The sequence below is a fragment of the Streptococcus sp. HMSC034B05 genome (assembly GCF_001809055.1).
Classification (GTDB): Bacteria; Bacillota; Bacilli; order Lactobacillales; family Streptococcaceae; genus Streptococcus; species Streptococcus constellatus.
In genome coordinates, this window is sequence record NZ_KV795627.1 from 59101 (window position 1) to 164927 (window position 105827).

Consider the following 105827-nt stretch of genomic DNA (forward strand, 5'->3'; position numbering starts at 1 on the left):
CTTTAAGTGACAAGTAAAAAAGGAAAGAAGGAATTTATGAAGCAAGAAAAGCTCATTGGACTTAAGATTAGTAATCTTCGTCATGCGGAATTCACGCAGTTTATCACTCGTTTTTTAGACGATGTGGAGAAAGAAGCGCTCGACTTTAAAAATGAGGATGTCATTACCGCTCTCGTCAAGAAGATAAAGGCAGCTTTGCCTGCTTATCAAGCCTCTCTCGGTCAGATTCGGGCGAGTGAAAAATCAGCTTCGATTAGTGCGGCTGACGAATTGCGCGACGCTGATTTGCAAGCTCTTCGCGATGCGCTGAAACCTTATCGGGCAGCCAAGCGGGAAGAGGAAAAGTCAGCTTATGCCAGCTTGAAACGCTTGTTTGACCAATACAAAGACGCTCATCAGAAGCATTACGAGGAAGAAACAGCCCTCGTTGTCAGCTTGCTGGACAAGCTAAAAACGGCCCCATATAAGGAGCAAGTGGGGACTTTAGCGCTTGGGAAATTCGTTGAAAATCTGACCGAAAGCCACTCGACTTTTGAACAACTTTTTGCTTCTCGCTCCCAAGAGAAATTGCAAAAAGTGAGCTATGATGTCAAGCGATTGCGCAAAGAAGTGGCGACGCCTTACCAACAGTTGGCGGACTATGTAGTGATTTTGCACCAAGTCAAAGACGATAGCTTTTATGCGACCTTCCTTTCCGTGCTCAACAACAGCCGCAAGCACTATGCGGATGTCCTTGCCCGTCGCAAGGGCAAAGAGCCTAAAGCAGAAGCAGGAAAAGTAGCAGAAATCAACTAACATTTCTTCTTCATCTTACTTGAAGTTTTTCTGTCAGAGCGGTAGGATAAAGACGAAGAAGAGGAAGAGCAGAGGATTAGAAAGTGTGATGGGATGATAAGATTTCATTTTAATAACGAATTTTGGTTTCGGTGGCGGTTTTATCTGTTGAGCATGATGATATTCGTTTCCTTGGTTGTTGAACCTTATCCGAAATTAGACGTGTTCAATGTGATTTATTTTGCTGTGTTGGGAACATTTTTGCTTTTGCAGATCTTTGTGCCAGAGTGTTCGCATAAGCGGTCCTATCCAGTAGGCAGCTATCACTTTAACTGGGAATTTTATAATGATATTTCCTTGTATATGATGTTTTATTTTTTACGTACTTTCTCTTCTGGTCCAATAAGCGGTGATACCGTGTGGTACTGGATTTTGCTGATAGCAGATATTCTCGTTATTTGTACTTTTCTTATCAAAAGAGAAAAAGCAGAGAAGAGTGAAGAATAAGATGTGACAACTTCTATTTTCTATTTCATTCTACAGACATCTATTAAACACCTCCAGGAAATGGGGGTGTTTTGTTTTCTTTAAGTTTTCTTTAGCTTTCTTTTAAGGATTTGCCCGTAAACTACGTAGATAAAGAACGACAAAGGAGAGCAATCTCATGGCTAAAAAAACATTTAAAGATAAATTTCAACGGATAGAAACCAAGTACGTCATCTCAAAGGAAACGTTGGCAGATTTGCTAAAGGAGTTTGAAGCGTATATGGCAGAAGACGAGCATGCCTATTCTACGATTGGCAATCTCTACTATGACACGCCGACCTATCAGATGATTCGGGAGTCTTTGGAGAAGCCTTATTTCAAGGAAAAATTGCGCGTGCGGACTTATGACGCTAGCCCTCAGGCTGATAGCCAAGTTTTTTTGGAAATCAAGAAAAAAGTGCGTAAGGTTGTGTATAAACGTCGGATTGCGACTGAGTTGTTGACAGCAGAGCGATACCTCGCGGGGGAATGCCAGCTTGAGGATTCGCAGATTAAGAAAGAAATCGAATGGCTCTGCAAGCGGTATGGAGGTGTGCAGCCCATGATGTATATTTACTACAACCGCTACTCTTTAAAAGGTTTGGAAGATTCAAATGTGCGGATTACCATTGATTATGATGTCGCTTATCGAACGAAAAAATTAAGTTTGTTAGCAGGAAAAGATGGCAAGAACCTGCTACCTGACAACCATGTTATCATGGAAATTAAGGTACCTGGGGCGTATCCACTCTGGCTGGCAGAAATTTTGGACTGCTACCACGTTTTTCCAAAATCTTTCTCAAAATATGGAGTCGCCTATAAGAAAACAACAGACTATAAAGGAGTAATCAGACATGTTCGATCAGTTATTTAATAACGTTTTTACAGGAACAACAATCAATCCAGCCAGTATGTTTGGTGCGATTGGTGTTGCCCTTGTGCTGGGACTGATATTAGCCAAGGTTTATCAGTACAAAACCATTTACAGCAAGTCCTTTATGATGACTTTGGTTATGCTACCGACTTTGATTGCTATTGTCATTTTTTTAGTAAATGGTAGTCTGGGAGCAGGGGTTGCGGTAATGGGAGCTTTCAGCTTGATTCGCTTTCGTTCAGCACCGGGTGGTGCTAAGGAATTGCTCGCAATTTTCCTTGCTATGACGATTGGGATTGCTGTCGGCATGGGCTATCTTATTTTTGCTAGCGTCTTTACAATCATTATGTCGGTGGTTATGTTGTTGCTGGAAACGGTGAATTTTGGGCAGATGAAGCATTCTATGCGTCAAGTGACTGTTGTCATTCCAGAAAGTTTGGATTATGAGATGGTCTTTGATGACATCTTTCAAAAGGCGACCAACTATGTTGAACTGGCAAATGTCAAAACGTCTGATATGGGAAGTTTGTTCAAGATTAAGTATATTGTCCAATTAAATGGTACGATGACAGAGAAAGAATTAGTGGACGCTCTGCGGACGCGAAATGGGAATTTAGAGATTGCCATTAGCCGCTATGTCACAAAAGAAAATGAACTATAAAAGGAGGACAGCCATGAGAAAATCAACCTCAAAACGAAAACAGTTCAAACGTTTGATTCTGCTTGTCCTATTGACAGTTGCTTTGGGAGCATGCGGTGCGAAAAACGGTAGTTCAACCAGTACCAATTCCTCTAGCACCAGTAAGGTAACGACCGTTAAACTGTCCAATTATTTTACCAAGCGTGACCAAGATGCTTCTTATGATGAATCAAAAGCAACTAAGATTAGTCTGAGCGGTTCATCTGCTAAGGCTTCTGGTTCTGGTGCAGAAGTGTCGGGATCTACGGTGACAATTACTAAAGCTGGGACATATATCTTGTCTGGTTCAAGTGAAAACGTTCAAATCATTGTGAAAGTTAAGAAAAAAGATAAGGTTCAGCTCGTGCTGAACGGGGTCACGATGACTGGAACAGATGCTGCAATTGTCGTAGAAAATGCAGATAAGACTTTTATCACCCTTGCAAAAGGTAGTAAGAATACGATTTCGGATTCTGCCCATCACAAGAATACAAAGTATGATGCTGCAATTTACAGTAAAGATGATCTCACTTTCAATGGTTCTGGCAGTTTGACGGTAGAAGGCAATTATGGGAATGCTATTGAGTCTAATGATGATTTGCGTATTTCAGGCGGAACTTATACGATTAAAGGTTATAAAAACGCCCTTTCAGCTAATGACGCAATCAATATCAAAGCCGCAACAATGAATTTGACTGCTACTTATGATGCAATTCATGCAGACAATGATAAAAATACGTCTCTGGGGAATTTCTATATCCATTCTGGCAAGATAACCATTCACGCTGGGGATGATGGTATTCATGCTTCTAACATTGCTCTTGTTGATGGTGGTACGATTAAGGTAGAAAAGAGCGAAGAAGCGCTGGAAGGCAAAACCGTAACCATTAACGGTGGGGATTTAGACTTGACAGCGAATGACGATGGAATCAATGCCGCAGACGGTAGCAGTAGTAAAAAGACTCCGGGACAAGCTACTGCTGGTGTCAGCCTGACAATTACTGGTGGTAAGATAAAGATTAATGCACAAGGTGACGGTTTGGATTCTAATGGGGATTTGACCATTTCAGGTGGGGAAGTCTATGTGGACGGTCCCACAAATGGTGGCAATGGTGCTCTTGACTATGATGGCAATGGCACCATTACTGGTGGCACCGTTGTAATGGTCGGTAGCAATGGCATGGCAATGGGCTTTGGCTCAAACTCTAAACAGGCCTCTATCCTTACGAATGTACCTGGGAATGCTGGTGCTAAGGTGACGATTTCTGATTCGTCAGGAAAAGAAATCCTCAGCTACACCGCTGCTAAAAATTTCCAATCTGTTCTGGCGAGCTCAGCTGCTATTAAAGACGGTAAAAGCTACACCATTACAGTCAATGGACAATCCACGACTGCAACAGCTAGCCTAACTACTCAAAATGCAAATGGGATGGGCGGAGGTCGGAAATAGCATGAAAAGAGGTCGGTAAGCCCCAACCTCTTTCGTTTGACCTTCACAATAAAACCAATCATACAATTTAAGAATAACACTAAGGAACTGCTTAAACAATTCCTCTTCCTTGGGCTTCAATATAGCACAATAGCAAAAAACAAGTCTATTTTTGAAGGAAAATATATGCTGTAATAAAATTAATGACAGTAAAAAACTAGAGTTTCTTGCTCTAGCTTTTTATGTTACTAATTCTTCAAAATATCTCCTATTTCTGCCAAATTATCAACAGTCCAATCTAGAGTTTCTGCTGGATTAGTTATGTGAGTCAAGCGACTAAAACCCTGCCGGATCCAAATAGTTCGCATACCAAGTTGTTTAGCTGGAAGAATATCATTGTCTAAACGATCGCCAATCATCACAGCATGTTCAGCCAAGCAGTTTGCTTGTTGGAGAGCCAGCTTAAAAATGGCTAGATTAGGTTTTGCCAGACCAACATCGGCAGAAGAAATAATGAGATCTATGTAAGAATCAATACCAAAGTTTCTCAATCTTGCCAGTAGATTCGGTAATTGATTAGCAAGGATACCAATCTTGTAGTGTGAGTAAAGAGTTTTCAGCACATGTTTGCAGTCAGGATACAGCACCTCTAAATCAGACCTCCAAGACGGACGCTTCAGACCATAATCGTTCAGAACCTCCGCATCGCCCTTTTTGTTTTCTTTAAAATAGTGAATCATGGTTTGATAAAATGCTGCATAAGAAATGTGAGTATCCGCAATAGCCTGCTCAATCCGATCTTGGTAGGATTTTTCTTCGTTTACCAAAGTTGAGCCAATATCAAAGAATAACCAATGAATCTGTTTCATGCGAAACCTCTAATAAAGATTGATATCTCCGCTGACAGCTTGGATAGTAAGAGAATCTGTAGAAGCCATTGCTTGGTGGTGGATTGTGTTGCCAATGATTTGGTGGCTCGGCTGGAGCTGGTCAGAAATAGAAATGTCTCCGTGCACCGTTTCGAGATCATATCTGAAATCATGGTGCAGCAGATGAAGTGAAATATCTCCGCTAGTTGTTTGAATGAAAGTCTTACCAGTAATTTCTAAAGAATGCGTATCGAAATCCCCTGACACAAGAGACAGCTTACAATCCGTCAATTTGACATGCGCTAGATGAATATCGCCACTGATAAGGGTAACATTGGTTTGTTGCAAATGGCAATGCCGCATAGTCAGATCGCCACTTGAAAGCTCAATCGTTCCTTTTTGTGTTTGAAGATGAGATACAGCTACATCACCAGAAGTTGCTTGAAGTGAGAATGATTGAAGAATCTTGCTATTCGGGATTTGAATGCAAACTGGATGACGATCCAGACCATTTTTCATGACATGAATAATCCAGTTCAAACCACTAGAGTTTGCTGCTCCTTTTTCTGTAATGTACCATTTCTTGTCACGAACAATCGAGCTTAACTGGTTGCTGCTCTTTCCGTTGTAGTATTTGATATGAAAGAAAGCATCAGGTGAAGGCTCAATTTGAATATCTTTAGTACTCACATCAATATGCAATTCAGAGACGGTTGAGTAATCTTCAAAGATATAAGTGTCGCTAACATATTGTGAAGGATGAATATTCGGAGATGGTTGTTTTGCTGGATTATCAGAATTTATCTCTTCTGTCGAATGTACTGAAAGCGAGCGAATAATCTCTTCTGCTGCGTCTCTAGGATCTCCTAACTCTTTAATGACTAGTGCTTCATTTTCAGATCCAGCGTCTTCAAAGTATTCCGTAAAATAATCCATCGCTTCTTTATAGTCTGCCTCAGGTAATGTTTTTAAGTATTTCTCTAATGCGGCTAAATAATCAGTTCTTGTCATGACGAACGCTCCCTTCTATAATACCGTTGACTGTCGCTGTATACACTTTCCACTTCTCCTTAAGGGTACTTAATTGCTCTCGTCCATTTGGAGTAAGAGAGTAATACTTTCGTTTTCGACCTTGATATTCTTGAGAATAAGTTGTTAAGTAACGATTCTTTTCTAACTTTTTTAAAATAGGATATAAGGTTGATTCCTTGATATTGGCAATCAATTTAATCGTTTGGCTAATCTCATAGCCATAGGAATCTTCACTTTCCAAAATCGCTAGAATGAGAAATTCAATCAAGGTAGAAGATGTTGGAAAATACATGAGTCACCTCCTATGTATAATATTTTTATATATAATTTTTCTATACATAGTATAGTGCTTTTCACTTTCAAAGTCAAGAAAATATATAAAATTTTTATATATTTTTAAAATGTAAGTCTAAAACCATTTTCTTTTCTAGTTTTTTGAGACAGCACATCTGTGATTTCTCTAGGTTTGTTGTAAATAAACCTTAATTCTAGCTTAATTCATTAATTAAAGAATGTTTTGTATTGAAAAATTGCGCTAGAAAATGGTAAAATATACTAAGTCTATCTTAGAAGTAAGACAAAAGTGATGAATATAATGAAAAAACATAAAATAATTTTTAAATTTTTTGGGCAGACGCTACTTTATTTTGTGATATTTTTAGCCTTGCTTTATTTCTTTAATTATCTTGGCCAAGGTCAAGGTGGTTTTATCTACAATGAATTTTAGGAGCAGATTGTGACCAATTCAGTAATTAATGATATGATTGAAACGATTGAGTATTTTGCTCAGTCTCAACCAGATTTTCCAGTTTACAATGTCCTCGGAGAAGTTCATACTTATCATGATTTGAAAGTGGACTCAGATTCCCTTGCTGCAAAGATTGATAGCCTTGCGCTTCCTGAGAAATCACCAGTAGTAGTTTTTGGTGGGCAAGAATACGACATGTTGGCGACTTTTGTAGCCTTAACGAAGTCAGGTCATGCCTATATCCCGATTGATAGTCATTCCGCCCTTGAACGTGTGACAGCAATTGTGGAAGTGGCACAACCTAGTCTCATCATTGCGATCAATGAATTTCCACTGAAAGATAAATCGATACCAATTCTTGATTTAGCAACAGTTCAAGCAGCTTTTGCAGAAAAAAAGCCTTACCAGCTTACACATTCTGTTAAAGGGGATGATAATTACTATATCATCTTCACTTCAGGAACGACTGGAAAGCCAAAGGGTGTGCAAATCTCGCACGATAATTTGCTCAGTTTCACTAACTGGATGATTACAGATAAGGAATTTGCGACTCCAGAGCAGCCACAAATGCTGGCACAGCCACCGTATTCTTTTGATTTATCGGTTATGTATTGGGCGCCAACCTTAGCACTTGGAGGCACACTTTTTGCGGTTCCGTCTGCCATTACGCAAGATTTCAAGCAGTTATTTGAAACTATCTTGAATTTGCCGATTGCCATTTGGACATCAACACCGTCTTTTGCAGATATGGCGATGTTATCGGAAGATTTCAACGCTGAAAAAATGCCAAGCATTACGCATTTCTACTTTGACGGGGAAGAATTGACGGTTAAAACAGCACAAAAATTGCGTGACCGTTTCCCAAATGCGCGTATTATCAATGCTTACGGTCCGACAGAAGCAACGGTGGCTTTATCTGCCGTTGCCATAACAGATGATATGCTAGCAAACATGAAACGCTTGCCGATTGGTTATACCAAACTAGATTCACCAACCTTTGTTATTGACGAAGATGGAAACAAGTTACCAAACGGTGAGCAAGGCGAAATTATCGTTTCTGGACCCGCTGTGTCAAAAGGCTATATGAACAATCCAGAAAAAACAGCTGAAGCATTCTTTGAATTTGAAGGGCTACCAGCCTATCATACAGGAGATGTTGGCACCATGACTGACGAAGGTTTACTTCTTTACGGTGGTCGCATGGACTTCCAAATTAAGTTTAATGGTTTCCGCATTGAGCTGGAAGATGTCTCACAAAATCTGAACAAATCCAAATATGTCGACTCGGCTGTGGCTGTACCGCGATATAACAAAGATCATAAAGTACAAAATCTTTTAGCCTATGTTATCTTGAAAGACGGAGTGAAAGAACAATTTGAGCGTGAGATCGACATCACAAAAGCTATCAAGGACGACTTACAAGATATTATGATGTCTTATATGATGCCTTCAAAATTCCTTTATCGTGAATCTTTACCACTAACACCGAATGGGAAGATTGATATTAAAGGTTTGATTAGTGAGGTTAACAATCGATGATGGATTTCATAAGACAGATTCCTCATTTGGAACCGTACGGGGATCCACAATATTTTGTGTATATCATTTTAGCTGTTTTGCCTATCTTTGTTGGTTTGTTCTTCAAAAAGAGATTTCCCATTTATGAGGCCTTAGTTAGTTTAGCTTTCATCATTTTTATGTTAATTGGACCTAAATTAACGCAAATCTATGCTCTACTGTTTTATGTTCTTTGGCAAATGCTTTGGGTTTGGACTTATAAAATTTATCGAAAAACAAGAGATAGTAAGTGGATATTCTATTTACATGTTGCACTCTCTGTTCTGCCGCTTTTCTTTGTAAAGGTAACGCCAGCTATTTATGGTCATCAATCACTATTGGGCTTTTTAGGAATTTCCTACTTAACTTTCCGTTCAGTAGGAATGATGATTGAGCTTCGAGATGGTGTGCTCAAAGACTTTAGTTTATGGGAATTTTTACGTTTCATGCTCTTTATGCCAACTTTTTCAAGTGGACCGATTGATCGCTTCAAACGTTTTAATCAAGACTATGAAAAGATCCCTGAGCGTGATGAATTGTTGGATATGCTTGAGAAATCAGTGCATTATATCATGCTAGGTTTCCTGTATAAGTTTATTTTAGCACATATCTTCGGCTCTATGATATTACCGCCTTTGAAGCAGTACGCATTACAAATGGGTGGTTGGTTTAATCTACCAACGCTAGGAGTAATGTATATCTTTGGACTGGATTTGTTCTTTGACTTTGCAGGCTATTCAATGTTTGCCCTTGCTATTTCCAATCTAATGGGAATTAAAAGTCCGATTAACTTTAATAAGCCTTTTGTTTCGCATGATTTGAAAGAATTTTGGAATCGTTGGCATATGAGTTTATCATTTTGGTTCCGTGACTTTGTCTTTATGCGTCTGGTTACAGTACTTATCCGAAACAAAGTTTTTAAAAATCGGAATACCACTTCAAGTGTAGCTTATATCATCAATATGCTAGTCATGGGCTTTTGGCACGGAGTCACTTGGTATTATATTGCTTATGGACTCTTTCACGGTCTAGGACTCGTTATCAATGATGCTTGGGTGCGAAAGAAGAAGATCATCAATAAAGAGCGGAAAAAGAAGAATTTACCTCCCTTGTCAGATAACAAATGGACGCAAGTAGCGGGAATGTTTATCACCTTTAATGTTGTAATGTTTTCATTCTTAATCTTTTCAGGATTTTTGAATGATTTATGGTTTAAAAAATAAAAAGGAGTTCTCTAATGGATATAAAAGCAGAAGTATTGGAAATTATTGATGAATTGTTTATGGAAGATGTATCAGACATGATGGATGAAGATTTGTTTGATGCAGGCGTTCTGGATAGTATGGGAACAGTTGAATTGATTGTTGAGTTAGAAAATCGCTTTGATATTCATGTTCCAGTATCAGAATTTGGTCGCGACGATTGGAATACAGCTAATAAAATTATTGAAGGTGTAACGGAGCTTCGTAATGCTTAAACGTTTATGGCTTATTTTAGGTCCGGTTATCTGTGCCTTTTTGATGGTTGTAACCTTACTATTTTTCTATCCAACCAAGCAGCGACATGATTATCAATCTGAAAAGCGCTCAGCCGTTACCCTGACAGCAGGAAGTTTCAAAGGAAGAGCACAAAAAGTACGTGCTTTAACAGATAAAAAGCATCGTTTTGTTCCTTACTTTGGGTCAAGTGAATGGTTGCGATTTGATAGCATGCACCCTGCTGTTTTGTCTGAAAAATACAAGCGGAATTATCGTCCATATTTTTTGGGACAACGTGGAGCGGCATCTCTCACACAATATTTTGGGATGCAACAAATGCTCCCCCAAATAGAAAATAAAACAGCTGTTTATGTGATTTCTCCTCAATGGTTTACAAAAAAAGGTTACAGCCCTGCAGCTTTTCAACAATATTTTAATAGTGATCAATTAACTAGTTTCTTGCACCAACAAGAAGGAGACATTGCTGCTCAATATGCAGCGAAGCGTCTCTTGCAACTGTATCCGACAGTAGCTATGAAAGATAATGTAAAAAAAGTCGCTGATAATCAGAAACTGTCAAATTTCGATAAACAGTACATTCGCCTTATAAGCCGCTTGAATAACCGCGAAGACGCTCTTTTTAGCTCCCTTTTTTCCGAACATAATGAGAATTATGAAAAATTAGTACAACCTCAGGTCAATCGATTGCCAGATAAATTTTCTTACTCAGATCTAGAGAAATTTGCGACAAGAGATGCTCAGAGGAATACAACAAACAATGACTTAGGAATTGACAATAAGTTTTATAAACATCGCTTGCGAAAGCGCATAAAGAAACTTAAAGGAACGCAAAAAAGGTTTTCTTATACCAAATCTCCTGAGTATAATGATTTGCAGCTTGTCTTGAATCAGTTCGCAAAGTCAAAAACCAATCCAATTTTTGTGATTCCGCCCGTTAATGCGAAATGGACGGCTTACACAGGATTGAGTCAGGAAAAATACCAACAGGCTGTTAAAAAAATTCGTTATCAATTAGAAAGCCAAGGTTTTACCAATATTGCAGACTTTTCAAATGATGGTGGAAAACCTTATTTTATGCAGGATACGATTCATATGGGATGGCTTGGTTGGCTAGCGTTTGATAAAGCTGTGAATCCTTTTATTTCAAATCCAAAACCAGCTCCTAACTATCAAATAAATAATCGATTCTTTAGCAAAGAATGGGCAAATTATGACGGCGATGCCAAGGATTTTAAATAATCATAAAAAGCTGAGAGAAATCTCAGCTTTTTAGAATGGGAGAAAGGGATGATACGACTTGTAAAAAGAGAGGATTTCTCAGTAGTTTTATTATGTCAGAACGTTTATGTTCCAGCACTTTGACAATTTTATTTACATCCAATCAAGATATAATCTTCAATGGCCTTGGCAACACCGTGCTGATTATTGGTTTGAGTAATAGCGGTGGCTTGAACTTTCACAGGTTCAGGGGCGTTTCCCATGGCGACTCCAAAACCAGCTAACTTTATCATCGGAAGGTCATTAAAATTATCTCCGATTGCCATGACTTGAGGAAGCGGAATTTGATAGTGTTGAGCGATTTCTTGGAGGGCATTTTCTTTGGAGACATTCTTAGCAGTGACCTCTAAGTAATTGTCTTTTGAAAGATAGAAAGCTGTATTGGGAAAATCAAGAGTTTGGAGATAATTGTAGAGACGCTGAATTATTGCAGGTTCATCAATCAAGAGAAGTTTGTGGATTGGGACAAGTACATCTAAGACAAGAATGAGTAGATTTTGAATTGTGGGGACTTCTCCAGTGATGTCAGCTTCAATCTGGATCCACTTATCAAAACGGTCGGCTAGCCAGTTCTTTCCAGAGTAGAGATTGATAGAAACTGTTGGAAATTCTTGCTTGATTAATTCAATGAAAGTCCGAATTTCTTTTTTATCCAAAGGGTGTTCAATGATAGTTTCATAATGTTGCGGATTACCTTTAATAACGAGAGCACCATTGTAGCAAGCTAAGGGATTGTCACCAAGCCCTAGTTCGTGCGCGATTGGCTTCATACCAAGTGGAGAGCGAGCAGATGCCAAGACAAAGGGAATGTTTTTCTTCTTTAAAAGCGGAATTTGCTCTTTCAGATTTTTGTCAACCTGATGTTGGTCATTTAAGATGGTTCCATCAATATCACTGACAATCAAACGAATACTTTGGTTATTCATAATTGTATCCTCCGTAAATTTAGTAGATGATTTTTAAAGTGTCAGGTAGGAGTGTCTTGATTTCTGTAGTTGGCTTTTGGTCTGTAATCCAATAGTCGAATGAACTGATATCGCTTAAAATATAATTGGAATTTTTTTGCCATTTCTCCTGCTCGGCTAGCAATACTTTCGTTTGGCTATGTTGCATGACTAGTTTTTTAATATAGGCATCTTCAGCATCCTCATAGCTAACTTGTCCATTTTTCAAACTTGCTGCTCCAAAGAAAGCAATATCGAATTGAAGATGTTCTAATAATTCAGCTTCATTTAAGGAATAATAGAAGCGGTTTTTGGGATAGAATTTGCCTCCAAGTAGATGAAAATCAATCTGTTTCTGGCCACTAAGCATGATAGCATTGTCTAAGGAATGCGAATAAATAGTGTTTTTTTGATTCATCAATTGAGCTAATTGCAAGATAATTGTTGAGACGTCAAAGTAAAGCAGTTGTTCTTCCTTAATCAATTCGTACGCTTTTTGAGCAATTTTTCTTTTTTCCTTGGTAAATTTTTTGCTACGATCATTGAAGGAGAGGATTTGTTGTTTGTTTTCTAAAGGAAGGATTCCGCCATGAGTCCGTTGTACGAGCTTACGCTCATTTAAAATAGAAAAATCCCTGCGAATGGTATCTTTAGAAACGTGAAAATAGTCAACCATTTCCTTTGCAGAAAGCTGTCTTTTCTCTGCAAGTAATTCTAATATTTTATTTAATCGTTGTTCTTGATACATACTCTTCCTCCTATGATTTCATTTTAGCATAAGGCATAAGTGATTTCAAGTTTTTTTAATGATTTATAAGTTTTTTGTAATGAGATTCAACTGTAAAGCCTTAAGGCAAATTTAAGTTAACTTTCTTATACTATAGATAATCCTAAAAACCTTTTCTCATACTAATCTCCTAAAGAAAAAAGCAATCGAATTGTACTGCCTTCAAAAGTTGGACAAATACGATTGCTTTTTTGTGTAAAATTCATGTTATAATAAGACCATGATTTCAAAAGAATTTCAAGAGCTGATGCGAGTAGATACAATTGCCACAGCAAAAGCCTTGCTTGGCATGCAACTTTGTTTGGATGGAAAACCCGTAGGAAGAATTGTTGAAACAGAAGCTTATCTGGGTGCAAAAGATAGTGCTTGCCATAGTGCGCATGGTAAACGCAGTCCGAAAAATGAATCTATGTATTTATCAGCAGGGCATTGGTATGTCTATCAGATTTACGGTCATCAGATGCTGAATTTAGTGACGAGGGCTGAAAATATAGCAGAAGCCGTCTTGATTCGGGCCTTGGAATTACCAGATGGTACATTACTTGCTAATGGTCCGGGGAAATTAACTAAATTTGTAGGGATTAGTAAAGCTTTTGATGGTCAGAATGTACAAGAATCACGTTTGCAACTGGCAGCCGATGCACTTCCTTTGCAAATTAGTTCACGTCCACGAATCGGCGTCACCTGTACAGATCATTGGCGAGAAGAGCTACTTTGCTTTTATGTAGCTGGCAATCGTCATGTGTCAAAAATTGCAAAAATAGGGTTATTACCAGATGAAGAAACATGGAGGAGAACACTTGATGACGAAAATTGAAATTTTTGAACAGGTTGTGGCGATGATGAAACAGGATTCGTCAACCAAAAAGGATCTAAAAGGAGCAGATCCAGACATGTATCGCAGGCAAATCACAAACGAGATGAAGGATGAGGATTTTCTTTATCAAATGCGGTGTTATCTGGCAAGTTTTGGAATCATTAGTCACGTTAGTTTTCATCCCAAACATCGGCAGGCACTAGGGTTTCGGCTGAGAAAATTTGAGAATCGACTATATATACTGAATGCAAATCCTGATACGGACTTATGCGTTGCAGACCAGATAATTTTGATAGATAATCAAACAATTCCAGCATTTTATCAAGTGCATCGTGATTATTTTGTCAGTGAGACAGAAGAGCGCCAATATATGGAGTGGGCCTACTTTGTGGCTAAATCTGATACGGTGACCTTGCTGCGAAATGGGCAAGAGCAGACAATTTCAGTACAGGAAACAAAATTGACTACACACACTCCTGCTTTTGAATATAAACAATTATCAGAAGAAACTCTATATTTGAAAATGGAAAATTTCTTTGATGAAGAAGCCATTGCAAACTTATACCAAGAAAGTAGCTCAGCTATTAGCACAGCAAAGAATGTTATTGTTGATGTGCGTGTTAATCATGGTGGATCGGATTCGTTGTATTTTCCTTTATTGCAATATGCACTTTCTGATGGCAAAAGTTTTAAGGACGTGACTTTTTCTGATGATGGTATGGAAATTTTATATACTAAGCGTAATGTAGAACTGCGTTTACAAGATTTTCAAGCAATGCTAAGGCAAGAAGATATTTCGCCTGAAACTCGAAATATGCTGGAGCAGTTTATAACTGAATTGGCTGTCAATAAAGACAAGGGGTATGTACTTTATGATCAATCAGATGAAGCGATTTTACCAGATGTGACTGGACAAGCAAAACCAGAAAAATTGTTTATTTTGTCGGATGTCTACTGTGGTTCATCAGGGGATAATTTCGTTTCGATGATGAAAGCATTTGACAAAGTTACCGTGATAGGTAGACCAACTCTAGGAATTTTAGATTATTCTAATTGCTGCACGGTGGATTTTGGCGATTATGAATTTGTATTTCCAACTTCACGGAGCCTTGCCGTTGATAAAGGACAAGGAATGAATGATAAAGGAGTGATACCAGATATTTTCATCCCTTGGACACCAGAGCATTTAGAGCGAGATATTGATTTAGAAGAATGTCTCAAACTTTGTTAAAGAAAAAAGAGAATGAAGCCGAACGTGTGATTTCATAGAAATCTAGTTTCGAATTTCATTCTCGTTTTTTTTATAAAATTTTATCAGATTTTTCTACATAAAAGAGCGCAATAATCATGATGATTGTAAGAACAAGCAAAATGACGATAGCTGGTATCCAAGAGCGGAAAAAATCTGCACTGTAACCAAAGAGAGCTGGACCAAAAGCGGCAAGGACATACCCGCCTGTTTGTGCTAATCCAGATAGCTGTGCAGTCTGATCAGGGCTGCTTGTTTTCATTGAAAAAGTAACCATAAGATAAGGGAAGAGTGCACTTACGGCTGTACCAATTAGAATGTTGATAATGAGCCAATACATAAAATTATTTGTCTGTATCAGTAACATGCTAATGCCGATAAGAGCGGATGATGATATTAGACCAAGCATGATGAGGCGATAACGAGGAGAGAGTCGAGTTGTCAAGCTGGGAATGGTCATTGAAAACGGCAGACTAATCAGATTAAAAACAGAAGCTAAAAATCCAGCAGAAGCATTTGAAATGCCAGCTTGTATGGCCATCGTCGGCAACCATGTTAGGCAAGTGTAAAAGAGTAGTGATTGCAGACCACCAAAAATAATAATAGCCCAGACTTTTTTATTTTTCCAAATAGTGTTGCCTTGACTTGATTTGTCTTTGCTGACTAAGTAGTGATTGTAGGAAGTATTTGGCAACCAAACTAAAAATGCTAAAAGACAGATGGCTGTCAGACAAAGTACCAACCCTTTCCATGAACTGGCTTCTGTTATGGGCACAGCAATAGAGGAAGCGATAGCTGTTGATAATCCCATAGAAGTGATATACATCGTTGTCAATAGCCCGATCCGATGCGGTTGGTTGGCTTGGATGACGCTTGGAAGTAATACGTTAAGCACTGCAATGGAAGCTCCAATAAGAATGGTTCCCATATAAAGGAGTGGTAGATTAAAAATCCGAATTAAAGAGCCGATTGTAAGAAGAGCGAGGACAAGAGCAAACAGTTTTTCTAGCCCAATTTTACTCGCTAAACGCGCTGAAAATGAAGAACAGAGAGCGAACATGATCAAGGGCAGACTGGTCAAAAGACCAAGTGAGCTCACCGAAACATGAAGCCCACTAGCAATGTTCGTTAAAACAGTTGGAAGCGTTGTAAAAGGCGTCCGCAAAGCGACACCCACCATGATAATTCCTGGTAATAAAAAGATAGAATGTTGTTTTTTCATAAATACTCCTAAGGGGTTCTTAGAAAATTATACCATAGAAATAGCTGAAATTATAGTTCTATATTAGTGCATGAGCTCCAGATAGTAGGATGTAATAGTGGCTTCTTCAATTTTATTTCGTTGTCCTAGCCACCAAGTAACTGTTTCGATAAAAGTTGTTGTGACATAGTTTTTTAAAAATGGTTCTGGTAAATTAGATTTTTGTGTCAATAGCTTTTCGCGAATGAGAGGAAAGAGATAGTGTTCTAGCTCTAATTTTAAACGATTAATAAAATAGATATTTTTAGATAATAATAAAGTGGCTATTTTATCTTGATTTTTCCTGAAATGGTAAAAAATATGAGCTGTTGCATCAAAAAGCTCACTTGCTTGGTAGCGCTCAATAAACGTATGCTGGAACAAATCTTGGCACATTTCTTCAAGTAGTGCCTCTTTTGTCTCAAAATGAGCATAGAAAGTCGACCGACCGACATCTGCAAGGTCAATGATTTCTTGAACTGTGAGGGACTCATAACTTTTTTGATTTAAAAGAGTGATGAAAGCCTGATAAATGGCTGTGCGTGATTTTTTAACTCGTCTATCCATCGTTTCCGAACAAATCTCCCTAAATGTACGCTATCAAACGAAGCATTAGATTTGTTTCTTGTTTCCTCCATTAAAATAGTAGATAATATAAGTGAACAAAGTGTTTTGTTTTGAATACATTATACAACAAATAAAATGAAATCTCAATGTGCAATTAGAAGGAGAAGATCATGAAATCAAGTAAAAATGTCTGGATTGCATTTCTGTTAAATTTTTCTTTTGCAATTATTGAATTTACCTTTGGTGTTCTTTTTAATTCTAGTGCTGTGCTAGCAGATGCGGTGCATGATACGGGTGATGCTTTAGCAATTGGCTTATCAGCATTTTTTGAAAGAATTTCCAATAGACGAGGTGATAGAAACTATACATTAGGCTATAAACGGTATAGTTTACTGGGAGCCATGTTGACCTCTACCATTTTGATAGTGGGCTCTATTCTCATTTTGGTTGAAAATGTTCCCAAGCTATTTGCGCCTGAACGGGTAAATTACGACGGTATGCTTATCTTGGGAATTTTTGCAATTGTAATCAACTTTGCAGCCAGCAGGGTGGTTAGTCATGGACATACGCACAACGAATCCATTCTGAGTCTGCATTTCTTAGAAGATATTTTAGGCTGGTTGGCTGTGATCTTTGTATCCTTTATTCTTCGTTTTACAAACTGGTATTTCCTTGACCCATTGCTTTCACTCATCATTTCAACCTTTATCTTGAGTAAAGCACTACCAAAGTTTTGGGAAAATGTTCAAATCTTTCTTGATCACGTACCGAGCGATGTAAATCTGAATGACCTTTATGCAGAAATTCAAACAATCGAGAATATCCAAACAGTCACTCAGCTAAATGTTTGGACAACCGATGGACTAGAAAAATTTGCGATGATTCATATTTGCATGAAACATCCCGAACAACAAGCAGAAACTCAGCAGCTCATTCGCCAACATCTCAAAATGTATGGAATTACAAAAGTAACCATTCAGACAGACAAAAGTTTAGATGAGCACGAAGAATGCTGTATTGGTGGAGAGAATGAGGAATGAGGAGAATAAAAATGGAGCATTCCGCTGTTAAGGAGTTGTTGAAAAGTGTTAAATCTGTTATCAACAAATTTTCAAAAGAAGACAGTTGGGGTATTTGTTTCCTAGATGTTGAAAAAGTAGCTCAGCTTGTCATAGAGATAGGAAATTGCTAAAATGTGAATAAGCAGATATTTGATTCGTGATGTAGCTGTTAACGAACGGAATCCTCTTTCCAAAGGTATGGGATTTGAAGTGTATAAAGGAATAGTACGTGATGAACAAGGGAATCCCTATCCTCTTCTATATATGAATTAGATAAATAATTTATAGTATTTTGAGAGTAATAGTCTGCAGACTATTTAAACAATATAAAAATCACACTAGCATTATTGTACCGCCCTCCAAAAGTATAGTCATTATTATTTATTGTCGTATGATTCTCTACTTTTTTATAATATTCATGGTCAATACCAGTAATACTCACCATATAATAATTGATTTCCCTTGGTTGAACAAAGCGACAAGAAGGATAGCTGATACCATAAATAGAAATGGGGGAGTAGTTTCTTCATAATAGTAGCACTTCCTTAGTTTATCAACTTAGCATTAGGGAAATAATGCAAAAGTCTATTGAAACAGACAAAAATGAATGTCTATTATAATGAAGAATCAAGTTCTTTCGAGAAAATATCTATTTTTTGAAAAACGATATTAGAAGTTGAATGGTACTGGATGAATATTTCTAGGCGGCCTGAGGGGATGATGTGGAGTTCCATTTTTGTTTTTCTGAAGACAATATAGATTTGGTACTAGTTCCGTAATGACTTTTTCCCTGTTCATGTAAGTACCATTGTTTCCCCAACAAGCAACTATTAAATCAGACTGTGTTACACATTCTAAAAGATAATGATCATTATCTTTTCCGATAGGATCATCAATTAAATATATATTTTTCGGATAAGTACTTCTAAAAGCAAATAAATTAGCCATAAGTAAAGTTCCATATCCCCAATCTTTTGCGAAATTTATGCATCTAGTGATTGTAGGATCATCAACATTTTCATTAGCGATTGATGGGTTTAATCCAATAAATAGAATTGTAGGTTTTGTGGAGTCCCACGTACGAGATAGTTTGTAACGATAAATCTTATCTTTAGATATAATAGCTTTCTTTTCCACGATTGATTCTCCTTTTTTATATTATATACTATTGATTAAAAACATAGTCAAACTAGGTGTTAAAAAAGGTAGAGATTAAATTGAAATACAGTGCAATATATCGCAATTGACAAAAAGAAAAAACGCTTGAAATCAGCGTTTTTATTTGGTATTGATTTGTATTTAGCTCTTATTTCACCTCTGTAAGAGTTAAATAATTTCTATTTTAGCTGTTAGAAACGTTGGTACATCAATGTTTCTAGAATGCTACATAATAAAAGGTAGAGTGAATGGTAGAGTAGTTATTGCGTTAGCTCAGCAATCTTTTCAAGATAAATCCCCACAGCTTCTAACTTTCGTTGTGGTGCTAATTCAGCGTAAGTATCCATTGTAGTTGAAATGGATTTATGTCCCATTCTGACTTGGAGTTCTTTCCAATTTGTTCCAGCATTAAGTAGCATTGAAGCATGAGTATGTCGGAATAAATGGAAACCATAGTTTGGTAATCCAAGACCTACTAACCTTTTCTTAAGAGTTGTTCTCTCGTTTCTGTCACACATATAGTTCCCATAGATTGTAGGGAAAATCAGTTTTGTTCTATGTCTGTTGTGCAATTCAAGATACTTGTTCATTTCGTGGTGGAAATCTCTGAGTTTTTCTATTATGGGGGGAGGGACAGGGACAGAGCGATTTCCTGCATCAGTTTTTGGTGTAGCTTTACAGATAACTTCCCCTTTTGTCCCATCTTTTTTATTTGCGGTTTTCCACATCAATGTTTTACTGACGTTAATAGAAGAATTTTCAAAATCTAGGTCATCAATCGTCAATGCAAGTAATTCATTTATTCGCAAAGCGGAGGCTAATAGAGTATTACAAATTAACTTAAATCTACGATTGGCTCTATTGTTATCTAAACTTTCAAGATAATTAAGCCATATTACAAGACCATCATCATGTAATACCATGATGCGTTGCTTATTTGATTTTGGCTTAGGTGGTATCTTAACAGTGCTAACAGGATTAGTGATTAGTCCATAGTTTGTAATTCCATAGTCAAAAATATCTTTCAACTTATGGATAACAGCACCAAAATCTTTAGCACTACCTTTATCAGCACGCTTTATACCAGATTCAATGGACTCTTTTGATTTCTTTGCCAAATCGTTTAACCAAAGCTGGATATCCGCAGATTCAATTTTATCTGGTTTGTAATCTCCAAATTTAGGGATAATATAATTATCAAGATAACCTCTTACTCTGTTCAGAGTATTATGCGAGTTAACCCAGGTTTTATATGATTTAAACCATTCTTCAGCTAAATCTTCCAGTGTATCAATGACGATAACTTTTTCTCGTGTTGAGCCATTTTTTTCAAATTCTAGTCGTGCTTGAATGATTGCTCTATCTAACTGTTTTAGTGTCTTGGCTGTAATGGTAGTAGTGACTTGCTTACCAGTTTTGATATCTTTTCCCAGAAATGTCCCCTTCAAAGTGTATGAGATGGACCTATCTTTTTTGATTTTTTTAATGACTTTTTTGCCATTATGAATAATTGTTTCAGTTTCCATATTTGCCTTTCTTCATGGATATTGAAGTAGGCTAAAATAGTTACCACTCTTTCTTTTAGATAAAACTATTTTAGCACAAATTTTCAGAATTAGGATTGTAAAAAGTTGATAATATCATCTAGTAGATAGAAGACGGTTCGAGTTCCCTCTATAGGAGGTTCTAATCTTTTTAATCCTTTTTGTTCCCAAGTTTTTAGTGTGTTTGGGGAGATATTTAGCTGTTTTAGCAATTCTCGCTGTTGTATTATCTTTAGTGGTATGTTCTGTTCTTTGATTTGAATGAGTTTGATAAGTGTTTGCAATAATTGTTCAATTTGTTCTAATTTTTCGTTATTCATTATTCTCTTTCTCCTCTGTGTTTGAATTATGGAGTCGATTAGGATTGTATCTTCGTGAATCTAGGTATTTGGCGAAGAAATATGTACGTTCAATGATAAGCCCTAATAAATTGGTATTGTTTGCTCGGGCATACCAGACCAATTCTTCAAATTCGGTAAAGTCGTTCTCTTCGATAATATCAACTACTTCATGTATAAAATCCGAGGAGTTCATCTCCATCAAGAATTTTTCTAAATTAAAGCCGCAACCGACTTCAATATCCTCAATGTTGTAGGGGGTCTTATCTGGATTTTCCGCATGGGTAAAGTAGTCAAATAAACCAGTGGGAGACATAACTACCTCCACATGTGCTGGACCGTTTAGTTTGTCACTGATGATATTTGATACTTGTGAATAGCTTTTCAGTGAATCAAAGAAGAAAGCACCGTGTTTGTGCGATTTCTTGAACTCTCCCGTCTGTCTATTAACGTCCTTATCGTGCCAAGGACTAAGAATAAACGGAATATGGAGTTCCTCTAATATATTCAAGTAGTTCTCTGGTGCGCTTTCCTCGTAGAAGAGAAAAGTCCATTTGGTTGAGCGCTGTTCTTTTGCCATAGGCAGTTACCTCATTTCTTTTGGGTTCTATTACTAAGGAGAAATGACAGGTCGTATGCAAAGTTTTTTTGAAAAAATTGAATTTTTTGTGATTATTGATTATTGACCTATTGGGGGTCGTAGTCACCCCAATAGGTCATGATAGAAAAGAATATAAAAAGGGGCTGTCTGGCTTTTGCTTAACGCAAGCCACAGCCCCAAGGGATTAACGTTTTTGTCCAGTGAACCACAATTGGTTACGAACTCGAATAGGAGAGGAGAAATAATAGTCTGCGTGTTGGCTGACGATTTCTTCTTTTAATTGTGCTTCCATCTCTTTTAGAATTTTTTGCCCTTGTTGGTCTCTAGGGACTTTTAGAAAAATAGTGATGGTATCTTTTCGTATATCTACGATACACTTACGAACAGCTCGGTTAAATCCGTTATGGATTGGGTTGATAGTAGTAACCGTCTGATGTTCAAGATTGCTTATCTTCTGTACTCGTTCACGCTGAAACAGGAAGTGTCGCAACAGAAAAGTGTGATAGACAGATTGGATATAGTTCCAAAGACTATCTGTTTTCAACCGTTGTATTATTTCTAATCCAACCAAAAATAAGGCAAGTAGAAGAGAAATAAGTGCAAATCCATGACAAACGGAACTAATGATATCCGTAATACTTTTGACCGTATCTAAATTGACAAACGTGATATTTGTTAGTTGAACGGAAAGATAATTGAATAACCATCCAAATGCAGAACAGATAGGTGCAAATAGAAATAAATATAGTATGAGATTAAAACTTCTCATAAAGTAGGTTTTATTGGTCATAGAATACCTCGTTTAGTGTAGTAGGTTGGACAGAGTAAGGGTAGAACTTGATAAGGGTGTTCATTGTCTATAACTTGAATGATACCTGTCCCATGTCCTGTTGGAATGACAATCCCCTCTGGGTCTAGGTCTGGAAATAAAAATTGAGTAGTTTTCTGATTGATATTTCCAATTTGTAACAATACGTTTAGCTGTTCCCTCACCGATATAGGAATGGTATTGTGGTCAAAACGCTGGCTTACTAAAAACAGATGGATTTTTGTAGCACGTCCTAACAAGGCAATCTGTGAGAGTAAGGAGAAAAAGGCTTCTTTGATACTCTTATTGACTCCCTCGGATAAAGCTAGGACTTCGTCAATAACAATAGTTAGATGGGCAAATTGATGATTGGGATTATCATATAAGATAGCTTGTCGTTTCTGAATGAGAGTTGCACACTGGCTTAATTGTTCATTAACCTGTGAGACAAAATCTGATTTTGAACGGTTTTCAACAGGGTGGATAACCGCAATGTGATTTTCCCTTGCCCATCGACTTGGTGTATCAAATTTAGGGTCAATGATAATCAAGTCAGACATATGCTTCAGTACACTCAAGAAGTAAGTGAGAGCGTACGATTTCCCAGAACCTGAATTTCCAGCAATAGCCCAGTGATTGACCCTATCTAAATTGAGTTCAAAGTGCTTCATGACAGGGATTTTCCCATGTGTTAAGCTGGCTGAAAACTTATCCAAATCAGGAATTGCCAACCGTTCTGAAATTCCTTTTTTCCAAGGGAAGAATAAGCCACGTTGAATGTGTAAATCATCTGTTTCTAGGGGGACAAAGTAGGTAGCATTTTGTTTTAGAAGCGTATATTGTGGGTAAAGTGAAGCATTGGCAATCAGAAATATTTTCTTGTACAAGTCGTCATCGAGGATATAGGCGCACGGCAGGCGAGGGACAAAGACAAAGCCGTCTTCTTGAATAATGACGTTAAAAGAATTAGTATAGCTGGTTTCCCCCTGCATTAAAGCCCCCAGAGCCATGTTTAGGCTCTGGAGCAGGTAAGATTGCAGGAAAGATTGGTTCAGCACATCACGAGATTGTGAAGTCATTATCGAACCTCCTTGATACCATTTGCTTTGAAGTAAACGTTATATTTGACTTCGCAGGCTTGTAGGGTGTCAAATTGAATCATGGATTGAAAAGCTGGAAGCTCAATCGAATCTTCAAATTTTACTTGGAAAGGGTCTTGCCCTTCCTGTACAAACCATGCTTTATAGGCTACGATTTCGCCAGTTGGTTTTCCTTCTTCAAACCGTTGTTGTGGTTCAAGTTCGGTACTGAGTGAGTAAATCGGTTGTTTTTGACTGATAATTTTATCAGCCAATGTAGTTGTATAACCACCTTTTGTGGTTTTCATTTTGAATGCCATGGGGCTGTTCCTCCTTTATTATTGAGAAATAATACGAATGCGACTTGCTCGGTTTTGGTCGTGAGCTGGACATAGTTGTTTTAGTTGTATACCACCTCCTTATTACTAAGGAGAATGAGACAGTTAAACGCAAAGTTATTTGTTGAATTTTTAATTTTTTTAACAAAAAATCCAGCGCCTCTTAGCACTGGATTTAAGGTATTAGCGATAGTCTTCTAATAAAGAAGCTAATTTTTCAAGCGCTTTAGAATAATGAGATTTGACGGTTACATCACTCATTTTTTTATAGTGTTCACTGATATAGCGTGCCGTCGCCTTATAGCTACATCCTTGTTCAGCCACCATTTCAACAATTTTACTGTCAATTGCTGATAAGGATGCTTTAGCTTCACGAATAGCTTGTCTTAACTCTTCTAGGATTAAAGCCTCTTCGGGATTCAAATCAGAGCTTGCAACTACTTCATAGCGTTCACGTCGTTTACCGTCATTACGAGAGAGGCTCTCTTCAAGGCTTCTTTTATGGTGGTATCGGTCACGACGTTCAGCATTGCTTTGTTCTTGCTGGAGAAGACGACTTACTTCGTCCCAATTTTTAGCTTCAACAGCTTTTGCGATTTTTGCATCTCTGCGTTCTTTAACTTTATTGCTCATAATGATGAGCTCCTTTCCGTCCTTGGACAGAAGGAAACAAAATGAGCAAATATTGAACGCTGAGTATGCTAAAAGGCACAACAAAGAAACAGCGAAACAATTCTATGCAAGACATGACCTTTATCGTCATGTCATCATATTTGTTTCAATCTGTCCTTTGATGGCCATCAATTTGGACTATTAAAATTTATATCAAGAGTTTTTCTTGATATATTCAGTATAAGGCGTAATGTTCTTTTATTTTTTACTTCTTTTTTTACTTCAATAGACTAATTTGTAAAACGAGGCGCAAAAAAAGACTAGGCGATTCACCTAGTCTTTAAAGAGCAAATTTTCGTATCTCCTCTTCACTTAATAATTTAATAAAGGCCTGTTGTACGTTATCTAAAGCGTGAGCCATTGACAGCAACTCCTTATTTAATTGTTCTTGGAAATAGTATGTTACTTGGGTGTTATTAGTCAATAACCCCACAATATGGCGATTGACGCTTGTATTGTCTAAATTAATATCATATAGGTCAACTAAATCAATAAGGTCGATTTCGCTTAGTCCTTGAGCTGCAGCTTCTTCAATTCTTTTCTTATCCTCTAGTGAAAATCTTGTTGGCTCTAATTGAATAGTGTGCCTTTCTTGAATTGGTCTTGTTGCATAAGGGTTGGAAACCCAACTGATAATTTCATCAAAAGTTCTTTCCTCAGTCCTTTCTATATCATTGGATTGATAAATATTAATGCCTAGATTTGCCAACTCTTCTTTAGAATATTTTTGATATAACTCTGTGATATCCTTACCTTGACTGAGTAATTTCATATAGTCCTCATATATCTGTTTGAATTTCACTCCATCTATTTGTTGACCACCAGTCATACTAAACGAATAGGTTGTTCTTCCTTTTTGAGAAATAACTAATGGGACGGATGTAAGGTAAGATTTTGGAATATTCTCTTTATACATTCTTTCTAATATATCATTTACCATAAATCCGATATTAAACAAGGGATTTTCTTTGAGTTTTTTTATTAGATTAGGGATAATTTCTGTCGAAACATTATCATACCACCATTTATTGATGAGAGGATCAATGTTTTCTTGCCTAAATGTTGAGGGTATGTCATTTCCGCCTAATTCAAATAGGATACCACAGACATTAACTTCAAATGATTTAATTAAATTATCCCCTAACATCAACCAAAGAATATCAAACATTTCTTCAAAATCAATGACAGTCAATTCATTGATGGTACGGGTTCTAAAACTTCTAGCGGGGTTATAACTTTTTCCACCAACCCATACGTCAATGTCATCTTTCTTGTGAAAAGTATCCATTTCAGTTTCAGTAGAAATCATAAATCTTTTTCTTTGAATATTGAAATTTGCAAATGTCTTGGCAATACTTAGACAACTTGATTGGATTGAAATTAAATCATCACTCATGAAAGAATATAGTTTTTCATCTACAGCCTCTAAATCTCTATATAAAATAGAACTGAAAAAATAATGAAACAGATTCTCAATAAACTCATCTAACTCTCCAAAAACGATATACGTATAGCTCGAAGCGGTTAGAGCATTTAAATAAACTAACATCGAACTCGTAATTGGTCGCTTACCACTTTCAACTTGACTAACTTGACCTGCATTGCCTAGTTCGCTTTGTGTAATATTGTATTTTTTTCTTAAATTTTTGATACGAGTAGGTATTTCTTGTGAATAATTTTCTTCAAAAAATTTCATATATAATCCCCCTATAATCATGGAAAAGTAGAAAGTAGTAAAAATAGTTGTTATCCTAGTTGATTAAAAAAATCTCTGATTTCCTCATCTTTTATAAAATAATATATAATTTTCCCCTCTCTTCTAGTATCCAAGATGTTTTGATTGGCTAGTTTACGAAGATGGTGGGAGGCAGATGCCATACTGAGATTTAGTAAACAGGCTATATCACAGACACAGAGTTCTTCAACAGCAAGGAGATAAAAGATGATATTTATCTGTTTATTATCGGTAAACTTTGATAAAATTCGAAGTGATTTTTGGACTTTTTCCCTTTCAAGGTAGTTCGTTGCAGTTGTAACATTTTGTTGATTTATAATATTCACTTGGCAGATACTATCTTTTTTCATATTTTTTTCTCCTAGTCGAACACAGTCCTTAGCATGTCAAAGCTGTTGTTTTCAATCAGGATATACATCCCCAATCCTAAATAAACAACGGCAATAAACCATCTGCTATATTTTTCCAAAGTTTCTCCAACAGAAGGGACTTGTGCCAATTTTTGGGCAGAAAAAACCAAGAGATAAATCATGACTAGAAAAGTAAGTAAAGCCACTATCAAATTCGCTAAATTTAAGGTAATAAAATATGGGACAAAAACACCAATATTGTCAGCACCACAACTTGCAAAAGTAATCATAGCGACTAGAAAAATCAGGTTTTTATCATCTTTACGCAAACCATCTTTTGCAATAGCTTCTCCATCAGAATCTCCTAAAAGCAAAACTTTGAGGCCTAGGAAAATTGGAATCAAACCGAGCAAACCTAAAATCTCTTTACTAGGAATATAATTTAAGACAAATGCAAAAAGTAAACTTAGCAATATTAGACTAACAGAGCCTAGAAATTGTCCTAAATAGATGTTAATGATGTCTTTTCTGCTTTTTCTTTTGGCAAAAAATAACATTAGGATAATAAGTAAATCTACGGCTGTCCCAGAATACAGGATTATTGAAGTAACAACATTTTGAATCATAAAACACCTCATTCAAATATATTTTTGAATGTATTCTAACATTAAACTTTGTAGATGTCAACTTAAAATCCACCAAAATATAGATAAGAAGTTAGTGTACCAAATATTAAAAAGCCCTGCCATCGAAATGATAGCAGGGCTTAACTTCAATATCCAGATGATATATTTATCTAAAAAAGGTAGAGTAAAAGGTAGAGTTTTTATTGATTTGTAGTGCGATATAATGAGTTTCAAAAAATCAAAAATCGCTTAAAATCAATATTTTGACGTCTATTGACGTGTACTGAAACCCTTACTTAACTTCTGTAAACACAACGTGCTTGCGAAGTTTTGGTGAGTATTTTTTCAATTGAAGACGGTCTGGAGTGTTACGTTTGTTTTTAGAAGTAAGGTACAAGCGTTCACCAGATGCTTTGTGTTCAAGTGTAATATTTACGCGCATGATAGCTCCCTTCTATTATTCAGCTGCAGCAGCTTTAGCGATTTTACGTCCTTTGTAGTATCCTTTGAGGGATACACGGTGAGAACGTGAGTAATCTCCAGTAGTTTCATCAAAAGTTACAGATGGAGCTGTAATTTTGTAGTGAGTGCGACGTTTGTTTTTTTTCGCTTTTGAAGTGCGACGTGCAGGTACTGCCATTTTAAATTCTCCTTTTAGTTTTTAAAATCTATTCAATGATGATTTTCATCAACTTTAGTAGTATATCAAATTTTTTTTGTAAAGTAAAGTTACTTGACAAATTTTTGGACAAACTAGCCAGTTTTTTAGTAAAGGGAAGTTTTCTATGGGAAATATTTTCAAATGTCCCGCAAAATAACGGACTTGTGGTACAATAATTATATTATATAAATTCGAGGAAAGACTATGAAATTACAAAAACCAAAGGGCACACAAGATATTCTTCCAAAGGATTCTGGGAAATGGCAGTATGTGGAAGAATTTGCTCGTAATACTTTTAAAAAATACAACTATGCTGAGATTCGCACACCACTGTTTGAGCATTATGAAGTGATTAGTCGTTCTGTTGGAGATACGACTGACATTGTAACCAAAGAAATGTATGATTTTTATGACAAAGGCGACCGTCATATCACATTACGCCCAGAAGGAACAGCACCAGTTGTGCGTTCTTATGTGGAAAATAAACTCTTTGCACCAGAAGTCCAAAAGCCGGTGAAACTTTATTATATGGGTTCTATGTTTCGTTATGAGCGTCCGCAGGCAGGGCGTTTGCGTGAGTTTCATCAGATTGGTGTAGAGTGTTTTGGCTCCAATAATCCTGCGACTGATGTAGAGACGATTGCTATGGCAGCCCAATTTTTCAATGAAATTGGTATTCAAGGTGTAACGTTGCAGTTGAATAGTTTGGGGAATGCGGAGAGTCGCGCCGCTTATCGTCAAGCATTGATTGATTATTTGACGCCGTTGAAAGACAGTCTTTCTAAAGACAGTCAGCGTCGTCTGGAAGAAAATCCTCTCCGTGTGCTAGACAGTAAGGAAAAAGAAGATAAACTCGCTGTTGAAAATGCACCCTCTATCCTGGATTATCTAGATGAGGAAAGCCAAACTCATTTTCAAGCTGTGCGTTCGATGTTGGAAGCACTGGGAATTCCTTATGTTATCAATACCAATATGGTTCGTGGATTGGATTATTATAATCATACGATTTTTGAATTTACCGCAGATGTAGCAGGTAATGAACTGACAATTTGTGCAGGTGGTCGATATGATAGCCTTGTTGCTTATTTTGGTGGGCCAGAGACAGCTGGATTTGGCTTTGGAATGGGTGTGGAACGCCTCCTCCTCGTTCTTGAAAAGCAAGGTGTGGAATTGCCGCTAGAAGATAGCTTAGATGTTTATATTGCAGTTTTGGGAGAAGGTGCTAATAATAAAGCATTGGAAATTGTGCAAGCACTTCGCAAGCAAGGGTTTACAGCTGAGCGTGATTATTTAAATCGTAAGTTGAAAGCGCAATTCAAGTCAGCAGACACCTTTGGTGCTAAAGTGTTAATAACTCTTGGCGAAAGTGAAATTGAAAGCAAACAAGTCACTATCAAAAACAATCAAACGCGTGAAGAATTAATTGTCGATTTAAATCAGATCCAAGAAGATTTTCAAGTAATTTTTAAGCAAGTAGGATTTTAGTTGAGAAGTGCAAAAGCTAGGTACTGGCTTTTTGCTATTATTTGTGTAAGGTGAACAGAGGTTGAATAACTGATGAAAAAAATTGTCATTCCATCTATACTTCAATTTATAATAGTTTTTTTAGTAATAGGTGGTATTGCTTATTTTGTGAGAGGAGACTTTTTCTTTCGATTTTTAGCACCGATTTTTGGCTTAGCGGCAGGACTGTTGCGCTTAGCCTTAAGTTATGTTGTTAAGGTTTTGCATCCTGAATTATATGAAAGAGAGATTAAGAAATGAAACTTAGTCTCCTTTTTATGAGAGATTAGGTTAAGATAAGAAGTTTTTGAAAAGCGGACTTCTTTTTCATCTCTTTTGTGGTAAAATAGTAAAAGAATTAAAAGTTTGGAGAATAAAAATGAGACGTTCAATGTATGCTGGACGTGTTCGTAGTGAACATGTCGGTCAAGAAATCACTTTAAAAGGTTGGGTATCCCGTCGTCGTGACTTGGGAGGCTTGATTTTCATTGATTTACGTGACCGCGAAGGCATTATGCAGCTGGTTATCAATCCTGAGAATGTGACTAAAGAAGTTATGGGAACTGCCGAAAAGTTGCGAAGCGAATATGTTATTGAAGTGACTGGAAAAGTAGAAGCACGTACGCAGGCAAATGATAAACTTGCAACAGGAACTGTTGAACTGCATGTGGAGACTTTGACAATTCTCAATACAGCCAAAACAACTCCATTTGAAATTAAAGATGGCATTGAAGCGAATGATGATACGCGCCTTCGTTATCGGTATTTAGATCTTCGACGTCCTGAAATGTTGGCAAATTTGAAATTACGAGCTAAAGTAACACATTCAATTCGTAATTACTTAGATGAGCTTGAGTTTATCGACGTAGAAACTCCGTTTCTTACGAAATCAACTCCAGAAGGTGCGCGTGATTACTTGGTGCCAAGTCGAGTGAACCAAGGACATTTCTATGCATTGCCACAAAGTCCTCAGATTACAAAACAATTGTTGATGAATGCTGGTTTTGATCGTTATTATCAAATTGTGAAGTGCTTCCGTGATGAGGATTTGCGTGGAGACCGTCAACCAGAGTTTACACAGGTTGACTTGGAAACTTCATTTCTTTCTGACCAAGAAATCCAAGATATTACAGAAGGCTTGATTGCTCGAGTGATGAAAGAAACGAAGGGAGTTGATGTTACGCTACCATTCCCACGAATGACATATGATGATGCGATGACTTTATATGGAAGCGATAAACCAGATACTCGTTTTGAAATGCTTTTGCAAGACTTGACAGATATTGTCAAGGAGATTGACTTTAAAGTTTTTTCAGAAGCACCAGTAGTTAAAGCTATTGTTGTGAAAAATGCTGCTGATAAATATTCTCGTAAAGATATTGATAAGCTGACAGAGCAAGCAAAACAATATGGTGCAAAAGGACTTGCTTGGGTCAAAGTGGCTTCAGATGAATTAAATGGCCCAATTGCTAAATTTTTGCAAGACTTGACAAGTGAGTTGACGGATGCTTTACAGCTAGAAGAAAATGATTTGGTTCTCTTTGTAGCTGATACTGTAGAAGTTGCTAATGCAACTTTGGGTGCACTTCGTGTTCGTTTGGCAAAAGAACTAGGCTTGATTGATGAGTCGAAATTTAATTATCTTTGGGTAGTGGATTGGCCAATGTTTGAATGGTCGGAAGAGGAAGGACGTTATATGAGTGCACATCACCCATTCACCCTTCCACAAGCAGATACAGCTCATGAGTTAGAAGGTGATTTGAGTAAAGTTCGTGCTATTGCTTACGATATTGTCTTGAATGGTTATGAATTGGGTGGTGGAAGTCTTCGTATTAACCATAAAGATTTGCAAGAACGAATGTTTAAAGCCCTTGGTTTTTCTAAAGAAGCAGCTACTAATCAGTTTGGTTTCTTGCTAGAAGCTATGGATTACGGCTTTCCACCACATGGTGGGTTAGCTATCGGACTAGATCGCTTTGTCATGTTGCTAGCTGGTGAGGAAAATATCCGTGAAGTGATTGCTTTCCCTAAAAATAATAAAGCAAGTGATCCTATGACACAGGCGCCAAGTCTAGTTGACACTAAGCAGCTTGAGGAATTAAGTTTACAAGTAGAAACTCATGAAGAAAACTAAGATTTATAAACGATTTCGTTATTATTTGCGCCGTTTGGCTTATAATTTTAAATTGATACAAGTGCTTAAAAGTATCTCCCGTAAGAAGTATGATGAAAAAATATCTGCTTCACTAATCTATGGTTTTTTATCTGCTGTTGCAGTTAATCTCTTCTTTCAACCAGGGCATGTGTACTCAAGTGGGGCGACGGGATTGGCACAGATTTTAGCCGTTTTAAGTACACGTTTTTTGGGATTTGCCATTCCTGTTTCTGTAACTTTTTATCTCATCAATATCCCACTAATGATCTTGGCTTGGTATCAAATTGGGCACAAGTTTACGGTGTTTACTTTTATTACGGTTTCCATGAGCTCACTGTTTATCCAGTTTGTTCCTGAAGTGAGTTTAACAAATGACCCAATTATCAATGCATTGTTTGGTGGGGTCATTATGGGAATGGGAATTGGCTTTGCCTTGCGTTCCAATATTTCTAGTGGTGGGACAGACATTGTCAGTTTGACAGTTCGGAAGAAAACAGGCAGAAATGTCGGAAATATTTCTTTTATTGTCAATGGGATGATTATGATTATTGCGGGTGTTACCTTTGGGTGGAAATATGCGCTTTATTCGATGATTACGATTTTTGTTTCGAGTCGGGTGACAGATGCCGTCTTTACCAAGCAAAAGAGGATGCAAGCTATGATTATTACCAGTTATCCTGAAGCCGTTATTGAAAAAATCCACAATAAGTTGCATCGTGGTGCAACGATTATCAATGGTGCAGAAGGTACCTACAATCATGAGAAAAAAGCAGTTTTGATTACAGTTATTACGCGTGCTGAATTTAACGAATTCAAGCATATCATGCGAAAAGTAGACCCGCATGCTTTTGTATCGGTAGCGGATAATGTTCATATTCTTGGACGTTTCGTGGAAGAATAAAACCATCAGATTAGCTGAATTAGCTAATCTGATGGTTTTTTGTTAGACACCTTTAAGACTGTCTTCCCTTTTTAAGATCAAAATCAATAGGAAGTGAGCCAAAGAGTTTTTGTTTTAAAGTATAGAATGAAGTAAATCAATGATACAAGAGCTGGGTTCAAAAAGCACAGCTTTGAAAAGTGGGCAGGACTGACAAAGCAAGTCTTCTTTCCATAATTATTTAAGTGCGAGAACTTGTTTTCCAGGGACAATATAGTAATCTTTGTTAGCGTCGAGAGGAGTATCAAGGCTGATTTTAGGATAGTTGATAAACACAGCTTGTTTATCCTGATTTGGATAGATAAATGAATTGTTCCCAAAGTTAATGAGGATAGTGATTTGATTTTCTTTTTCTTTGATTTTGTATTCGACTATAGATTCATTCAGCCATTGAGCAGAGCAACAATTTTTGATTTCTGTACGTGTTTTCAAACGTAAGAGTGGATGTTTTTTTCTGAATTGAATGAGCTGACAGATAAATGCCACATCTTTCTCATATTCAATTGAGCGTAGCCAATCTAGACGGTTAATAGTATCTGGAGTATTATAAGTATTCTCAATGAGATTTTTGCTACGGAAAAATTCTTGACCACTATGAATGAATGGTACTCCTTGTGTCAACAAAGAGAGATGCAGAGCAAGTCGAGCATTGTCAAGTCGCTCTTTTAAATCAATCTTGGGATTTTGTATCGCAAAATAGTCAAAAGCAGTTGCATCGTCATGGCATTCTACATAGTTGATTGCTTGTTGCGGTGCGATAAAGTGTTCAGTACCTGTAAAACCAATATTGGCAGTTAAAACATTCTCTATAGAATTTATGGAATTTGTTTTTTGTATTTGTTCGCCTTTTGCGATGGTTGCTTTTATTGTATTGCGAAAATGATCATTGAAAAAACCATAACTTGGTAATTTGTCAGCATTGAACTGGTGAGCCAGTCTATTGTTATCTAGCCCCGTATTCATACGCCAGCCTTCTCCGTAAAGATAGACGTTCGGATAGAGAGATTGCAACTCCTCTGCAATCTGTTTCATGGTTTCTATATCTAAAATCCCCATGAGGTCAAAGCGGAATCCATCGAATCCGTAAATCGTTAACCATTGTTTGAGGGAATGCTTAATATAGCTACGAACCATTGCTCGTTCACTTGCTACATCATTTCCACAAAATGTACCATTTGTTAAATTACCGTTGTGATCGTAGCGGAAAAAATAACCTGGAACGATTTTTTCAAAAGCATAGGCTTTAGGATCGTAGACATGATTATAAACAACATCCATGATAACGCTAATATCAGCTTTGTGGTAAGTAGTGATGGCTTCTTGCAATTCAACGATTCTTGCATATGGATCATGTGGATTAGTTGTAAAACTGCCGTCGGGAAGGTTGTATTGCATAGGGTCGTATCCCCAGTTGTATACGAGCTCTGGATGATTTTCATCAACGCTGCCAAAATCATACAAAGGCATGAGCTGAATGTGAGTTACACCTAATTGTTTGATGTACTCCATCCCTAAAGTGTGTTTTTGCAACTGCGGAGACTCTGTCAGAGATTTGAATTTACCAGGATAAGTAAACTTAGCTTCTTTTTGCATGGAAAAATCTCGCACACTCATCTCGTAAATAATGGCTTCTGTCATTGACATTTGTGTCTGTGCTCGATGGATAGGATGAGAAATTTTCTCTAAGTTAATTATGTAACTAGCTCCAGAATTACTTTCGGACGATAGAGCATAAGGGTCGTGAACTTCTACCCAGTGACCATTTACTTTGTGTAGATAGTAATAAGCAGCTCCATCAAAATTTCCGAATACTTCTGTTTGCCACACTCCCTTTTCTCCGAGAGTCATTGGGTAAACAGTATTTTGTAAATGAAGTAATACTTGTTCAGAAATTGGTGCCCAGAGCTTAAAAGTTGTTGCTTCCGGGGTATAATGAGCTCCTAAATCGTTTTCGTTGTAAGCAAAAGTCTGGTCAAAAATTGGCTTTCTCACAATATGGCGAAATTGTAAGAACATTTTATTACGATCTTGGTCGTAAATCCAATAATGTTCAGTTAAATCTAGCGGTTTTAGAGGAGCAAGACTGTATTGCACAAAGTCGTCTTGTTCTTCCAGAGATCTTATCTGTAAAATTTGTGTGCTATCGACCGTTTCGATTGTAAATTGTAATTGTTCAGTATAAAATTGTTTTTCTAACTCGATAGTGATGAGACTTTGGTCATCTAAGTAGGCTTGGAATATTCGGAAAGCCATAAACTTCCTTTCTTTATTGTTCGATAATGCGATGTGGAATTACTTGGCGATAACAAATTTGTCGATTTTCTTTGGTATCATTGATAATTTGCAGGATAGTTTTAAAAGAAATCCGCCCCAGTTCTAGCGTATTAATATCAACATAAGCTGCCAAGTCAAGTTTGGGTTTAATAGAGTCAAAAGCTAGAGTAGGAATAGATAATTGATTTTGATTTTGATTTAAATAGTTGCAGACCCCTTCTGCTAGCATGCTATCTGTTGTGATAATCGCATCAATTTTTGAATCATGATTTAGAAGATGTTTTGTGAATTGATATCCTTTTTCTTCCAAAAATTCATTTGCAAATGCTGTGTTTTGAGGATCAAGCTCTAAGTGGTAATCTTCCAGCGCTTTTTGATACCCTTTATAACGATCTTGCGTTACAAATAGTCTTTTACTACCACCGATAAAGGCAATATTGCGGCAGCCTTTTTTGATAAAATATTCTGTTGCATCATATCCAGCTTGGATATTGTCATTATCCACCAAAGGAATAAACGGAGAAAGAGATTTTCCTAAAATTAAGAAAGGAAATTGCTCCTCACTAACCATTTTCACTAGTGGATCATTTTCTTGAGAGTAGAGAAAGATGAGTCCGTCCACACGTTTCCCTAGAACCATTTGGGAAATAGCTTCCATGCGCTCTTTTTCATTTTTCCCAGTCGCAATTTGAATAGCATAGTGAAATTCAGAAGCTACCTGAGCGATCCCACGAAATACTGAAGGGAAAAATGGATTTTGATAAAAAGCATCGGAATCATCAGGTAAGACAACACCAATGACTTGTGTGTAACTGCTAACAAGACTACGTGCATTGAGATTAGGATGATAATTCAATTCCTTCATAGCTTTACGGACTCTTTTTTTGGTCTCATCGCTGATGCTGGATTTATTTTGGACAACACGGGTAACGGTAGAAGGCGAAACTCCTGCCAATTTAGCAACTTCTTTAATAGTAACTCGCATAAAAAACCTCCTACTTTTTCATTTTTTCATCACGGAAATGTGTCCGATAGAAAATAATGACGAGATAAAGAACAAAAAGAATGTTTTGAATGGTAATCATAGTGGTCATGGCTTGACCGAACAATAACCCTGCTGCAACAGCAATCAAAGTTGGCAAACCTAAACAATTCAAAGCAAAATGATAGCATTCTTTGACGGTTTTAAAAGAAAAAAGACGTGATTTTTTCGTTAAATAAAGGAAAAAGGTAGCTCCTAAGATGATGATGAAGAAATTCAGTGTCAAAAGACCGCCAGAAAGGAGAACGAGAAATAGACCGACTGTCACACGATTTTGTTGAAACCAATCTTGTGAAATGGCGGCACTGAGCGACTTTTTATTTTTTAGAGCAGCTTGATTGATATGCTGATATTGAATGTTTGCCAGTTTTTTTCCTTTTTTGCTGATAATCAGTTGTTTGGATCCAAAAGCAAGTGTTAGTTTTTCTCCTAAGGTAGACTGTTCTTTCCCTAGAAGGACAGTTCCTGCTTTGCTATTGTGAGTTGATTGCTGACCAGTATAGCTGAATTGATGATTTTCTATTTTAGCATTCTCTGTGATATCGTCCATTACTTCCTTTGTAACAGGGTCAAAAACACCATCTACAAAAGTAGTGAGTGGATAAGTCTTGAGAGACGCGTTTTGCACAGCAACTGGTATCATGGATAAGGAAATTAAAAAGATGCTTGTAAAAATCAATTGAAACCAGGTCAGTAATTTTCGGTTGGCAAAAGGCTTTTTAAAACCGTAAATACTAGAAAAATAATTAAATGGATAAGGTAGCATAAGACACTCTTTCTAAAAATTTATAATCAGGTAATGGCTAATAAAGCAAAGTTTATTAGCTATCATACAACTATAAATAAAAGAGGGTGGGACAAGATTATCCCTTGTCGCCACCACTTGTTAAACCAGATACAAAGTTCTTTTGTAGGAAGAAGAATAAGATACAGATTGGCAAAGCAATCAGGATAGCGCCTGCTGAGAAGTAAGCAATCTTCAAATTCTTCACATCACTAACAAAGGTTTGTAAACCAACAGCAACTGTATAGAATTCTTTTTCACGAAGTAAGAAACTAGATAAGATGTAGTCTCCGAATGGTCCCATGAAAGCCCAGAGAGCTTGTACAGCAATCATTGGACGAACGAGTGGCAGTACAATTTGCCAGAAGCGTCTGAAGTGACCAGCACCGTCCAATTTAGCAGACTCATCAAGCGAAATAGGCACAGTATCAAAATATCCTTTCATGAGCCAAGCGTTCATTGGGATACCACCGCCGACATAAAGGAAGATGAGGAACCAACTGTGGTTGAGCGCATTTAACATCAAAGCCATAACGAAGAAAGCGGTCAGGGCAGCCATTGTTGGCACCATTTGAATGATTAAGAAGAAGACCAGACTTTGTTTTCTAGCTAGGAAATTATAACGACTATAAGCGTAACCAGCTAGTACAACTATACTTGTTTGGATAATCATTGTCAAGATAGCAATGATTAAAGTGTTAAAGTACCAAGTCCCATAAAGAGTTTCAGTAAAAAGCTTGCTAAAGTTTTCTAGGCTAAAATTAATATCTGTATCTAGCTTAAACGCAAGGACATTCCCTGTCTTGAAAGCAGACATAATCGTAATCAAGAGAGGATAGATAATGATAATAGATAAAGCCACTAGATAGAAATAAGTTAAAAAGTGGTTTAAACGGCGTTTAAATTTAATAGAATTATTCATCTTACACATCCTCCATATCAAATGCATGTAGTTTCTTGAACGCAATCATGGAGATTGAAATCACAATAAGAGAAATGATAAGTGTTACCGCAGCAGCCATTGAGTATTGAGGAGCTGCACCTGTCGTTAAACGATAAATCCATGAAATGAGGATGTCAGTCGAACCTGCACCACCACCAACCGTACCAGGACCGCCATTATTAAAGAGGTACATGATAGAGAAGTTGTTGAAGTTGAAAGTATACTGACTGATGAGTGTAGGAGCAGCAACTGCTAAAATCATTGGGAAAGTGATATTGCGGAATTTTTGCCATGCATTTGCACCATCAATGTAAGCCGCTTCGTAAAGATCGTTTGGAATGGATTGCAAGATACCAAGTGTCAATACATAAATGTAAGGGAAACCAAGCCAACCTTGCATCATAATTAGAGCAATTTTAGTCCAGGTCGGATCTGTTTTCCAAGGAATCAGATGTCCATTTAAGAATGGCAATACTTTACCAAGAAGTGGAATGACTTGGGTATTGATTGCACCGATACTATCGTTGAACATGTTACTGAAAGTTAAGATAGTGATGAATGCTGGGACAGCCCAAGGCAGTAGGAAGATAACGCCGAAAATGCGTTTTCCTTTAATAAATGGTTGGTTTGCAATAATAGCTGTAAAAATACCAATGACGATTTGGACAGTTGAGGCAGCCAGTGCCCAGATAATAGTCCAACCAAGAACGGCTCCAAAAGCAGAACGGAAAGTGCTAAGTCGCCAAATATTAGTGAAGTTTGTCACGCCAACCCAATCCAAGAGCTTGGTTGGAGGCAAATGTTGGAAATCATAGTTTGTAAAGGCGATTAAAAGAGTGACCAATACAGGGAAAATGATAGCAAAAGTCATTGCAATATATGAAGGAATAATCAATAGGTAAGGAAAACCATTAGCGTAAATTCCTTTTAACATATCTTTGAAAGTCGTAGGAACTGGATAATCATTATTCCAACGTTTCGCAATAGTATAAGCATCTTTTAGATTGAGAGCATAAAAGATGAAATAAACAATGACAAGAATAAAGTGGAATGCACCACGAATCAGCATGAAAAGAGAGTTATCGCGTCCAGGCACCTCACCGAGAGTAATTAAGTTTCCTAACTCAGGAGCAGCAATGGCGAAAAAGTAAATCAAAAATAAAATGGTAACTCCTAAAAAGATAGCCCCTTTTGCTTTTTGTTTATTATAAATTTGCCCAAGTCCTGGGATGAGGGAGAGCAGCAATGCTTTACGTGGCTGTTGTTGTGTAGTCATCAGAGCCTCCTTTGTCTAAAATATAGAACTCGACTGGTGCTGCCAATCGAGTTCTATCCTACCTCAATCTGTTTTATTTTTTACCAAATTTTTGATTGATAGTATCTTTAATCAATTTAACGGCATCATTTACAGCGGTTTTAGTATCTTTTTTACCACTTACAGCATCAAAGAGCATACTTGCTGCTGGATCCCATACAGTACTCATTTCAGAGATATTTGGCATAGGTTGAGCAGATTGGAATTGTTTAATAACAGCTGAAGTCAATTCATCATTCTTTCCTTCAGCGTATTTACGAGCCTCTGTGTTTGCAGGTACTTCGTTTGTAGCATCATAGAAAGCTTTTTGTTGTTCAGTCGAAGTCAAGAAGTTAACAAACTTTTGAGCTGTTTTGGCATTTTTAGATCCTGCAGGGATGACCCAAGCTTTACCACCACCAAAGGTTTGATAGTTTTTACCATTTGGAAGTGTAGGAATAGTGGCAACACCATAGTTCACTTTAGCTTCTTTGAATGATGCGGCTTTCCAAGGGCCTTCAATGATAGCAGCTGTTTTACCTGATTGGAATTGAGTTTGAATTAAGTTTGCGGCACCTTTAGTATCTTGCATTCCTTTTGGCCATTTTGCATACCAAGTTTTAGCGTATTCAACACCTTTGATAGAACCGTCATTTGCAAGTCCAATGTCTTTAGGATCGGTACCGTTCTTACCAAAGACATATCCACCATTACCAGCTAACAGACCATAAGTGTAGTAGAAGTTTGTCCAGTCAGCAAGGAAACCAGTTGTTTTGCCATTTTCGTTTGCAAAAGCATATTTGCTGTCTTTTGCAAGTTCTTCTAATTCAGCAAAAGTAGTAGGTGCTTTAGAAACAAGGTCTTTATTGTAGTACATTACTAATGTTTCGATAACAGCAGGTGCGCCATAAGTCTTACCTTTTGTAGTTACGAGTGCTTTTGTTGTGTCATCAGTCATTGAACCTTTGTCAAGTTTCACTTCTGAAAGTTGGCCGTCTGAACCGAGACTACCTACGCGGTCATATGGAGACATCATAACGTCTGGAGCCTTGCCAGATTGGTTGTCAAGTGAAAGATTTTCAAGACCTTTAAGTTGGTCGCCAGTTTTAATAGTAACTTTTGTTCCACTTTCTTTTTCAAAAGCTTCAGCTGCTTTCTTTACATATTTTTCGTATTGTTTTTCTACGTAAATAGTGAGGTTTTTACCATCACCAGAAGAAGCTGATTTATTATTTTTGCTACCGCAAGCTACTAGTAACAAACTAGCTAATCCTACAGTTCCAAGAACTGCAACACTTTTCAACACTTTATGTTTCATGATTTATTCCTCCTAAAGAATAAAATAATAAGATAATAATTTAATTAGTTTACGCAAACGTTTTCTTAAACTGAGATTAGTATACCATAAATAGAAAACGGTTGCAACACTTTTTTTAAAAATCTTAAAAATTTTTTATTTCTCACTCAAAAATGTTGACAAAATATAGAAGAAAAGGAGAGGATTGTCCAAAATATTTTAAAAAATAATAAAAAAAGCAGAAAAATGGTTGCGTCCATTTTGGAATTAAGTTATAATCAAATCAACGCAAACGTTTTCGTTAAATGAATGCAAAATTTAACAGAAAAATTTATTGAGGTGAAAAAGATGAAAGAGCGTCAAAGTGGTGTTCTCATGCATATTTCTTCTCTGCCAGGAAAATATGGAATTGGTTCATTTGGGAAAAGTGCTTACGATTTTGTCGATTTTCTGGTGAGAACTAAGCAACGTTACTGGCAAATATTGCCACTAGGAACAACTAGTTATGGAGATTCTCCATATCAATCTTTCTCTGCATTTGCGGGAAATACACATTTTATTGATTTTGATCGATTGATTGAAGAAGGATTGCTTGTGCAAAGTGATCTTGAAGGGTTAGACTTTGGTCAGGATCCAAGAAAAGTAGATTATGCGAAAGTGTTTAACAATCGCAGACCTGTTTTGGAAAAAGCTGTGAAACGTTTCTTAGAATGTGGAGATTTGGCAGCCTATGAAAAATTTGTGGCTGACAATTCATCATGGCTTGAAGTATTTGTTGAATACATGGCGATTAAAGAATATTTTGACTTGAAAGCTTGGACTGAATGGCCAGATGTGGCTCTTCGGCGTCGTGAAGCAGCTAGTTTAGCTCATTATCGTGAAAAATTAGCTGACAGATTGACTTATCATCGTGTAACGCAGTATCTTTTCTTTAAACAATGGTTAGAATTAAAAGCGTATGCCAATGAACATTACATTGAAATTGTCGGCGATATGCCAATCTATGTAGCAGCTGATAGCTGTGATGTTTGGGCACAACCACACTTCTTTAAAACAGATGAGCTAGGGCAGCCTACATGCGTAGCGGGATGCCCACCAGATGAATTTTCTGCAACTGGCCAACTCTGGGGGAACCCAATTTATGACTGGAAAGCAATGGATAAAGATGGTTATAGTTGGTGGATTAAACGCCTACGTGAAAGCTTCAAGATTTATGATGTAGTGCGTATTGATCATTTCCGTGGATTTGAATCTTACTGGGAAATCCCTGCTAGTTCCGATACAGCAGCTCCTGGTAAATGGGTTAAGGGACCTGACTATGCTTTGTTTAAAGCAGTGAAAGAAGAGTTAGGTGATCTGAATATTATTGCTGAAGACTTGGGCTTTATGACCGATGAAGTGATTGCTTTACGTGAAAAGACAGGCTTCCCTGGTATGAAAGTGACTCAATTTGCTTTTAATCCAGACAGCGAAAGCATTGATAGTCCACACTTAGCACCTAACAATTCTGTCATGTATACAGGTACGCACGATAATAATACTGTTCTTGGTTGGTATCGCGATGAAATTGATGATGCTACACGTGAATATATGGCTCAATACACCAATCGTAAGGAATATGAAACAGTACCTCATGCAATGTTACGGACTATCTTTTCTTCTGTCAGCTTTATGGCAATTGCAACCATGCAAGATTTACTTGAATTAGACGGTTCAGCTCGCATGAACTATCCATCAACTATTGGTGGAAATTGGTCCTGGCGTATGACAGCAGATGAATTGAATCCTGTGGTTGAAGCAGAGTTATATAGCTTGACGAAAACATATCGTCGTGTAAATAAAAAATTATTAAATCATGAAAATGAACTCTAGTGTTTGTTTTCTAGTCTAGGAGAAAAAATGTCAAACTTACAAGAATATATTAAGAAAAATTATCAAAAAGGAATTGCTGAATGTAGCAATGAAGAATTGTATATTGCCCTTTTAAACTATACAAAATTAGCTAGTGCACAAAAGTCAGTTAATACTGGTAAAAAGAAGCTTTACTATATTTCTGCCGAGTTTTTGATTGGGAAACTTTTGTCAAACAACCTAATTAACCTTGGCCTTTATGACAATGTTAAAAAAGAGTTAGCAGACGCTGGTAAAGATCTAATTGAAGTTGAAGAAGTAGAATTAGAACCTTCACTTGGAAATGGCGGTTTGGGACGTCTGGCTGCTTGTTTCCTTGATTCAATTGCGACTCTTGGTTTGAATGGAGATGGTGTTGGACTAAATTATCACTTTGGTTTGTTCCAACAAGTCTTGAAAAATAATGAGCAAACAACAGTTCCAAACTTCTGGCTAACTGAACAAAATTGGTTGGTAAAATCAAGCCGTAGCTATCAAGTACCATTTGCTAATTTTACATTAACATCAACTCTTTATGATATTGATGTGCCTGGTTACAAGACGGCTACTAAAAACCGCCTTCGTCTGTTCGATCTTGACTCAGTTGATGCAAGTATCATTGAAGATGGGATTGACTTTGATAAGACAGATATCGCTCGTAATTTGACTCTATTCCTTTACCCAGATGATAGTAATAAGCAAGGTGAATTGCTTCGTATCTTCCAACAATACTTCATGGTATCAAATGGTGCGCAATTGATTCTTGATGAAGCGATTGAAAAAGGGAGCAATCTTCATGACTTGGCTGACTACGCAGTTGTGCAAATTAATGATACTCACCCATCAATGGTCATTCCTGAGTTGATTCGTCTCTTGACTGCACGTGGGATTGAGCTTGATGAAGCAATCTCAATCGTTCGTAATATGACTGCTTATACAAACCATACTATTCTTGCAGAAGCATTGGAAAAATGGCCGCTTGAATTCTTGGAAGAAGTTGTTCCACACTTGGTTCCAATTATCAAAGAATTGGATAAACGTGTAAAAGCAGAATATGCAGATCCGGCTGTTCAAATTATTGATGAAAACAATCGAGTACACATGGCGCACATGGATATTCACTATGGATATAGTGTAAATGGTGTTGCAGCACTTCATACAGAAATTTTGAAGAACTCAGAGCTTAAAGCTTTCTACGATGTTTATCCAGAAAAATTCAACAATAAGACAAATGGTATTACGTTCCGTCGTTGGCTCATGCATGCAAACCCACGTTTATCAAATTATATCGATAGCTTGATTGGGCGTGATTGGCATCATGATGCTTCAAAATTAGAAGATTTACTTGATTTTTCTGACAAGGCTGATGTAAAAGCTGAACTTGAAAAAATCAAAGCTCACAACAAACGGAAATTGGCTCGTCACTTGAAAGAGCACCAAGGTATTGAAATTAATCCTGAATCAATTTTTGATATCCAAATCAAACGTCTTCACGAATACAAACGCCAACAAATGAACGCTCTTTATGTCATTCACAAATATTTGGACATCAAGGCTGGGAATATTCCTGCACGTCCAATTACAGTCTTCTTTGGTGGTAAAGCTGCTCCAGCATACACAATTGCTCAAGATATTATCCATTTGATTCTTTGCTTGTCAGAGGTGATAGCTAACGACCCAGAAGTTTCTCCATATTTGCAAGTCGTCATGGTTGAAAATTACAATGTTACTGCAGCTAGCTTCTTAATTGCAGCTGGTGATATTTCTGAGCAGATCTCTCTTGCTTCTAAAGAAGCTTCAGGTACTGGTAACATGAAATTCATGTTGAATGGTGCATTGACACTTGGTACTATGGATGGCGCTAATGTAGAGATTGCTGAATTGGTAGGCCAAGACAATATCTACATCTTTGGTGAAGATTCTGAAACGGTTATTGATCTGTATGCGAAAGAAGCGTACAAATCATCAGATTTCTATGCTCGTGAAGCAATCAAACCGTTGGTTGATTTCATTGTTAGTGATACAGTTCTCGCAGTTGGTAAGAAAGAACGCTTAGAACGTCTCTATAATGAATTGATTCATAAAGATTGGTTCATGACGCTTCTTGACTTAGAAGATTATATCAAAACGAAAGAACGTATGTTTAAGGATTATGAGGACCGTGATGTTTGGCTTGAAAAAGTTCTGATTAACATTGCAAAAGCAGGCTTCTTCTCAGCAGACCGTACCATTGCCCAATATAACAATGAAATTTGGCATTTGAACGCTTAGTTTAAAATCTGGGATTTTCCCAGATTTTTTATTTATGTGGCTTTCATTTCTTCTTATTCTGATAAGTGTAAGGCAAAAAAGGGAATAAGACGAAACCACAAAGCAACGCTTTGAGCGATCACTTACTAGCCTGCTCGTATATCAACAAGAGTAGTTTGATATTGTCCCAGACTCCTAGTATAAGCAGAATGACATTTTTTGTAACTTTGTTTATTTTTGTTGCCTTTTTTTACTGCTTACGTTATAATAAATAAAACTGAAAACTCTTTTAAGCAGGAGGCTTATTGTGAAAAAACGACCAATTTATTTATATGTATTGCTGACGGTATCAGCCATTTTATCATCGTTTACATTCATAGGAACTTTTTTTGGTAGTGAAAAAATAACGAATACAAGTTCCTACAAAGGTTTATCTGAAACAGTTGTAAAACAAATAGTGAAAGTGACTGAAAAGAGTCTTGTCTTTCTTCATAATGGTCCCCATAAATTATTAACTATCCTTTCTATTCTGTTGTTGATAGCTGCTGTTGTTTTCATTGTTAAGAAAAACATTTTATACGCTAATTTTGCCTATATTGCCTATGTATTATTAGGAATTATTGGAACAATTTACAATTACGTAGGTGGGATGCCGCTAAACTATCTTTATCAAGATCAAACGATGCGTGCTACAGCAATTTCATCGACAAGAATTCTGACTATTATCTATTTTGCTTTTAATATTCTTTTCCTTGTTATTGTCTTTTTCAAGATGAAACGGCAGCAACAAGACTTAGCAAAAAAAGAATTGCAATAGTTGACAAAACATATCTATCAGCTTAAAATTTTAAGAGAATGATAGATATGTTTTAATTTTAGAAAGAGAGAAACTATGAAAATTTCCTTAGTTTATATTAGTTTGAGTGGAAATACAGCGAGTTTTATCAAACGCTTATCTGCATTTTTGCAAGAGAGACATGAAAGCGTTGAGATTGAGCAAGTGGATATAAAAGATATGGTGAAAGCAGGACGACCATTTTACGCCATGTCTCAGCCTTTTATAGCTTTTTTGCCAACTTACTTAGAAGGTGGAAATGGTCTGGACAATGGCGATATCGAAATTCTTACCAATGATTTAGGTGATTTTATTGCTTTTGAAGAAAATTATAAGCGTTGTTTTGGCATTGTTGGCAGTGGTAATCGTAATTTTAACCACCAATATTGTTTAACAGCTAAACAATATTCAGAACGATTTGGCTTTCCAGTCTTAGATACATTTGAGCTTCGTGGCTTGGATGAAGATATTAAACGAATTGGTCTAAAAATCGAAGAATTATACGGGCTATAAGACAAAAACCTATCGATATATCGATAGGTTTTTATGATACCATTAAAATAATTACATTTTTTCTGGAGCATCAACACCGAGAAGACGAAGAGCTTCTTTTAGAACAACAGCTGTTGCATAGCTGAGAGCTAAGCGGCTGTCACGTTCAGGACTTTCGTCCAAAATACGCGTATGAGCGTAGAACTTGTTGAATGCTTGTGCAAGGCTGATAGCATATTTTGCAATGAGTGATGGATCATAATTGTCAGCTGCACGTTTAACAACACGGGCGAAATCTTGCAGCAGTTTAATGATTTCCCAGCTTTCAGCATCTTTAAGGCTATATGTTGCTTCAACACTTGGCTTAAAATCAGCTTTGCGAAGGATGGATTGGATACGCGCATAAGCGTATTGGATATATGGACCTGTTTCTCCTTCAAAGGACACCATTGCTTCCAAATCAAAGTCGTAACCGTTGCGGCGGTCTGTTTTTAAATCGTAGAATTTGACAGCTCCCACACCGACAGCACGAGCAACAGTATCTTTGTTTTCAAGATCAGGATTTTTAGCTTCAATTTGGTTCTTCGCACGACTGATAGCTTCTTGAAGGGTTGGTTCAAGCAGAATGATATTACCTTTACGTGTAGACAATTTTTGACGGTTCTTTGTCACCAAACCAAAGTCTACATGAATCATATCGTCGCTCCAGCCGAATCCCATTTTCTTTAAAACAGCTTTCAATTGTCTAAAGTGGTTCGCTTGTTCTTGACCCACAGCATAAACATTTTTGACGAAGTTATAAGTACGGGCGCGGTACATAGCTGTAGCAATATCACGAGTAATGTAGAGAGTCGCACCATCAGATTTTTTAATCATAGCTGGCGGAAGGTTGACATCATCAAGATTGACGATGCTTGCTCCTTTAGATTCTTCTAGCAATCCTTTTTCTTCAAGGAGCTTAATTCCTTCGTCCATCTTGTCATTATAGAAGGCTTCACCAGCCAGACTATCGAATTCAACGCCAAGCAATTTGTAGATACGGTTAAATTCTTTCAGGCTTTCGTCGCGGAACCATTGCCATAATTCAGTAGCTTCAGGATCACCGTCTTCTAGTTTTTTGAACCAGAGGCGACCTTCGTCATCAAGCTCAGGATCTGTTTCGATTTCCGCATTGATACGAACGTACAGTTTCAGTAATTCATCAATTGGATTTGCTTCGACGGCTTCTTTGCTGCCCCATTTTTTATAAGCCACCATTAAAAGGCCGAATTGTTTTCCCCAGTCACCCAAGTGGTTGATTTTAATGGTGTTGTAGCCTAGTTTACGGAAAATATTAGAGAGAGCATCTCCGATAACGGTGGAGCGCAAATGACCAACTGAAAAGGGTTTTGCAATGTTAGGACTGGAGAGGTCAATTGTGATGTTTTCTCCATGCCCCTCATCTTGTTGCCCGTAGTTATTTCCTTCTTTTACAATTTCTTTAATAACTTGAGCTGAAATTCTTGATTTATCAAGAAAGAAGTTTACATAAGGACCTGTTGCTACCACTTTTTCAAAGTTTGTCGTATCAATCTTTTCTGCAATATCTGTAGCAATGATTTGAGGAGCTTTACGTTCTACTTTTGCTAAAGAGAAGGCAGGAAAGGCAATATCGCCTAACTCTGAGCTTTTTGGTTGTTCTAGTAAATTAAAAATAGCATCTTGGTCTAAGCTGTCAATGACCTTAGCCAATTCGCTTGCAATCAATTGTTTATTATTCATGGTTTCTCCTTTGGTCTTTTACTAGTATTTTAACATATTTTTTGACGAATCTTCAATTTTTTTGATATAATTTAAAGTATAAATATACATTGTTGAGGATAAAATGAAAAAAACTGAGCGTCATAAACTGATCAAGAAAATAATTAAGGAAGAGAAACTAAGTACACAGAAAGATATTCAGGATCGTTTGAAAGTACAAGGAGTTATTGTCACACAAACAACCCTCTCTCGAGATTTACGAGAAATTGGCTTGACGAAAGCCAAGAAAAACCATGAAGTTTATTATGTTTTAGCGGATGAAACAAACAAGATTGATCTGGTTGAATTCTTATCTTATCATTTGCAGGGAGTTTCTCGGGCTGAATTTTCCTTGGTTCTTCATACACGCTTAGGAGACGCTTCTATTTTAGCTAACTTCGTGGATGCTAATAAAGGAGAGTTGATTTTAGGAACGGTAGCAGGAGCCAACACGCTCTTAGTGATCTGTCGTGATACAGCAGCTGCGAAACAAATGGAAGAGCAGCTCCTTGAGAAAATGGATTAAGAGGAGAAGATGATGAAGCTGAGATAGAAGCGCTCAGCTTCCTTTATTTATATAGTTCTAATGACAAGATGTAGTGTGAGTGGGATGACGAAATTAAGTGTCTCCGAAATATTTAATTTCTGTCCGACTCTCATTGCTATTTAATAAACGGAAAGGCTGAGAATGACAAAAGAAAAACTATCTCCGGGAATGCAACAGTATTTAGATATAAAAAAAGATTATCCGGATGCTTTTTTGCTATTTCGCATGGGAGATTTTTATGAATTATTCTATGAAGATGCGATCAATGCAGCACAGATTTTAGAAATTGCTCTGACTAGCCGTAATAAAAATTCGGAAAATCCAATCCCGATGGCAGGAGTTCCCTACCATTCGGTGCAACAGTATATTGATGTTTTAATTGAATCGGGCTATAAAGTAGCGATTGCAGAGCAGGTGGAAGATCCTAAAAAAGCAGTTGGTGTAGTCAAACGTGAGGTGGTACAAGTCATCACACCGGGGACAGTCGTTGATTCTTCAAAACCAGATAGTCAAAATAATTTCTTGGTAGCTTTAGATAAACTAGAAAATTTATATGGGCTGGCTTACATGGACTTGGTTACAGGTGAATTTCAGGTCACAAGTCTTAGTGAATTTAACATGGTCTGTGGAGAAATTCGGAACCTGCGAGCGCGTGAAGTGGTCTTAGGATATGAATTACCTGAATCAGAGCACCAAGTGTTGGCAAATCAAATGAATTTGTTATTATCACAGGTGGGAACTGCTTTTGAAGATGTTCAGCTATTAGGGGATGAATTGTCTCGCTTAGAACATCAAGTAGCTGGGAAACTGTTAGAATATGTTCATCAGACGCAGCTGCGTGAGCTTAGTCACTTAAAGCGAGTTCATCATTATGAAATCAAGGATTTCTTACAGATGGATTATGCAACCATGGCAAGTCTGGATTTAACAGAGAATGCACGTACAGGAAAGAAGCACGGTAGTCTGTATTGGCTGATGGATGAGACCAAGACAGCTATGGGAACGCGACTTTTAAGAAGATGGATTCAGCAGCCCTTGATTGACAAAGAGCGAATCCTTAAGCGGCAGGATGTCGTGCAGGTATTTCTAGATTATTTTTTTGAGCGCAGTGATTTAGCAGATAGTCTCAAAGGTGTGTATGACATTGAGCGTTTAGCCAGTCGTGTTTCGTTTGGAAAGACCAATCCGAAAGATTTATTGCAGTTGGCGGCAACATTGAGTAATGTCCCTCAGATTAAGGGGATTTTACAAGGAATTGATCATCCTGTTTTGGGACAGTTGATTGAAAACTTGGATGACATTCCAGAATTGGCAAACTTGATTCAGTCGGCAATTTCTCCCGATGCTCCAAATGTTATTACTGAAGGGAATATCATTCAAACTGGTTTTGATGAAACCTTAGATAAGTATCGAGTGGTTATGCGAGATGGTACGAGCTGGATTGCTGATATCGAAGCGAAAGAAAGGGCGGCTAGTGGGATTAATAATCTAAAAATTGATTACAATAAAAAAGATGGTTATTATTTCCATGTTACTAATTCACAGTTGGAGCACGTACCTAGCCACTTTTTCCGAAAAGCAATGTTGAAAAATTCAGAACGATTTGGTACAGAGGAATTGGCTCGTATTGAAGGCGAAATGTTGGAAGCGCGTGAAAAATCTGCTAATTTAGAATATGAGATTTTTATGCGTATTCGTGAAGAAGCTGGCAAATATATCAAGCGTCTGCAATCCTTGGCACAAACTCTGGCAACGATTGATGTATTACAAAGTTTTGCAGCAGTTGCTGAAAAGCAACGCTTTGTACGCCCAGAATTTATTGAACGTCCTTCCATTGAAATTGATAAGGGACGGCATGCGGTTGTAGAAAAGGTCATGGGTGCACAAACCTATATTCCTAATAGCATTTCAATGGATGAAAATGTCAACGTTCAGCTAATTACAGGTCCAAATATGAGTGGGAAGTCAACCTATATGCGTCAATTAGCGATTATTGTTATTATGGCTCAAATGGGTTCCTATGTTTCAGCTGAGAGTGCTCAATTACCAATTTTTGATGCCATCTTCACTCGAATTGGTGCGGCAGATGACTTGGTATCTGGACAATCAACCTTTATGGTAGAAATGATGGAAGCAAATCATGCTATTTCTCAAGCAACAGAGCACTCTCTTATTCTTTTTGATGAGTTGGGAAGAGGGACAGCGACGTATGATGGGATGGCTCTAGCTCAAGCGATTATTGAATATATCCACAATCGAACAGGGGCAAAGACCCTTTTTGCCACACACTATCATGAGTTGACAGACTTGTCAACTAGCTTGACACAGTTAGAAAATGTTCATGTAGCAACTTTAGAAAAAGATGGGCAAGTGACCTTCCTTCATAAGATTGAAGCTGGTCCTGCGGATAAATCTTATGGGATTCATGTGGCAAAAATTGCAGGTTTACCAAATGATTTGCTGATGAGAGCAGACCAGATCTTAACACGATTAGAAGAACAAGCAAATGAGAAACCGTCTCTCAATACTTCTAATAAAGGAGCTAATGATAGCAAGGAAAATCAAGTATCTGAGCAGATATCTTTATTCACAGAAACAACTGAATCCCCTGTTTTAGAAAAGTTACGTCAGTTGGACATCTACAACATGACCCCAATGGAAGTGATGCTGGCTGTAGCTGAGATGAAAAAACATCTCTGATAGATACAACTATGCAAATGCCTAAAATAAATTCCTGTTTTTTTGTTCAGTTACTATTAAAGTAGGTAGGGTTTTGTATTGATATATAGCAGAATAAGCTAAAATAACCACCAAGAATTCACTTGGTGGTTATTTCTTTACTATTGATTCTGTTTCTTCAATCCATTGTTGATTTGTTCAATTTTCTTTTTGGTTAGATAAAACAAGATTGCCCACAGGATGAGATAAACAATAGTAAATTCCAAAATCAACTGTAAGATAAAAATGGGTTTGCTTGGGAACCAGCCGGCTAGAAGAGCTAGAGGAATAAATCCTAAAATCATAAGTCCATAATGGCAGATAGTTGCTTTGAGGATGCTCCAATCTTTTTTGAAAAGCTCTTTTCCTAGGCTAAAGAGCAAGCCAATAAAGCTCCAGATCACTGCGCAATAGAGCACAACTAAAGCTTCATGAATATGGTGCTGTTCCATCCAAAGACCAACTGCTGAATAAGGATTAAGTGGATGATAGACAGGAGCAAAAAAGTAAGAATAGATGGTAGATAGGAGTAGCCCGATTACAGTACCTCCTAGAGCATCTCTGAATAATGTTTTTTTCATATCCGTAATTTCTCCTTTATGACTTTGAGATAACGGCGAGATGAATAAGTTATCTGACCGTTTTTCATTGCAATCTGAATCAGACCACTACCAGTCAATTTCAGATGATCGATATGTTTGATGTTAATGATTTCAGATTGGGAAATCTGTAGAAAATCAGTGGGAAACAATTCCAAAACTTGATAAAGTGGAAGCCCTAAGAGATAAGTGTCTGTCGCTGTTTCAACCCAAACTTGGCGGTTTTCAGTGTAAATTCTCTGAATTTCAGCAGTATCTAATAGGTAAATCTCCTCCTCTTTTTTGGCTCGAATGGTTTTAGTGCTACCGAGATGTTGAGTGAAAACCAGCAACTGTTGAATAGCATCCGATAAAGCTGGTGCTTCAATGACAACCTTTTCTTCTGAAAATTTTTCATCAATATGCAATTGAACTTTCATAAACATCCCTTCTTTCTAGATTGTATCTTGCCTGCTGCTGACTTTCGTTGCAAGGAGGATTCGTTTTTCCTAAGTCTATTAAACATTATTTTAGCTAGGAAAACAAGAGCTTTTGCCTAAGTGGTTGCTTTGCCTGTCTATTTGGTTGTTTTGCGAAGGAGTAATTACAATTCTTTTCGTACTAGAGTTCTGATTGAAAAACGGCTTTATGTTATAATAGTAGCTAGAATAATTACGGAGAAAACTATGTCAAAAATTATAGAACTAGGAAATAGATAGTTTTACAACTCATTAGCAGCTCTTAACCATTGGTATTACTGGGTTTTATCAATATTATGTAGTATTAGAAGTTGTTAGAAAATCCTTAAAAGTCCACAAAAAGGTGAACAAAAAAAGACCTTTACAGGTCATTTACAATATGAGTTTAGCAGGCAAGAACTGGCGTAGTGAATAGCTACGCTTTTAAGTTGCTTGTAGCCTTGCTGATAAGATTATTATACCATGTCATCACGCGCATTTCTGTTGCTGCGCATGCTGGCTGTGTCTAGGCTTGTAACTTTGTTTCTAGGGCTTGAGTTAGCACCTCAGAATAATTTACTTTTTCACGATCCGCTAATCTTACTAGCCATTCAGGGACAGTCACATTCTTTCTAACGGCTTTATTGTTGCGAATAAACGGGGTAGGGTCTGCTTGTATCATACTAACAAAGCCGTCGTTAACAGTTAAAGTCATGATGTCGCTAGGTTTTGGTATATATAATCCTTCGTCTATGTAAGTAGCTAAAAGACTCTCAAGCATTTCACGGGCATTTTTTAAGGCTTCTTCAACATTTGCCCCTTGTGTGCCTCCTCCAAACTCTGGAAATTCTACCCAATAAGAACCGTCTTCCTCTTTATGAAAAATTGCTGGATATGATTTTAACATAGTCTGTTACCTCCAAAAAATGAAAGATAAGGGGGATTATTTCAGCCCCAAATCTTTCAGGATTTTGCTTTCTAGCCCTCTTCCTAAATCCTTGTTTCCATGGATTGGGATAGTCACTATATAATCAAAATCTTCATGTTTGAAATGGTGATGGCTGCCGTTCTGTCGGATTTCTACCCAACCGTTTTTCTCGGCTAGCTTTGCCATTTCTTTTCCTGTAAGTGGCATAGTGCATGTTACCTCCTTACATTTTCTATTATACACATTATGCGCATAAAAAACAAGTGGAAAGAAAAAGTTTTTTAACTGATAGCATATCATATCTAAAATACTGTAGTTTAGCATTTGGCTATAGATTGATAATAAGGTTCTAAAAACGGAACGATTTTGCGCCAAACCTCGCTAGCTACCTTTCCCAAGTAGTTCGGCGGGTCGCTGGGTAAACGCCCTTTGTTCTGCCGATAATAAGGATTTTTAACCAAGCGAACTCACCTCCTAACTCTGGCTCCATGACACCCCTTAAAAATCTGAAAAATCGGCGTGCGACGTAAGAAGACACCTTGTCGCGGCTCTCCTTGCGCAAAAGGTGGGGCGGGGGTGTTTTAAAAATTATTCTCTCTTTCCTATTGCATTCAAAAATTTCAAAAAGGGAATTTTTTGCACAGAAGAGGGCAGCGTTCTTTTATTCCGAATAACCCCCACCCCGTTCAAAAAAATAGGGGCAAATAGCCCCTGTATCTTGGTTTGTATAAATACTGTTTCAACCTGTTACTTAAGGTTTAAACACAAGCAATTCACCAGCTTTATACCATTCCGCAAACTCTAATAATGCCTTGCTTTGTTCTCTGTAAAATTCCGATTCAGACAAGTCTAATTCCATGTATATACAGATATTGCTACACTGTCTTGCTTTGCAAAATCTTCTAATCAATATTTCTTTGTACACATCACTAGAAAGCAAACTAATAGCATTGTCTATCTCTGCTTTCTCCCTTTCTGCGTCTAGCCTTTTTACTACAAAGGTTTCAAGTCCTTTGCTTGGCTGATTGTTCTTGCTACGTGGTTGGTCTGAAAAAGCACTGGCGCTCCGCAAAGTGTATTCACTCCCAGCAATTCGACACAAACGACGATAAGTCTGTAAAATCTTTTTAGCCTTGGCTTGAGTTGCTTTTTCGTCAATCTCTCTAAACAATTCCAGCATGTTTAATATCTCCTGTGGTATAATAGTACTATCAAATATTTACCAAAAGGAGCTAGCACAAGCTGGCTTTTTTTGCTATTTTCTGCGCGTGTTCTTTGGATTATCCATGACTCAAATAGTTATTTTCTCTTTGTTCGTTCTTTGTTCAATCACGCGCTATCTTGTTAGATCTTATATTCAATACCTTACCAAAAGCCCGCTTGCTTTTCAAGTCTAGCTAAACAATAAAAGAGGCACGCGCCTCTTTGTTGTATTATTCATTGAGTAAACCACTTACTACCACATCATGGATAAACTGTTTTTGTTTTTCCTTTGGCAGCTGCAAGGCTTCAAGTAAAGACTCTAAAGCTTGCTTGTCTGTACCTGCAATTAATTTCTTGATGATGTTTTAAAATTTCCTTTCTAGGTACTCGCAAAAATGAATCCGCTACGCTTGTGTTGACTGTACTGGTATCGGCGCACTATCTGCAATCAGCAAGAAGTAGGCTTCTGCGATTTGGGCGAATAATTTTACACGCGCTTCAGGATGTTTGTATAACTCATAGGCGTTTATGCTGGTGTCTTCTGTCTAGAGCTTCTAGCCTAGTTCAATCAGTTTAGGCATATCTACAAGTTCTATCGGTGTTGTATCGGCCATGAAGTCACTATGTTTACGATTGAGTTCTTCCAGTACGTGATCTGCCTGTTCAAAGTATACTTGGCTCTGTCATAGCTTCCTCACTTTCTCTGGTTAAAAATTCCGCTTCATTCGTTTATCTGTTATGTCTGTCATAGTGAACACATTCCCCTCTGACTGCTTCCCAATCCGACTGATTAGCTTGTCATTATAGATTCTAGCCAACTCTTTTCCGTTGTGATTAGTGTTAATGATAGTTGTTTCCCGCTTGTCAAAAACCTTAAAAAGAAAAGTCTGTATCCAGTTGTTCGCTTCATCTTTCCGGCTGTTCATAATGCTTTCTGTGCCCAGATCATCAATAAAGAGATAATCAACCTCAGTCAGCAATTTCAGGGCGTCATACTCTGTAAAATCACTTTGTTTATATTGCCAACCTGACTGAATGCGCGTGATAATTTCAGCAATACTGACAAAGAGGACGCTCTTAGGTTCACTTGTAGCCTTGTAGCCCTCGTTGATGGTTTTAGCCATAGAGTAGCACAAATGACTTTTTCCAGTGCCTGGCTTGCCCATAATTAGCGTGTTTCCCGTCATACCGTTTAGATACTGGTTAGCTTGCTTGATAGCAAATTCTTTGGCCTCGTGTTCCTCTTTGGTGGTTGTTTTGAACGTGCTAAAAGTGGCTTTTCCCAGCTCATTTGAGACTGTACTTTCACGCGCTAGCACATCATAGGTTGAATGATATAAATCATACCCTAGGGCTTTTTCTATGCCGTCTAGTTCATCTTGTTTAATCTTTTCTCGCATACATTCCTGACAATAAGGAGCAAGATAAGTCCCGTCAGGTTTTTCGAACTGTACCAGATTAATCTGATGGGTCGGACAAAGCTCATCAATTACCTTAGTCTTTTCGTTTAGCTGTTCTGTACTTAATAATTCCATCTTTTAGCCTTTCTATTAGGAGTAGATGAACGGATCTTGAATATCGTCATCAGACCCACCCTGTTTCTTTTGCTGAAACTGTTTCTGCTCATCCTCCACTTGTACCATTGTCTTAATACCGTTTTGTCTCCAGTTCTTGAGTATTGAATTGATATAGCTAAAAGATCGCTTGCTGTTATCTGCAGCCTTGTCTATGGCAGTCTTGATAACTTCTAGCTCCATACCGTCAAGAGCGAGATATTCGGTTAAGATTTGATACTGTTGTCCGTCCATAACTCCTATACGTGATTGGTAGTAGTTAGAGATTTCAGCAGCAGAAGAATCTTTTTTCTCTATCTCTGCTTCTTCTTCTAACTCTATCTCTATCTCTTTCTCTATCTCTATCTCTGTCTTACACTTTTCAACGTTGTTAGGTTTATTTCTTACGTTGTAAGATTTGCCTATTTTTAAACGTTTATTTTTGCGATATTCTCGCATGTAAGCAGCTTGATCAGTTTCTTGCTGTATCATAGCTTTAGCTTGAAGTAATTCAGCGTTTTTATCCCCGTCTATTTGGATTAGACCGCATTTTGTAAAATAGGCCATAGTCATTTGTATATCGTCTTCGGAAACATCTAACTTTAAGGCTAGTTCTTCGGTTAACTCGTTAAAGTATCCCTCGTAGTACAATATACAATCACTTTCCAAACTTTCCAGCATTAAACGGATATAAATAACCGTCATAGTATAGCCGCCAGGCATGTTTTTAAGCCGTTTTATAAAAATATTATCAAAAAACTTTTTATCAACTTTCAGCCAAAAATAGATTTTAGTTTTTGCCATTCTATCAATTCCTTTCTGTCTTTCTTCCCCATCATGAAATCCTAACGGCCTTAATCATGATGATTTCTTTACTGGCATAATCAATTTCTATTTCTACAATGTGATATTCAAATCCATTAAATTCAAGGTACATAGGGTTATCAAATGGAACCTTAGGAATATAACGGATAAGGAATACTTTTATATCCTGAACTGATTCCAAAGAATTCTGACCGTTCGTATATGCTTTGTTAGCTGCTTTAAAATCTTTGATAGAAGTTTTGGACACTTCTGCCCAGCAGCTATAAACATCTTTACGGATGCCGTCAATGACTTCTCCGTCTTCGTTTTGCTCTCCGATTTTCTCAAAGATTGTAATGCGTGTGTTCATTTTTCTAGTATTCATTTTTACCACCTTTCATTGTTTACTCCTAAAAATAGCAATATATCACTCACCCTGTAAAACACTTTTCGAGTGTCCTCTAGTGGTGGCTGATATCGTCTTAGCCCTGCCTTTTCCCAGCGCTGCAGGGTCTTATATTTTATGTCTAACTCAGTCATAACCTGCTGGGCTGTCATAAGTCCTGTGATATGAGGTAGCGCCTTATCCCGTGTCTTAAGGTATTTGTCGACTGTTTCCAGCAGTTCCATTTTTAGGCTTGTTTCTGTTTCATTGCTTAGTAACGCCATAATCTAACAACTCCTTATAACTTACAAGGTCGGCATTTAACAGTACACTTAGACGCTTTTGTTCTTTCTGTACTTGGTTGTAAAAAGCCTTTGCACCGTCTAGCAGTTCTGACTTATCCGCAGGTATAAAATAACCTCGATTAAAGCCGTGTCTGATACCGATAATAGGAACGCCGTAGCTCGTGATTAAGCGACTGATAATACTTTGTACCGTTCGTTCATCTAGTTTCAAAATAAGCCCTATCTCCGATCCTGTAGTTGGGTTTTCAGCGCCTACTTTTATAAGTTTCAGCACACGCTTATAGTTTTCTGGTAATGTAGTTTGTGTCATTTGCTCATCTCTCTTTCTTCGCTGACTAGGATAATCTGGCCTTTCTCCCACATATCACAAAAATCCATCAAAGTCTCTAAAACTTGTTCTAATTGCTTTTGTTCCTCGGCATTGTAGCAATCAAATTTATTTTCTAGGGAGAAATCTAGCATAGTCTGATAGGCTTCTTCTAGCCAAATACCAAAGTTCTTAGCTCTTTCATTTGCAAGGTCAAACTCTTTTTTATCTGCCATGTTCTGCCTCCATAACCTCTAGCCATTTTTCAATTTTTCTGAGTTGCTTTTTAGTGATATAGCCCCTCCGCTTGTAAGCAATCGCCCAAGCATTAAACAGTTGAGTACAAATACCAGCAAGAAAGAAAAGTAGTAGCGTTAAAATTGCGCCTAGTAGTTCGCTCATTTGTTTAATGCCTCCAGTTCCTTGGGTTTGTCATTGTTTAATAGCAGAAAGGCAATTTTGTCTAGTCTTTGGTAAAGTTTTTCGTTTTGTGCATAAGCAGTCTCAATATATTTCTTAGCTATCCAGTTAAAGGTCGCTGTATCCACTTTTTGCGTTATCTCTAAGGCTTCTAGAGTTAAGTTATTCATTTCTAAGCTGTTCATGATGTCAGTTAGTTCACTACCTAAGTCGATTAGTTTTTCAGTGCTCAATAATACTGTTGTTGTTTTCGTCATGGTGTTTTACCTCGTTTAAATTTTCTTGTATTTATGCCCTTTTTAAGGGTTAGCGCCCTCCGTATGGTCGAAATGTCCTAGATATGGTATAATCTAGCTATAAATCTTTACTAAAACCCTTACGGCTTGCCTGCTGTATTGTTTTAGTATTTGTGTGAAAGGCTTCCTACTTGGTCGGTTGGTTAAGCCTTTTTGTTTTATTCTGTTTTTAAACACTCTAATAGGCGTTTTGAGCAGTTGAAACGGTTAGGGGTATAATTATACCCTTGAGACATTTCAAGTTGATTTTATCTATATCTTATTGGCGAAAATCAGCTTAAAATCGATTCTAGCGTTTGCTGCTTATTCAGCTTTCAAGTTATCGTTGTCTTTTAAAATATTTTCAAGCCCTGTTTTGATAAAATAAAGGCTAGTTAGTGCTTGTTTTTTATCACCTTGTAAAATAGCATTGTCTGCAAGGTCGATCATAGCGTATAGATGAGCTTTTTCTTGTTCGTTTGATAGATACATTTTTTTATCCTCCTTGTTGTGGTCTAAAGACCATGGATTTTATTTCCTGATAAGTCATGCCTAGCTTAATCATAGCAATAGCCATATCCTCTAAGTCTTGATATCTGGCTAGCTCGGTACTGGTTAGGCTATCAATGCCATTATAGCCACCACGCGCTGCCATAAGTTGGCGCTTATTCATACCGCTAGTGCCTTTTAGCAAAAGATTTGTGATAGTGCTATGCGCGTGTTTTGGTTTTTGTCCCCAGTTCTCAATGCTGTCATGTAAAGTCTTGCGCTTTGGCTTCTCTAAAGCACGCTGCAGCTTAAACTGAGTTAGCTCATCCCGCATTTCAAAGAATGCTTTGACTAGAGCTTTCTTAAAAGCTCTAACGGGTTCGGTATTTTTTAGGTAAGTGATCAGCAAGGTTGCCTGTTGTTCGTTCAGGCGATAGATTTTCATTGGTCGTCCTCTGCCGTCTAATTTACGCATTTTAAATGCGATAATTCCATAGCTTTCAAAATCAGCTTTATGCTTTCTTAAAAGCTCTTGTATTGTGTGATGAGTAACCTCAGCACATTCAGCGATGATCTCGCTTGTGGTGTACGGCTCTTTCTTGCCGTCCATATAAACTAGGTTCATTGGTTGCTCCTTTCTATTCTTCTGGTGAAAATTCAATTAAATCAGACAAACGAACTTTTAAAGCGTTACAAAGCTTGATAAGGGTAGAAAGCTTTACGTCAGTTTTGTTGTTTGTTAAGTTTGAAATTGTAGACTCAGCTATACCTGTTTCATTGGAAACTTTACTAGCATTAGTCTTTTTTTCAGCAAAAACAATTAGTAAGTTATTTTTTAGCATAGGCGCTCCTTATTATTTTTGGTCAACCAATCATTATAGCGTAATGACTAATTTAATGATATAATACACCATATAAAGTATATTGTCAACACTTAAATTATTATTTTATATTTTACTTTTATTAGCGTGTGCGCTATAATAAATAAAAAGAGGTGGTATTATGTTAATAAATAGATTGGCTATACTATTGGCTGAAAGGTCAATGAGTGGTGCGCGTTTAGCAAGTGATACGGGAATTGCACAATCAACAATTTCTAAGATTACTTCAAATAGATCAAAACAAGTTGATTATGAAACTGTTAATAAAATCTGTAACACTTTAGGGGTTACTTCGGACGATTTTTTTGATTATTCTCCAATAGATTATGAGATAAAATATTTTAGCGACGAAGACAGTGGAGATATATTTACTTTTGTTAAAATCTTAGATAGAGATAGACCGGTTGCTACACTAGAGTATAAAGTGGACCTTGAATTTCATATAAACACTAATAAGCCAGATAATCTTGTTGATATTGAGGAAATTAAGCGTAACTATCAGCAAGTAGAGATTGTCACAGTGAAAGTTTTTTTGAAGAAACAAAACAAAGAAACTTATGATAAATTCACTAAATTACCTAGCAATTTCCAAAATATTTTTACAAACGATTTACTTCAAGTAGTTGGTAAAAATATAAAAGAGTATTTAATACAAGAATTCAAAGAAGAATTTGTTTTTGCAAAAAATTCTTCAGGACATGTTGACCAGCTTTTAAGCGAAGATATTCAAATTATTGTTAGTTCAAAAATTGTTGATTGCAAATTTGAGTTACCTTTTTAAAAATTTTCATTTGTTACTATCTTGAAAAACTGAAATATAAGTTTTCCTAGTTTTTTGGTATGTTATACCCTGAAAAATGTCAACTTTTGTCAACATGAACCCAAATAACTTAAAACCATTGAAAGACTTGTAAGCACTGGTTTTTCTAGCTTTTGAAATCTTCAAAAATTCATGCTTTTTCATATTCTGCGCGTGATTTCTCGGCGTTCGCTCGGAGTTCAGAAAGCCACCAACGACTACTAAATTTCCCAACGTTGGGAAAACGGAGAAAGTCAAATTAAACCAGAAAAAGCCCAGCTACTTGCTGACTACTTCGGAGTAAGTGTTGGATATCTGTTGGGGTATGAAGTTATTGACCTCATGGACGCAGCAGATCTTGAAGAATATATCTTTTTTAACGGAGATTATAGCAATCCGGATAAGACCAGAAAAGAATATTTTGAAAAAATTTCTGAAAAAATCAAAACATATAAAAAGGTTGCTGACTCTCTTAATGGACGATACAATAAAAATAAAGCTATTGAAGTACTCGAATTACTTGAAAATAATGGTGAAAATGATTTCGATGATATTTTTGAAATACTAAGAGACAAGATAGAGCTAGCTCTTTTTAGAAATATTGTCCAATATCAATTGTTATCAACTAGATTTCATCACCCAGACTCAAAAGATAAAATTTTAGATAGTTTCAAAGGGCTTGAGTAGATAAAACAAAAAATCCCCACACTCGCCATCGCCATCTTTGAGTGTGAGGGGCAAAGAAAAGTATTTAACATTAGTAAATTAAAAAAGGAGAAAATATTATGGGAGCTACTTCTATTTCTGTTAGACAAGTTTATGAATTTGAAATACCAAACGGTACTACAGACATCAAAAAAGCCAATGTTACCATTGGCTCAATTACAACAACTGACCAAACATTGACCATAGAAGGAAAAGTATACACTAAATTTAAAGGAAGTTATACAAAGACAATCGACGATGAAATCTTGGTATATAACTCTGATGCTGACGAATATCAACAATACGACAATTACCAAAAAGCCTTTGAATTCGATATTTTTTATTCGCAAACTGATCAATTATTATTTTTGACTACAACAACTCCTACAGCGAAAAAATTTTTAAAAGAATTGGAAAAAATTGATACACTAAATATTAATTATACATCGTTAAAATTTGATTTAATGGCAATTTCCAACATGATGCCACAAACAAAAGGAGTTAGTTTTAATAGTACTGATGCCGGTGTCTCAAGTAAGTCATTTTCAGGAGACGAGGTTGATGTAAACGATGAAGCAATTGAAGCTTTGGCAAATGATGAAGCAACAAAGATAATAGGTACATTGGATATATTGGGTAAATCAAGAACAATAATGCTGACTCAGTCTGGTACTATTCTCTCTTTCACATCTTTGACAGATATCTCCGAACAAAAAGAATATCCGATGCTAGAATTTTCTATCGCAACACTAATGAAAATTGGAGTGCTATCATAACCGTGACAATGGTATATATTCATTAATTAATTTTTCTATGTCTTGACGATTATTAGATGTTCCATAAATCTTATTTAGGGTAGTTTTGACCGATAGATCATTGTCCTTAAATTGCAAATCAAATTTCTTTACTTCTTTTTTTCCAAGATGTCGTACAGTCATTCTGTAAAATGGATTATATTTCCTGTGTTTATCAGTCTTAATGGTTACATCAAACCGTTCTTTGCTACTTTCTTCCCTAGAATAAATAGAAAACAGATTATCTCTTAGTGACAAAAAAGAGTCCCACTGTTTTTTTACATCTCTATACGCTAATTGATAGTCAGCCTTGAATATCAGTCTCTGTCCATTGCTTTCTGGATGTAAACTAATACTCAACTTATTTCTTATACCTCTTGTTGATTCTATATCTATATAGATATCTTCATGAGTTTTGCTGAAAGTAGCTTCATTTATGGAATAGTCATTTTCCTTAAGTACTGATCGGATTTGCTTTTCTAATTGGTTAAGTGTAATAGTTTCTTTTAAAAATTTAGAACTTTTTGGGGTAAAAGAAACTGTTTTTAAAAATATATAGGCTCTAAATTTGTTCCAATGAATATAAAGCCAATCAATTTCGGAATACAAAGCAGCAATAATGGGAACAATTCCGACGAAACTAGTCAGATTTATCACAGTAGGTGATTGTAAAGCTTGATATAAATTCACAAATGTCCATGCCAAAGAAGTAAATATAAGAGTAATTTTTATTTTATTCATATTATCGCTCCAAATAGTCTTTAATAGTATTGTAACATAAAAATCCCTGGAACCTCATCCTAATATTTTTCTTTTAGGGTAGCCGAAAAAGCCGATTATAACTAACAAAGCGCGTGATTTCTCGGGGTTCGCTCGGAGTTCAGCAAATCAAACATCTTAAAATCTAATTTTTAAAACACCAACAGAAAGGAAGCTATGAACGAATTACAATTTTTAATCTATTCAGCAGATAACAACCAAGAAACAGCTAGCGTTATTATACGCGGGGAAACTATCTGGGCTAGTCAGAAAGAAATGGCTAGGCTGTTTGGTGTTGGTGTCCCTGCCATTAGTAAGCACTTAAAAAATATCTTTGAAGAGGGAGAATTAGAAGAAAAAGTGGTTGTTTCCAAAATGGAAATAACCACAAAACACGGTGCAATTGCTGATAAAACCCAAACTAAGGATGTCAGCTACTACAATCTTGACGCCATTATCTCCGTAGGTTATCGGGTCAACTCTCAAAAAGCCACGCGCTTCAGACAATGGGCTACTTCGGTACTGCGTGAGTACATGATAAAAGGCTTTGCTATGGATGACGAACGCTTGAAACAAGGGGAAAACCTCCTAGGAAAAGACTACTTCCGCGAACTCTTGGAACGTGTCCGCTCTATCCGTGCTAGTGAGCGCCGTATCTGGTTACAGATTACGGATATTTTTGCAGAGATTTCTATCGATTATGACCCACAAAGTACACTTACAAAACAATTCTATGCTGATGTACAAAACAAGTTTCATTATGCTATTACTGGTCAGACTGCTGCAGAAATTATATATACGAAAGCAGACCATACCAAGGACAACATGGGACTAACCACTTGGAAAAATTCCCCAGACGGTCGTATCTTACAAATGGATGCCCAGGTAGCAAAGAATTACCTAACAGAAAAAGAAATTCGCTCTCTTGAAAGAAGTATCTCCAGCTATTTTGATTACCTTGAAAGACAAATAGAGCAGCGAAAAACCCAGACCATGCAACAGCTTGCTGAAAGCATTGACCGCTTTTTGACTTTCCAAGAATACGATATTTTAGAGGGTCATGGTAAAATCACTTCTAAGGCTGCTAAGGATAAGGCAAAGTTAGAATATCAACTTTTCAACAAAACCCAAAAGATAAATTCAGACTTTGAGAAAGAGCTTAAAGGACTGATTGACAAATAACCTCATAAAACGCGTTTTAAGCGCCTGTTTTCTTTTCTGGTATAATTTACCGTCTTACATAAAACAAACGAAAATAGGGGTATTCTCGTAGCTCCTAGCATGATATAAACCCAATCTAAAACTTTTACGGCTTGCCTGCTGATAGAAAGGGATATCATGAGAATAACAGAAGTCAAAAAGAAAAACGGTACAACTGTATACCGCGCTAGTGTTTATCTCGGTGTTGACCAGGTAACAGGTAAGAAAGTAAAAACCAGCGTAACAGGACGGACAAGAAAAGAGGTTAAATCAAAAGCTCAACAAGCCCAGATAGATTTTAAACTGAATGGCTCAACCATTCAAAAGGCAGTCATGGTCAAGAATTTTCAAGAGCTGGCTGATATATGGCTAGAAAGCTATAAGCTGACCGTTAAGCCACAAACCTATGAGGCAACATTGAGCAATCTAAGAACCCATATTTACCCAGTTTTTGGGAACAGACAACTTGACAAGATAACGGCTAGTGATATACAAGTTTTTATCAATCAGTTATCAAGATATTTTGAAAACTTTGTGACAATACGGTCAATCATCAGGAGGATTTTTCAGCAAGGAATATTGCTGCAACTTGTCACCAATAACCCAGCTAGAGATATTATACTTCCTAGAAGACAAAAGAAGGCTGATGATAACAAGGTAAAGTTTATTGCTCCAGATGATTTGAAGGCTTTTCTTGATAATCTAGAAAAGAAGCAGTACAAGCGTTATAGTTTGTATTATGAGTATGTCCTTTATCATTTGCTCTTGTCTACAGGGTTACGTATTGGTGAAGCCTGCGCCTTAGAATGGACTGACATAGACCTTGATAAGAGTACAATCACAGTAAATAAAACGTATAACAAAGGCTTAAAGGCGGTTAGTACAGCTAAGACCAAGTCAGCCAATCGAACCATTAGCATAGACAAGAAAACGGTCAATATGCTGCGTCTATACAAGAATAGGCAACGCCAGCTATTTTTCGAGACTGGGGCGCGTGCTCCGTCCGTAGTCTTTGCCACCCCTACAAGAGAATATTTTGATTTGGCAATCAGGCAAAGTGCTTTAGATACCCGTTGCAAAGAAGCAGGTATTCCTCGCTTTACCTTTCACGCTTTCCGCCATACTCACGCTAGTTTATTACTGAATGCTGGTATCTCATACAAAGAATTACAATATCGCTTAGGTCATGCAAATATTACAATGACCTTAGACATCTACAGCCACCTATCAAGAGACAAAGAAAAAGAAGCAGTAGCTTACTTTGAGAAAGCTATTAGCTCCCTTTAGTCCACAAAAAGGTGAACAAATTGTATTTTTGATAGGTGTAAACATCATCAGAACCTTATTAAATCAACGTTTAGAAAGGGTAAAACCAAAAACTATGTCAAAAATTATAGAATTACCAGAAAATCTTGCTAATCAGATTGCGGCTGGTGAGGTCATCGAGCGACCTAGCAGCGTGGTCAAGGAGCTGATAGAGAATTCCATTGATGCTGGTGCCACTCAAATTATAGTTGAGATTGAAGAAGCAGGGCTCAAGAGTATTCAAGTCATCGATAATGGTGAAGGAATTGAGCATGAGGAGGTTTCCTTGGCTTTGCGGCGGCACGCAACGAGTAAAATTAAGAAGCAAGCCGATCTTTTTCGGATTCGGACTTTGGGCTTTCGTGGTGAAGCGCTTCCGTCTATTGCTTCTGTTTCACGCCTGACAATTGAAACTGCGACAAATGGTGGAACACATGGGACGCGTTTAATTGCTCAGGGGGGAGAAATTGAAACTGTGGAACCAAGTAGTTGCCCTAAGGGTACCAAAATCAAAGTGGAAGACCTTTTTTTCAACACGCCTGCTCGCTTGAAATATATGAAAAGTCAGCAAGCAGAACTATCTCACATTGTAGATATGATTAACCGTTTGAGCTTAGCTCATCCAGAGGTCGCTTTTATCTTGCTCAATGATGGTAAAGAGTTGACTCGGACAGCAGGAACAGGAAATTTGCGTCAAGCAATTGCTGGTATCTATGGATTAACAACAGCAAAAAAAATGATTGAAATTTCAGCTTCTAATCTGGATTTTGAAGTATCAGGCTATATTAGTCTACCAGAGTTGACGCGTGCCAATCGTAACTACATCACCATTCTCATCAATGGTCGTTACATCAAGAACTTCCTGCTCAATCGAGCTATTCTTGATGGTTACGGTAGTAAGCTCATGGTTGGGCGATTCCCGATTGCTGTGATTGCTATCCAGATTGATCCTTACCTTGCGGATGTTAATGTTCATCCGACTAAGCAAGAAGTGCGGATTTCCAAGGAGCGAGAACTGATGGTCTTGATTTCGCAAGCTATTGCTGCGAGTTTAAAAGAACAGGATTTGATTCCGGATGCTTTGGAGAATTTAGCAAAATCAACCATTAACAGAGCAAATAAGTCGGAGCAGACGAGTCTTCCGCTCAAAGAAAACCGACTCTATTATGACAAAGAGAGAAATGACTTTTTTGTTAGACCTCAAGTATCAGAAAGCAATCTTCCTTTTGAGGGAAATGCTACATTTGATCAGCAGCATACTGATACAGATATGCTTGCTTCCAGAGCAGTTTCTGTCAAATTTGCAGCAAGGCAAACTCCTTCTTACGATCAGCTAGATCATCCAGAACTGGATCAGTCAAGCTTAGAAAGAGCTTTAGATAAGTTAGATGGAGAAGAATCTTCAACTTTTCCAGAACTGGAATATTTCGGGCAAATGCATGGCACGTACCTCTTTGCACAAGGAAATGGTGGTCTCTATATTATCGACCAGCATGCAGCGCAGGAGCGAGTCAAATATGAGTATTATCGGGAAAAAATCGGTGATGTGGATGACAGTCAGCAGCAACTTTTGGTTCCCTATATCTTTGAATTTCCAGCGGACGATATGTTGCGGCTCAAGCAGCGGATGAATCTGCTGGAAGAAGTCGGAGTTTTCTTGGACGAATACGGCAGCAATCAGTTTATTCTGAGGGAATACCCTATCTGGATGAAGGAAGAGGAAATCGAGTCGGGTATCTATGAAATGTGTGATATGCTGCTCCTTACCAAGGAAGTTTCTATCAAGAAATACCGAGCTGAACTAGCGATTATGATGAGTTGCAAACGCTCTATTAAGGCCAATCATAGCTTAGATAATGATTCGGCACGTGATTTGATCTTCCAGTTATCGCAATGTGACAATCCCTACAATTGCCCTCACGGTCGTCCAGTTTTGGTAAACTTTACCAAATCTGATATGGAAAAAATGTTCCGTCGCATTCAGGAAAACCACACCAGCTTGCGAGAATTGGGCAAGTATTGAAACTATTTATAGAAACTCTAAAACAGCTTCAGCTAACAATGACTGAAGCTGTTTTTAAAATCATCTGCAAGACTTTCAGCTAGTAGATCTACTGAATGGCTGCTTTTGTCCTTATGAAAAGTCCTATAGCTAAAAAGACAAGAGAAAAGACTTTCTGCCGAGCTTGACAAAAGGATTGACAGACTGTCTCTCTTGATAGATATTATGAATACCTCAATACTAGGCTATACAAATTTATAGTTCAGAGAAGAGCAAGATAGATATCCATGGATAAATAGCTAACTACCCAAGAATTTTGTAAAGTGATTGTCAAAAGGATAGAATGATTTCTTTTATTTTCTAACTCCAAAATATGATATACTAAAAGGGTTGAAAAGGAGACATGATGTACGAATATTTCAAAGGAATTTTAAGTAAAATTACAGCCAAGTATATTGTGGTGGAAGTAGGACAAATTGGCTATATTTTTCATGTGGCTAACCCTTATGCCTATTCAGGTCAGCTCAATCAAGAAATTCAGGTTTTTGTTCATCAAGTGATCAGAGAGGATGCGCAGCTCCTCTACGGTTTTGGCACAGAAGATGAAAAACAGCTTTTTCTCAATTTGATTTCGGTTTCTGGTATTGGCCCCGTTTCTGCTCTTGCGATAATCGCAGCCGATGATAATGCTGGATTGGTGCAAGCCATTGAGCAGAAAAACATCACCTATCTGACCAAGTTTCCCAAGATAGGCAAAAAGACAGCCCAGCAGATGGTGTTGGACTTGGAAGGTAAAGTGGTAGCAACAGGTGCGCCAGCGGAAAGCAAGGTTTCCGTCCAGACTGCAGATAACCAGGAGTTGGAAGAAGCCATGGAAGCCATGCTGGCTCTGGGCTACAGGGCTGCTGAACTCAAGAAAATCAAGAAATTCTTTGAAGGCACGACAGATACAGCTGAAAACTACATCAAGTCAGCTCTCAAGATGTTGGTGAAATAGGAGGTAGAAGCATGACCAAACGCTGTGGCTGGGTAAAAATGAACAACCCCTTGTATGTAGCCTACCACGATGAAGAGTGGGGTCGACCCCTTCATGATGATTGGAAGTTATTTGAACTGCTTTGCATGGAGACCTATCAGGCGGGACTTTCGTGGGAGACCATTTTGAATAAACGTCAGGCTTTTCGGGAGGCCTTTCATTTCTATGACGCGCAGAAAATTGCTCAGATGACAGATGCAGACTTGGATGGTCTTTTGGACAATCCGGATATTATCCGTAATAAGATGAAGCTCTATGCAACCAGAGCCAATGCCCAAGCTTTTTTGGCTATTCAAGAACAATACGGTAGTTTTGATCATTATCTCTGGTCTTTTGTTGGATTTACACCGATTGACAATTCTGTCAAGTATTACAGACTTGCTCCGTCTAAAACTTCCCTGTCCGAAAAAATAGCTAAAGATATGAAGCAACGAGGCTTCAAGTTTGTCGGTCCTGTTTGTGTCTATTCTTTCATGCAGGCAGCAGGATTGGTCAATGATCATGAAACAAGTTGTGAATGGAATCCTAAAAAATAAGGCATAAAAGCATTTACCAATATTGCTAAATTTGTACTATATTCTCACTAAACATACAATAAAATGGAATCAAAAGATGACAGTCGAATAACGTAAAAGACAGTTTAGAGAAAAAACTGTCTCTTTAATATGCCGAACGCTACAAAACCATGATTAAGGTTCCAATGGTAATCAAGATGGTGCCAATTAAGGATTTCATAGTAAAATCTTCGTGGAGAAAGATAAAAGCAAGGATGAGCGTGAGAACAACACTAAGCTTATCAATAGGAGCGACCTTGGAGGCTTCTCCTTCTTGCAATGCTCGGTAGTAACAAAGCCAAGAAGCGCCTGTTGCTAGGCCTGATAAAATCAGAAAAATCCAGTTTTTCTTACTGATGTTAGCTAAACCAATTTGTCCTTTAGTTAAAAAAACTATACCCCAAGCCATCAAAACGACGACTACTGTCCGAATAGCTGTTGCTAGATTAGAATTAACCCCAGCAATCCCAATTTTAGCTAAGATAGATGTCAGTGCTGCAAACAAAGCAGAAAAAAATGCAAAAATTGCCCACATAATGGAAGCCCCTTAAAGTTTTATTCTTTTATTTTATCACATTTGATTCTATCTAACACAAGTAAACCAAGGAAACTCAGGCAGCAAGAACTGTCTGGTTTTTCTTTGTATAAATTAAAATATGGAAAGAATTTGAACATAGTTGATAAAAAACCACAAGCTAAGACCTGTGGAAATGGTTGATTTCGTGTTTCATATCTTGTAATAAATCCAGTTCATCTGTGATTTCTAATAAGACCAATCCTTTTTTGATTAATTTATTATTATTTTGACAAATTCCTAATCGAATATTACATAAAGCTAAAGCATCATACCTCTTTAACTTTTGTGCAGTCTCTAAAGCTAGTGTGACAATTTTTTCACATTGGTGAAATTCATTATGGTGCAAATAGATTCCTGCTAAATTTGAGAGAAGAGTTAAGCGATCGTTTTGAAAATTTTTATAGTCTTTATATTTCTCTAAATTTTCCAAAATTTTATCAGTAATCAAATGTAGGGTATCCATCGAAAAATGATGTAAAATAGATACTAGAATCCTAAAATCATTTTTATACCAAGTATCTTCTTTTTCTAAATAATTCCAAAACTGCTTGGTGATAGAGATTGTTTCATCTGTTAATGTTTTAACTCCGTTTTTTCTAATAGAAATGAAAAGTTTTAACAAATCATGAATATGCTTAATTGGTAAATCGTATTCCTTACGAAGATATCTTTCACAGAGTTCTTGTAGCTCTTCTAAATCTTGTGTGCCACTAATAGAGCTTATATTTAAAGCTTTGTTAAATATGATACTTCTGGGGCTAGGGTTATAGACGTGACAGATATACTCAAACTCTTCAAAACTCATATTGATTTGACGTAGTAAAAATTCCATATTTTCGTATTTGGGAGTAGCCTTCCCGCTTTCAAATTTAGCCAGAGTTGTTCGGGATAGAACCTCTCCGCATACATCTGCTTGCGATAAACCTTTTGATTTGCGAATTTCTTTATAAACAGCTCCGAAATCATACCTCATAACAAACCTATAAACCTCTCAGAATAATATAGTGTGAAAAAAGTTAGCGTTTTCAAAAAAGTGATTTCAAATATTATAACATAGAAGTGAAAATTTATAAAGAAACGGAGGGAGAATATGAGAACAGCTTGTTTACAATTGATGATACTTTTGTTACTGTATCCAAGTATCTGGCCATTTTAATAAGTAAGGTGTGAATTATGTTTACATTTCATTCAAATTAGGAAATAACACGTTATGATATTGTCATCAAATGGAAGTCTATACTAGTTAAGACAATATTTGATATATCATATATATAAAGGAGGAAACCATGTCAAATAGTTCAAATAAATTTACGAAATTAGCACTTATTGGTGCTCTTGCCCTTATTCTTAGTCCTTTGGCTGGAGGTGGGGTCTCGGCAGATACCCAGCATCCTCATCCTACTTATAAGGATACTTGGAATTATGGTGTAACATCAAATGGATGGGCCTACTCGCATTATTATTTAGAAGCACCAATCCGTCTTGGAAGCGGCTCATCTGTGACCGATATATGGGGAAATGTAAAAGACTATGCCAAATCAAATTATGGCTGGGCAAATTCAGGAGCTACAAAACATTGGTCATGGATTCAAGCAAAGTCATTTTATTCTTGGTATGAATTCTAATAGTCATACGATTTAATAAACTTATCGTGGAGGGAAATGCCTGCATAGTAGAATTTCAGTTTTCCCTCCTTGTTTTTTGTTGTAAAGGAGTCTTGTATGAAGTGGCGGCTAACCGTTCTTTCTTTATTTGTCTTACTAATATCATTTTTATCTTTAGGTGCTGTTAAAGAATTTGGGAACGACATTCCTTATCCTGCGCAGGCAGCTTTTTCATTGACGGGCTCTAGTGAGGTTGATAAAAACCAAATTTTTGATAAAATACAGGAAATTGCAGATAAAAAGCAATTAACTATTTATCGTCCTTTTTTAGATAAAAGTGGTCAGCAAGCTACATTTGTTTTTGGAAAGATACAGCGCAAAAATCAATCTTATATCACGGATCGAGGAGTCTTGGCAGCAAGTACCGCGACTGGTATGTATTATTCTAGTAAGGCGCTACCGACAGAATTAAAAACAGAATTGCAGCGATTTGGCTTGACTTACACAGGAGCAGACCTTCCGTGGTACTTAGTGCCAATCAACTTTCTATTTATGAATTTACGCTCTCTGGCAGTTTGGACTTTATTTTTTGTTTTTGCTGTGCTTCTTTTTGCAGTCAAAATGCTTTATGTTAAAAAAGCTATGATTCAGCGCAGTCTGGGGCTTTTTGATAGAGAATTTCGGCGTTCACTTTGGTTGGATTCTACTATTTTGATTAGCACAGGAATCCTTGTGTGGCTACTTTTTGTTTTATGGCAAGGTAGTATGGTAAATGTTTATGTTAAGACGTTTAGCTTATTACTATTTCTCAATCTCTTTATTTTGATGGTTATTAGCTTACTTGTCAATCTACTTTTTGCTTTAAATGTTCGCCTTATGGGAGCTGTAACTGTCTTGAAGAATAAAAAATCAAATCCGTTAGTACTTTATATCTGGCTTTTTGGAATTTTGCTATCTTGCTTTATCTTTGGCGTGACTGCATCGGAAAGTGTTAAAACCATTTCCAAATCTGCCCAAGAAATAGCTGTTTTGGGAAATTGGAAAATAGCTCAAGATTATGCTGCGATCACTTGGTTTGAAAATACCGCTACTCATACTGATGAAAATCATCAAATTGATTCAACATTTATAAAAGAAAATGCTGCGAAGCATAGACAATTGATTCAATCTTTTGGGACAGATGGCTGGCTTTATTCAGAGCAATCTAGCCTTAGCCCAGATCGAACTAAGCACGCTCCGGAAGAATTTAAGCAGGAGCTGGTAAGAAATGGTGTCGATAGTAAAATTGCAGAAACATTGTTCTATGTTAATACAGGATTGATGAATAAAAATAAAAAATTGTATCCTCAAAATAAGTATGAGCAAGCACCGAAAGAAAGCTTAGGTGTTATCTATATTCCAAAAAGTCAGATGGCTCACATAGACAATATTCGTAAGATAATTAACTATGAGCACTTCCGATATTCAGCTTTAAAAGCTGAGGATTTTCAAATCGTAGAAATTCCTGATGGACAGAAGACTTTTCTTTTTAACCATAAAGACGGTCCAGATGAATTATTGGCTAAACAAGAAGTAGTGAACAAGATTTTAGTGCAAATCAATTTTCACAATCTACCAGCAGATGCAGCTTTTGATAACTATTATACAGTTCTTGCAACAAAAGGAGCTTTTAAACAGAAATGGATAAAAGAAAAGATTAGCCAAGCTGGTTTGACTCATTTTTCTAGTATGACAAATATTTCAGAGCAACTATTATTAGCTCGTGAAAACATTGTTAGCCAACTGACAGGGACGATTACTGCTCTACTGATATTAGTCTTGGCGCAGTTCTTTATTATTTATGAATATATTACCACTCGCATGAAACAAAAAGCGAAAAAGATTTCTTTACAAAGTTTGTTAGGAGCAAGTAGCTATCTAGAAATTTTTCAGTCTTTACTGCCATTGATAGCAGGCATTTTATTCGTCAGTGCATTGACAATTTTAGTGATGAAAGGTAGTTTCCTAGTAGTTGGTTTAGTAGGAGTTCTTTATGCGTTTGAGATAACTGCTATGTCTTACTTTGCTTTAATGAACGTCAGAAAAAATCGTGTTCAGATTATAAAAGGAGATTTTGAAATACTATGATTGAGATAGAAAATTTAGCGAAAAAATATGGACGAAAAACCGTCTACAGCCATGTCAATCTACATTTTGAAAGGAATCAATCCTATGCTTTAGTTGGGCTTTCGGGTTCTGGAAAGACAACATTGTTAAATGCAATTGCTCGTTTAGAAAAACCAGATCAAGGCAGAATTTTGCTCAATAAGCAAGATATTTGGAAAATGAAGGAAAAAGATTATTTTAAACATTATCTGGGCTATGTCTTTCAAAATTATGCTTTGGTGGAAGAAGAAACAGTTTTCGACAACTTGAAACTATTGGCGGGTAAATCAGAAATTCTGATAGCTTTAAAACAGGTTGGACTAAATGAGTCTGTCATGAAGTCCAAAATTTATGAGCTTTCCGGTGGTCAAGCCCAACGGGTTTCAATTGCGCGATTATTATTAAAAAAAGCGAAGGTCATTTTAGCAGATGAGCCGACAGGCGCTCTTGACCAGCAAACAGGAAAATCAATTATTGATTTGTTGCTTAGTTTGGTTGCATCAGACACTGTGGTTATTTTTGCGACGCATGATCCAAATGTTTTTGAACGAGTTGATCAGGTCGTTGATATCACACAGATTAGTGGCTCATTAGAACAGTCATATTAGATTGATTGACAAACAAAAAGAGGCATAGCCTCTTTTTGTTTGTCAAGATACTATAGATCATATGCTGAGCAACTTGAAAATTGTTTTATTAACAAATTTTAATCTTTTTTATGATAAAATAAGACCAAATTGCGAATAGTAAGATAGGAGGTTCTATGAAAGCAGAAATTATTGCTGTAGGTACTGAAATTCTGACCGGGCAAATTGTCAATACCAATGCTCAATTTTTATCGGAAAAATTAGCTAGTTTAGGGATTGATATTTATTTCCAGACTGCTGTCGGTGACAATGAAAATCGTCTTTTATCTATTTTGGAAATTGCAAAGAAACGGAGCGATCTTGTCATTCTTTGTGGTGGCTTGGGTCCAACAGAAGACGACTTGACCAAGCAGGTGTTGGCAAAATTTTTAAATCGCAGGTTGGTCTTTGACCAAGCAGCTATGGAAAAATTAGATCGTTTCTTCGCGAGTCGACTGGACTATGTTCGAACACCAAATAATGAGCGGCAAGCTCAGATAGTGGAAGATTCGACTTCTCTACAAAACGAAACCGGACTTGCGGTGGGGGGCGTGATTGAAGTAAGTGGTGTAACTTATGTTGTTCTGCCTGGTCCACCTAGTGAATTAAAACCTATGGTGAACAATGAGCTGATTCCGATTTTAGCAACGGATCAAAAATTGTATTCAAGAGTTTTGCGCTTCTTTGGCATTGGTGAAAGTCAATTAGTAACTCTTTTAGGAGATTTAATTGATGCTCAGATCGATCCGACCATTGCTCCTTATGCTAAGACGGGAGAGGTGACATTGCGATTGTCCACAAAGGCTAGCAGTCAAAAAGAAGCAGATACTAAGTTTGCTTATTTGGAAAAGAAAATTTTAGCTGTACAGACTTTTGAGAAACAACGTTTAGTGGACCTTTTCTATGCTTATGGAGATGATAATTCTCTAGCGCAGACAACTTTTGAATTGTTGAGGAGAGCAGGCAAGACTGTTACAGCAGCCGAAAGTTTAACTGCTGGCCTTTTTCAAGCAACTTTGGCAAACTTTTCTGGAGCCTCTAATGTCTTTAGTGGTGGCTTTGTTACTTACAGTATGGAGGAAAAGAGCCGCATGCTGGACATTCCTTTGGCAGACTTGGAAAAACATGGAGTTGTTTCTGCTTTTACAGCAAAGAAAATGGCTGAGCAGGCCAGAAAATTGACTGCCAGTGACTATGCAGTGAGTTTGACGGGTGTGGCAGGTCCAGACAGCTTAGAAGGATATCCGGCAGGGACAGTTTATATTGGCTTAGCAACCACAGAGAATGTACAATCTTTTAAGGTTAATATTGCCGGTCGTAGTCGGACTGATGTACGAAAAATAGCCGTTCTGCATGCTTTCAATCAGTTACGAAAAACTTTATTAAAAAACGAAAATATGCTATAATAATTAGATAGTCGAGAAAATTAATTTATCACTATACAGGAGAAATAAATGGCGAAAAAACAAAAAAAATTAGAAGAAATTTCAAAAAAATTTGGTGAGGAACGTCAAAAAGCGTTAGATAATGCACTTAAAAATATCGAAAAAGATTTTGGTAAAGGGGCGATTATGCGTTTGGGTGAGCGCGCTGAACAAAAAGTTCAAGTTATGAGCTCAGGTAGCTTGGCGTTAGATATTGCACTTGGCGCAGGAGGGTATCCAAAAGGTCGGATTATTGAAATCTATGGACCAGAATCATCTGGTAAGACGACAGTGGCCCTCCATGCTGTTGCTCAGGCTCAGAAAGAAGGCGGAATTGCGGCCTTTATTGATGCTGAGCACGCTCTAGATCCGGCGTATGCGCAAGCTCTTGGGGTTAATATTGACGAATTACTCCTTTCTCAACCAGATTCTGGCGAGCAAGGACTAGAAATTGCTGGGAAATTGATTGATTCTGGTGCAGTAGATTTGGTGGTCATCGACTCTGTGGCAGCTCTTGTACCGCGTGCTGAAATTGATGGTGATATCGGAGATAGCCATGTTGGTTTGCAAGCGCGTATGATGAGTCAAGCTATGCGTAAACTATCTGCTTCTATCAACAAAACCAAAACGATTGCAATCTTCATCAACCAACTACGCGAAAAAGTTGGTATTATGTTTGGAAATCCAGAAACAACACCGGGCGGTCGAGCTCTTAAATTTTATGCTTCTGTCCGTCTGGATGTCCGTGGCAATACTCAAATCAAGGGAACTGGTGATGAAAAGGACACTAATGTCGGTAAGGAAACCAAAATTAAGGTTGTGAAAAACAAGGTGGCTCCGCCATTTAAAGAAGCCTTTGTGGAAATCATGTATGGTGAAGGAATTTCCAAAACAGGTGAGCTCATCAAGATTGCAACAGACCTAGATATTATCAAAAAAGCGGGCGCGTGGTATTCTTACAATGATGAAAAGATTGGGCAAGGGTCTGAAAATGCTAAGAAATACTTAGCAGATCATCCAGAAATTTTTGATGAAATTGATCACAAGGTTCGAGTTCACTATGGTTTGATTGAGAATGATACTGAAGATGAAAAAAATGCAGAAGCAATTAAATCAGCAAACAAAGTAGAGGAAGTGACTCTAGACTTAGACGATGCGATTGAGATTGAGGAATAATTTTTTAAAAATAGGTCGTAAGACGGAGGGATTTTATGGTATAATATAGTATGATAATAGTACCGTGTGGCGAAAGGAGTACTTACATGATTACAATTTATACTGTCTCAAGTTGCACTAGTTGTAAAAAAGCAAAAACATGGCTCAATGCTCACCAGTTAACTTATAAAGAACAAAATCTTGGTAAAGAAGGGATTACAAAAGAAGAATTGTTAGATATTCTAACAAAAACTGAAAATGGGGTTGCAAGTATTGTGTCTTCAAAAAATCGTTATGCAAAAGGTTTAGGCGTAGATATCGAAGAATTGAGTGTGAGTGAAGTGATTGATTTGATTATGGAAACGCCACGTATTTTGAAAAGTCCTATTTTAGTAGATGATAAACGTCTTCAAGTAGGATACAAAGAAGATGATATTCGTGCATTCCTACCTCGCTCGGTTCGTAATGTTGAAAATACAGAAGCGCGTTTACGCGCGGCCTTGTAAAGAGTGGGATTTCCACTCTTTTTTATTTCAATGTTTATTGATATTAAAAATATGATAAAATAAAGAATGAGGAGGAGTTAATCTATGAAAAGAAGCCTAATTTTATTAACCATTATTCTTACAGTCTTAGTAGGCTGTGGTCAAAAGAAAGAAACAAAATCAAAAGCAAGCAAACAATCTATTGATAGTACGTTGCCAGTTATTGCAAATGCTGAAAAAGAAACGGTTGTGACGAAAAAATTATCGTTTCCAAAAACAGCTGAGGGAGTTCAGCAAACGCAAACAATTACTTACAAAGGGAACCAATTTTTAGGTTTAACGATTGAACAAATTTTGCCGATGAAAGAAGAATTAAAAAAGGTGGTTGCTGAGGTTGGAGTTGCTGAGGCGCAAAAATTATTGGAAAAATCTTTGGCTGAAGATGAAAAATTTACACAAGCAAAAAATTTGCAAGGCTTTTCAACCTCTTTGGAAATTATAAATGAGCAAGAATTGAAGCGAACTCATACGTTTGATTTTCAAGTTTTGGATGTTAATAAAGCCGCAAATACTGAGTATTTAAAGAATATGAAATTAAAAGAATTTTTAAAAATGAAACCAAAAGAATATGTTGAAGATCAGATTGCCAGTGGTGCAACGGAAGTCAATCAATAATTTGTTAAACATGAATTGATTTTTTAGACGGCTCTTTTTGACAACGCTTACAAAAGATGGTATACTATTCTTATAAAGCTCTAAAATACAAGGAGGATATTTTTATGAGAAAATCGGTTGTTTTGTTAGGAGCAAGTTTGTTGCTGCTCACAGCTTGTGGTCAAAAATCCGGTCAGAATCAGTCAGGGGATAGTAAGACTGGTTCGAGTGTTGTGAAAAAGGATTCTGTTGTGACCAAGTCTTTTCAACAAAAACAGACTGTCCAAGGGATTGAACAAACACTTACGCAAACTATTTCTTATGAAGGAAAAACCTTTAAGAAGTTTGTGATAAATCTTGAACAAATACTTCCTGAAAATATGAAGAGTGCATTAGCGGGTCAAGATTTAGAAAGCACTAAGCCGCACTTGATTTCTGCTTTTGAAAAGGCTGCAGGATTGGATAAATTTAAGTCTTTGGGCGGTGTTGATGTTAAAACAGACATTACAAAAGACTATATTATTAAAGTTGCAATCAATATTGATATGAGCAAAATCAACCTTGATGAAGCATCAAAACTGGATACATATGGCTCTATGTTTTCAACTATCAAAAATTTAACACCCAAACAATATATTGAATCTGTCAAAGCAGCTGGTGCTAAAGAAGTTGCAAATCCATGATTTTATAGGTGTATATGAAACAAAAAAAGCTGAAATTTATTCAGCTTTTTTCAACCCCTTTCATTTGTGAAAAGTCTTGAAATGTGCTATAATATGGGTATTCTAGTGAAAGAAGGTGTAATTGTGGGATTTACAGATGAGACAGTACGTTTTAATCTTGATGATTCAAACAAAAAAGAGATTAGTGAAACATTGAAAGATGTCTATGTGTCGCTGAATGAAAAGGGCTATAACCCAATCAACCAAATCGTAGGATACGTGCTTAGTGGTGATCCTGCGTATGTACCTCGCTATAATAATGCACGAAATCAAATTCGTAAATATGAACGTGATGAGATTGTAGAAGAATTAGTTCGTTATTATTTGAAAGGACAAGGCATTGATCTCTAATGAGAATTATGGGGTTAGATGTTGGTTCAAAAACAGTTGGTGTTGCAATTAGTGACCCACTTGGTTTTACAGCTCAAGGGCTTGAAATTATTCCCATCAATGAAGAACAAGAAGAATTTGGTTTTGAGCGTTTGACTGAACTTGTCCAAGAATATAAGGTGGACAAGTTTGTTGTAGGTCTTCCTAAGAATATGAACAATACAAGCGGACCACGTGTAGAAGCAAGTCAGGCTTATGGGACTAAGATTGAGCAGCTATTTCATTTGCCAGTTGAATACCAAGATGAGCGCCTAACAACAGTAGCTGCGGAGAGAATGTTGATTGAGCAAGCGGATGTGAGCAGAAAGAAGCGAAAAAAAGTGATTGATAAGCTCGCAGCGCAGCTTATATTACAAAATTATTTAGATCGAAATTTTTAATAAATAAAGGAGAAAACATGGCACACGATCATAACCATGACCATGAACACGAAGAACGTGAACTAATTACTTTAGTGGATGAGCAAGGAAACGAAACTTTGTTTGAAATTCTCTTGACCATTGATGGAAAAGAAGAATTTGGGAAAAACTACGTTCTATTGATTCCAGCTAGCGCAGAAGAAGATGAAAATGGCGAGGTAGAAATTCAAGCCTATTCGTTTACTGAAAATGAAGACGGAACAGAGGGGGACCTCCAACCAATTCCAGAAGATTCAGATGCTGAATGGGATATGATTGAAGAAGTTTTCAATAGCTTTATGGAAGAATAAAAATTGCGTACACTAGCTTTTCGTATTACAAACAATGAAGAGATTGAAAGGCTGTGTGAATAGTTATTTTTATGGTATACGAATGAGTGGTTGGTTAATTCCCATGTGGAGCAAGAGTTCCAGCCATTCAAGTGAATTGTGGGGTGTGACATGAACCAAAGTCTGGTTCTGTTTCACTCCCTTTTTGCTGGGAGAAGAATATGAATGAAATTGAAACGTGGCTAGAGAGTCGCATTGGTTTAAATTTTCGCTCTGGTTTAGAGCGAATGAGACAGGCTATAAGTCTTTTGGATCATCCGGAAGAAAATTATCCCATTATTCATGTGACAGGAACGAACGGAAAAGGCTCAAGCATTGCTTTTATGAGTCAATTATTTGTAGAGCATAAAAAGAAGGTGGGAACTTTTACGTCACCTCATATGGTGAGCATTTATGATCGGATTTGTGTCAATCATAAACCAATCTCTGACAAGGATTTTGTTAGAATTGGGCGCCGTATTCAAGCAATGGAAAGACAACTTTTGCGTATACAAGCTCCATTATCTTATTTTGAAATTTTAACACTCATAGCTTTATTGTATTTCGAAGAAGAGCAGGTAGATGTGGCTTTAATTGAGGTGGGAATTGGTGGACTTTTAGATGCAACAAATGTAGTGATAGGAGATGTTGCGGTTGTAACGTCTGTAGGATTGGATCATCAAGAAACATTAGGAGACTCCATAGTAGCAATTGCGGAGCAGAAAGCAGGGATTTTCAAGAAAAAGGAACGAGCTGTTATCGGGCCGCTGGCTGAAGAAGCCAGAAGGGTCTGCGAATTGCGCGCAGATGAGTTGGGAGTTGTTTTGTATGAATACGGTAGGGATTTTTCATTTTCAAAAGGACAATTTTCTAATCAAGATAAAATGATAGTTGGTTTACAGCTGGGTCTCAAAGGTACTTATCAGGAAGAAAATGCAGCTGTTGCTTTGCAAAGTTTTCTTTTATTCATGAAACAGCAAAATTGGCAACCACAAGTAAAATGGATACGCAAGGCCTTGCAAGAGACCCGTTGGGCAGGGAGACTGGAATATTTTGAGAGAGGAATTTATTTGGACGGGGCTCACAATTTACCCGCTTTGTCACGTTTGGTGGAGTTTATTCACCAGCAAGAACAAAAAGAAATTTTTCTTTTATTCGGTGCTTTGAAACGTAAAAATTATCAGGGAATGCTGTCTTATCTAAAACAAGAATTGCCAGATGTGCGGTTGACGATAACGACATTTGAGGATGACGGTGCAATAGACAAGTGGAATCTGACAACTGAAACCTATGTTTCCTCTTATCGGGAGTTTATTGAACAATTCATTAAAAATTCTACTGATAATCAGCTTCTTTTTGTGACAGGTTCTCTTTATTTCATTGCAGAAGTTCGTGCTTTTCTTTTGGAGAAAGAATTGACTGCTTGAAACGAGAAATAGTAGAATAGAATTGTAATCAAAAAAGGAGGGAATCAAATGGTACAATTAAAGAAACTTGGCTATGCCACATTGTTTCTAATAGGGCTTATCATTTTGACATCGTGTGCCAAGTCTAATCAAACTTCATCATCATCTCAATCTATCTCAAGCAGTCAATCAACTACAGTCTCAAGTGAGAGCAGCACTTCGTCAACTATTGCAGAAAATTCGGTAGAAAAATTAGACGGTACTTATAAAGGTATGGACGAAGAAGATGAGATCACTTTGGTTATCAAGGGAAACAGTGGTACGTGGACAGAAGAAGAGCCAAATGGTAAGAAAGAAGTAAAACAAGTGAGCATTGATCCAACAAATCAGCGAATGACGATTGGTGACGACATTGAGCGTTATATGATTAATGGCAATCAGTTGACAATTGAGGATATTGAGCAAGAAAACGGCGAAAATGATACGGTTGTTTTAACGAAGCAATAACTTATTTGATATTGGAGTAATGACTCTTAATAGAAAAACTAAATAGTAGCTTGCAAATGTAGGAGGTTGAGTTCAGATATTTCATCAGTTTTTATAACCACTGCTTTAAATTGTGTTTGTTTTACCCACCGCTCCAAATGGTTTATAAATTGTTCGCTTCGTGGATTTTATCTGCGCTCGCTAGTGATTCTCTATACTGGAGTTATGTGAGAATGAAAAAAGTTTAGTATTTCAGAAAAAATTTAGAAATAAGAAGATGAGGGAAGAGAATTTGACTAACTTTTTGAAGTGTAATAGGTGATAAAAACGAACAGCGAGAGAGAATTTTTTCAACTTACGGTAAATCGAAATACAGTACCAGTAGGAAAGGTGGATTTTGAAGGGGGAAGACAAGTTAAAAAGACAGATCTTACAAAATCAGGTAGCTATAAAACAGATAAGATTATCAGTTATCACATTTCTATTAATCAGTCTGGTAAAGAGATTTCTGATGCCAAAGTAACAGACATTCTGGGTACTCCTAAAATTTCTTATATTAAGAACAGTTTCAAAATTGAAAAAGGTAAGTGGGTGATTGTAAATAATCGTTGGGTATTGAAGAATAAAATAAATGTCACGGAACAATTTACAATCAATTTCATATCTGACTCACAATTTTCGGTTGATTTAGGTCATATCAAAGCAGGAGAAGGTTATTGTATTAACTATAAAGCTAAAGCAAACTATAATTTACAGAATGGAGAAATTGTTGAAAATATTGCTTCACTTTGGTCAAGTAAAATAAAAATCATAAATTCCATAGTGAAGACTACTTACAGAGAAGCAAGCGGAAATGCAGAAGGTTATGTTTACTCAATCACGCTGCATAAAAAGGATGAAGTTTCTGGCATGCCTTTAACGGGAGCTATCTTTAGGGTTATACGAGATCGCAACGGTACTACAGTTGGGGAATTTATCACAGATAGTGCAGGGGAAGTAACAAGTCTGAATCTATTAAAAGATACTTATAAAATTAAAGAAATAAAAGCTCCGGCTGGATATTAGCCATTTAAACGAAAGTTTAAGATTACTCCGGATAAGTTTAATAATGAGAAGACTTATGATTTGGAAGTTCTCAATAAACGAGGATTGGTTGAGGTCAATTGAGAGTTAAGAAATTATTAATTGGACGTGATTTAAAGGCAGGTGAATTTGAGTTTGAACTCAAAGGCACAGAGGATAATGTCCACCAAGTCAAGAAAAATGCTGTTAATGGTGATGTGATTTTCGATACTATTGAGTACACGAAAGTGAGAACATATCATTATATGATTACTGAAAAAGATACGAAACTTCAAGGTATAATCTATGATAAAAAAGTGATCAAAGTAACAGTGACTGTTACAGACAATAGTTCGCGTATACTAGAAACTAAAGGTCGATATGATCAGGATGTTAAAGCTTTTGAAAATAGCTATACCCTACCAGCAACACCGCCGAAGAAAGGTTTGCCTAAAACAGGAACAGCTGTTCATTACTTAGCAATCTTTATGGATATGATATTGTTAGTGGGTGCAGTTTACTTCATCAAGAAAAAAATATAAGTCTAGAGGTGGAAACCTAATGAGAAATGGAGAGTCTAATTAGGTTCCCTTTTTTATTGAAAGTTTTAAAAATGATTTGAAAATCAAGCAAGACTTGACTTTGGCTTGATTTATTAGGTAATCCCCGTTATACTAGTACTAAATACTGATAGGGAGAGAATATGAGTTTTAGGAAATTTCAGCTATTGATGTCAAAATATGGTTTTAGCATCATTACTATGGTGTTAGAACTGGTGCTTGTTTTTTGGTTTTTCTTTTGGCTCGGTCGATGGACGCCTACTTTATGGATTGCCTTTGTGATTTTGTTCAGTGTGGCAACGATTTTGGCGATTGTCAATCGTTCAATGACGCCAGAAAGCAAAGTAACCTGGCTTTTAGTGGCTTTTATTCCAGTCTTTGGACCGTTGCTTTATCTGATGTTTGGTGAGCGTCGTTTGTCTAGAAGTGAATTGAAACAGTTGAAAAATATGGATCAAATGAAATTTCGTGAGGATAATAGTTATGAGTTGCGTTTAGAGTTAAAAAATACAGATAAGTCAGCTTATGGGATTATCAAATCACTTCTTAGCATGGATCATAATGCGGATGTATATGACGGTACGGAATCACAATTTTTCCCTTTAGGCGAAGAAATGTTTCAAAAAATGCTGGAAGATTTGCGTAAGGCAGAAAAATTTATCTTTTTGGAATATTATATTGTGGAAGAAGGTCTCATGTGGAATAGTATTTTGGATATTCTGCGTGAGAAAGTAACTCAAGGTGTTGAAGTGAAGATGCTCTATGATGATATTGGCTGTATGGCGACTCTTCCTGGGGACTACACCAGTCGATTACAAGCTATAGGGATTGATGCCCATAAATTTAACAAAGTGATTCCGCGAATGACAGTAGCTTATAATAATCGAGATCATCGTAAAATTCTTGTTATTGATGGGCAAATTGGCTATACTGGAGGGGTCAATTTAGCAGATGAATACATTAATCACATTGAGCGTTTTGGTCACTGGAAAGACGGTGGGATTCGTTTAAATGGTCGTGCAGTAAAGGCCTTGACACGTCTTTTTCTTATGAACTGGTATATCAACCGTGGAACCATTAGCGATTTTGATCAATATCATTTGGACAATAAAGCAATAGATGCATCAGGACTTTATATTCCGTATGGAAGCGGACCTAAGCCTATGTACAAAGCTCAAGTGGGTAAAAATGTCTACCAAAATATTATCAGTCAAGCGACAGATTATGTGTATATTGCTACACCGTACTTAATTATTGATTATGACTTGACAGAAGACATTAAAAATGCAGCTATGCGTGGGGTAGATGTGCGGATTGTGACCCCTTCCATTCCAGATAAAAAGCTGATTCAACTCATTACGCGAGGCGCTTATCCAGACTTGATAGCAGCTGGGGTTCGGATTTATGAATATACTCCAGGTTTTATTCACAGTAAGCATGTGGTGGCAGATGATGATTTTGGTGTGGTTGGAACAATCAACTTTGATTATCGAAGTCTGGTTCACCACTATGAAAATGCTATTTTGATGTATAAAACGCCTTCTATGTTTGACTTAAAACGGGATTTTGAAAACCTTTTTGAGAATTCTCAAGAAATTCATGAGGATACTATTAAAAATACCTGGTATCAACGTTTAATCAAAGAGATTGTCGAATTGTTTGCGCCGATGCTATAAAAATTTCTCTTGTATGAGAGGAATTTTTTCTTTTTTACGAATAATTTAGTAAAAAGAAGGCGAAATAATGATACATCTAACACAAGAAGAACAAGAATTTTTACAAAAGTATACAAACAGAAGTCATCACCGTTTTCGAGATTTGGAATATTATGCCTTGCTTTTGCAAAAGATGAAGATTGTGTCAGAATCAAGCTGACAGATAGAGGAGATTTTGGTATACTAAATAAGACTGATATCAAGGAGAATCTTTATGCACGACACAATGCTTGAACAAGGGCCAATGGTAGAGAGTATTCACGAAGAAAGTGAACAGAAAAAATTTTTTGTAGAACCTACACCGACGCCGTTTGTCGTTTTATTTTTGTGGAGCTTATTATTGAGTGTTTTAAGTGTTGCCAATCCGTTTTTGACCAACTTTGCTACTAATCTGCAATCTCAAAATTTATATGCTGGATGGGCAATGGCGCAGGGGCAGGTTATTTATGGAAATATTTATGGAACGAGTGGTTTGCTTTATTATCTAACTAATTGGGTGGGTAGTCTTTTCATGGGCAATATTTTATTTGCAGTAGTGCAGTGCTTTGCCCTATTTGTTGCAGGAATTTTTCTTTTTAAAATTGTTTACCAATTAACAACTGTAAGGAATACCTCTGTAAAGGTTCTTTCTTTATTTTATGGCTTAACCTTAGCTTTGGGCTGGGGCGGTTTATATTCTAGTATCTTTGCTTTTCCTTTTGTATTTGGTGCACTGTACTTTCTAATGCGTTATGTTGCAGGAGAAGCTAGTGACAGAGGTTTTATTGGTTTTGGTGCGCTCGGTACATTGATGTTTATGACAGATCCGATGACAAGTCTCGTGTTTTATTTAGTGGCTTTCCTTGTTTTGTCAGCTTATAATATTAGTGTAAAGAAAAAAGTACATGGCCTTTATCAATTTTTAGCAGCACTTGTAGGCTTTTCGTTTCTATTTTATCCTTTGGGCTATTATACGGTTTTAAATGGTAGCTTTGGTCTTGCGATTAGTCAGATTCTTTATCCGTTGGAAAGCTTTCGCTTTGCAGGGCAGCACTTGTTGTATAATGGTTTGCTTTATGGTGGGTTAATCATTGGAATTGGTTTAGTGTTTTCTTGGGTGAGAAGTTTTTCATTGCCAGCAAATTCTTTGGAACGTTTCCTGCAGCTATTTAGTTTTTTCGCGTCCTTGATTTTAGTTTTATTTGTTTTCTTTTTGCCAGATCAAGGCGCTTATCAGCTGTTGCCTGTTTTGCCATTCTTCCTGATTTTGCTCAGTATGTGGTTAGGAAAAAGTAAACTTAAAAGAGGTGGACGTCATAGCCGTGTACAAAAATCTACATCTATTTTAGGAACGTATGTTGCAAAAAATGCTTTCTTGCCGCTTTTAGCAGTTACTTACTTAATTGGTTCTCCGCTTGTTAATCACTATATTTTATCTTCAGGTGAAGCAAGTGAACGTGTTTCTGCGGCAAATTATATCAAAGATAAAGCGAAGAAGACTGATAAAATCTATGCTTGGGATAAAACAGCAGCGCTTTATCAGGCGAGTAGACACTTATCTGCAGTACCAATTTTAACACCTAGCTTGTACCAAGGAACCGATGAAAATAAAATGGCGCTAGCTAGGAGTCTGAAAGAAAATGCACCAACTTATATTTTAGTGAATAATCAAGTGCCTGTTCTTCAAGATGTGCAAAAACAAATTCAGAAAAATTATGAGAAAACTGACCTGGAACTTCATCATTTCAAGCTTTATAAATTAAAATGATTTAATCAATATCTTGTGTTTAAAATAAAATTTTAAGTTTTTTACCACAAGATATTGATTTTTTTTATGAGAGTGATATAATATGATTTATACGAATGGAGGAGCTCATGATAGCATTAAAAGAAGAAACAGTACAAGGTTTTGCTGATATTTATGTTGAAAAACGTGACGGTCGTCGTGTGGCTTTTGACGCAGATAAGATTTATAAAGCGCTTGTCAAAGCTAGTCAAGAAGTAACGACGATGACGCCGTTGTTAGAAGCAAAACTTGAAGGGATTACCAATAAAATTGTAGCAGAGGTGATTGAACGTTTCCCTGCTGGTGTTAAAATTTATGAAATTCAAAATATCGTTGAGCATGAATTGTTGCAAGCCAATGAATATGCTATTGCGGAAAGTTATATTACTTACCGTACGCAACGTGATTTTGCGCGTTCAAAAGCAACAGATATCAACTTCACAATCGGCAAATTGCTGAATAAAGATCAAGCGGTTGTCAATGAAAATGCCAACAAGGACAGCGATGTTTTCAATACTCAACGTGATTTGACAGCGGGGATTGTTGGGAAATCAATTGGTTTGCAAATGCTGCCGCCGCATGTAGCAAACGCCCATCAAAAAGGGGATATTCATTATCATGATTTGGACTATAGCCCATATACGCCGATGACAAACTGCTGCTTGATTGATTTCAAAGGTATGCTGGGAAATGGTTTCAAGATTGGAAATGCAGAGGTGGAAAGTCCAAAGTCGATTCAAACTGCGACTGCGCAAATTTCTCAAATCATTGCCAATGTCGCCTCTAGTCAGTATGGTGGTTGTTCAGCTGATCGAATTGATGAAGTTTTAGCGCCTTATGCTGAAAAGAATTACGAAAAGCATTTGAAGGATGCGCGTGAATGGGTCGTTCCTGAAAAACAGGAAGAGTTTGCTTGGGCAAAGACGAAAAAAGACATTTACGATGCCATGCAGTCTTTGGAATATGAAATCAATACCTTGTTTACGTCAAATGGACAAACCCCATTTACATCGCTTGGTTTTGGTCTTGGCACCAATCGTTTTGAGCGTGAAATTCAAAAAGCGATTCTTCAAATTCGCATTAAAGGTCTGGGGTCTGAACATCGGACAGCTATTTTTCCTAAATTGATTTTCACGTTGAAGCGCGGATTGAACTTAGAACCGGATAGCCCAAACTATGATATTAAACAGCTGGCTTTGGAATGCGCTACGAAACGGATGTACCCAGATGTCTTGTCTTACGACAAAATTGTGGAATTAACAGGTTCTTTTAAAGTTCCAATGGGCTGCCGTTCTTTCTTACAAGGCTGGAAAGATGAAAACGGTCAAGAAGTCAATTCTGGTCGGATGAATCTTGGCGTTGTGACGGTCAACCTTCCACGAATTGCTCTTGAATCTGAAGGCAACATGGAGAAATTCTGGGAAATTTTTAATGAGCGGATGAATATTGCTGAAGATGCGCTCGTCTACCGTGTCGAACGCACCAAAGAAGCGACTCCAGCTAATGCTCCTATTCTTTATCAATATGGTGCTTTTGGAAAACGTCTAGGTAAATATGATAAGGTGGATCAACTCTTTAAGCATCGTAGAGCCACGGTTTCTCTTGGCTATATTGGTCTGTATGAAGTGGCTACAGTCTTTTATGGTGGTGAATGGGAGCACAATCCAGAAGCCAAGAAATTCACAGTCGATATCGTTCGTGAAATGAAACGCCGTGTAGAAGAATGGTCTGACCAATATGACTACCACTTCTCAGTTTACTCCACACCGTCTGAAAGTCTGACCGACCGCTTCTGCCGCCTGGATACAGAAAAATTTGGTCTGGTAAAAGATATTACAGATAAGGAATACTATACGAATAGTTTCCACTATGATGTCCGTAAAAATCCGACACCGTTTGAAAAATTAGATTTTGAAAAAGATTATCCAGCAGCTGGGGCTTCAGGAGGCTTTATTCACTACTGTGAATATCCTGTTCTACAACAAAATCCGAAAGCACTCGAATCAGTCTGGGACTATGCTTACGATCGTGTGGGCTATCTTGGAACCAATACTCCGATTGACCATTGTTACAAGTGCGATTTTGAAGGGGACTTCACGCCAACCGAACGTGGATTTACTTGTCCAAACTGCGGCAATAGCGATCCTAAGACAGTTGATGTTGTGAAGCGAACTTGTGGTTATCTTGGAAATCCTCAAGCTCGTCCGATGGTAAATGGACGTCACAAGGAGATTTCGGCTCGTGTTAAACACATGAATGGTTCAACAATCAAGTTCGAAGGACATCATGTAGAAAAATAGGAACTTTCATGGGAAAATATCAATTAGACGATAAAGGGAAAGCACAAGTCACACGCTATCATGAAAAACACTCGAAAGGTGGAGTCAACAAGAAAGCTCGTGTTACAAGTTTGCGAGAACAATTTTTGCAAAAAGCAAAGAAAAAATAAGGGAAAGAGTGAGGTCTGCATGAAGCTAGTCTCACTCTCTTTCTATCAAGGTGTGAAATATGAAATTAAGACGACCAAGATTGGAAGATAAGGACGCAGTCACGGATCTCATAATGGAATTTGAAAGTTTAAATGCCGCACACGATGGTGGTTTTTGGAACGAGGAGGATTTTGATTATGAAGATTGGATTGCTGGGAACCGAGATGCAGAAATGGGTCTCAATATTCCTGATACCTGGGTGCCAGCTATACAACTTGTCGGGTTTGATGAAGGACAAGCAGTTGGTTTTTTAAATTTGCGCCTGCGCTTAAATGAATATTTACTCGAACACGGTGGTCATATAGGCTATAGTGTTCGTCCATCTATGCAAGGGATAGGCCATGCTACTTCGATGCTGAAAGAAGGACTTCTTGTTGCTGCTTCAAAGAATATTCATCAAGTGCTGGTGACTTGTGCGATAGATAATCCAGCTAGTCGAGCAGTAATTTTAAAAAATGGCGGAATATTGGAAGATGTACGAGCCGGGAAAGAGCGCTATTGGATAGATTTGGAGTAGAAAAATGACATGGAATACACCGAAGCCAGGTGAGTGGAAAAGTGAAGAGTTAAGCAAGGGGCGTATTATTGACTATAAAGCCTTTAATTTTGTGGATGGTGAAGGGGTGCGTAATTCCCTCTATGTCAGCGGCTGCATGTTTCATTGTGAGGGCTGCTACAATGTAGCGACCTGGTCGTTCAATGCCGGGATTCCTTATACGCAAGAGCTGGAAGAGCAAATCATGAAAGATTTGGCTGAGCTCTATGTTCAAGGACTGACCTTGCTAGGAGGAGAGCCTTTTCTGAATACTGGGATTCTCTTGCCCTTAGTCAAGCGTATTCGACGAGAGTTGCCTGACAAAGATATTTGGTCTTGGACGGGCTATACATGGGAAGAAATGATGCTGGAAACACCAGATAAACTCGAACTTCTTAGTCTCATTGATATTCTGGTAGATGGTCGTTTTGATAAGGCAAAACGAAATCTCATGTTACAATTTCGAGGTTCCTCTAATCAGCGTATTATTGATGTACAAAAGTCTCTCAAAGCTGGAAAAGTGATTATTTGGGATAGATTGAATGATGGCACAGAAAGTTTTGAGCAGGTTAATCGAGATAAAACAGAATAAATTTGAACCAAGGTAGGAATTGATTGTTCCTACTTTTTTGTTGTTTAAAATGTAATGGCGAAAGATTGCATTGAAAACGCATTTATAATTTAAAGTTTTTGTAATTCTTAAAGAATGTTTAACTTTCAGTTATTTTATGCTATAATGGAGTAATAAAATGGATAATTCTACGTAGGGGTTTAAAATGGTCCAAAAAAGATTGCGCTCTTCTAAGAAGAGAGGTTATCGAATCTTAAATATTGCTTTGCTAATCGTTTTTGCATTGCTAACAGCATTATTGGTTTTTTCAATGTTTCGGTATAATATTCTAGCATTTCGGCACTTGAATATTTTACTATCAATCTTGCTAGTAGCCGTAGCACTAGTGACTGGCTTTTTAATTTTTAAAAATAAAGCGCGTGTCATAACGACTATTATTCTCATTTTGGCTATTTTAGTTAGTTCAGGTGCGATGTATGCCATTAAAGAAGTGCTGGATTTGTCTAATGGTTTAAATACAACATCCAACTATTCTGAATATGAAATGAGTGTGGTGGTACCGGCAAATAGCGACATTAAAGATATTAGCCAAGTGAAAAATGTTCTTGCTCCGACAGCAAATGATGAAAAAAATATCAAGGCATTAACAAACAACTTGGCAAAAACTAAAAAAGTCAATCTAACGGTTGATCAATCTTCTTCTTATTTGGCAGCTTATAATTCTTTGAGGAATGGTGAAGCGAAGGCTATGGTGCTAAATAGTGTTTTTGAAAGTGTTATCGAAAACGAGCATCCAGATTATGCTTCAAAAATTAAGAAAATCTATACTTATAAGATTAGTAAGAAAATAGAAAATGCGCAATCACCAGCTACCAACAACGATGTCTTTAACATTTATGTTAGTGGTATTGACACTTATGGTCCCGTTTCGTCTGTATCTCGTTCGGATGTGAATATCATCATGACAGTGAATCGCAAAACAAAAAAAGTGTTATTAACAACAACACCGCGTGATGCTTACGTACCGATTGCTGATGGTGGCAACAATCAAAATGATAAATTGACGCATGCTGGCATTTATGGTGTGGAAGCGTCCATTCATACATTGGAAAATCTCTATGGCATTAAAACCAACTATTACATCCGACTCAATTTCACTTCTTTCCTCAAATTAGTGGATTTGTTAGGTGGTATTGACGTTTATAATGACCAAGAATTTACAAGTTTGCACGGGAATTATCATTTTGGTGTAGGAGATGTTCATCTAAATTCTGAGCAGGCTCTAGGCTTTGTGCGGGAACGGTATTCATTGAGCGGCGGAGATAACGACCGTGGTAAAAATCAAGAAAAAGTAATTGCGGCAATTATTAAAAAGTTGACTTCAACACATGCTTTGAAGAATTACAATGAGATTATTTCAGGTTTACAAAATTCAGTTCAAACCAATATGAGTCTTGAAACGATGATGAATCTCATTAATACACAACTAGAATCTGGCGGTAGTTATACTGTGACTTCTCAAGCTGTTACAGGTGAGGGACGGACAGACCTTCCGTCTTATGCTATGCCAGATGCGAATCTTTACATGATGGAATTAAATCAAGATAGCTTGAATGCAGCCAAAGCGGCAATTCAGAAAGTGATGGAAGGTAAATAAGATTGATTGATATTCATTCGCATATTGTGTTTGATGTAGATGACGGTCCCAAGACACGTCAGGATACGCGAGAGCTTTTGACGGAAAGTTATCGCCAAGGAGTTCGAACGATTATTTCAACTTCTCATCGTAGAAAGGGAATGTTTGAAACTCCTGAAGAAAAAATCGCGGCAAATTTTCATGAGGTTCAGCAAATCGCTAAAGAAGTGGCGGACGACCTCACCATTCTTTATGGTGCCGAAATTTACTATACTAGCGATATTTTAGAAAAATTGGATAAAAAAATTATTCCAACTTTGGGTGGAACGAGTTATGCTCTGATTGAGTTTAGTATGACAACTCCGTACAGAGAAATCCACAGTGCTTTAAATAATGTTCTGCGTTTAGGGATTACACCAGTTGTAGCCCATATTGAGCGTTATCATTGCTTGGAAAACGATGTGAAAAAAGTGCAAGACTTGATCAACATGGGATGTTATATGCAAATCAATAGCTCCAGTGTCCTAAAGCCGAAGTTATTTAGTGGCGATAAGTATAAATTCATGAAGAAACGGGCGCAGTTCTTTATGGAGCAGGATTTAGTCCATTTTGTAGCGAGTGATATGCATAATTTAGGTCCGCGCCCCCCTTATATGCAGGAGGCCTATCAAATCATTTCTAAAAAATATGGCAAAGCATACGCTGACATGCTATTCCGTGAAAATCAAGAAATATTATTAAAAGATGAATTAATTTAGGAGAAGAAATGAAAAATCAAGATAATCAGACGATGGAAATTGATGTTCTATCATTAGTTAAAAGTCTATGGAGACGAAAATTTCTCATCGTTGTGACAGCTTTTGTGATGGCTATCATTACTTTAGGATATAATACCTTTATTATAAAGCCTAACTATACAAGTTCTACAAGGATCTATGTAGTAAATCGACAGCCTAGTGATAATTCCACATTGACAAACCAAGATTTGCAGGCTGGATCGTACTTGGTTAAAGACTATAAGGAAATCATTTTATCACAGGATGTATTAGCCAAAGTAATCTCTGACTTAAAATTAAATATGCAGCCAAGTGCACTAGCTAAGAAGATTACAGTCACTGTTCCGACCGATACACGTATTGTCTCAATAGCCGTTTCAGATGGTGATGCAAAGGAAGCTGCGCGTGTTGCTAATAGCCTTCGCCAAGTAGCAGCTGAAAAGATTATAGCTGTTACAAAAGTAGCAGACGTGACGACGTTAGAAGAAGCAGAAGTACCAAACTCTCCTTCTTCACCGAATATCAAACGCAATACCTTAATTGGTTTCTTAACTGGAGGAGCCTTGATTTCAATGGTTATTATTATCGTTGAAGTGTTGGATGATCGAGTGAAAAAGCCAGAAGATGTGGAAGAAGCGTTAGGAATTACTCTTCTTGGAGTTGTGCCGAATATGGATAAACTAAAATAGGAGGAAATGATGCCAAGATTAGAATTAGCTAAAAATAAAGAGAAAGCTCTCAAAAAGTCAGAAGAATATTACAACGCTTTAAGAACCAACATTCAGCTTAGTGGAGAAAATATTAAAGTTATTGCTGTTACTTCTGTACAGTCTGGTGAAGGGAAGTCAACAACTTCTACTAATCTAGCTATTGCTTTTGCACGATCAGGCTATAACACTTTGCTGATTGATGCAGATATTCGTAATTCAGTCATGTCGGGAGTTTTTAAAACACGTGACAAAATTACAGGTTTAACAGATTATTTAGCTGGTGCAGCTGATTTATCAAACGGTTTATGTGATACAAATGTTGAAAATTTATTTGTGATTGAAGCAGGGCAGATTTCGCCCAACCCAACTGCACTTCTTCAAAGTAAGAACTTTGGGATGATGATTGATATTTTACGAAATCATTATGATTATATTATCATCGATACTCCTCCTATTGGAATTGTGATTGATGCAGCCATCATTGCTCAAAAATGTGATGCTAGTGCGTTAGTGGTTGAATCAGGAAATGTAAAACGTAAAGCTTTACAAAAAGCTAAAGGGCAACTAGAGCAAACAGGCACTCCATTCTTGGGAGTTATTTTAAATAAGTATGATACACAGTTAGAAAAGTACGGTTCTTATGGTAATTATGGAGACTATGGGAACTATGGCAAGAAATAAAGTTCAGTAAATTTAGGAGTAGGGATGTTTGAAAATAGAAAAGAATTTCAAAAAATAGAGATTGTATTGACACAACTACTTTCTGTTGTCACTATTTCTACAATTATGAATTTAGTCTTGAATTCAAAACTAACAAGTAAAGACATCATCATACTAGTATTGCTGCATATCGTTGCTTTTTATATCAGTAATTATGGTTACCACTTTTTCAAACGCGGTTATTTGATTGAGTTTACAGAAACGATAAAATACAGTGCCTTATATACTGTTATGATTACTTTCTTTTCATTTATGTCAAAAGGTAGCTTTTTACTAACTCAGAAAGGTCTTATTCTTTTTATTCTTTTAAATGCTGTTTGTATTTATTGTATCAATTTGTTGATTAAACAATATTATCTGCTAGTGCATCCGAGACTAAAAAGTAGTAAGAAAGTACTAGTTATTACTGTTTCAAGCCGCTTGGATAGAATTTTGCAGAAGTTAACGCAAACTTGCTCATTTAATGATTGCATCGCTGCTGTCTCTGTATTTGATAATTCCTATTATCAGCATCCCACCTTTGATGTTGTTCCGAGAGAACATCTCATTGAATTTGCGACTCGTTCCGTTGTTGATGAAGTCTTTATTAGTTTGCCAAGTGATTACTATTCCATTGAGGATTTGGTTATTCAGTTTGAGAATATGGGAATCACAGTTAATGTGAATATTAACGCCTTAGATTTTCAAATTGGTGAGAAGAGGCTTCAAGAGATTGCTGGTTTTAGCGTAGTCACTTTCTCAACAAATTTCTACAATTATAGTCATATTGTTGCCAAACGAATTTTAGATATTATTGGCTCTTTCTTTGGACTTTTGCTTTGTGGTATTGCAGCGATTTTCTTAGTGCCAATGATTCGTAAAGATGGTGGACCAGCTATTTTTGTTCAGGAACGTGTTGGGAAAAACGGTCGGATCTTTAAATTTTACAAATTCCGCTCTATGTACATAGATGCCGAAGAACGTAAGAAAGAACTGATGGCACATAATACCATGAGTGGCGGGATGTTTAAAATGGATGATGATCCTCGGATTACTCCAATTGGGAAATTCATTCGAAAAACAAGCTTGGATGAATTACCACAATTTTATAATGTTCTTAAAGGAGATATGAGTCTTGTGGGAACGCGCCCACCAACCAAAGATGAATATGAGCACTATACTCCCGAACAAAAACGGCGTTTGAGTTTCAAACCAGGTATCACTGGTCTGTGGCAAATTAGTGGTCGCAGCAGTATTACTGATTTTGACGAAGTTGTCAAATTAGATGTCGCTTATATTGACGGTTGGACCATTTGGTCAGACATCAAAATCTTACTCAAAACAATTAAAGTTGTGCTAATGAAAGACGGAGCGAAGTAGTCTTACTTCCTCTTCTCTATTTTTGATGAAAGAAAAATGATAAAAACAGTTTATATTATTGGTTCTAAAGGAATTCCGGCTAAATATGGTGGATTTGAAACCTTTGTAGAGAAATTAACAGAATTTCAAAACAGTAAAAATATTCAATATTATGTTGCTTGCATGAGGGAAAATTCAGCAAAGTCTGGCATTACAGAAGATTTTTTTGAGCATAATGGAGCAATTTGTTTCAATATTGATGTTCCAAACATTGGTCCAGCTCGCGCCATTTCCTATGATATTGCTGCTCTAAATAAGGCGATTGAAATAGCAAAAACGAACAGGGACGAAGCACCGATATTTTATATTTTAGCCTGCCGAATTGGTCCGTTTATTTCAAGTATAAAAAGAAAAATCAAAGCTCTTGGAGGAACTCTGATGGTTAATCCGGACGGGCACGAATGGCTACGAGCTAAGTGGAGCTTGCCTGTTCGGAAATATTGGAAATACTCTGAGCGATTGATGGTGAAACATGCAGATCTATTAATTTGTGATAGTAAAAATATTGAAAAATATATTCACAAAGACTATAATCGTTATCAACCCAAGACAACTTATATTGCGTATGGAACGGATATAACCAAATCGCAATTAACGTCTTTAGATGAAAAAGTTCGTTCTTGGTATGATAAAAAAAATGTTCGAGAGAATGAATATTATCTTGTAGTTGGACGTTTTGTCCCTGAAAATAATTACGAAGCCATGATTCGTGGTTTCATGAGGTCTCACTCCAAAAAAGATCTTGTTTTGATTACCAATGTTGAGCAGAATAAGTTTTATGAGAAGTTGCGTCAAGAGACGGGTTTTGATAAAGATTCGCGTATCAAGTTTGTCGGAACCGTTTATGATCAAGAATTACTCAAATATATTCGCGAACACGCCTTTGCTTATCTCCATGGTCATGAAGTAGGTGGCACTAATCCATCACTACTCGAAGCTCTTTCTTCCACTAAGTTAAATCTTTTGTTAGATGTTGGATTCAATCGTGAAGTAGGAGCAGATGGCGCGATTTATTGGGATAAAGAACAGTTGGCTCAGATTATTGAAGAAATAGAACTATTGGATGAAAAAGCTATTTCTGAATTGGATAAGAAATCTAGTGAGCGAATTGCTGCAGCTTTTACATGGCAGAAAATTGTGGCAGATTATGAGGAAATATTTAAAGGATAGAAAATGAAACGGATTTTGTATCTGCACGCTGGTGCAGAAATGTATGGTGCAGATAAGGTTCTTTTGGAACTTATCAAGGGTTTGGACTCAAAAGCTTTTGAAGCTCATGTTATCCTACCTAATGATGGTATTTTAGTAAAGGCTTTAAAGCAAGTAGGGGCAAAAGTGAATGTAATTGATTACCCTATTCTTCGTCGAAAGTATTTTAATCCCAAAGGGATATTTGAATATTTCACTTCTTACAATCACTACTCAAAAAAATCGCTGACTATGCTAAAGAAAATAAAATTGATTTGATTCATAATAATACGACTGCAGTCTTAGAGGGCATTTATCTAAAACGCAAACTGAGGATTCCGCTTATTTGGCATGTGCATGAGATTATTGTTAAACCAAAAGCTATATCTGATTTTATTAATATACTGATGGGACGTTATGCGGATAAAGTGATTACAGTTTCAGAGGCTGTTGCAAATCACGTTAAAAAATCTTCTTTTATTAAAGAAGATCAAGTTCAGGTTATATATAATGGAGTAGATAATGCTATTTATCACCCTATGCAAGCAAAACCAATCCGAGAAAAGTTTAAAATCGCTGTTGATGCGACAGTTATAGGCATGGTTGGTCGTGTAAATGCTTGGAAGGGACAAAATGATTTTCTAGATGCAATAATTCCTATTCTTGAGAAAAATCCTAAAGCAGTTGCCTTTATGGCTGGCAGTGCCTTTGAAGGTGAAGAATGGCGCGTGCAAGAGTTGGATGCAAGAATTGCTTCCTTGCCAGTAGCTGAACAAATTAAGCGTATTGACTATTACGCTAATACGAATGAGCTATATAATATGTTTGACATTTTTGTGCTTCCAAGTACCAATCCAGATCCGCTACCAACAGTAGTGCTAGAAGCAATGGCATGTGGAAAGCCGATTGTAGGCTATCGACATGGTGGTGTTTGTGAAATGGTAGAAGAGGATATCAATGGTTTGTTAGCGAAACCAAATGATTCTGAAGCTTTATCTCGACTTATTCAGAATTTAATAGATAACCCAGAAAAAATCAGCGAATTTGGACAAGCTTCGATGAAACGTCAGAAAGAGATGTTTTCTTTGGAGAGCTATGTCAAAAATTTTTCTTATATATATTGAGTTATTGAAAGGGAAAACTGTATGAGAGATGAAAAATTAAAGGCTGACAAATATAGGTGGGGAGACAGAAAATTTTTATGGTACTTACCACAGTACAGATTCCTGTTTTTAAAAAGAAAATGTGAGGCATATAGATTAAATTTCCGATTTTTATTTTATATTTTTCGCTTTCTATATGAAAGATATAAAATCAAATATATGATGGATATTCCAGCAAGAGTAAGAATTGGGAAAGGCCTAAGAATTGAACATATTGGTAATATCGTTATAAATCCTAATGTAATTATTGGAGAAAATGTAACTCTGTTAAATGGTGTTTTAATTGGTTCTCAAAGTAGAGGAGCTAGGGAAGGGACTCCAACTATTGAAAATTCTGTATGGATTGGGACAAATGCTATTGTTGTTGGTAAAATTAATATTGGAAACAATGTATTAATAGCACCAGGGGCATTTGTTAATTTTGATGTACCAGATAATACATAGTATTAGGTAATCCTGGGAAGATAATACCAAAATCTGATGCTACAAAAGGATATATAATAAATTCAATAGATAAATGACTTCTAGAAATTGTGTGTTTGCTTATATAAGTATAAAGTATAGCCATCAGACTGTTATTGATGTAAACGATCTCATAATTTCTTGAATTTTTTATTGAGACTATTTGAATGATAATGAAAGCCTAGTTGCTAAATATCATTTTTATAGATGATCAGATTATGTTATAATAACATGCTTATTCTATTGAATAAATACAACATGTGAATCTCGATTGTATTTGCAAGGGAGGTAAAATATATGAGGATAGGCCTTAGTGTCATTATACCAGTATATAATGTTGAAAATTATTTAGAACGCTGTATTGAGAGTGTTCTAGTCCAAAATTACAATTCTTATGAAATCATACTTGTTGATGATGGAAGCACGGATTCTTCTCCCATTATTTGTGATAAATATGCTCAAAAATTTAAACATGTTTCAGTAGTTCATAAAAAAAATGGAGGTTTATCAGATGCACGTAATGTTGGAATTCAAAATGCTAAAGGTAAATATGTATTCTTTCTTGATTCAGATGATTGGATTGTGAAGGATATGTTTGCTAATGTAAGTAATGTTCTTGTGACGAATGAATACGATATTTTCCAATTTGGAATGCAGATGTTTAACACTGAACAAGATAAATTAAAAACTCGAATATCTAAAGAATCTCATTTTTCGGGCATAGAAGCATTTAAAAATATGCTAAAATCAAATGAGATTACGAGTTTTTCGACAGATAAATTATACAAGCGAGAATTATTTTTATTAAATAAGATTGAGTTTCCTAAAGGAGCTTATTATGAAGACTTGGGTACAATATATAAATTATTATTAGCTTCTGAAAAAATTTGTTCAAGCAATCAAATATATTATTGCTATTTCATGAGAAATGAAGCAGCAATCACAAAAAGCTGGTCATTGAATAAATTTAGTGATATGTACCACTTTTATAATGAAATTTTTAAAGCTGCATCTAAAATATTGACTGATAGCCTGATGCTTGTCAAAGCTTATTATAATAATGGCTTAGTTTATTTATTAATGAAATTATATGAAGAAGGGCAAGAAAACACAGATATTTATAGCACGATACTTAAGGAGTTGAGTAAAAATAAAATACCACCTAATTATTTATCCGGTTACTCAAATCATATGAAGTATATATTGTATCGAGTTAATTTTTTGAAAATAATTGCAAAACTAAAAGTGAAATTAGGCAAGAATAGGTAAGATGAATTCGAGAAAAACATTAATATTATTTGAACAGATTGAAACCTTTGAACAATTTTTGGCTCGTAATATTATACTGAAGAATGTAGAGGTATCAACACCTTATAAGGAAGTATCAAATATTGTTATGCACAATATTAGAGCAGTCTCTAAGCGTTTACCAGTAAATTTTGTTCATGAGTTGTGGCTGGAAAGATGGTCAAAGGCTCTATCAGAATATGATAACATCATTATATTTGATAACGCTATCACACCTAAGCTTTTGGAATATATAAAGAGTCATTTGACGACAGATACCAAACTAAAAATATGGTTATGGAATATTCCTAATGAACATATAGATTATCTCACTAAAAATTATGATGTCTATTGTTTTGATAAGACGTACTCTGAGAAATATCATCTAAAATTTATCGATCAGTTCTATATTTTAGATACTGTCCAAGAGCAAGAATCAGTTAATAATTCTCAGGTGGACTTTTATTTTGTAGGTGCAGATAAAGGACGATTGTCAAGAATTGAGACTTTAGCTAAAACGATTGAAGATAGTGGCTATAGTTACCATTTTGATGTTATGAGTGAGACATCAAAATCTCAATTTCAAGGAATTCATTTTTTAGATGAGTTTTTGACCTATAATGATGTTATTAAAAATATTCAAGCTTCAAATGTTATTGTAGAATTAAATAAGGATGGTCAAGACGGCTTAACCCTTCGATCTCTAGAATCAATTTTTTATAATAAAAAGCTAATAACGAATAATATAAATATTGTGAATTATGATTTTTATCATCCAAATAATATTTTAGTTTGGGATGAGAATGAAGACAGTGATTTAAAAGATTTTATGGATAAGCCATACATACCACTAGAAGAAAAAATTATCAAGAAATATTCATTTAGTCAATGGTTAAAGAAAATCACGGAGTAGAAAATGAAATTAACATTCTGTTTACCAGAAATAAGCACATTTCCAACAGGTGGTTATAAGATTATTTTTGAATATGCAAATAGACTGAGTGATAGGGGGCATGATGTGTCTCTTGTCTTCTTAACCCATAACGTACTGAATCGTGTTACGAAGAATAAAAAAATAAAATCTATTGTAGGGAATCTACGTGGCAGAAATGAGCCGTCTTGGTTTAACTTGAGGTCAAATATTAAGAAAATAACAACACCTTATCTGGATGGAAGAGAGTTTCCAGAAGCGGATTTTATCTTTGCGACAGCGGTATCAACAGCTGAAATTGTAAAAAGTCTTCCTTTGAGGTATGGAAAAAAATGTTATTTTATCCAAGATTTTGAAACTTGGATTTTACCAGAGGATAAAGTTATTGAAAGTTATAATTATGGTTTTCTAAACTTTACAGTCTCTAACTGGCTAAATGATATTGTTAAGTCTCATACAGAAGATTCAGTATTTTGTTTACCTAATCCAATTGATACGGAAGTTTTTCGAATAATAAATCCTGTAGAGGAACGGAATCCATTTCACTTAGCTATGCTTTATCATGAGGGAGAGCATAAAGGAATTTCTTATGCTATTAAAGCCATTGATATTGTTAAAGATAAGTACCCAAATATCGGTGTTAATGTTTTCGGTGTTCCTGATAGACCGTCATTTTTGCCAGATTATTATAACTATACTCAAAAGGCAACGCAAGATCAACTACAGGAATTATATAATGACACCGCCATTTTTGTATGTGCAACAATTGACGAAGGGTTTGGGTTAACAGGAGCTGAGAGCATGGCTTGTGGATGTGCATTAGCTTCTACAAGTTACAGTGGAGTATTTGAATATGCTGTGAATGGAGAAAATGCTCTTCTGTCACCGGTTAAGGATAGTCAAGCTCTTGCGGATAATATTATCAAACTAATAAATGACTCTGCTCTTAGGTTTAGAATAGCTAAAGAAGGTGGTAAAAATATTCGTCAAAGATCCTGGGAAAAAGCAATTGATTATCTCGAATTAATACTAGAAAGGGCTTCTCAACTTTGAGTTGAAGGAGGAATGGTATGGTTAAGTTAAATAACTTAGTACAATATGTTTTTTATCTAGCTACATCTTTGGCGTTGCTTGCTAATACAAATATTACATTTTTAATTCATAATAGAAATCTCAATATAGTCTTTCTTGTGTTAATGTTTGTTGTATATGTTTACTATGCAAAATCAAGATTATTTACTAAGGATATGTTATTTTCAACTATATTTTTAGTGATTTACTTTGCTTTCTTCTTAGTTTTTCGAATTCAATTAACTATTAATTGGAGTCTAATTTTTTTCTTATTTTTTACACCTCTTATTAGTTCAAATGACATACATTTTGTCAGAAATCTATTAATCATAAAAATTGCATTAATTTCCATGGTCATCCTTGCTTGCTTGATGGGAATGATACCAGATACAGTGACATATAAGATAGGCGAAGAGGCCCATTCTCTAGGCTTCTTTCATCCCAATACTCTAGGTGTTACTGGATTATCCATTTTATATGACTTGTACATATTAAGTAAGACTAAAAGAACTATATTTTATGCTCTAATAACTGTGGTTGCAGTAGTAATACTATATCGTATTACTTATTCTAGAACATCTCTGATGATTATGCTTACTATTCTCATCATTTTTATCTTTAGAGATTGGTTATCTAAAAAAATAGTGTCTAGAGTCTGTTTTGTACTACTGACAATGTTAATTATCTTGGTAGGGTTATTTGATTCTGTATTTTATACTACTAGTAATCAAATTTATGTTTTTATAGATAAATTTTTGACAAATAGACTATACTTAGGTAATTTATACATCAATAGATATGGTTTTACTTTACTACCTAAGCAAACTCCAAATATTATTCCAGCTGGCTGGTGGAGCTCTGATCAATTGTTTAATGACAACACTTATTTAAAGTTTGCTTTAACACAGGGCACAATATTAACTGCAGTATTGATTTTATATATTTTATATAATGTTTTTTCAAAGAAGTATAACCTGTATCGGGCGTTATTGATGACAACAGCTTTTATTTACCTTATCATTGAAGCGCAAGATTTTAATGTCTTCTTATTCACTCCTTTGTTATTTAACTTGATGGCAGAGAGTGATGATACTGGAAGTTTAGAATGAGATACAATGAGAAAGGATTGAATATGAAGACAATTAAAAATTATTTATATAGCTCCCTATACCAACTATTTTTAATCATTGTCCCTTTTGTAACCATTCCCTATGTATCTAGGGTTTTGGGAGCGGAACTTATTGGGATAAATTCCTATACAAATACCATTCTGAGCTATTTTGTTTTATTGGCAAATTTAGGAATTTTGATGTATGGAAATAGGACAGTAGCCTATTACAGAGATTCTATTGAACATCGTAGCAAAAAATTCTGGGAAATTATATCGCTAAAGTTAATTGTATCTGCTATTGTCTATTTTTTATTTCTTATTTTTGTATTCTTTTATCCCAATTATCGGTTGATTTTTATGATCCAATCTGTTCAAATCATTGCGACAGCTTTAGATATCTCATGGCTGTTTGATGGGATGGAAGATTTTAAGCGAACAGTAGTTAGAAATTTTCTTGTTAAACTAACTTCTGTTATACTTATTTTTACTTTTGTTCGATCAGCAGAAGATTTTGATAAGTATGTATGGATTACAGTAGGAGCTACTTTGATAGGAAATTTGACTTTATGGACTTACTTACACCATTATGTTGTTCGTATCCCTATAAAAGGATTAAAATTAAAGGAACATTTTAATCCAATCATAAGTTTATTTATTCCACAAATAGCTTCGACGATTTTTGTATCTATTAACAAGATCATGTTGGGTAACTTGTCCACAATGTCACAAACGGGGTATTTTGAAAATGCAGATAAAGTTGTAAGAGTTCTTTTAGCCTTAGTGGCGTCAGTTGGAGTTGTTATTTTTCCTAAAGTAGCAAATGCTTATAAAAACAATGACAAAGAGCGAGTTTTGAAACTGACTTATTTGACTTTTGATGCAGTAAATATTATTGCTATTCCAATGGTAGTAGGTATTATTTCTATTAGTACAATATTTTCTACAATCTTTTTTGGGACAGAATTTGCTGGAATAGATACAGTTCTATCTATTTTAGTATTGGAGCTAATCTTCATGGGATACTCATCTGTCTTGGGGAGTCAATATTTAATTGCAACAGGCCAGTCTAGATATTTAAGTATCGCTGTCCTTGGAGGAATAGTTTCTACAGCAGTAGCTTCAATCTTACTGATTCCAATTTACGGAGCGGTAGGTGGAGCTATCTCATCTGTTATTGGGGAAGCTTCTATCATGATTGTTGAAATTTGGTTATTGAGGCAACAAATTAACTTATTAGAATTGTGTAAGGACATACAAAAATATTTTATAGCAAGTTTTATGATGTATGTCGCTATTGTATTAATTAGTAAATTTTCTTTATCAATTTATCTTGCATTGATATCTCGTATTGTAGGGGGGGGAGTAACATACGTAGTTGGTTTATTATTATTAAAGCCACGTTTAATTAAAACACTAATATCTAACTACCTGAATTAATCTCTTATTTTTTATTTAGATGAGAGAAATGAAATTTCTCCCATCTCTCTGTAATATTTAAAACGGATAACAGCCGGCATAGGCAGTTGTTTCCAAAAGTTATAATTGATGGTATCATCAAAATAGTTAAGTAGGATACAAACCAGATTTCCGTGTGAGCTAATGATAATGTGTTCGTTTTGATGCAGTTTTTCTAAGTCTTGTAGAAAAGATAGGACTCGTTTTTGAGCTGTGAGATTGGATTCACCGCCCGGTAGAGAAATAGCAGGATTTTTCCAAAGTTGTTTCAGAGTAGCTTCAAATGCTTGGTCGGAAATACTTTGACTGCTTAATTTTCGTTCAATCAGGCGTTTGTCCAGCTGAATAGAAAGTCCCAATGTTTGAGCCAAAGGCTCAACGGTTTCAATTGCCCGCTTGTAGGGGCTGGAATAAATAGCAGAAATAGGTTTGCTTTCTAACATGTTTAATTGCGAAAGAGAAGCTTGTCCTTTTTGTGATAAAGGACGATTCCATTCGTCGGGGCTATAAATAGAATGTGCATGGCGGATTAAGTAATATGTGTTTTTCATAAATAATATTGTATCAAAAAAGAAATGTTGTTGATAGTTCATCATTTTTTTAACATAATGAAATAATAACTCCTATTTAAGAAAAATTTTAACTTTTCCTTACGGATGGTTAATAGGGGCTTGGTATACTTTAGTCAACCATTAAAAATAAATTAAAGGAGTAATAATATGGTTGCCAAAAATCATCGTCCAAATCATGAAAGATATACCAAATGGTCTATTCGCCGCCTGAGTGTGGGTGTAGCTTCGGTTGTTGTGGCAAGCGGATTCTTTATTCTCATTAGTAATCCTGTAAATGCACAAGTTGGTTCGCAAAACAAGGTGGTGACAACAACCCCTTCAAATAGTTCGACAGACTTGCAAAAGCCGATAGTAGATGCTAATACAAAGCAAACTGAAAAAGCAACGGCTGGAAAGCAAGCAACGCCAGATACAACGAAGCCTTCACAAGAATTAGCTGGAAAAACAAATCAAGCACCAGATAAGAAAGTTCAAGAAAAGCAAGAAGTTACAAAAGAAAACAAGGTTGGCAAAACGATTGCAGAGGCTGCTAAGGAAATTCAAAAAGCAACCGAAAAAGTAGTAAAAGAAGCTACTTCAAAGGAAGAGAAGGATTCTTCATTGGATCAAGCGAAAAAATCAGTTTTAGATAATATTAAAAGTGATATCAATGTTCCTGCCTCTTACCTTGATAATGCTACTTATCCAGGACCTTTTACAGCAGGTGTGAACCAAGTAATTCCGTATGAACTTTTTGGTGGAGATGGGATGTTAACACGTCTTCTACTCAAATCCTCAAATGGAGCACCATGGTCAGATAATGGCACAGCAAATCATGCAGGCTTGCCTCCTTTTGCTAACATTCCGAAGGGTAAGTATTTTTATCAGGTATCACTTGGAGGAAATGCAGCAGGCAAGCAAAATAAAGAATTGTTGGATCAATTGAAAGCGAACGGTACACAAAGTTACACCGCTACCGTAACAGTTTATGGTTCAAAAGATGGTAAAGTTGACTTGAGCAATGTGATTGCGACTCGTCAAGTGACGATTAACCTTAATAGTTTGAAATCTAAAGCAGATCCTTCATTAGAACAAGCGAAGAAATCTATTTCAGAAAATATTAAAGAAAGTACGGATGTCCCAGCGTCCTTCTTACAAAATGCGAACCATCCTGGTCCATTTACAGCTGGTGTGAATGAAGTGATTCCGTATGAACTCTTTGGTGGAGATGGGATGCTAACGCGTCTTCTACTCAAATCATCAAATGGAGCGCCATGGTCTGATAATGGCACAGCGAATCATGCAGGCTTGCTTCCGTTTGCAGGCATTCCAAAAGGCCAATATTTCTACCAAGTTTCATTGGATGGCAATGCAGCAGGCAAACAAGGTAGGGCACTTTTAGACCAACTGAAGGCCAACGGCACTCATACTTACACTGCGACTGTTAAGGTTTACGGTGCAACCAAAGATGGCAAGGCTGATTTGAACAATGTGATTGCGACTCGTCAAGTAAAATTGAACTTAAATGGCACAACAACAGCGGACCAAATTAAGAAATCCGTCTTAGAAAACATTAAAGAAAGTACAGATGTTCCAGCTTCCTTCTTACAGAATGCGAACCATCCTGGTCCATTTACAGCTGGTGTGAATGAAGTGATTCCGTATGAACTCTTTGGTGGTGATGGCATGTTGACTCGTCTTCTGCTCAAATCATCAAACGGAGCACCATGGTCAGATAATGGCTCAGCGAATCATCCAGGTCTATTGCCACTAGCAGGCTTAGGCAAAGGCCAATATTTCTACCAAGTTTCATTGGACGGTAATGCTGCAGGCAAACAAGGCAAAGCACTTTTAGATCAACTAAAAGCCAACGGCACTCATACTTATACTGCAACTGTTAAAGTTTACGGTGCAAAAGATGGCAAGGCTGATTTGAACAATGTGATTG

The 105827-nt window shown here is 36.7% G+C and carries 114 protein-coding genes and 4 pseudogenes; 70 read left to right on the forward strand and 48 right to left on the reverse strand.

The features are described from left to right. Positions 1 to 36 precede the first annotated feature (36 nt). The 5 genes from HMPREF2542_RS08605 (at position 37) to HMPREF2542_RS08625 (ending at position 4302) form a co-directional block, all read left to right on the forward strand. Positions 37 to 795, forward strand: coding sequence for a DUF6261 family protein (locus HMPREF2542_RS08605; RefSeq protein ID WP_058670400.1), 759 nt, complete (start codon positions 37 to 39; stop codon positions 793 to 795). A gap of 153 nt (positions 796 to 948) precedes the next feature. Further along, the gene (locus HMPREF2542_RS08610; RefSeq protein ID WP_227743451.1) at positions 949 to 1281 is read left to right on the forward strand and encodes a hypothetical protein; all 333 of its coding nucleotides are present in this window, start codon (positions 949 to 951) and stop codon (positions 1279 to 1281) included. A gap of 157 nt (positions 1282 to 1438) precedes the next feature. Further along, on the forward strand, positions 1439 to 2173 hold the full coding sequence (locus tag HMPREF2542_RS08615; RefSeq protein ID WP_006270365.1) for a polyphosphate polymerase domain-containing protein: 735 nt from the start codon (positions 1439 to 1441) through the stop codon (positions 2171 to 2173). Beyond that, complete coding sequence (locus tag HMPREF2542_RS08620; RefSeq protein ID WP_003071574.1) at positions 2154 to 2834, forward strand: DUF4956 domain-containing protein; 681 nt, start codon at positions 2154 to 2156, stop codon at positions 2832 to 2834. Before HMPREF2542_RS08615 ends, HMPREF2542_RS08620 begins: the two co-directional genes overlap by 20 nt. Positions 2835 to 2847: 13 nt before the next feature. Then, positions 2848 to 4302 (forward strand): carbohydrate-binding domain-containing protein, encoded by a 1455-nt coding sequence (locus HMPREF2542_RS08625; RefSeq protein WP_058669983.1) that lies wholly within the window; start codon positions 2848 to 2850, stop codon positions 4300 to 4302. Between the two features lie 227 nt (positions 4303 to 4529). Here HMPREF2542_RS08625 and HMPREF2542_RS08630 read toward each other — a convergent pair whose 3' ends face one another. Genes HMPREF2542_RS08630 through HMPREF2542_RS08640 form a run of 3 tightly spaced genes read right to left on the reverse strand, consistent with a single transcriptional unit; the run spans position 4530 to position 6474 of the window. Continuing rightward, a complete protein-coding gene (locus tag HMPREF2542_RS08630; protein ID WP_058669982.1) occupies positions 4530 to 5150 on the reverse strand; it encodes an HAD family hydrolase in 621 nt (206 codons plus the stop codon). Positions 5151 to 5159: 9 nt separating this feature from the next. Further along, positions 5160 to 6161: a DUF4097 family beta strand repeat-containing protein gene (locus HMPREF2542_RS08635; protein ID WP_058669981.1), complete on the reverse strand. Its 1002-nt coding sequence runs from the start codon at positions 6159 to 6161 to the stop codon at positions 5160 to 5162. Beyond that, entirely contained in the window at positions 6148 to 6474 is a 327-nt protein-coding gene (locus tag HMPREF2542_RS08640; protein WP_058669980.1) for a PadR family transcriptional regulator, read from the reverse strand. Before HMPREF2542_RS08640 ends, HMPREF2542_RS08635 begins: the two co-directional genes overlap by 14 nt. A gap of 303 nt (positions 6475 to 6777) precedes the next feature. Between HMPREF2542_RS08640 and HMPREF2542_RS08645 the strand changes: the two genes are divergently transcribed. From HMPREF2542_RS08645 to dltD, 5 genes are read left to right on the forward strand one after another with little or no spacing between them, the layout of a single operon-like run. Next, positions 6778 to 6909, forward strand: a complete 132-nt coding sequence (locus HMPREF2542_RS08645; RefSeq protein WP_003026731.1) for a teichoic acid D-Ala incorporation-associated protein DltX — start codon at positions 6778 to 6780, stop codon at positions 6907 to 6909. Positions 6910 to 6942: 33 nt separating this feature from the next. Then, positions 6943 to 8469, forward strand: coding sequence for a D-alanine--poly(phosphoribitol) ligase subunit DltA (gene dltA, locus HMPREF2542_RS08650; protein ID WP_282186156.1), 1527 nt, complete (start codon positions 6943 to 6945; stop codon positions 8467 to 8469). Beyond that, complete coding sequence (dltB, locus tag HMPREF2542_RS08655; RefSeq protein ID WP_058669979.1) at positions 8466 to 9710, forward strand: D-alanyl-lipoteichoic acid biosynthesis protein DltB; 1245 nt, start codon at positions 8466 to 8468, stop codon at positions 9708 to 9710. Before dltA ends, dltB begins: the two co-directional genes overlap by 4 nt. A gap of 14 nt (positions 9711 to 9724) precedes the next feature. Continuing rightward, positions 9725 to 9964 (forward strand): D-alanine--poly(phosphoribitol) ligase subunit DltC, encoded by a 240-nt coding sequence (dltC, locus tag HMPREF2542_RS08660; RefSeq protein WP_006269161.1) that lies wholly within the window; start codon positions 9725 to 9727, stop codon positions 9962 to 9964. Then, positions 9957 to 11225, forward strand: coding sequence for a D-alanyl-lipoteichoic acid biosynthesis protein DltD (gene dltD / locus HMPREF2542_RS08665; RefSeq protein WP_058669978.1), 1269 nt, complete (start codon positions 9957 to 9959; stop codon positions 11223 to 11225). The genes dltC and dltD overlap by 8 nt, the downstream gene beginning before the upstream one ends. 128 nt (positions 11226 to 11353) lie before the next feature. Here dltD and HMPREF2542_RS08670 read toward each other — a convergent pair whose 3' ends face one another. Continuing rightward, positions 11354 to 12190: a Cof-type HAD-IIB family hydrolase gene (locus HMPREF2542_RS08670; RefSeq protein ID WP_037598325.1), complete on the reverse strand. Its 837-nt coding sequence runs from the start codon at positions 12188 to 12190 to the stop codon at positions 11354 to 11356. 19 nt (positions 12191 to 12209) lie between these two features. Next, positions 12210 to 12956 carry a DeoR/GlpR family DNA-binding transcription regulator gene (locus tag HMPREF2542_RS08675; RefSeq protein WP_058669977.1) on the reverse strand — a complete coding sequence of 249 codons (747 nt, stop codon included), beginning with the start codon at positions 12954 to 12956 and terminating at the stop codon, positions 12210 to 12212. A 259-nt stretch (positions 12957 to 13215) separates the two neighbouring features. On the opposite strand from HMPREF2542_RS08675, the gene HMPREF2542_RS08680 reads away from it, so the two are divergent. Next, positions 13216 to 13812 carry a DNA-3-methyladenine glycosylase gene (locus HMPREF2542_RS08680; protein ID WP_058669976.1) on the forward strand — a complete coding sequence of 199 codons (597 nt, stop codon included), beginning with the start codon at positions 13216 to 13218 and terminating at the stop codon, positions 13810 to 13812. Beyond that, positions 13799 to 15043 carry a S41 family peptidase gene (locus tag HMPREF2542_RS08685; RefSeq protein WP_058669975.1) on the forward strand — a complete coding sequence of 415 codons (1245 nt, stop codon included), beginning with the start codon at positions 13799 to 13801 and terminating at the stop codon, positions 15041 to 15043. Before HMPREF2542_RS08680 ends, HMPREF2542_RS08685 begins: the two co-directional genes overlap by 14 nt. A gap of 70 nt (positions 15044 to 15113) precedes the next feature. Here HMPREF2542_RS08685 and HMPREF2542_RS08690 read toward each other — a convergent pair whose 3' ends face one another. Both HMPREF2542_RS08690 and HMPREF2542_RS08695 read right to left on the reverse strand, forming a co-directional pair. Next, the gene (locus HMPREF2542_RS08690) at positions 15114 to 16283 is read right to left on the reverse strand and encodes a CynX/NimT family MFS transporter (protein WP_048800947.1); all 1170 of its coding nucleotides are present in this window, start codon (positions 16281 to 16283) and stop codon (positions 15114 to 15116) included. A gap of 63 nt (positions 16284 to 16346) precedes the next feature. Further along, on the reverse strand, positions 16347 to 16868 hold the full coding sequence (locus tag HMPREF2542_RS08695) for a TetR/AcrR family transcriptional regulator (protein WP_070484714.1): 522 nt from the start codon (positions 16866 to 16868) through the stop codon (positions 16347 to 16349). Positions 16869 to 17038: 170 nt separating this feature from the next. Here HMPREF2542_RS08695 and HMPREF2542_RS08700 point away from each other — a divergent pair, with 170 nt between their 5' ends. Further along, entirely contained in the window at positions 17039 to 17908 is an 870-nt protein-coding gene (locus HMPREF2542_RS08700; protein ID WP_058669973.1) for a cation diffusion facilitator family transporter, read from the forward strand. Positions 17909 to 18067: 159 nt separating this feature from the next. Continuing rightward, a pseudogene (locus HMPREF2542_RS10215) lies at positions 18068 to 18202 on the forward strand (GNAT family N-acetyltransferase); the annotation flags it as partial. 396 nt (positions 18203 to 18598) lie between these two features. Here the strand turns inward: HMPREF2542_RS10215 and HMPREF2542_RS08705 are convergent. The 11 genes from HMPREF2542_RS08705 to HMPREF2542_RS08755 form a co-directional block, all read right to left on the reverse strand. Next, positions 18599 to 19066 carry a DUF1643 domain-containing protein gene (locus HMPREF2542_RS08705; RefSeq protein ID WP_058669972.1) on the reverse strand — a complete coding sequence of 156 codons (468 nt, stop codon included), beginning with the start codon at positions 19064 to 19066 and terminating at the stop codon, positions 18599 to 18601. Between the two features lie 281 nt (positions 19067 to 19347). After that, a complete protein-coding gene (locus HMPREF2542_RS08710) occupies positions 19348 to 20613 on the reverse strand; it encodes a tyrosine-type recombinase/integrase (protein ID WP_002931608.1) in 1266 nt (421 codons plus the stop codon). 89 nt (positions 20614 to 20702) lie between these two features. Beyond that, entirely contained in the window at positions 20703 to 20951 is a 249-nt protein-coding gene (locus HMPREF2542_RS08715) for a MerR family transcriptional regulator (protein ID WP_001058391.1), read from the reverse strand. Next, a complete protein-coding gene (locus HMPREF2542_RS08720) occupies positions 20944 to 21549 on the reverse strand; it encodes a replication protein (RefSeq protein ID WP_001040935.1) in 606 nt (201 codons plus the stop codon). Before HMPREF2542_RS08720 ends, HMPREF2542_RS08715 begins: the two co-directional genes overlap by 8 nt. 205 nt (positions 21550 to 21754) lie before the next feature. Then, positions 21755 to 22360, reverse strand: a complete 606-nt coding sequence (locus tag HMPREF2542_RS08725) for a hypothetical protein (RefSeq protein WP_000182709.1) — start codon at positions 22358 to 22360, stop codon at positions 21755 to 21757. Beyond that, the gene (locus HMPREF2542_RS08730) at positions 22357 to 23457 is read right to left on the reverse strand and encodes a type IV secretion system DNA-binding domain-containing protein (RefSeq protein ID WP_002931602.1); all 1101 of its coding nucleotides are present in this window, start codon (positions 23455 to 23457) and stop codon (positions 22357 to 22359) included. Before HMPREF2542_RS08730 ends, HMPREF2542_RS08725 begins: the two co-directional genes overlap by 4 nt. Further along, positions 23457 to 23777, reverse strand: a complete 321-nt coding sequence (locus HMPREF2542_RS08735) for a hypothetical protein (protein ID WP_002931600.1) — start codon at positions 23775 to 23777, stop codon at positions 23457 to 23459. Before HMPREF2542_RS08735 ends, HMPREF2542_RS08730 begins: the two co-directional genes overlap by 1 nt. A 201-nt stretch (positions 23778 to 23978) precedes the next feature. Beyond that, positions 23979 to 24428, reverse strand: coding sequence for an RNA polymerase sigma factor (locus HMPREF2542_RS08740; protein WP_058669971.1), 450 nt, complete (start codon positions 24426 to 24428; stop codon positions 23979 to 23981). Positions 24429 to 24747: 319 nt separating this feature from the next. Beyond that, positions 24748 to 26163 carry a helix-turn-helix domain-containing protein gene (locus HMPREF2542_RS08745; RefSeq protein WP_000667638.1) on the reverse strand — a complete coding sequence of 472 codons (1416 nt, stop codon included), beginning with the start codon at positions 26161 to 26163 and terminating at the stop codon, positions 24748 to 24750. 50 nt (positions 26164 to 26213) lie between these two features. Beyond that, the gene (cadX, locus tag HMPREF2542_RS08750) at positions 26214 to 26552 is read right to left on the reverse strand and encodes a Cd(II)/Zn(II)-sensing metalloregulatory transcriptional regulator CadX (RefSeq protein WP_058669970.1); all 339 of its coding nucleotides are present in this window, start codon (positions 26550 to 26552) and stop codon (positions 26214 to 26216) included. Between the two features lie 11 nt (positions 26553 to 26563). After that, positions 26564 to 27178 carry a CadD family cadmium resistance transporter gene (locus HMPREF2542_RS08755; protein ID WP_058669969.1) on the reverse strand — a complete coding sequence of 205 codons (615 nt, stop codon included), beginning with the start codon at positions 27176 to 27178 and terminating at the stop codon, positions 26564 to 26566. A gap of 28 nt (positions 27179 to 27206) precedes the next feature. Between HMPREF2542_RS08755 and HMPREF2542_RS10220 the strand changes: the two genes are divergently transcribed. After that, positions 27207 to 27392 (forward strand): hypothetical protein, encoded by a 186-nt coding sequence (locus tag HMPREF2542_RS10220; protein ID WP_002892741.1) that lies wholly within the window; start codon positions 27207 to 27209, stop codon positions 27390 to 27392. Between the two features lie 78 nt (positions 27393 to 27470). Here HMPREF2542_RS10220 and rpmG read toward each other — a convergent pair whose 3' ends face one another. Both rpmG and rpmF read right to left on the reverse strand, forming a co-directional pair. After that, positions 27471 to 27620, reverse strand: coding sequence for a 50S ribosomal protein L33 (rpmG, locus tag HMPREF2542_RS08760; protein ID WP_003026692.1), 150 nt, complete (start codon positions 27618 to 27620; stop codon positions 27471 to 27473). 15 nt (positions 27621 to 27635) lie between these two features. Further along, positions 27636 to 27818 (reverse strand): 50S ribosomal protein L32, encoded by a 183-nt coding sequence (gene rpmF / locus HMPREF2542_RS08765; protein ID WP_003071531.1) that lies wholly within the window; start codon positions 27816 to 27818, stop codon positions 27636 to 27638. Positions 27819 to 28043: 225 nt separating this feature from the next. Between rpmF and hisS the strand changes: the two genes are divergently transcribed. The 4 genes from hisS to HMPREF2542_RS08785 all read left to right on the forward strand — a co-directional run bounded on the left by hisS (position 28044) and on the right by HMPREF2542_RS08785 (position 32398). Then, positions 28044 to 29324: a histidine--tRNA ligase gene (gene hisS / locus HMPREF2542_RS08770; RefSeq protein WP_003071530.1), complete on the forward strand. Its 1281-nt coding sequence runs from the start codon at positions 28044 to 28046 to the stop codon at positions 29322 to 29324. 72 nt (positions 29325 to 29396) lie between these two features. Next, positions 29397 to 29603 carry a hypothetical protein gene (locus tag HMPREF2542_RS08775; RefSeq protein WP_003071529.1) on the forward strand — a complete coding sequence of 69 codons (207 nt, stop codon included), beginning with the start codon at positions 29397 to 29399 and terminating at the stop codon, positions 29601 to 29603. 118 nt (positions 29604 to 29721) lie between these two features. Beyond that, the gene (gene aspS / locus HMPREF2542_RS08780; RefSeq protein ID WP_058669968.1) at positions 29722 to 31476 is read left to right on the forward strand and encodes an aspartate--tRNA ligase; all 1755 of its coding nucleotides are present in this window, start codon (positions 29722 to 29724) and stop codon (positions 31474 to 31476) included. Next, positions 31463 to 32398 (forward strand): YitT family protein, encoded by a 936-nt coding sequence (locus tag HMPREF2542_RS08785; RefSeq protein ID WP_058669967.1) that lies wholly within the window; start codon positions 31463 to 31465, stop codon positions 32396 to 32398. The genes aspS and HMPREF2542_RS08785 overlap by 14 nt, the downstream gene beginning before the upstream one ends. 216 nt (positions 32399 to 32614) lie before the next feature. On the opposite strand, the gene pulA is transcribed toward HMPREF2542_RS08785, so the two are convergent. The 6 genes from pulA to HMPREF2542_RS08815 all read right to left on the reverse strand — a co-directional run bounded on the left by pulA (position 32615) and on the right by HMPREF2542_RS08815 (position 40092). Beyond that, positions 32615 to 34690, reverse strand: a complete 2076-nt coding sequence (pulA, locus tag HMPREF2542_RS08790) for a type I pullulanase (RefSeq protein ID WP_070484716.1) — start codon at positions 34688 to 34690, stop codon at positions 32615 to 32617. Positions 34691 to 34703: 13 nt separating this feature from the next. Then, positions 34704 to 35696, reverse strand: coding sequence for a LacI family DNA-binding transcriptional regulator (locus HMPREF2542_RS08795; protein ID WP_070484719.1), 993 nt, complete (start codon positions 35694 to 35696; stop codon positions 34704 to 34706). A 10-nt stretch (positions 35697 to 35706) separates the two neighbouring features. Then, positions 35707 to 36519 (reverse strand): maltodextrose utilization protein MalA, encoded by an 813-nt coding sequence (locus HMPREF2542_RS08800; RefSeq protein ID WP_006269342.1) that lies wholly within the window; start codon positions 36517 to 36519, stop codon positions 35707 to 35709. Between the two features lie 97 nt (positions 36520 to 36616). Further along, positions 36617 to 37459: a sugar ABC transporter permease gene (locus tag HMPREF2542_RS08805; RefSeq protein WP_003026676.1), complete on the reverse strand. Its 843-nt coding sequence runs from the start codon at positions 37457 to 37459 to the stop codon at positions 36617 to 36619. Between the two features lies 1 nt (position 37460). After that, positions 37461 to 38756, reverse strand: coding sequence for a sugar ABC transporter permease (locus HMPREF2542_RS08810; RefSeq protein ID WP_058669965.1), 1296 nt, complete (start codon positions 38754 to 38756; stop codon positions 37461 to 37463). A gap of 73 nt (positions 38757 to 38829) precedes the next feature. Continuing rightward, positions 38830 to 40092, reverse strand: a complete 1263-nt coding sequence (locus HMPREF2542_RS08815; RefSeq protein WP_037598374.1) for an extracellular solute-binding protein — start codon at positions 40090 to 40092, stop codon at positions 38830 to 38832. Between the two features lie 327 nt (positions 40093 to 40419). Between HMPREF2542_RS08815 and malQ the strand changes: the two genes are divergently transcribed. From malQ to nrdI, 4 genes are all read left to right on the forward strand, one after another. Next, positions 40420 to 41943, forward strand: a complete 1524-nt coding sequence (gene malQ, locus HMPREF2542_RS08820; RefSeq protein ID WP_058669964.1) for a 4-alpha-glucanotransferase — start codon at positions 40420 to 40422, stop codon at positions 41941 to 41943. 27 nt (positions 41944 to 41970) lie between these two features. Further along, positions 41971 to 44232, forward strand: coding sequence for a glycogen/starch/alpha-glucan family phosphorylase (glgP, locus tag HMPREF2542_RS08825; RefSeq protein ID WP_058669963.1), 2262 nt, complete (start codon positions 41971 to 41973; stop codon positions 44230 to 44232). A 286-nt stretch (positions 44233 to 44518) separates the two neighbouring features. After that, positions 44519 to 45028 (forward strand): ABC transporter permease, encoded by a 510-nt coding sequence (locus HMPREF2542_RS08830; protein WP_037598377.1) that lies wholly within the window; start codon positions 44519 to 44521, stop codon positions 45026 to 45028. Between the two features lie 75 nt (positions 45029 to 45103). Then, positions 45104 to 45559, forward strand: a complete 456-nt coding sequence (gene nrdI / locus HMPREF2542_RS08835) for a class Ib ribonucleoside-diphosphate reductase assembly flavoprotein NrdI (RefSeq protein ID WP_058669962.1) — start codon at positions 45104 to 45106, stop codon at positions 45557 to 45559. A gap of 51 nt (positions 45560 to 45610) precedes the next feature. On the opposite strand, the gene argS is transcribed toward nrdI, so the two are convergent. Beyond that, positions 45611 to 47299 (reverse strand): arginine--tRNA ligase, encoded by a 1689-nt coding sequence (gene argS, locus HMPREF2542_RS08840; protein ID WP_058669961.1) that lies wholly within the window; start codon positions 47297 to 47299, stop codon positions 45611 to 45613. Positions 47300 to 47402: 103 nt separating this feature from the next. Here argS and argR point away from each other — a divergent pair, with 103 nt between their 5' ends. Both argR and mutS read left to right on the forward strand, forming a co-directional pair. After that, entirely contained in the window at positions 47403 to 47843 is a 441-nt protein-coding gene (gene argR / locus HMPREF2542_RS08845; protein WP_003071513.1) for an arginine repressor, read from the forward strand. A 162-nt stretch (positions 47844 to 48005) separates the two neighbouring features. After that, entirely contained in the window at positions 48006 to 50564 is a 2559-nt protein-coding gene (mutS, locus tag HMPREF2542_RS08850; RefSeq protein ID WP_058669960.1) for a DNA mismatch repair protein MutS, read from the forward strand. A 140-nt stretch (positions 50565 to 50704) separates the two neighbouring features. On the opposite strand, the gene HMPREF2542_RS08855 is transcribed toward mutS, so the two are convergent. The 17 genes and pseudogenes from HMPREF2542_RS08855 to HMPREF2542_RS08920 form a co-directional block, all read right to left on the reverse strand. Further along, positions 50705 to 51163: a DUF3021 domain-containing protein gene (locus HMPREF2542_RS08855; protein WP_003071509.1), complete on the reverse strand. Its 459-nt coding sequence runs from the start codon at positions 51161 to 51163 to the stop codon at positions 50705 to 50707. After that, positions 51160 to 51600, reverse strand: coding sequence for a LytTR family DNA-binding domain-containing protein (locus tag HMPREF2542_RS08860; protein WP_058669959.1), 441 nt, complete (start codon positions 51598 to 51600; stop codon positions 51160 to 51162). Before HMPREF2542_RS08860 ends, HMPREF2542_RS08855 begins: the two co-directional genes overlap by 4 nt. 544 nt (positions 51601 to 52144) lie before the next feature. Next, positions 52145 to 52525, reverse strand: coding sequence for a type II toxin-antitoxin system HicB family antitoxin (locus HMPREF2542_RS08865; protein ID WP_039677787.1), 381 nt, complete (start codon positions 52523 to 52525; stop codon positions 52145 to 52147). 36 nt (positions 52526 to 52561) lie between these two features. Continuing rightward, entirely contained in the window at positions 52562 to 52753 is a 192-nt protein-coding gene (locus HMPREF2542_RS08870) for a type II toxin-antitoxin system HicA family toxin (RefSeq protein ID WP_003038349.1), read from the reverse strand. A gap of 140 nt (positions 52754 to 52893) precedes the next feature. Next, positions 52894 to 53007 (reverse strand): annotated as a pseudogene (locus HMPREF2542_RS10225) (phage terminase small subunit P27 family); the annotation flags it as partial. A 290-nt stretch (positions 53008 to 53297) separates the two neighbouring features. Next, entirely contained in the window at positions 53298 to 53726 is a 429-nt protein-coding gene (locus HMPREF2542_RS08875; protein ID WP_083278810.1) for an ArpU family phage packaging/lysis transcriptional regulator, read from the reverse strand. A gap of 730 nt (positions 53727 to 54456) precedes the next feature. Continuing rightward, complete coding sequence (locus HMPREF2542_RS08880; protein ID WP_070484721.1) at positions 54457 to 55284, reverse strand: ATP-binding protein; 828 nt, start codon at positions 55282 to 55284, stop codon at positions 54457 to 54459. 15 nt (positions 55285 to 55299) lie between these two features. Next, positions 55300 to 56106: a DnaD domain protein gene (locus HMPREF2542_RS08885; RefSeq protein WP_070484723.1), complete on the reverse strand. Its 807-nt coding sequence runs from the start codon at positions 56104 to 56106 to the stop codon at positions 55300 to 55302. A 31-nt stretch (positions 56107 to 56137) separates the two neighbouring features. Further along, on the reverse strand, positions 56138 to 56491 hold the full coding sequence (locus HMPREF2542_RS08890) for a phage head completion protein (RefSeq protein WP_070484725.1): 354 nt from the start codon (positions 56489 to 56491) through the stop codon (positions 56138 to 56140). A gap of 2 nt (positions 56492 to 56493) precedes the next feature. Continuing rightward, entirely contained in the window at positions 56494 to 56775 is a 282-nt protein-coding gene (locus HMPREF2542_RS08895) for a hypothetical protein (RefSeq protein WP_016670425.1), read from the reverse strand. Beyond that, positions 56756 to 57106 (reverse strand): hypothetical protein, encoded by a 351-nt coding sequence (locus tag HMPREF2542_RS08900; protein WP_070484727.1) that lies wholly within the window; start codon positions 57104 to 57106, stop codon positions 56756 to 56758. Before HMPREF2542_RS08900 ends, HMPREF2542_RS08895 begins: the two co-directional genes overlap by 20 nt. Next, on the reverse strand, positions 57103 to 57339 hold the full coding sequence (locus tag HMPREF2542_RS08905; RefSeq protein WP_070484729.1) for a hypothetical protein: 237 nt from the start codon (positions 57337 to 57339) through the stop codon (positions 57103 to 57105). The genes HMPREF2542_RS08900 and HMPREF2542_RS08905 overlap by 4 nt, the downstream gene beginning before the upstream one ends. Next, positions 57329 to 57505, reverse strand: a complete 177-nt coding sequence (locus tag HMPREF2542_RS09970; protein ID WP_003027795.1) for a hypothetical protein — start codon at positions 57503 to 57505, stop codon at positions 57329 to 57331. Before HMPREF2542_RS09970 ends, HMPREF2542_RS08905 begins: the two co-directional genes overlap by 11 nt. Further along, entirely contained in the window at positions 57502 to 57780 is a 279-nt protein-coding gene (locus tag HMPREF2542_RS08910; RefSeq protein ID WP_070484731.1) for a hypothetical protein, read from the reverse strand. Before HMPREF2542_RS08910 ends, HMPREF2542_RS09970 begins: the two co-directional genes overlap by 4 nt. Positions 57781 to 58122: 342 nt before the next feature. Continuing rightward, positions 58123 to 58290: a hypothetical protein gene (locus tag HMPREF2542_RS09975; RefSeq protein WP_162885573.1), complete on the reverse strand. Its 168-nt coding sequence runs from the start codon at positions 58288 to 58290 to the stop codon at positions 58123 to 58125. A 4-nt stretch (positions 58291 to 58294) separates the two neighbouring features. Further along, positions 58295 to 58912, reverse strand: coding sequence for a Rha family transcriptional regulator (locus HMPREF2542_RS08915; protein ID WP_070484733.1), 618 nt, complete (start codon positions 58910 to 58912; stop codon positions 58295 to 58297). A gap of 13 nt (positions 58913 to 58925) precedes the next feature. Continuing rightward, positions 58926 to 59129, reverse strand: coding sequence for a helix-turn-helix domain-containing protein (locus HMPREF2542_RS08920; protein WP_070484735.1), 204 nt, complete (start codon positions 59127 to 59129; stop codon positions 58926 to 58928). Between the two features lie 160 nt (positions 59130 to 59289). Between HMPREF2542_RS08920 and HMPREF2542_RS08925 the strand changes: the two genes are divergently transcribed. The 4 genes and pseudogenes from HMPREF2542_RS08925 to HMPREF2542_RS08935 all read left to right on the forward strand — a co-directional run bounded on the left by HMPREF2542_RS08925 (position 59290) and on the right by HMPREF2542_RS08935 (position 61448). Next, positions 59290 to 59949 (forward strand): helix-turn-helix domain-containing protein, encoded by a 660-nt coding sequence (locus HMPREF2542_RS08925; protein WP_070484737.1) that lies wholly within the window; start codon positions 59290 to 59292, stop codon positions 59947 to 59949. 252 nt (positions 59950 to 60201) lie between these two features. Further along, positions 60202 to 60298: pseudogene (locus HMPREF2542_RS09825) on the forward strand (helix-turn-helix domain-containing protein); the annotation flags it as partial. An 11-nt stretch (positions 60299 to 60309) separates the two neighbouring features. Beyond that, positions 60310 to 60654, forward strand: a complete 345-nt coding sequence (locus HMPREF2542_RS09830) for a hypothetical protein (RefSeq protein WP_070484739.1) — start codon at positions 60310 to 60312, stop codon at positions 60652 to 60654. 98 nt (positions 60655 to 60752) lie between these two features. Then, positions 60753 to 61448, forward strand: coding sequence for a hypothetical protein (locus HMPREF2542_RS08935; protein ID WP_070484740.1), 696 nt, complete (start codon positions 60753 to 60755; stop codon positions 61446 to 61448). Here the strand turns inward: HMPREF2542_RS08935 and HMPREF2542_RS08940 are convergent. Continuing rightward, complete coding sequence (locus tag HMPREF2542_RS08940) at positions 61443 to 62207, reverse strand: hypothetical protein (RefSeq protein WP_001033569.1); 765 nt, start codon at positions 62205 to 62207, stop codon at positions 61443 to 61445. The genes HMPREF2542_RS08935 and HMPREF2542_RS08940 overlap by 6 nt on opposite strands. A 195-nt stretch (positions 62208 to 62402) precedes the next feature. On the opposite strand from HMPREF2542_RS08940, the gene HMPREF2542_RS08945 reads away from it, so the two are divergent. The 5 genes from HMPREF2542_RS08945 (at position 62403) to HMPREF2542_RS08965 (ending at position 68304) form a co-directional block, all read left to right on the forward strand. Beyond that, on the forward strand, positions 62403 to 63407 hold the full coding sequence (locus tag HMPREF2542_RS08945; RefSeq protein ID WP_070484742.1) for a virulence RhuM family protein: 1005 nt from the start codon (positions 62403 to 62405) through the stop codon (positions 63405 to 63407). A gap of 156 nt (positions 63408 to 63563) precedes the next feature. Continuing rightward, a complete protein-coding gene (locus tag HMPREF2542_RS08950) occupies positions 63564 to 64712 on the forward strand; it encodes a tyrosine-type recombinase/integrase (RefSeq protein WP_070484744.1) in 1149 nt (382 codons plus the stop codon). 94 nt (positions 64713 to 64806) lie between these two features. Continuing rightward, on the forward strand, positions 64807 to 66753 hold the full coding sequence (gene mutL / locus HMPREF2542_RS08955) for a DNA mismatch repair endonuclease MutL (RefSeq protein ID WP_058669958.1): 1947 nt from the start codon (positions 64807 to 64809) through the stop codon (positions 66751 to 66753). A gap of 385 nt (positions 66754 to 67138) precedes the next feature. Then, entirely contained in the window at positions 67139 to 67729 is a 591-nt protein-coding gene (gene ruvA, locus HMPREF2542_RS08960) for a Holliday junction branch migration protein RuvA (protein ID WP_058669957.1), read from the forward strand. 11 nt (positions 67730 to 67740) lie between these two features. After that, a complete protein-coding gene (locus HMPREF2542_RS08965) occupies positions 67741 to 68304 on the forward strand; it encodes a DNA-3-methyladenine glycosylase I (protein WP_058669956.1) in 564 nt (187 codons plus the stop codon). 139 nt (positions 68305 to 68443) lie between these two features. On the opposite strand, the gene HMPREF2542_RS08970 is transcribed toward HMPREF2542_RS08965, so the two are convergent. After that, a complete protein-coding gene (locus tag HMPREF2542_RS08970; RefSeq protein WP_006269778.1) occupies positions 68444 to 68857 on the reverse strand; it encodes an EamA family transporter in 414 nt (137 codons plus the stop codon). Positions 68858 to 69017: 160 nt separating this feature from the next. After that, positions 69018 to 69872: an Rgg/GadR/MutR family transcriptional regulator gene (locus HMPREF2542_RS08975; RefSeq protein ID WP_006269187.1), complete on the reverse strand. Its 855-nt coding sequence runs from the start codon at positions 69870 to 69872 to the stop codon at positions 69018 to 69020. A 313-nt stretch (positions 69873 to 70185) separates the two neighbouring features. Between HMPREF2542_RS08975 and HMPREF2542_RS08980 the strand changes: the two genes are divergently transcribed. The 35 genes and pseudogenes from HMPREF2542_RS08980 to HMPREF2542_RS09140 all read left to right on the forward strand — a co-directional run bounded on the left by HMPREF2542_RS08980 (position 70186) and on the right by HMPREF2542_RS09140 (position 103310). Continuing rightward, positions 70186 to 70524 (forward strand): hypothetical protein, encoded by a 339-nt coding sequence (locus HMPREF2542_RS08980; protein ID WP_058669955.1) that lies wholly within the window; start codon positions 70186 to 70188, stop codon positions 70522 to 70524. Positions 70525 to 70620: 96 nt separating this feature from the next. After that, positions 70621 to 72630 carry a hypothetical protein gene (locus tag HMPREF2542_RS08985; RefSeq protein WP_058669954.1) on the forward strand — a complete coding sequence of 670 codons (2010 nt, stop codon included), beginning with the start codon at positions 70621 to 70623 and terminating at the stop codon, positions 72628 to 72630. Beyond that, positions 72627 to 73256 (forward strand): ABC transporter ATP-binding protein, encoded by a 630-nt coding sequence (locus HMPREF2542_RS08990; RefSeq protein ID WP_006269784.1) that lies wholly within the window; start codon positions 72627 to 72629, stop codon positions 73254 to 73256. Before HMPREF2542_RS08985 ends, HMPREF2542_RS08990 begins: the two co-directional genes overlap by 4 nt. A 155-nt stretch (positions 73257 to 73411) precedes the next feature. After that, a complete protein-coding gene (locus tag HMPREF2542_RS08995) occupies positions 73412 to 74680 on the forward strand; it encodes a competence/damage-inducible protein A (protein WP_058669953.1) in 1269 nt (422 codons plus the stop codon). A gap of 48 nt (positions 74681 to 74728) precedes the next feature. Beyond that, positions 74729 to 75874 carry a recombinase RecA gene (gene recA / locus HMPREF2542_RS09000; protein ID WP_006269775.1) on the forward strand — a complete coding sequence of 382 codons (1146 nt, stop codon included), beginning with the start codon at positions 74729 to 74731 and terminating at the stop codon, positions 75872 to 75874. An 86-nt stretch (positions 75875 to 75960) separates the two neighbouring features. After that, positions 75961 to 76359: a transcriptional regulator Spx gene (spx, locus tag HMPREF2542_RS09005; protein ID WP_003026638.1), complete on the forward strand. Its 399-nt coding sequence runs from the start codon at positions 75961 to 75963 to the stop codon at positions 76357 to 76359. 84 nt (positions 76360 to 76443) lie between these two features. Continuing rightward, complete coding sequence (locus HMPREF2542_RS09010) at positions 76444 to 77013, forward strand: SP0191 family lipoprotein (protein WP_037598406.1); 570 nt, start codon at positions 76444 to 76446, stop codon at positions 77011 to 77013. A 104-nt stretch (positions 77014 to 77117) separates the two neighbouring features. Beyond that, the gene (locus HMPREF2542_RS09015; RefSeq protein WP_003071476.1) at positions 77118 to 77675 is read left to right on the forward strand and encodes an SP0191 family lipoprotein; all 558 of its coding nucleotides are present in this window, start codon (positions 77118 to 77120) and stop codon (positions 77673 to 77675) included. 123 nt (positions 77676 to 77798) lie between these two features. Further along, positions 77799 to 78065, forward strand: coding sequence for an IreB family regulatory phosphoprotein (locus HMPREF2542_RS09020; protein WP_009569646.1), 267 nt, complete (start codon positions 77799 to 77801; stop codon positions 78063 to 78065). Further along, the gene (gene ruvX / locus HMPREF2542_RS09025) at positions 78065 to 78484 is read left to right on the forward strand and encodes a Holliday junction resolvase RuvX (RefSeq protein WP_003071469.1); all 420 of its coding nucleotides are present in this window, start codon (positions 78065 to 78067) and stop codon (positions 78482 to 78484) included. The genes HMPREF2542_RS09020 and ruvX overlap by 1 nt, the downstream gene beginning before the upstream one ends. A 17-nt stretch (positions 78485 to 78501) precedes the next feature. Beyond that, the gene (locus HMPREF2542_RS09030; RefSeq protein ID WP_003027765.1) at positions 78502 to 78813 is read left to right on the forward strand and encodes a DUF1292 domain-containing protein; all 312 of its coding nucleotides are present in this window, start codon (positions 78502 to 78504) and stop codon (positions 78811 to 78813) included. Between the two features lie 200 nt (positions 78814 to 79013). After that, a complete protein-coding gene (locus HMPREF2542_RS09035) occupies positions 79014 to 80258 on the forward strand; it encodes a bifunctional folylpolyglutamate synthase/dihydrofolate synthase (RefSeq protein ID WP_058669952.1) in 1245 nt (414 codons plus the stop codon). Positions 80259 to 80306: 48 nt separating this feature from the next. Beyond that, positions 80307 to 80744 carry an SP_0198 family lipoprotein gene (locus HMPREF2542_RS09040; protein WP_058669951.1) on the forward strand — a complete coding sequence of 146 codons (438 nt, stop codon included), beginning with the start codon at positions 80307 to 80309 and terminating at the stop codon, positions 80742 to 80744. Between the two features lie 297 nt (positions 80745 to 81041). Continuing rightward, the gene (locus tag HMPREF2542_RS09045) at positions 81042 to 81788 is read left to right on the forward strand and encodes an MSCRAMM family protein (RefSeq protein WP_058669950.1); all 747 of its coding nucleotides are present in this window, start codon (positions 81042 to 81044) and stop codon (positions 81786 to 81788) included. A gap of 98 nt (positions 81789 to 81886) precedes the next feature. Beyond that, positions 81887 to 82327 (forward strand): Spy0128 family protein, encoded by a 441-nt coding sequence (locus tag HMPREF2542_RS09050; protein WP_058669949.1) that lies wholly within the window; start codon positions 81887 to 81889, stop codon positions 82325 to 82327. Positions 82328 to 82488: 161 nt separating this feature from the next. Then, positions 82489 to 84021: a cardiolipin synthase gene (gene cls, locus HMPREF2542_RS09055; protein WP_058669948.1), complete on the forward strand. Its 1533-nt coding sequence runs from the start codon at positions 82489 to 82491 to the stop codon at positions 84019 to 84021. A gap of 67 nt (positions 84022 to 84088) precedes the next feature. After that, entirely contained in the window at positions 84089 to 84220 is a 132-nt protein-coding gene (locus HMPREF2542_RS10230) for a hypothetical protein (RefSeq protein ID WP_003071451.1), read from the forward strand. A gap of 54 nt (positions 84221 to 84274) precedes the next feature. Further along, positions 84275 to 85807, forward strand: coding sequence for a hypothetical protein (locus HMPREF2542_RS09060; protein WP_058669947.1), 1533 nt, complete (start codon positions 84275 to 84277; stop codon positions 85805 to 85807). Positions 85808 to 85914: 107 nt separating this feature from the next. Further along, positions 85915 to 88125 carry an anaerobic ribonucleoside-triphosphate reductase gene (gene nrdD / locus HMPREF2542_RS09065; RefSeq protein ID WP_058669946.1) on the forward strand — a complete coding sequence of 737 codons (2211 nt, stop codon included), beginning with the start codon at positions 85915 to 85917 and terminating at the stop codon, positions 88123 to 88125. A gap of 8 nt (positions 88126 to 88133) precedes the next feature. Next, on the forward strand, positions 88134 to 88274 hold the full coding sequence (locus tag HMPREF2542_RS09835) for a hypothetical protein (RefSeq protein WP_003038368.1): 141 nt from the start codon (positions 88134 to 88136) through the stop codon (positions 88272 to 88274). A gap of 59 nt (positions 88275 to 88333) precedes the next feature. Next, positions 88334 to 88831, forward strand: a complete 498-nt coding sequence (locus HMPREF2542_RS09070) for a GNAT family N-acetyltransferase (protein WP_058669945.1) — start codon at positions 88334 to 88336, stop codon at positions 88829 to 88831. A gap of 4 nt (positions 88832 to 88835) precedes the next feature. After that, a complete protein-coding gene (nrdG, locus tag HMPREF2542_RS09075; RefSeq protein WP_070484746.1) occupies positions 88836 to 89441 on the forward strand; it encodes an anaerobic ribonucleoside-triphosphate reductase activating protein in 606 nt (201 codons plus the stop codon). A 184-nt stretch (positions 89442 to 89625) separates the two neighbouring features. Continuing rightward, the gene (locus tag HMPREF2542_RS09080; RefSeq protein ID WP_058669944.1) at positions 89626 to 91077 is read left to right on the forward strand and encodes an LCP family glycopolymer transferase CpsA; all 1452 of its coding nucleotides are present in this window, start codon (positions 89626 to 89628) and stop codon (positions 91075 to 91077) included. A gap of 2 nt (positions 91078 to 91079) precedes the next feature. After that, complete coding sequence (cps4B, locus tag HMPREF2542_RS09085) at positions 91080 to 91814, forward strand: capsular polysaccharide biosynthesis protein Cps4B (RefSeq protein WP_049476450.1); 735 nt, start codon at positions 91080 to 91082, stop codon at positions 91812 to 91814. A gap of 8 nt (positions 91815 to 91822) precedes the next feature. Then, a complete protein-coding gene (locus HMPREF2542_RS09090; protein ID WP_006270511.1) occupies positions 91823 to 92521 on the forward strand; it encodes a Wzz/FepE/Etk N-terminal domain-containing protein in 699 nt (232 codons plus the stop codon). A gap of 9 nt (positions 92522 to 92530) precedes the next feature. After that, positions 92531 to 93223 carry a tyrosine-protein kinase gene (locus HMPREF2542_RS09095; protein ID WP_070484749.1) on the forward strand — a complete coding sequence of 231 codons (693 nt, stop codon included), beginning with the start codon at positions 92531 to 92533 and terminating at the stop codon, positions 93221 to 93223. Positions 93224 to 93247: 24 nt separating this feature from the next. Beyond that, positions 93248 to 94621, forward strand: coding sequence for a sugar transferase (locus HMPREF2542_RS09100; protein ID WP_058669942.1), 1374 nt, complete (start codon positions 93248 to 93250; stop codon positions 94619 to 94621). Between the two features lie 36 nt (positions 94622 to 94657). Beyond that, the gene (gene cps2T / locus HMPREF2542_RS09105; RefSeq protein ID WP_058669941.1) at positions 94658 to 95830 is read left to right on the forward strand and encodes a beta 1-4 rhamnosyltransferase Cps2T; all 1173 of its coding nucleotides are present in this window, start codon (positions 94658 to 94660) and stop codon (positions 95828 to 95830) included. A 3-nt stretch (positions 95831 to 95833) separates the two neighbouring features. Further along, positions 95834 to 96972, forward strand: a pseudogene (locus HMPREF2542_RS09110) (glycosyltransferase family 4 protein). 21 nt (positions 96973 to 96993) lie between these two features. Then, positions 96994 to 97455 carry a serine acetyltransferase gene (locus HMPREF2542_RS09115; RefSeq protein ID WP_058669939.1) on the forward strand — a complete coding sequence of 154 codons (462 nt, stop codon included), beginning with the start codon at positions 96994 to 96996 and terminating at the stop codon, positions 97453 to 97455. Positions 97456 to 97770: 315 nt separating this feature from the next. Further along, positions 97771 to 98742 carry a glycosyltransferase gene (locus HMPREF2542_RS09120; RefSeq protein ID WP_058669938.1) on the forward strand — a complete coding sequence of 324 codons (972 nt, stop codon included), beginning with the start codon at positions 97771 to 97773 and terminating at the stop codon, positions 98740 to 98742. 1 nt (position 98743) lies between these two features. Next, positions 98744 to 99673 (forward strand): WaaS/CpsH family glycosyltransferase, encoded by a 930-nt coding sequence (locus tag HMPREF2542_RS09125; RefSeq protein WP_049480898.1) that lies wholly within the window; start codon positions 98744 to 98746, stop codon positions 99671 to 99673. 3 nt (positions 99674 to 99676) lie between these two features. Continuing rightward, entirely contained in the window at positions 99677 to 100744 is a 1068-nt protein-coding gene (locus HMPREF2542_RS09130) for a glycosyltransferase family 4 protein (RefSeq protein WP_070484751.1), read from the forward strand. A gap of 17 nt (positions 100745 to 100761) precedes the next feature. Next, positions 100762 to 101871, forward strand: a complete 1110-nt coding sequence (locus HMPREF2542_RS09135) for a hypothetical protein (RefSeq protein WP_058669937.1) — start codon at positions 100762 to 100764, stop codon at positions 101869 to 101871. A gap of 23 nt (positions 101872 to 101894) precedes the next feature. After that, positions 101895 to 103310 carry a flippase gene (locus HMPREF2542_RS09140; protein ID WP_049480906.1) on the forward strand — a complete coding sequence of 472 codons (1416 nt, stop codon included), beginning with the start codon at positions 101895 to 101897 and terminating at the stop codon, positions 103308 to 103310. A gap of 11 nt (positions 103311 to 103321) precedes the next feature. On the opposite strand, the gene HMPREF2542_RS09145 is transcribed toward HMPREF2542_RS09140, so the two are convergent. After that, the gene (locus HMPREF2542_RS09145) at positions 103322 to 103879 is read right to left on the reverse strand and encodes a histidine phosphatase family protein (protein ID WP_058670399.1); all 558 of its coding nucleotides are present in this window, start codon (positions 103877 to 103879) and stop codon (positions 103322 to 103324) included. A 168-nt stretch (positions 103880 to 104047) separates the two neighbouring features. On the opposite strand from HMPREF2542_RS09145, the gene HMPREF2542_RS09150 reads away from it, so the two are divergent. After that, positions 104048 to 105827, forward strand: a 1780-nt coding sequence (locus tag HMPREF2542_RS09150) for an SSURE domain-containing protein (protein WP_070484753.1), incomplete at its 3' end; no start/stop codon positions are given.

Coding starts and splice junctions, on each gene's coding strand:
- HMPREF2542_RS08605 (WP_058670400.1), top strand. CDS start 37: ATGAAGCAAGAAAAGCTCATTGGACTTAAGATTAGTAATCTTCGTCAT.
- HMPREF2542_RS08610 (WP_227743451.1), top strand. CDS start 949: ATGATGATATTCGTTTCCTTGGTTGTTGAACCTTATCCGAAATTAGAC.
- HMPREF2542_RS08615 (WP_006270365.1), top strand. CDS start 1,439: ATGGCTAAAAAAACATTTAAAGATAAATTTCAACGGATAGAAACCAAG.
- HMPREF2542_RS08620 (WP_003071574.1), top strand. CDS start 2,154: ATGTTCGATCAGTTATTTAATAACGTTTTTACAGGAACAACAATCAAT.
- HMPREF2542_RS08625 (WP_058669983.1), top strand. CDS start 2,848: ATGAGAAAATCAACCTCAAAACGAAAACAGTTCAAACGTTTGATTCTG.
- HMPREF2542_RS08630 (WP_058669982.1), bottom strand. CDS start 5,150: ATGAAACAGATTCATTGGTTATTCTTTGATATTGGCTCAACTTTGGTA.
- HMPREF2542_RS08635 (WP_058669981.1), bottom strand. CDS start 6,161: ATGACAAGAACTGATTATTTAGCCGCATTAGAGAAATACTTAAAAACA.
- HMPREF2542_RS08640 (WP_058669980.1), bottom strand. CDS start 6,474: ATGTATTTTCCAACATCTTCTACCTTGATTGAATTTCTCATTCTAGCG.
- HMPREF2542_RS08645 (WP_003026731.1), top strand. CDS start 6,778: ATGAAAAAACATAAAATAATTTTTAAATTTTTTGGGCAGACGCTACTT.
- dltA (WP_282186156.1), top strand. CDS start 6,943: ATGATTGAAACGATTGAGTATTTTGCTCAGTCTCAACCAGATTTTCCA.
- dltB (WP_058669979.1), top strand. CDS start 8,466: ATGATGGATTTCATAAGACAGATTCCTCATTTGGAACCGTACGGGGAT.
- dltC (WP_006269161.1), top strand. CDS start 9,725: ATGGATATAAAAGCAGAAGTATTGGAAATTATTGATGAATTGTTTATG.
- dltD (WP_058669978.1), top strand. CDS start 9,957: ATGCTTAAACGTTTATGGCTTATTTTAGGTCCGGTTATCTGTGCCTTT.
- HMPREF2542_RS08670 (WP_037598325.1), bottom strand. CDS start 12,190: ATGAATAACCAAAGTATTCGTTTGATTGTCAGTGATATTGATGGAACC.
- HMPREF2542_RS08675 (WP_058669977.1), bottom strand. CDS start 12,956: ATGTATCAAGAACAACGATTAAATAAAATATTAGAATTACTTGCAGAG.
- HMPREF2542_RS08680 (WP_058669976.1), top strand. CDS start 13,216: ATGATTTCAAAAGAATTTCAAGAGCTGATGCGAGTAGATACAATTGCC.
- HMPREF2542_RS08685 (WP_058669975.1), top strand. CDS start 13,799: ATGACGAAAATTGAAATTTTTGAACAGGTTGTGGCGATGATGAAACAG.
- HMPREF2542_RS08690 (WP_048800947.1), bottom strand. CDS start 16,283: ATGAAAAAACAACATTCTATCTTTTTATTACCAGGAATTATCATGGTG.
- HMPREF2542_RS08695 (WP_070484714.1), bottom strand. CDS start 16,868: ATGGATAGACGAGTTAAAAAATCACGCACAGCCATTTATCAGGCTTTC.
- HMPREF2542_RS08700 (WP_058669973.1), top strand. CDS start 17,039: ATGAAATCAAGTAAAAATGTCTGGATTGCATTTCTGTTAAATTTTTCT.
- HMPREF2542_RS08710 (WP_002931608.1), bottom strand. CDS start 20,613: ATGGAAACTGAAACAATTATTCATAATGGCAAAAAAGTCATTAAAAAA.
- HMPREF2542_RS08715 (WP_001058391.1), bottom strand. CDS start 20,951: ATGAATAACGAAAAATTAGAACAAATTGAACAATTATTGCAAACACTT.
- HMPREF2542_RS08720 (WP_001040935.1), bottom strand. CDS start 21,549: ATGGCAAAAGAACAGCGCTCAACCAAATGGACTTTTCTCTTCTACGAG.
- HMPREF2542_RS08725 (WP_000182709.1), bottom strand. CDS start 22,360: ATGACCAATAAAACCTACTTTATGAGAAGTTTTAATCTCATACTATAT.
- HMPREF2542_RS08730 (WP_002931602.1), bottom strand. CDS start 23,457: ATGACTTCACAATCTCGTGATGTGCTGAACCAATCTTTCCTGCAATCT.
- HMPREF2542_RS08735 (WP_002931600.1), bottom strand. CDS start 23,777: ATGGCATTCAAAATGAAAACCACAAAAGGTGGTTATACAACTACATTG.
- HMPREF2542_RS08740 (WP_058669971.1), bottom strand. CDS start 24,428: ATGAGCAATAAAGTTAAAGAACGCAGAGATGCAAAAATCGCAAAAGCT.
- HMPREF2542_RS08745 (WP_000667638.1), bottom strand. CDS start 26,163: ATGAAATTTTTTGAAGAAAATTATTCACAAGAAATACCTACTCGTATC.
- cadX (WP_058669970.1), bottom strand. CDS start 26,552: ATGAAAAAAGATAGTATCTGCCAAGTGAATATTATAAATCAACAAAAT.
- HMPREF2542_RS08755 (WP_058669969.1), bottom strand. CDS start 27,178: ATGATTCAAAATGTTGTTACTTCAATAATCCTGTATTCTGGGACAGCC.
- HMPREF2542_RS10220 (WP_002892741.1), top strand. CDS start 27,207: ATGTATTCTAACATTAAACTTTGTAGATGTCAACTTAAAATCCACCAA.
- rpmG (WP_003026692.1), bottom strand. CDS start 27,620: ATGCGCGTAAATATTACACTTGAACACAAAGCATCTGGTGAACGCTTG.
- rpmF (WP_003071531.1), bottom strand. CDS start 27,818: ATGGCAGTACCTGCACGTCGCACTTCAAAAGCGAAAAAAAACAAACGT.
- hisS (WP_003071530.1), top strand. CDS start 28,044: ATGAAATTACAAAAACCAAAGGGCACACAAGATATTCTTCCAAAGGAT.
- HMPREF2542_RS08775 (WP_003071529.1), top strand. CDS start 29,397: ATGAAAAAAATTGTCATTCCATCTATACTTCAATTTATAATAGTTTTT.
- aspS (WP_058669968.1), top strand. CDS start 29,722: ATGAGACGTTCAATGTATGCTGGACGTGTTCGTAGTGAACATGTCGGT.
- HMPREF2542_RS08785 (WP_058669967.1), top strand. CDS start 31,463: ATGAAGAAAACTAAGATTTATAAACGATTTCGTTATTATTTGCGCCGT.
- pulA (WP_070484716.1), bottom strand. CDS start 34,690: ATGGCTTTCCGAATATTCCAAGCCTACTTAGATGACCAAAGTCTCATC.
- HMPREF2542_RS08795 (WP_070484719.1), bottom strand. CDS start 35,696: ATGCGAGTTACTATTAAAGAAGTTGCTAAATTGGCAGGAGTTTCGCCT.
- HMPREF2542_RS08800 (WP_006269342.1), bottom strand. CDS start 36,519: ATGCTACCTTATCCATTTAATTATTTTTCTAGTATTTACGGTTTTAAA.
- HMPREF2542_RS08805 (WP_003026676.1), bottom strand. CDS start 37,459: ATGAATAATTCTATTAAATTTAAACGCCGTTTAAACCACTTTTTAACT.
- HMPREF2542_RS08810 (WP_058669965.1), bottom strand. CDS start 38,756: ATGACTACACAACAACAGCCACGTAAAGCATTGCTGCTCTCCCTCATC.
- HMPREF2542_RS08815 (WP_037598374.1), bottom strand. CDS start 40,092: ATGAAACATAAAGTGTTGAAAAGTGTTGCAGTTCTTGGAACTGTAGGA.
- malQ (WP_058669964.1), top strand. CDS start 40,420: ATGAAAGAGCGTCAAAGTGGTGTTCTCATGCATATTTCTTCTCTGCCA.
- glgP (WP_058669963.1), top strand. CDS start 41,971: ATGTCAAACTTACAAGAATATATTAAGAAAAATTATCAAAAAGGAATT.
- nrdI (WP_058669962.1), top strand. CDS start 45,104: ATGAAAATTTCCTTAGTTTATATTAGTTTGAGTGGAAATACAGCGAGT.
- argS (WP_058669961.1), bottom strand. CDS start 47,299: ATGAATAATAAACAATTGATTGCAAGCGAATTGGCTAAGGTCATTGAC.
- argR (WP_003071513.1), top strand. CDS start 47,403: ATGAAAAAAACTGAGCGTCATAAACTGATCAAGAAAATAATTAAGGAA.
- mutS (WP_058669960.1), top strand. CDS start 48,006: ATGACAAAAGAAAAACTATCTCCGGGAATGCAACAGTATTTAGATATA.
- HMPREF2542_RS08855 (WP_003071509.1), bottom strand. CDS start 51,163: ATGAAAAAAACATTATTCAGAGATGCTCTAGGAGGTACTGTAATCGGG.
- HMPREF2542_RS08860 (WP_058669959.1), bottom strand. CDS start 51,600: ATGAAAGTTCAATTGCATATTGATGAAAAATTTTCAGAAGAAAAGGTT.
- HMPREF2542_RS08865 (WP_039677787.1), bottom strand. CDS start 52,525: ATGTTAAAATCATATCCAGCAATTTTTCATAAAGAGGAAGACGGTTCT.
- HMPREF2542_RS08870 (WP_003038349.1), bottom strand. CDS start 52,753: ATGCCACTTACAGGAAAAGAAATGGCAAAGCTAGCCGAGAAAAACGGT.
- HMPREF2542_RS08875 (WP_083278810.1), bottom strand. CDS start 53,726: ATGCTGGAATTGTTTAGAGAGATTGACGAAAAAGCAACTCAAGCCAAG.
- HMPREF2542_RS08880 (WP_070484721.1), bottom strand. CDS start 55,284: ATGGAATTATTAAGTACAGAACAGCTAAACGAAAAGACTAAGGTAATT.
- HMPREF2542_RS08885 (WP_070484723.1), bottom strand. CDS start 56,106: ATGGCAAAAACTAAAATCTATTTTTGGCTGAAAGTTGATAAAAAGTTT.
- HMPREF2542_RS08890 (WP_070484725.1), bottom strand. CDS start 56,491: ATGAATACTAGAAAAATGAACACACGCATTACAATCTTTGAGAAAATC.
- HMPREF2542_RS08895 (WP_016670425.1), bottom strand. CDS start 56,775: ATGGCGTTACTAAGCAATGAAACAGAAACAAGCCTAAAAATGGAACTG.
- HMPREF2542_RS08900 (WP_070484727.1), bottom strand. CDS start 57,106: ATGACACAAACTACATTACCAGAAAACTATAAGCGTGTGCTGAAACTT.
- HMPREF2542_RS08905 (WP_070484729.1), bottom strand. CDS start 57,339: ATGGCAGATAAAAAAGAGTTTGACCTTGCAAATGAAAGAGCTAAGAAC.
- HMPREF2542_RS09970 (WP_003027795.1), bottom strand. CDS start 57,505: ATGAGCGAACTACTAGGCGCAATTTTAACGCTACTACTTTTCTTTCTT.
- HMPREF2542_RS08910 (WP_070484731.1), bottom strand. CDS start 57,780: ATGACGAAAACAACAACAGTATTATTGAGCACTGAAAAACTAATCGAC.
- HMPREF2542_RS09975 (WP_162885573.1), bottom strand. CDS start 58,290: ATGTATCTATCAAACGAACAAGAAAAAGCTCATCTATACGCTATGATC.
- HMPREF2542_RS08915 (WP_070484733.1), bottom strand. CDS start 58,912: ATGAACCTAGTTTATATGGACGGCAAGAAAGAGCCGTACACCACAAGC.
- HMPREF2542_RS08920 (WP_070484735.1), bottom strand. CDS start 59,129: ATGCTAAAAAATAACTTACTAATTGTTTTTGCTGAAAAAAAGACTAAT.
- HMPREF2542_RS08925 (WP_070484737.1), top strand. CDS start 59,290: ATGTTAATAAATAGATTGGCTATACTATTGGCTGAAAGGTCAATGAGT.
- HMPREF2542_RS09830 (WP_070484739.1), top strand. CDS start 60,310: ATGGACGCAGCAGATCTTGAAGAATATATCTTTTTTAACGGAGATTAT.
- HMPREF2542_RS08935 (WP_070484740.1), top strand. CDS start 60,753: ATGGGAGCTACTTCTATTTCTGTTAGACAAGTTTATGAATTTGAAATA.
- HMPREF2542_RS08940 (WP_001033569.1), bottom strand. CDS start 62,207: ATGAATAAAATAAAAATTACTCTTATATTTACTTCTTTGGCATGGACA.
- HMPREF2542_RS08945 (WP_070484742.1), top strand. CDS start 62,403: ATGAACGAATTACAATTTTTAATCTATTCAGCAGATAACAACCAAGAA.
- HMPREF2542_RS08950 (WP_070484744.1), top strand. CDS start 63,564: ATGAGAATAACAGAAGTCAAAAAGAAAAACGGTACAACTGTATACCGC.
- mutL (WP_058669958.1), top strand. CDS start 64,807: ATGTCAAAAATTATAGAATTACCAGAAAATCTTGCTAATCAGATTGCG.
- ruvA (WP_058669957.1), top strand. CDS start 67,139: ATGTACGAATATTTCAAAGGAATTTTAAGTAAAATTACAGCCAAGTAT.
- HMPREF2542_RS08965 (WP_058669956.1), top strand. CDS start 67,741: ATGACCAAACGCTGTGGCTGGGTAAAAATGAACAACCCCTTGTATGTA.
- HMPREF2542_RS08970 (WP_006269778.1), bottom strand. CDS start 68,857: ATGTGGGCAATTTTTGCATTTTTTTCTGCTTTGTTTGCAGCACTGACA.
- HMPREF2542_RS08975 (WP_006269187.1), bottom strand. CDS start 69,872: ATGAGGTATGATTTCGGAGCTGTTTATAAAGAAATTCGCAAATCAAAA.
- HMPREF2542_RS08980 (WP_058669955.1), top strand. CDS start 70,186: ATGTCAAATAGTTCAAATAAATTTACGAAATTAGCACTTATTGGTGCT.
- HMPREF2542_RS08985 (WP_058669954.1), top strand. CDS start 70,621: ATGAAGTGGCGGCTAACCGTTCTTTCTTTATTTGTCTTACTAATATCA.
- HMPREF2542_RS08990 (WP_006269784.1), top strand. CDS start 72,627: ATGATTGAGATAGAAAATTTAGCGAAAAAATATGGACGAAAAACCGTC.
- HMPREF2542_RS08995 (WP_058669953.1), top strand. CDS start 73,412: ATGAAAGCAGAAATTATTGCTGTAGGTACTGAAATTCTGACCGGGCAA.
- recA (WP_006269775.1), top strand. CDS start 74,729: ATGGCGAAAAAACAAAAAAAATTAGAAGAAATTTCAAAAAAATTTGGT.
- spx (WP_003026638.1), top strand. CDS start 75,961: ATGATTACAATTTATACTGTCTCAAGTTGCACTAGTTGTAAAAAAGCA.
- HMPREF2542_RS09010 (WP_037598406.1), top strand. CDS start 76,444: ATGAAAAGAAGCCTAATTTTATTAACCATTATTCTTACAGTCTTAGTA.
- HMPREF2542_RS09015 (WP_003071476.1), top strand. CDS start 77,118: ATGAGAAAATCGGTTGTTTTGTTAGGAGCAAGTTTGTTGCTGCTCACA.
- ruvX (WP_003071469.1), top strand. CDS start 78,065: ATGAGAATTATGGGGTTAGATGTTGGTTCAAAAACAGTTGGTGTTGCA.
- HMPREF2542_RS09030 (WP_003027765.1), top strand. CDS start 78,502: ATGGCACACGATCATAACCATGACCATGAACACGAAGAACGTGAACTA.
- HMPREF2542_RS09035 (WP_058669952.1), top strand. CDS start 79,014: ATGAATGAAATTGAAACGTGGCTAGAGAGTCGCATTGGTTTAAATTTT.
- HMPREF2542_RS09040 (WP_058669951.1), top strand. CDS start 80,307: ATGGTACAATTAAAGAAACTTGGCTATGCCACATTGTTTCTAATAGGG.
- cls (WP_058669948.1), top strand. CDS start 82,489: ATGAGTTTTAGGAAATTTCAGCTATTGATGTCAAAATATGGTTTTAGC.
- HMPREF2542_RS10230 (WP_003071451.1), top strand. CDS start 84,089: ATGATACATCTAACACAAGAAGAACAAGAATTTTTACAAAAGTATACA.
- HMPREF2542_RS09060 (WP_058669947.1), top strand. CDS start 84,275: ATGCACGACACAATGCTTGAACAAGGGCCAATGGTAGAGAGTATTCAC.
- nrdD (WP_058669946.1), top strand. CDS start 85,915: ATGATAGCATTAAAAGAAGAAACAGTACAAGGTTTTGCTGATATTTAT.
- HMPREF2542_RS09835 (WP_003038368.1), top strand. CDS start 88,134: ATGGGAAAATATCAATTAGACGATAAAGGGAAAGCACAAGTCACACGC.
- HMPREF2542_RS09070 (WP_058669945.1), top strand. CDS start 88,334: ATGAAATTAAGACGACCAAGATTGGAAGATAAGGACGCAGTCACGGAT.
- nrdG (WP_070484746.1), top strand. CDS start 88,836: ATGACATGGAATACACCGAAGCCAGGTGAGTGGAAAAGTGAAGAGTTA.
- HMPREF2542_RS09080 (WP_058669944.1), top strand. CDS start 89,626: ATGGTCCAAAAAAGATTGCGCTCTTCTAAGAAGAGAGGTTATCGAATC.
- HMPREF2542_RS09090 (WP_006270511.1), top strand. CDS start 91,823: ATGAAAAATCAAGATAATCAGACGATGGAAATTGATGTTCTATCATTA.
- HMPREF2542_RS09095 (WP_070484749.1), top strand. CDS start 92,531: ATGCCAAGATTAGAATTAGCTAAAAATAAAGAGAAAGCTCTCAAAAAG.
- HMPREF2542_RS09100 (WP_058669942.1), top strand. CDS start 93,248: ATGTTTGAAAATAGAAAAGAATTTCAAAAAATAGAGATTGTATTGACA.
- cps2T (WP_058669941.1), top strand. CDS start 94,658: ATGATAAAAACAGTTTATATTATTGGTTCTAAAGGAATTCCGGCTAAA.
- HMPREF2542_RS09115 (WP_058669939.1), top strand. CDS start 96,994: ATGAGAGATGAAAAATTAAAGGCTGACAAATATAGGTGGGGAGACAGA.
- HMPREF2542_RS09120 (WP_058669938.1), top strand. CDS start 97,771: ATGAGGATAGGCCTTAGTGTCATTATACCAGTATATAATGTTGAAAAT.
- HMPREF2542_RS09125 (WP_049480898.1), top strand. CDS start 98,744: ATGAATTCGAGAAAAACATTAATATTATTTGAACAGATTGAAACCTTT.
- HMPREF2542_RS09130 (WP_070484751.1), top strand. CDS start 99,677: ATGAAATTAACATTCTGTTTACCAGAAATAAGCACATTTCCAACAGGT.
- HMPREF2542_RS09135 (WP_058669937.1), top strand. CDS start 100,762: ATGGTTAAGTTAAATAACTTAGTACAATATGTTTTTTATCTAGCTACA.
- HMPREF2542_RS09140 (WP_049480906.1), top strand. CDS start 101,895: ATGAAGACAATTAAAAATTATTTATATAGCTCCCTATACCAACTATTT.
- HMPREF2542_RS09145 (WP_058670399.1), bottom strand. CDS start 103,879: ATGAAAAACACATATTACTTAATCCGCCATGCACATTCTATTTATAGC.